We start from the raw sequence: 115,343 nt of genomic DNA, 5'->3' as shown, positions 1-115,343 counted from the left end.
AGATGGCAACCTCGTTCTGGACGATACTTCGTTCGATTCAATCGCATTAGGTCCTGGGTGGATGATTGATGATGAAGATAAATACTTTGAAGCACAAATATCAGCGCTGACTTTGTTCTCCAAACTCAGATTTCAATACCGTGACTGTCATTATTGATGTCAGCGCTACAAGAACAGGAAACAGCAAACCGGGTAATAATGTAGTGAAAGTGATCAACAGTGTGGTCAATGGTAATGCCAGCGCAGTCATAGTTACCAGAGCACGTGGAAGTAATGACATTTTGTATCTGGATACAGTAAAGGCTGGAGATTCGATACGAAAATTGTGTAACGTATCAATGCCTTCTTTTTAATTGTCTCTGATACTTTCCAGACCATGTTGAGACGCTATGGAATCAAAGTTGCGGGCCATACAGTAGTGGGTGGCCACACCAATACAGGCATTGCTGCACCTCTTGAAAGTTTGGTTATCCCTTTAATGAAACTTTCGAACAACACGATGGCAGAAATATTTCTTAAATCGATAGGGGAAAAGTCACTGAATCAGGGGAGTGCATCAGCTGGTATACAGGCTACTTTGGGTGTGCTTGCTATGGATGGCATCAATTCCGAATCCTTAGTTCAGGTCGATGGTTCTGGCTTGTCAAGGTACAATCTTATTACCTCTTGGATATTGACAGATATCCTACTAGCGACGCGTAAAAAGCCATGGTTTGCAGCATTTTATGCTTCGTTACCTGTAGCGGGTCAGCCTGATCGCCTCATCGGAGGTCCGTTGCGAAATCGGATGCGTGGTACAGCTGCCGAGGGTAAGGTTATTGCCAAGACCGGTTCTTTCACGGAGGTTTCATCGCTGAGCGGCTATGTGACAGCAGCAGATGAATATCCATTTGTTTTCAGCATTTTGCTCAATAATCTGATTATATCTCCGCAGATCAAATAGAAGATACTATCGCTGAGACCCTTGCATCGTGCCGGTGTGGATTTTAAGAAAATCAATCATGCCAACCACGGTTCACGCGAGCTATTAGACTTTTCCGTGTCACCGAAGGACCGACGTGTGACTGACCAAAGCTAATATTTTCGATCCCAAGAATAACAAATAATGAGAGTTTGAAATTTTTATGTGAATTGAAAAAATAGCTGATGACAAAAATTTCAGAACGCAATATCAAAGTTGCACGCAAGAATGTCTGTAAAAATATTCAGCGTTTGAACAAGAAACTAAGCAATAAAATTAAAAATGAAAAAGCCGCATTACATGATATTGTTGCTAGAACTCATAGCACGCCGATATAAAAACTCTTAACACTCTATAAGTTATAGCGATCCCATCTTCACGGCAATCCGCCCTTTTGCGGCATGTCGCTACGACTTCGTCCAGACAACATTGAGCACCTCATGACAAGCCCCCATAGTGTGATAATCGGTCTTGCCAGCCGGACTCTTCTCATCGTTGTACTTGCGATTGTCACCATCAAGGAGGCGGTACCAAGCACCGTAGCGATGATCAACCATGTGCTGCCAAGCATACGCCCACAACCTGTCGTACCACTGCCAATAACGCTCGTCACCGCTACGTGTAGCCAGCAACGCAGCAGCAGCTAACGACTCAGCCTGCACCCAAAAATACTTATCGTCATCGCAGATCGTACCGTCTGGAGCAAACCCATAGCATAAGCCTCCACGTACAGCATCCCACGAACGCGCTACGGCAACATCGAATAAGGAACGCGCAACCGGAACCAACCATTCAACCTCAATATAACGATCCAAAATCAACAACAACTTAGCCCATTCGGTCTGGTGTCCTGGCTGGAAGCCCCAGGGTCGGAATAAATGCTTGGGATTGTCACGGTTATAATCCCAATCGACTTCCCAGCGCATATCGTAATGCTCCCACACCAAGCCATCTGCTTTAGCGGCCTGACGACGGGTGATACGATCAGCGAGCACTAGCGCACGCTCCAAATAACGCTGCTCACCGCTGGCCTCATAGGCCGCCAACATCGCCTCGCACATATGCATGTTGGCATTCTGTCCGCGATAGCGCGTGAAATTCCACTGCGCATCGGCCTCATCCTTGTACAGGCCATACTCAGCATCCCAAAAATGCCGTTCCAGCAAGCACCACGTTTCATCCATCCATTCCCGCGCCTGCTTAATCCCCACTTTCAGCCCGCATGAATACGCCAACATCACGAACGCTAGCCCGTAGCAATGATTGGTATCATCTTCAACACGATCATCACAAAGCGTCCAAGCATAACCACCAGTGGCTGGATTGCGATGCACATCGCGCACATAACTCAAACCATGATGAACGGCATCTAGATACTCTGCGGTGCCAAATTGCAGATAAGCCATCGCGTAATTGAAAACGAAACGCGTACTACTGACCAAATGGCGATGAGTAGCATTGTAGATACTGCCATCGTCGCGGAAATAGTGGAAAAAACCACCCGCCGAATCGATACAGCGAGGATGATAAAACGCCATGGTGTCGCTGATATGTGTACGCAGGAAATCCGCTGAACGGAAATCCGGAACAGGAGTTGCAGGTAATGGAGTCATGATTGCTCTTGAATCAAAGAAAGAACCTCAGAAAGCATCGGCATAGCAGTGAAAGCCCCTTGACGCGTCACGGCAAGCGCACCCACTGCAGCAGCAAAACGCAACGTACTCACAATCGACTCGGGATCATGGCAAAAATCAATCAGCGCGGCGGCATCATCAAACTGCTGTGCAAACGTGTACAACATGCCTCCAACGAAAGCATCACCCGCTGCATTACTGTCTTGTACCTGGACACGGAATGTCGGTACTTCCCCCCCGCGGTACGCGTGTACCAATGTACCGGACCAGCGGCATCAGTAACCAACAGCAACTGCGCCCTGCCCTGCCATAATTGCTGAATCACCGCATTCGCATCTGCAGCGAGCGTATTGGCTAAATAATCCAATTCTTCACTAGATAGTTTGACCACATCAGCTAAAGACAAACCTTTCCACAACCGCGATGCCGGATTTTCTCCATTCGGCCATAACATCGGACGAAAATTCAGGTCAAAACTGACGATTGCACCAGCGGCCTGCGCACGTCGCATCCCTTCAAAAGTCACTTCGGCAATGTCTGCATCCGTCATACTATTGGAACACGCATGGAATATCAGTGCATCGGAAAAACTCGCATCTTGAAAATGCTCAACACGAAATAACAAGTCAGCCGCTGGCGGCCTGTAGAAACTGAAACTACGTTCACCATGTGCATCCAGCGCCACAAAAGCCAATGCTGTTTTTGCCGTACTAGTACGCACAATGCCATCAGTCACCACACCCGCCTCGGCAAAACTGTCGAACAGAAAATCACCGAACATGTCACTACCAAGCATGCCAACAAACTGCACCGCACCACCTAACCTGGCGACCGCCACCGCGACGTTGGCCGGTGCACCTCCAGCACATTGCAGAAACGCACGTGGCATTCCCTTCTTTACCAGAGGCTGCGCCAACATATCGATCAATGCTTCACCAAAACAAAGAATCGTTTTCTTTTTAGACAGATCAATAGACAGTGCAACGCTCACGACAGACGCTCAGTCAGTACACCGCGGATACACGAACCCCATATTCCATAGAACACAATGTAGAGATAACAAAACAGCGGCAGCAAGAACGACACCTGCAAACCGACATGATCGGCTAACACACCCTGTAAATACGGCACCACCGCACCACCAACGATCGCCATAATCATTAGACTCGAAGCACGTCCGGTCAGTGGCCCAAGACGCTCAATACCCAAAGTGAAAATGGTTGGAAACATGATCGAATTAAATAGACCAATGGCAACCAACGCATAGACCGCTGTTATGCCACTCGTCGCCACACTAACACCAAGTATCCCCGCATTAATCAGCGCGAAAAACGCCAACAACCTACGCGGCTGGAACAACGTCAGCAACCCAGAACCAGCGAAACGGCCCACCATCGCCAATGTCCAGTAAATGCTGACGTAGTGCGTCGCCTGCTGCTCACTAAAACCACCAATGTGTGGCATTGAGAAGTAACTGACCATCAAACTACCAATGGCTACTTCCGCACCGACATAACAAAAGATCGCCAATACACTAAATATCACATGCGGATGACGTAATGCGTCACTGAGAGTGTAATGATGCCCCCGAACATTTTGTTCTGTAGATTCCTTTAAGTGAGGCAGCCGAAAAAGAAACACTATTGCAGCCAACACTACCAGGACCAAAGTCAGCACAAGATAAGGCCCTTGTACCGATTGCGCTTCTTGAACCCGGTAGGCCAATTGCTCCGCCGCAGACAACGTCTGCAACTCATCGGCACTCTTCACCGTACCAGACAGAATAAACCAGCCGCCGATCAAAGGTGCAATTGCAGTGCCTAACGAATTAAACCCCTGAGCCAATGTCAGCCGTGCAGAAGCATTACGCTCGGCACCTAGCAAAGAAACAAATGGATTCGCAGCAACCTGCAACACAGTGATACTAGTGGCCAATATAAACAACGCGCCAAGGAATGACCCATACACACGCATTTCTGCTGCCGGCCAGAAACAGAATGTACCGATTGCAGCAATCAACAAACCAGCAACAATACCTTTCTTATATCCCAGCCGCGCCACCACGTACTCAGCAGGCAATGACATCAAGAAATAAGCACCAAAGAACGTGAACTGCACTAACATCGCTTGCGAAAAATTAAGCTCAAAAACCGCCTTCAAATGTGGGATCAAAATATCATTGAGACATGTCAAAAATCCCCACATAAAAAAAATCGTGGTAGCTACCGCCATTGCAACATTGTTACTGACAGTTTTATTAGAAGTCATTGAATAAAAGTGAACCAGGAAGAAAAGGATAGGAAGCGCTCATGCGTCACAAACACAGTGGACACACTGCATAGCAAAAATCGACAACGATCGGCAACTGGCATCCACATTGCTTTGCACAACATTCAGCGCAGACACGACAAGACAGCGGAACACCACGACCAGCACAACACCTGCCACATCGCATGATCTCCTGTAATAAACATGACTGACATTGAACACATAACACAGTCTGGAAGATGGACGACACATCATAGCCCCGAGGCCACAACCAGAAAAAATCAAACACCCCACCTAAGACACAACCTCACTACCGTCACTATGACCATTCAATCAAGCCAATAGCTCATCTGATTTATATAAGGCAACTCATCCTTTCCACCATTCACGATAGAAAGAATCGGATCGTCTCCTCTGAAATATCGACGCAACCCCATGTCTAGCGCTCACTCGTAGATCACTTATTCCATGCCGTACATGAGAGAGAAAAGACATCATTAAAAATGATGTACTCCTGCCTACTTCTAAACAACACTACTGACAACATCCGTTTCTGGCAGCAATCACAATATACACATCACGTGTATCAAGAAGACACCGCAAAATACGCTGCCATGCCAACAAACACTACCACGTAATCTCATCATCCCCGCAAGAACAATACACCGCCCAGCACCGTAGACAAATGCATCTCAAAAGTAACTTATCCTTACGAGAAGCAGTACAACATCTCAAAGTGCATTAATCACTTCACTAAAATCTCGCAAAGCTGGCAAATCAGTATGCCGGACATACAACGTGAGAAACTGAGCACTGCCGCACCGCATCAAATCCCCCCCCCCAAACATCATTAAACGTAATACTTACCAGAACAAGTCGTCAGGCACTTGGTATTTCGGATCCACAGAGCAATCTCCCTGTTCCAACGCATTCGGATCGACTTTCAACGCAATCGCAGGTGCGAACACCATCTCAACCTGCGCCAACAGCTCCGCTGTCACCAGCAAATAGCGACCTTTCAGTTGAACCACCCCCAACTCACCCGCATTAAGCGCCTTAAGTTGATCGGCAGTCACGTAAATACGCTTGATCTTGCCTCCATAAGGAAAATAACGGGCAATATCCGCATCAGGTTGATTAAGGACCTTATCCTTGATCAACGCTTCGAACCTCGCCTTGGCCTCCCAGCGTTGACGTGTGGCCTCCTGCTTCAAGCGTTCGCTCTCGATTTGCTCCGCCTTCTCACGCTGCGCTCGAATCGCGTAAGCCTTGGCTAAATCAATATCCTCCTGAGAATGCAGTAGACGCCGCTTCGGTCTCTCACCAGAACCTGACTTATTGCTGGAACTTGGTTGTGGATGCGCACCATACGCGCCCACCGACTTGCCTAACTTCGCAGGCACAGCACGTCCCTTTCCTCCGGGAGTGGATTTACTTTCTGGCTTAGGAGATGGCTTGAAACCCAAACCCACCAACTGGTCTCGGAAACTATTGGTCATAGCGGCAAAAAGAAGGGAATGTAAGGAAAACGGACGATGAAATAATCAATAGTGCGGAGGTGGTTCGTCGATCGGATGCTCATACAGTGTATTGCGTACCTTGCCCAACTCCTCAAGCAAATGACGCATCAACTCAGCATTACGTGCCCCGATCAACCGAGTTTCTGCCAAGGCTTCGCTTATTTCAGTCAACGCTTGTTCTTGGAAAGAAACACGCATCTCCAATTCAATTAGGCGGGCTTCAAACGCACAATCACACAGTGTCAGTAGCTTTTCATGCATGCAACGAACGGCCCCGCCCGATCCCATAGTAGGCCAACCCTGCTTCTTCGATTTCCTGCGGATCATAAAGATTACGACCATCAAAGATCACAGCGTCTTTCAAAGCGTCTCGAATAACAAAAAAATCCGGGCTGCGAAACTGCTTCCACTCAGTCACTACAATCAAAGCATCAGCACATTGCAAAGCCGCATACGCGGTCTCACAAAACACCAGATCATCACGTTCACCGAATATCCTGCGCGCCTCCTGCATGGACTCGGGATCATAAGCACGCACTTGAGCACCTGCCTTCCACAATTGCACTAACAATCGGCAACTGGGAGCCTCGCGCATATCATCGGTATTAGGCTTGAATGCCAATCCCCACACTGCAAATGTTTTCCCAGCCAACATCGTGCTCTCACCACTACATCCATAGTGACGCAGCATGAGTTCAAACAGATGTCCCTTCTGTGCATGATTAACATCTTCCACCGCGTTAAGCAGCTTCGGATCCACACCATATTGCTGTGCAGTACGTGCCAACGCCTTGACGTCCTTGGGAAAACACGAACCACCATAGCCAACACCAGGATAGATAAAGTGCCAACCGATGCGTGGGTCAGAACCGATACCTTTACGCACATATTCAATGTCAGCACCCACATGCTCAGCAATGTTGGCAACTTCGTTCATAAAACTGATCTTAGTGGCCAACATTGCATTAGCCGCATATTTTGTCAGTTCGGCCGAACGCACATCCATCTCAACAATACGGTCATGATTACGGTTAAAAGGCGCATACAGACGACGCATGCGAACCACTGCATCCCGACTTCTGGCACCGATCACAATACGATCCGGACGCATACAGTCAGCAACTGCATCACCCTCCTTCAGAAACTCTGGGTTAGAAACCACCTCAAACTTGAAGTCCACGCCACGCACATCCATCTCATGCTGGATGGCAGCACGCACCTGATCGGCAGTCCCCACTGGCACTGTGGACTTATTGACCACAATCGTCGGCCTATCAATGCACTGACCGATGGTACGTGCCACCGCTAACACATACTGCAAGTCCGCAGCACCATCTTCATCCGGAGGCGTACCGACAGCGATAAAAGTAATTTCACCATGAGCAATGGCCGCAACCGAATCCGTCGTAAAACGCAATCGTCCGGTGGCATGGTTGGCCTTGACCATCGGTTCCAACCCAGGTTCATAAATAGGAATAACCCCACAATTGAGACCATCAACTTTTTCTTGGTTGATATCAACACAAAGCACCTCATGTCCGACTTCAGCCAGGCAAGTTCCTGTAACGAGACCGACATAACCAGTACCGAAAATCGCAACACGCATGATGACTCCTTAAAACGGGGGGGGATTAAGGGAGGATACTGAGCAGCTCCACGTCAAAGGTCAACGTTGCATCAGGACCAATCGGACCACCCGGAGTCCCCTGCTGCCCGTAAGCAAGATCAGCAGGAATCCAAAAACGGTACTTAGAACCGACAGGCATCAACGACAGCCCCTCAGACCACCCTTTAATCACCTGACCAAGACCAAACTCGGCCGGCTGACCACGCTGATAAGAGCTATCAAACACTTGACCGCTGAGCAGCTTGCCCTCGTAGTTGACACGCACATTATTACTTGGGGTCGGACGTGAGCCGCTTCCCTGCCGCAACACCATGTACTGAAGACCTGAAGCGGTGGTGACCACGCCCTTCTCGTTCTTGTTCTTAGAGAGAAAAGCACTGCCCTCATCACGATTTTTTCCTGCAACCACAGCATTTTTAGAGGCCACAAATGCTTGCATCCTTGTGGTCATTTCTTGTTCATCCATCAACGGTGTGCGCTTTGCGAATCTGGTACGCAGTGCCTGTAGAAGCACAGGAAGATCAATATCATCCTTGATCGCCAGCAGCGACGGGCCGACCATATAGCTCCCAAGCATGAGACCAATGTTCTCTTTGGATACAGCAGGCGGCGCAGTCCCCGAAGCTTCCTGTTGCCCGGAACGAGCTGCCAACATGGCACGCAGCGCAGTATCGGTTGTCTGAGCAACTTCCTCAGAGATCAAAGGCGGCCCACCCTTGAAGACATTTTCGATCGCACGCTGTAGTGCAGCAACATCAATGTCTTGAGCAATCAGCTCGAACACATGCGATCGCGCAATGTCCAAACCAATGGCATAACTGACTTTCTCTTTTTCGGTGCTCAACACCGTTTTCTCTTGATTATTCACAACGGAAACCGATTGTTTGGACATAGCGGGTAAGGAGGCAGACATTGCTGCGACCAGTAGCGACACGACAGCATGGCGCATTTGTATCTTCATTCAGTGCGATTCCTGGAAAAATAAAATCATGGGTCAGCTGCCACTGCGGCATTCCTGACATTGTCTCATGAACTTTATTGGACATAACTTTGTTGGACATAACGTTAGACATAACAATGAGCTGAAGGGTTAAGAACAACAGGTGACGGTAACAGGGGTTCGACGTTGAGTGAAGCTATTGAGTCACACAACACGTCTGTGCAGATCATCAAAATCACCGCAGATCATGCGCTCGCCGAACCGCTTCAAACTGTGAATTCGGGTTGCAATGCAACAACACTGATAGTCACCACTGATTGCCCAATGCAATAAGTGCATAACAATCCCAATGGGTCGTCTCTGCATACAAACAATTCTGGAAAAGAAAACATTGTAATGAGCGCATCCCTCTCCATCCGTGACCGGCCCCGTTTGCCACCATCAGCAGAAAACCATGCCTGCCCCTTATCTCATCAGAGACTCCACTCACTTCGAGATTGGAGTGCGATGTTACCCGCTAAGCAATTCGTCATCCGCTACTTCACGGTATTTTTTGTCTGCCAACTTCAAGATATTCAAGCGTATTCCAGCACACACCTTCACTCAGCAACGTGTCTTCCCAATGGGAGCAACAACGACTGCCGCAGGGATACAAGCCGTTGCTGCACGTGTGCCCAATCAGTGCACTACCTGCACCGACTTTGCCAACTCACGCTTGATCGCTTCCAACAGAATTGGATCATCAGGCCGCGTACGGCTATCAAACTGAGCCACAACATGGCCATCACGCGCAATGAGGTACTTGTGAAAGTTCCAGCCCGGTGCCACACCCGTCGTCTGCGTCAAGCGCTGATACAGTGGCGTGACCTCATTGCCTTTGACGTGAACCTTCTGAAACATTGGAAACTTAACCCCATACGTCAGCGTGCAGAATTCCTGAATTTGCTGCTCATCACCTGGTTCTTGCCCCTTAAAGTCGTTGGATGGAAAACCAAGTACAGCAAAACCAAGTGGCGACAATTTCTGGTGCAATGCCTCTAATCCTTCGTATTGCGGGGTAAAACCACATTTACTGGCGGTATTGACCACCAACAGCACCTTGCCACCATAAAGGCGCTGCAAATTGACAGTCTCTTTACCGGCCAACGGACGGTAATCCAAATCCAGCAAACTCCCCACATCGGCCAGTACACCACTAGAAACAAAAGCCAAAGCCAAAGCCAAAACGGGAAACCTCAACACATTGAGCATGTTCATCTATTCTCCCTAGGAGCAGGCACCATCAATCAGGTCACTGTATCGCCATCGCTTGCGCATCACAGGTCATTGCCTGCATATCGTGCGAAATTTTTTACCTACATCACAAATCACCTGTAACCTGGTGTATAAAAGGCGCAATGCAATGCAATGCAACTCATTCACTGTATTGTTCAGGCTGTCTTTTGTCATACATCGCCTGACCTCTACGGTCATCAGCTTAAACAGAACATCCTCTCAAATCATCGGGATAAACCATTGGTTACGATGCTTCAAAATGGAATAAAGGAAGCTAAGCACCCATGCCAAGCGCGAACCAGCGAAGCACATCAACGTGAATCCCTTATTTCACTATTTCATCCATCACACAGCCTCTGCCTTCACAACGTTGACTCATTCCCACTCTCCAATGGAGCGGGAATGCCCACATCCAACAACAAAAGACAACAGGCTTCCATCCCCATGATGTTGCACGCACTAGCCGTACTGAGTGATCCCCTGGCGTCAGTACGCTAAGTCGCTGAAACATACCGACTCAACCCCATCACCTTGTTATGTATGCGCCAAACACTCTCTGATGGCAATCTGGTGAAAATACGGCCTGGACTGAGCAGCTGATGACTCAAAAAACAGCACTCACACGACACAACAGCGATCACGGCCACTTCCTTAAAAAAACATACGCTGCATTGATAGAACCTATGCAATACATGCAACTGCCTCTGGAATATCTACCAGCCGCAAGGAACCGAACGCTATGAACACCACAGAACACGATCCGATGATCCTCGCCAAGGGATTGCTTAAGACCTATAAAAATACCGTTGCTCTGGCTGGTCTGTCGTTTCGCTTTGGACCTGGTCGCATCGTTGGCTTGATTGGCCCTAATGGCGCCGGTAAAACCACAGCACTCAAAGCAATCCTGGGCCTGACCAGCTACCAAGGTCAGTTGCAAGTGCTCGGCATGGACCCGTACCGGCAACGCAACGCACTGATGAACGATGTCTGCTTCATCGCCGATGTGGCGCTCCTGCCACGCTGGCTACGGGTCAATGAGGCGATTGATTTCGTCTCTGGGGTACATCCACGCTTTGACCGTACTAAGTGCGAAGGTTTCTTAGAACGCACTCAACTACCCCGCGGAGCACGGGTGCGCGAGCTATCCAAGGGAATGATTGTGCAATTGCATCTGGCGCTGGTAATGGCCATTGACGCACGCCTGCTGGTCCTGGACGAACCAACCTTGGGCCTGGACATTCTTTACCGCAAACAATTCTACAGGCACCTGCAGGAATACTACTTTGACGAACAAAGAACCATCCTGATCACCACCCACCAGATCGAAGAGATCGAACAGATCCTCACCGATGTGATGTTTATCCGCGACGGCCACATCGTGCTCAATACAGACGTACAAAACTTAGCCAAGCGCTACACCGAGGTGTTAGTGGATACCGACAAACTCGACAGCGCACGCGCACTCGGACCCATCGACGAACATAAGCGGCCATCAAGTCACACCGTCATGTTGTTTGATGGCATCCCCAAAGATCAGCTAACACCCCTCGGCACCACCAGTACACCAAGCTTGGCAGACTTGTTTGTGGCGGTCATGAACGGAACCTACGCATGAACACTCTTATCCTGCCTAAATTAAAAACCTTCCTATGGCTGCTCAAGCGCGAATATTGGGAACATCGCGGCAGCTTTTTCTGGGCCCCAGTCATCACTGGGGCGATCGCCGTGTTTTTCGGGATTCTCGGTACAGTGATCGGGGTGACTCGTTCAATTAATAACGGCACAAATGGAAGCATTTATACGGGGGATGCCGAGTACTTCCTTGGCCCCGCGGGCGATATCTTAATACTGAGCAGCATCTTTTTAATCAGCGTGGTGCTCACCTTCTCCGTGCTGTTCTACGCATTGAGCAGCCTGCACAACGATCGCCATGACCGCACCATCCTGTTTTGGAAATCGCTGCCAATCTCTGATATCCAAACGGTGCTTTCTAAGGTCACATGGGCACTGCTGCCAGGGCCACTGATCGCCGTGACCGTTGGGATGGTTACCGGGCTGACCCTACTTCTGGTGGCAAGCATCGGCTTACTGATCGCAGCGCAACCGTACCCATGGGCAATGATCACGCACTCGCATCCATTTCAGATTGTGTCGTTGATGCTGGACGCCATTCCGAAACAGCTACTGTGGTCACTACCGACAATAGGTTGGCTGATGTTCTGCTCAGCCTGGGTCAAAACAAAACCGTTCTTGTGGGCATTACTGCTACCGATACTCAGCTGCATGATGATCACCATCTTAGGAGCCATGCCGGGTGTCAGCCTGCCTCTGTTTGATATCTGGCACATGGTCGTCTACCGAGGCCTACTAAGCATCATTCCCTTCAGCTGGCTTACACTGAAAGTGAGTGAAGCAAATATGTACAGTAATTATCTCAAGGAATACGAAGATAACTTCATTAACCCTATGCTGCAACAAAGCCAAAGGGTTCAGATTTACCACACCTCCGACCTCTGGATCGGCGTATGCGTCGGTATCGCCTTCATCATCGCCGCTATCTATCTACGCCACCGCAGTAACGAACTCTGACTTTTTCTAAGTTCATAACATCCGCATCGCAATAAGCCATTGCCCCCAAGTGGCTACGTGACCTCGACCACATGCAAGAAATGAAACGGCGCCAGGATGGCATGCCCTGACCACTCCTGCTAAAGAGAGCGTGTCCAGCATCGAATGCTATGGAAAAGGTAAAAAGCCTCAGCGACAGAAACCACCAACACAACTCACCCACCAATCTACAATGACGTTCTTTTATCTAACAACAAACCTACTTCTAACAACACACCTATGAACAAGATCATCGCGCTGCTCCTGATACTGACAATGCTTGCCCTATCGGCATGTAACCAGAGCCAGTCAACCAGCTCACGCGCCGAACGCTCCAAGCCACGCCTGGAAGTCACCAGCCAGGTGGTCATGCTACGCCGTGCTCCCGCCGCCAACGCGCTCATCATGCCAGACGGAACACTGAAAATTGATGACGTTGACTTACCACAATCCCCCGCCACACGCGTCAAACTGCAAAAACTTTTTGGACAGCTACAAATGCTACGTCAGCACGCGTTGGGGATCATGTCATCACACACTCCCCCAGACACCAACACCAAGCCGAACGCACTGACTCTGCAGAGCACACCGAAAATTGACGCACTGAAGACAGAACTACTGCACGATATCCCAGCGCTGCAACCCTATAAGGAAAGTTTCAGCAACCTAAAAGCATCGCCACGCTGAGCATCAGCACAGCAAAAGCAACCACAAAAAACGGACCTTCACCGCCACATATCGTGGGGCAATGCCACTCACCAACGCCTATGATTCAGTGCGTGCATCCAGATCAAAAATACAATTGCCCGCCACCCACCAGCCACGATGCAACATCCTCATAATCAATGTTCTTTAATAAACAATAATCAATCAAAACGACTAAACACGCCATGACGCGCAGTCCAGCGGGCAGGTTGTGGTGTTCTCCAAAGCGATCAATGGACACAGTGTGGCCATGCCTGCCTGCCGATTCGGCTGTTGCCGCGTGAGCATGATCTGCCTCTGCTGTTACAGCAATGTCATGCACATGAAACCCTGCGGCCTGCATGCTGATGTTATGGGCATGCTTGCCGTTTGCATCGGTGGTGAATCTGTGTAGATGCCCGCCAGTGACATTGGTCGTGACTTTGCCTTGATTTTGCTCATAAAAACCCATGTCTCTTCCAGAGGCATAGATCGCTCTGAAAGAACCCAAGATATGCGCGTGGTCACCGTCCCAAGAGGTGCTGCCTGTATGCTGGTGCAATCCTTGTTCGTCGCTCCATGCCTGGTGTAGATGATTGCCCGCCGCTGCTGCGCTGGCAGGGTGTGTATGGCGGCCTGCGGGATGGACTGTGACAGGATGGAGATGCCTACCGCCCTCCTCGGCCGTCGCGGTGTGCGCATGGGAGATCACCTGCCCGCTGGTGAAGGTGCCGACCAAGGCAGGGTCGGCGGTGTGAACGCCGACGGTGCCTTCAAGAAAATTGGGAATGTTGAAGGTGCTGACACCATCACCGGCACCATAACTGGTGTTGATTTCCTCAAACAGGCGTGGGTACATGGCACGCGATACAGCGCGGCCATCACACAACAGGGTGCCGGGTAAGGCGCGTTTGCCTGCGGTGTAGACAATCTGTCCAGGCTCGTACCTGGAGAGTGCCGTCCAGCGGTTGGGTTCATTCTGTAGCGGTGTATCGGTGTTGTTGTCAGCCGTGGACAGATACAGCCCGTAACGGCTTGCGTGATCCGGGCGGTATCGGACGATCACCCCACGCATGTATGAAAATGGCGTGCCGTTATTCTGTTCGGCGGTGATGAATTCAGGGCTGCCGTATTCCTGGTAGCCTTTAAGCACCGTGGTGATGGCGTGCAGCACGGCATTCATGACAGTGCGTTCTACGGGTTTAGCCGTCGGCTCCTTGGTTAAATCTTTTTGATAGTCCGGCCCCCATCCTTGGGTGTAGCTCACAAAGCCGTGACTGTCTTTGGCTTCGGGCACGTGGATCCTGTCCCCTTGCTGGGCAAAGGGGGTACGGAAGTAGTGTTCTGTCATGGGTTATCGCTCGGGTGGGTCGCCAAAGGTGCCGTGTGTGTAGTTACGGTTGCTGCGCTCGTATCCGAAGGGCAGATGCGTCACAAGGTTGTAGCGAACCCGCACGCCTGCTGGACGAGGCAAAATGTCCAGCACGGTGATGGCATGGCCGATGACGTCTGAAATCATTGCAGTACTGACAAACACGGTATAGCTCATGTCGTAGTGGTCCAGCACTGCGGCGCTGCCGGGAAAGATGAAGTCCAGGACTTCCTCCATATTGGGCGCGGTGCCGGTCATGTGATTTTTGGCAATGCGGCACTTGATGAGAAAGCGGTAGGCTGCATCGTCCAAGCTCAGATCGTGCCGTACGGGGGTGCGTTCACTGGATAAAATACGGGATTGACCGACATGCTGGCCGATGAGGTCAAGGTGTGTTCCGGTGGCGCGTTCGATATCCAATGTCTGGCGCAGATCGGCTAAGCCGTTCCAGGTGGTGCCGAAGGTATCGCTGATCAATGCAGCGGTGGCGGTGGCCTTGGGTTGGCCCTTGTACTGCCAGATCAACAGGTCCGCGTAGCTCATCGCACGATGACCTGGAGATCATTCATTGCAAAGCGCGCCATGCTTCTCACGTCGATAGGAATATTCTGCTCAGACAACGCTTGGCCTGCTTGACCGATCATCAGCGATGTCACCCAAAAGCCTGGGACACTATTAATTTGGGTATACAGTCGGCTGCGGTGGACGTGCTCGCCAATCAGAAAGGAGCGCTCGGCCAATGCCTGTTTGATCGCATGGGTATCAATACCGGACGTGCTGCTATCGCGCTCTACTTCGATGCGGGCGGCGCAACGGACCGGTCAAAATAGATCTCTCTAGGTTGGCCGTGTTTGTTTTTAATCTCTACCCGTACCTCACCACGCATGTTTGTCCCGAGTGTTTTATGGTGATAGATCACTTCAGCAATGGCCTCATCCCGGCCCCCCTCCACAATGACGTTAATGCCGTGGGCGGGGACTCCCGCAGCATCCACGGTATCGGTGAAGTTTTCTAAGCAGACGACGTGGCGCACGTCGGGCAGCCCCCAGAGCGTGGCCTGGATGCTGTCAGCATTGTTGGTGGATGTCTTGGCACGGCTTTTAAAGAAGCGGGCGCGCAGCGCCGCATCGGACTCTTCTTCTGTCCCTGCTTCGGCGTCCTCGGTCGTGAGGGCCGAGTCCCAGCCCAGGGCCACGGTTTCAATGGTCAGGGCGGTGTGTGCCGGGACGTCAAAACGGCCTAAGGTATCGCTGCGAAAGTCTGCATATGCGTGGCCAGTGGCATCCAGGCGCACGGGTGACACGAGCTGCCAGCGGCAGCGATTGGGATCTGAAACAACATACCCTGCCGGGATCAAGGCATCGGGTGTGCCGGTCAAAGTGACATTGCGTAAGTAGCTGTAGCTGGCTCGCCTGCGGGTGAGGCCCGCATAGGCCACGCGTTGTTCTAGCCATGCGCCACTGGCGTAATCCGGGTCCAGTTGCCGGTGGATGTCCGTGCCCAGTTCTTCCAGATCGGCTTTGATCTGTGCAATCAGGCCAATCAACTGGCCATCGGGGCTGTCTGGATCAACGTTGATATCGTTGCCGTAAATCCAGCGGAAGCCTTCTTGCAAGCGGGCAATGATCGTATCCAGCCGCTCGGCTTCGTATCCGCTGGTGGTGACTTTTCCCATGGTTTACTCAATCGCCAAGGTGGCGGGTGTGGTCGTTCATTGGATATCTTTTCTTGATCAAAAAGGCATCTCCGAAATGATCAACACGAATTAGATCGCCTTAAAAGAAAGTGCTTTACTCATGCGCTTTACCGCTAGGGCTATTCGGCTTATTTGAGTCGGTCAGCCAGTCGTGTCATGAGATCCATGCGCTCATGAAAAATAGCCACAATCAGCGCAGGCGCTCCCTCGCGGGGTAAACAGAAAACGTAATGATGTTCGCACCGGCCCATCCGTAGTGCCGGAAACAGTACGCTCATGTTCCTGAAAACACCGCGGCCAGCAGCGAGACTGGCCATGTCCTGTTCCAGCGTGGCGATATAGCGGCGCATCTGCGCATCGCCCCATTGTTTGCGCGTGTAGCGGATGATACTGCGCAGATCAGTTTCTGCCGCAGCAGTGAGAATGTAGCCGGTCAAGCCCGACCCTAGGTTAGTTCTTCATTGAGAATTTCATTGATGCTTTTGGTGGACACTTTCCCCGCCAGCCCTTCACTGATGCGCGTTCCAACCAGGGTTTTCAGATCCTGCCATGCCTGATCGGCATCAGTATCGCTTGGGAATAGGCGTTCCAACGCATACTGCTCGACTGTCTTTCCCTGTAAGGCGGCGAGTGCCTTCAAGCTTTGGTGCTGCTGGTCCGTGATGTCAATGGTCAGACAACTCATGGGGTCACCTCCGTAGCGCACCAGTGGGCAAGCTGAAACTGTGCTTGCACCATTATAGCGGAGCAACAATTGAATGAATGACAAAATACCAATTGACATCCTGCCCGCATGAACGGTGGTGCTTGTTGTGCACACGGTCATACGGTGGTGCTAACGGTCATCGCCTGCTGGTCCACATCCAGCAAGGTGACCTGGATGGTTAAGGTGCGGGTGTCAGCCTCCAAGGCCATTGAGAAGGCGGTGAGGCGGCGCACCCCTTCGGTGCTGAGGATGGTTCGCTTGACCTCCTGCTCCAGGTGTACCAGGTCGGCAGGCCGCTCCATCAGCTCCAGCCACGGCAGGCCGTGGTCCAGATCCAGGAACCAGTTGCCACGCAAGGAGCGCAGCCGTGTTTTTACGCGCTGTGCCAGGCAATCGCTGGCGGCAGCATAGTTGCCGCGCCCGTTGCCGAAGGTCCAATCCCCTTGGCTGTCCAAGCGCCGCACTCTCATTGGGCCGGGCCTGTCTGTCCTGGGCCGTTCTCCACGTTGTCGTGGGTGTGTGTCTCCAGGCCGATGCGGTTTGATACGACGTCGCCATGACCACGCAGTCCCTGGGTGAATTCCACGGGAAGATCAAGAACCAGTTTGCTGCCGCGCAGCGTGATCACGCCTTGGGTATCCAGTTTGAATGAGGCGCGGCCATCCAGGGTGCGCAGTACCACGCCGTCCATTTCAAACCTCGGAATGACATTGGGTAAGGAAGCAATTCCCACGCAGGCAACGGCATCAGACAGGTCATGCAGGCGATAGTCCACAGGCTCGGACGCACGGCCAGACTGGAACCAGGCATCCATGCAGCGATCTTGGAAGATGAGTTCGCATTCATCCCCAGCAGCCACGGGGAAGGTGATCACAAAGCCGCCGCCCCGCGGGAAGGATACCGGCACATCCTGGAGTACCGGTAAGGGCTGAAGGGAGCCATCGTTCCTCTTCTGCTGGATCAACGGCTGTACGGTCGCCGTTTGGGTGACTGGGTTAAAGCGGACGATCTGCCCAGGCAAGGCCACACGCAGGCGCTGGGCCAGCGCTTCGGTACTGCGTTGCAGTACGGCACTGAGGGAGGCGTTATTCCAGTCATCCAGACTCATACAGACGGCCTCACGTTCTGAAAATCACCGCCCACACAGGTCACCGTACTGAACCAGGCTTCGGCCATGACATCGCCCATGTCTTGCAGTGAGGTGATTTTGTAGTCGCCGTTGTAGATAGGGATGATCGAGTCCACGCGCACCAGGCCGCCGATGCGCAAGGCCGGATTGAGCAAGGTGGTGATTTTTAATCCATCATCGGTCACTTCGGGGGAGCCAATCATGCCGCTGCTTTGAGACAGCAGCACGGCGTCACCGGCCAGGACGGTATCGGCAGGCAGTAACATCAGTGCGCCATCCTGGATGGACCAGTCCGCACCATGATTGTTGGCCATTGCATCCAGCAGGTCGCGGGTATTGCCCGACAGGACTTTGCCGCGGGTCAAGCCACGTTGTCCCTGCATCTGGATAGGTCCCAGCCGGGTAGACGGCATGGAGGTACTCAGTGCCCGCAGTACCTGGGCATCGGTCGCCCCTGCGGCCAACGATAAGCAAACATGCCCATGGCGGTAGTCGTGATCGCCATCGCCGCATTCCAGTTCAATGATGTAATCGGTTCCATCGCGTCTCACAGAAGGCTTGATGATGTCACCGACAAATAACAGGCGCAGGTCGGCATAACCGGCGAGTAGCCGGACCCTGTTGTACTGTCGGCTGGTGAGCAAGCTCAGGTGATCGCGGTTGAGATTCCAGACGGTGATCTTGGCGGGGTTGGGGGTGGAGTCGCTGGTTTTACGGATGTCAAAGGCGATGCGCAGGGTGTCGATGGCAATCCCATCGTGGCTGGACCCCAGCTCCAGGCGATACTGGCGGCCAAACTGTTTCATGGGCGGACCTGCTCTTTTAATCCAACAAACAGCAAGCAGCGTTCGCCCAGGTCATCGTGGCGCATCGGGTCCATCTCTAAACCGCTTTCATCTGTCAGCCAAAAGAAGTAATCCACAGGACGCCGCCACAGCAGGGGGACGCCCACCACCAGGGGGACGCCTTGCGCCACGGGCTGATCTAGGGTCGCGGTGTACAGGTCCATCGACCAGCAACACGGGACCGGATTCCATCGCAGGATCAAGCGTAGGGACTCGGCACCTACGCGAAACGACTGGGTCTGATACGCGCTGCTATCCACGGGAATCTGCCACATCAGAACAGTCCAGACATCTGACGCAGTAAGGAGCGGTTCTTCTCGGTGTCCACCGGCTTAGGGTGGGTCTGGCCGCTGTGGCGTTGCGCCGCGCCTTGGGAGGCGCTCCTGCCGCGTTTGGGGGCGGGCAATGAGACACCAGAAATCGATGTTGTCTTGACGATGAACAGTTCTCGCACTGTCAGCACGCATTCAATCGAACCATCCTGGGTTTGTCTGGACGCAATGGAGAGAATCAACATGTCTTGATACGTCTGGACGCCGGTGTGTACCTCCAGGGTCTGTCCGCTGCGTTGTAGATTCCGTAGGGCGGTGTACACCTGGGCAATGCGGCCTGTGGTGGCAGAATCATCACGGGGGGTGATGGGCTGGTAATCCGGCAGCCAATCGGCCAGAGGGCGCACGGCGTGCTGGCCGTCGCTCTGGGGTGCAGTGGCTTGGCTGATCACCGAGGGCAGCTCACGTTGGGCCACACGCAGCGCCTGAGCGGTGAAGGGCAGCAGGTCCGTGGGGAATGGGACGCGATCGGTCAGGAAATTCAATGGCTCGGCCCTGTGTTCCTCTGCGGCAGGGGCTGGGCTGCGCTGGGGGTGGTAGTCCACCACAATGCCAGCAATGGTGACGGTCTGCGGCATCAGAACGGCGTGATCGCCAATCATCGCGCCAGACTCTATCGGGTTTTCAGTGATGCGCAGCTCGGCTTGGTGCGTTTCTTCAAGCACTGCATCCAGGGTGATGGTGCCGATGTGGCGGTGGGTCAGGGTGATCATGAGGGGGTGGAAAAATATCAATGGTGATTTATATCCATACGGATATAATGCAGTTCCATGAAGGTACTCCGATTCCTTGGTGACTCACTGATGTGCTTGCGGCAGTTCCCAGAGGACGCATGCAGCGATGCAGGCTACCAACTGGACAAGATACAGCGTGGTGAGCAGCCTAAAGACTTCAAACCGATGCCTTCCATTGGTAAAGGTGTTGAAGAGTTACGAATCTGGGATGACTCTGGTACTTATCGTGTTGTCTACACTGCAAGATTGGCTGATGCCGTTTATGTCTTACATGCTTTTCAAAAGAAGACGCAAGCCACAAGCAAACGCGATGTAGAACTTGCTAAGAGGCGATACACCGAACTTACAAAAGGTGCCAAATGACTAAGATAGAAACTTTTAACAGCGTATGGGATGCCTTAGCAGATACACCAGAACAGGCTGCAAATCTTCGTGCCAGGGCTGAACTCATGCGGCAAATCGCGGCAGTCATTGAAGCAAACGACTGGAATCAATCACAAGCTGCAACACACTGCGGTGTGACCCAACCACGTATCAACGACTTATTACGTGGTCGTATCTCGCGGTTCTCATTAGATGCTTTAGTCAACATCGCCACTGCCATCGGACGGCGCGTTCATGTGAAATTAGAAGCGGCATAAAAATCAAAAACAGAACGTGTTGGTCACCGGGGTGAGATTTACCGATAGGCTGGGCGGATCAAAACGCCACAGCACTACCGGTATTGCGCAGCGCCATCTGGTGGTGTCTGTTGATGTCGGCGGCGGCTTGGCGACCGGCCAGGATCGGGTCGGCGGTATGGATATCGATCTTTACTTCCTGTTGGGAATGCACGTTGGGCTGAGAACGGGCGGGCGTGGCGGCCTGAGCAGCGGCGTGGCGCGCTGTCGTCTGGGCGGCCTGCACCTGTGCATTGACGCGCTGGGCCACGTCTTGGGTGTCACGACCGGCCTGCTTCAGTGTTGGAGCAATCGCTCGGAAAAAGCCTTTGATCCGCTCGGCCCCCTGGGCGATACGCCCGACGGTACGGTCCCACAGCGTCATGAGGGTGTCGAAGGCGCTGGTCAGGGCGGCGCTGATACGGCTGCCCATGGCGCTGAACACGGCCCGCAAGCGGTTTACGGCACTATCGGCGCTGGCGATGCTGTGGCTAAAGGCCAGCGCACAGGCGTCCTTGACGCTGGCCCAGGTGGTCTTGGCGGCGGCGGCAGCCTCTTGCAGCGTGTGTTGGATGGACCCAACCGCGGCATGGGTGGTGCGGGTGCACCAGTCCCAAGCGGTGCCCACCGCCTGCTTGATCTTGTCAAAGTGGGTATAGATCGCATAGGCCAACAGGGCCACGCTTGCAATCACTACTCCAATGGGGTTGGACAAAAACGCGGCCCGCAACGCCAGCGCGGCAACCTGGAGCGCTTTCACCAACGGCCCCGCCAGCCACAGCGCCAGGGTGCGGCCTGCACCCAAAAGGCGGCCAATATGACTCACCACGTGACCGATGGCCAGTCCCGCTAAGAGGACGCCAAGGGCGTTGAGTGCGGGCGTAAGGTGTTCAATCACGGCCTTGGCGCGCTTGGCGTAGGCAATCAGTGGACCCCAGAAGGCACCGAGCAAGGACTCTCCGCCGTCCAGGTAGGTTATGAAGTCATCGACCAAGGCCACGAGGGCCACGATCCCCGCAATCAGCCAGGTGAGTGGGTTCAGTGCAAAGGCCCGGGCCAGCACCGCGCCCACGGCCAGCAGCGCCGCTTTCCAACCAATGGTTTGGTTCACCGCGCTGTTCACGGCACGGATGACGTTCCATACGGCGGTGCCCGCTGCAATGAGGATCTTGACGACTTTGCCGATGCCATCACGCAGTTGCTCTTTATTGGCAATCAACCAGTGTTTGGAGTGCTCAATCAGCCGGGTGAAGGCCGGTGCCACCCCAATGGCGATGTTGGTCCGTAACGCCCCCAGCACCACGCGCAGGCGTTCCATCGCATCGCCATACTCTAGCGCGGTATCGGCACCATCCGCGGTGATGACGCCTAGATCGTGTGCCTCTTGGAAGACGCTGTTTAACGCCTCACGACTCAGGCGCAGGGTTTGCAGCATCGTGGCATCCATGCCCAGGTTGGCCAGGATGGACTGCTGCTGTGGTGCCGACAAGCCACGGATTTTTTCTTGCACATCGCCCAGCATGTCGCCAACGGATTTAACGGAGCCATCGGCCTGTCGGGCCTGCAAGCCCAGCTTTTGGAACAGCATGGCCCCGCGCCCCACTCCATTGGCGGCTTCGCCTATTTTTTGGGACAAGGATTCAATAGAACGGGTCGAGGCCTCCACAGAGGAGCCATTCAAACGCGCCGCATAGCCCAGCTCCTGGAGCAAGGACAGGCTGGCTCCGGTGCGCTGGCTGGCGCTGGCTGGCGCTGTTGAGGGCATTGAGTTCGCTTAAGGCGCTGCCGACAAAGCGATTCATTCCCGCCAGCGCCCCGCCCATGGCGGCGGCGGCCACCGTCACGAGGCCCGTAACGCGGGTCAGGCCGGTGCTAAAGGTGTTGAAGCCTGAGGTGTCAGCGACCGCGCCAAGGCGGATCAGGAATTCGTCGAGAATCATCGCAGGGGGTTAGTGCGTCATGCTGGAGGGCATCCCATTCCACCATCGCGGTGTGGAAGCTACATAAGTCACTGAGGCAGTACACGGTGCGCAGTTGGTCAAGATCGCAATAGCCGCGCATGATCGGTGCCCAGACAAACCAGTCGGTTACGGTTGCTCGGCGTTTGGCATGGGATTCAGCTCCTGAAAGGCCGCCATGCCGCCAGCGAAAAAATCGCTGTATTGATACTTGACTCCTTCCATCAAGACGCGCAGCAGATGGGTGCGGCGGGTGTTGAAGTGCTCATTGAGCCGATCTGGGCTGAGCCGGTAGGTGGTGCCCTCGGGGGTCTTGATCGCGGTCTGTTCAAACACCAGGGCTTCTATCTCGGTCACCGCAGGGTCGCCCAGATGGCTCAGCAGCGTCCCCAGGGCAACGGAGGCGGCGCCTTGGGCGTTGGCCAGGGCGTCGGCATCCATCCCCCGCAGTAGCACCCCGGCGCGTTTGAGTGATTGCCAGGCCGCCATCGCATTGGCCGGGGTCATGACGTAGGTGATGCCATCTATTTCAAAACGATGTTCATTGTTCATGCGTTGCCAAAGCCTTTTTCTAGGGTGATGTCCATCACTTCAAACACCAGTGTCCAGGTTTCTGGATTGTGTCCGGCGCCCCGGGTAAATCCTGGGGGGTGGTGAAATACCCTTGGGTGGCTGTCACCACGTCCTGATTCAACAGGTCACGGATATCCAGGGTGAAGGGGGTGAAGGACTGGATCGCGCCGCGTTGCTGCGCCAGTCGCCTGCTCAAAAAGGCGTTGTCGGCGCTGTGCTGTTTGATTTTCAAGGTTAAGGTGCCGGAACGATCGGCGTTGGCGACAAACACGCCCGTGCCGCTGGCCCCGATGGTGTAGGCACCGGCATCGGCATTGTGTTTGGCGTCGATGACGTCCGTGCCATCGGCCCAGTCTTTGATCTGGGTTCCATTGAGCAGCACCGACACTTGTTTGGGGTCGAAGACGGACATGGGATTCCTTTATCGGTCAAAATTGATGATGACGTCCACCGCATGGATGGCACCGGCCAGCTTCACGGCGATCTGGATGGGCGGTGCCCGGCGTGCTTGGCGATCAGAGGTCGATAAGGTGTCCACTGAATCGGCCCAGACATAAAAACCAGCCTCCAGGTAATCGCCGGTGGCCAGCGCACCGAGGGCCTGCCCGTTCCAGAGGCCAGGGGCAAAGGCGCCGTTACGGACCCGTTCTGTCATACCTACTCAAATCTGTTTAAACAGATTCAAAGCTGACTTCCTGCTTCACCGAGGGCGGTTGCACCGCCGTCTTGCGACGAGGGCCAGCGCCTTCCTCTCCACAGGCTGATACCGTGGAACTCACGGCCATGTTCTTCAAATTAACCGAAGCGTTCACGTCGCGATCATGACGTGTGCCGCACCCCAAACACGCCCACTGGCGCACCGAGAGCGGCAATTCCTTGAGCGTGTGCCCGCACGTCGAGCACATCTTGCTACTGGCAAAGAAACGATCAGCCACCACAACCTGCGCACAACACATCGCCGCCTTATATTCAAGCTGCCGCCTGAATTCAAAAAAGCCCATGTCGGCGATGGAACGTGCCAAATGGCGATTCTTAACCATGCCTTTCATGCCTTTGACAGTCAGGTTCTCAATGCCAATGGTGTGAAAGCGCCGGGTAAGATCGCTGGTGAGTTTGTGCAGTGCATCTAAGCGAATTGCTGCAATACGTGCATGTAGATGCGCCAATGTGGCTTTGGCTTTGTGACGATTGGTAGAACCTTTGACTTTACGCGACACACTGCGTGAAAGCCTGCGCACGCGACCCAGCAGCGCCCTGTGGGGCCTGGGGCCACAGATTGTTTCTCCGGTTGAGAGCGTTGCCAGCGCCAACACACCCAGATCAACACCCACCGCGCCTTGCTTTTCAGCTTGAGGTAGATGTGATGGATCGGGCAGGTCCACGGTGATGCTAACAAACCAACGTGCAGCCACACGCGACACGGTGGCTGACATGATTCTGCCGGCAAAGCGCAACGTCTCACGCATGCGCACCCAGCCTAGGCGAGGAATGCGAATGCGTGAAGCGTCAAGGTCAAACTGGTCATTGGTCAGCGTGAATCGGTCATGCACGCCCTTTTTACGGGACTTCGGATACTTGGCACGACCTGCGAAGAAGTTCTGAAATGCCTACCCCAACTGGATGATTGCCATTTGAGGCGCGTTCTTGGTGACTTCGCCCATCCATGGAAACTGCTCACGCTTGATCGCGTTCAATTGCCGCCGCAAGGAATGTTGCTATGGCTTGGGAAGGGCACTGTCCAACGTACATGCTTCATATTGATGCCTCCATTCGGCTAACGCCCAGTTATAGGAAAAACCGGCCACACCTGCCGCACGCGACAGGTGGGTCGCCTGTACATTGTTAGGGTCCAGTGCAATACGGTGGGCCATCAGCATGGCGATGCCTCTACCGCTGTCTTCACGGCCTCCAGCAATTTCTGGTTCTTGCGGGAACGGCTGCCGTACAACCGTGCACTAAACACAGTGATGATCTCCAGCACATCTTTGGCAAGGTCTTCTTCAAAGCTTGTGTCTTGGCCCTGGTTGAGAATGACCACTTCAACATTTTTGGCCTCGCACAGCGCCAACACCAGTTCAGCACCAAAGCACAACAAACGATCCTTGTGAGTGATGACCAGCCGTCCTATCTGACCTTGATGATGGCATCAAGAAGCCGTTTCAAGCCCTTCTTGTGGTAGTTCATACCTGAACCAAGATCAGCGATGACCTCGAATGTCCAGCTCTGTTGGGCGCAGTACAACTCCAGTACCTGCTTTTGCCGTTCCAGATCATCCTTCTGATCGTGGCTGGAGACACGGCCATAGGACACAGTACGCCGGTTGGCCTCGGCTTGGGCACGAAACATCTCAGGGCGCAGTTTCGCCATATCGTAGCGGCGATGACCGCCGACGGTATGCTCGACGATCAACCGGCCTGACGCTTCCCAGCGCCGTGATCGACACCCCAAATGCCTGTGCCGCTTCGCCAATGCCAATTCAGGAGGCCGTGGAAGCGCTCCAGTGGACCAAGGCCAACCACCGTCCCACCTTCGGCCTCTCAGATCGCGCATGGTTGGCCTGCGATGTGTTTAAGCGCGCATGGCGCAACGCGCATCCGGCCATTGCCGCGTTTTGGCAGGCGTTGCAGTGCGCAGTCACAGACGCCATCGGCCACCCCGAAACGGCGCACACCTGCTGCGGTATCACCGTGCAGTACAGCCGTGCATGGCTGCGTCTGCGTCTGCCGTCGGGGCGGGTGCTTTACTACGCCGCTCCCAGAGTCGATGAGCACGGCGCGCTGTCCTACATGGGCACGCATCCGGTAACGCGCAAATGGACGCGCATCACCACCTACGGCGGCAAGCTGGTCGAGAACATCACCCAAGCTGTCAGCCGCGACGTGTTGGCCGCCTGCATGCCTGCGATTGAAACCGCCGGTTACGCGATTGTGTTAACCGTGCACGACGAAATCATTACCGAAGCCGATGACAACGCCGCTTTCAATGCCGCGCACTTGGCCGCACTCATGGCCACACCGCCCCCCTGGGCACAGGGGTTGCCCTTAGCGGCGGAAGGCTTCCAAACCCACCGGTATAGGAAGCAATGATGACCATTCCCCGTGAGCGGACAATCGAACGTTATTTAGTGGCCCAGGTCAGGGCCAAGGGCGGTGAAATCCGCAAGGTGAAATGGGGGGGCCGCCACGGTGCGCCGGACCGTATCGCCATGCTACCCAACGGGCGCACCCTGTGGGTGGAACTCAAAGCCCCAGGCCAGCAGTGCACACCGCATCAAGTCCGTGAGCATGAGCGCATGCGCGGCATGGGCCAGCGCGTGGTCGTGGTCGATTCCTTAAAAGGCGTGGATGAGGTGCTGGCGTGACTCAGAAAAACGCTTTGATGATCAGTGCAGCAACGCCCGCCACGAGCACGCCTAGCATCCACTTGAGTAGGAGCATTTCGCCTTTTATCTCAGCAAAGCGCGTATTCACCTGCGCAAAGCGCTGGTCCATGTTCTTTTCCACCTGCGCAAAGCGCGTATTCACCTGCGCAAAGCCTTCCTTCATATCCGCTTCAAGACGCGCTAATGCCTTGCCGTTTTTAGATTCAGACTCAGCAAGGCCTTGTAAATTTATTTCTAGCACTTCGGCCAAGGCTTCGGCTTCGGCCTCTGCGTGGGCCGCGGGAACCCCTGCCGTTTTCAGCCGGTTCGCAAATTTAAGCGTATCGAACGCTACAGATGTCACACAGTCCCCCGCTTTAGCTCCATGTGGTGGCGAGTATAGCAGCGTGCCTCCCACCCATCCTGAAGTGCTGCACGGAGCATTGGCATGAACCTGCGCCCCTACCAACACACCATCGTTGATTTCATCCTGACGCACCCACGCTGCAATTTGTTTGTGCCCATGGGTTTGGGGAAGACAGTAGCCACGCTGACGGCGTTAGATGTGCTCCTGGTGGTGGAAGACATTGCGCCTATTTTGGTGATTGCTCCGCTGCGCGTTGCGGCCACGACATGGCCGGATGAGGTGGCCAAGTTCCCCCATTTGCGCCATCTGCGGGTGTCCGTGGTCGTGGGTAGTGCGGCGGCACGTCGCCACGCCTTGGAGCAGGAGGCGGATATCTACTGCATTAATTACGACACTCTGAAATGGTTAGTGGAGTTTTACAAGGACCGTTGGCCGTTCCGTATGGTGGTCGCCGATGAGTGCTCCAAGTTGAAAGGGTTCCGGCTGCGGCAAGGAACACGGCGCGCCCGCGCACTGGCCACGCATGTGCATACCAAGGTGGAGCGCTACGTTGGGTTGACCGGCACGCCCGCGCCCAATGGGCTACAGGACCTGTGGGCGCTGATGTGGATGGTGGATCGTGGGGCACGGCTTGGGACGCATTTTAAAGCGTTTATCGATCGCTGGTTCCGTGCGATGCAGATCGGCAGTGATCCGCATGCGGTGCGCTTTGCGCCCACGCCACATGCATCTCAAGAGATTCAAGACAAGATACGCGACCTGTGTTTATCACTTGATCCACAGGCGTACTTCGATTTACGCCAGCCGATTGTCAATACGATTCGCGTTGCGTTGCCAGCACATGCGCAACGTCTGTACAAGGCGATGGAACAAGATATGTTCATCGCCTTGGAATGCGGTGCTGAAGTAGAAGCCTTTAACGCCGCCAGCAAGACAATTAAATGCCTGCAACTGGCCAATGGTGCGCTGTACACCGATGACACACGTCAGGCCTGGGAAGTCGTGCACGATGCGAAATTAGAGGCGCTGCACGACATTATCGAAGAAGCCGCCGGTATGCCGGTGTTGGTGGCGTATCACTTTAAAAGTGATGTCGCACGGTTGCAGCGTGCCTTCCCCAAGGGGCGTGCTTTGGACAAACACCCCGACACGATCCGCGATTGGAATGCGGGGAACATTCCCGTGCTATTTGCCCATCCGGCCAGTGCCGGTCATGGCTTAAATCTGCAAGACGGCGGAAATATTTTGGCCTTCTTCGGCCACTGGTGGGACCTGGAGCAGTACCAGCAGATCATCGAACGCATTGGGCCGACACGTCAGGCGCAAGCCGGACATACGCGGCCTGTATTTATTCACCACATCGTGGCGGCGGGCACGGTGGATGAATTGGTGATGGCCCGCCGTGAATCTAAACGCGAAGTACAGGACCTGCTGCTGGAAGCGGTGAAACGCAGAGAAACAGGCAAACCACTCACATCACAAGGAGCCATGACGCGATGAGCGCCCCATCAAATGAAAAGCATCAAGACACCCCACCACTCGAGTTATCCGATGAATGTGTGAGTCATTTTTCAGAACTTATTAAAGCGTTAGCTGCTTATAAGGAGATGAATGCAAAGAAGCAGGGGGAGGAAACCGAGCAGGAATCAGACAATGATTGAGACGCAAGCAAAACAACTACGAGACATGCCCCCAGCCGCTGGTTTATGTCTTTCTAGAAGTGAGGTGGCCGAGTTATGCGGTACTCCGCAACGCGCTCGCCAAGCCGCTTTTCTTAGGAAGAACGGCATTCGGCATTATCTGGATGCGCATGACTGGCCTGTCGTGCTGCGTGCTGCAATTGACGCGATGCCGCCTTCTGCGGTGGTTCGGCCTGTGTGGAAGTCTAATAAGGTCGCTTATGGGACGTAAGCCAATCAAAGCAGGCGCGATTCCGAGGTTTCGCGTGCGCCCTCAGAAGTCCGGCGTGGTGTATTACTACTACGATCATGGCGGCAAGCCACGCAAAGAGACGCCACTAGGACGCGACTACGGGTTAGCCATCAAGCGGTGGGCTGAGCTGGAGCATGCGCAGATCACTCCTGCGATTGCGGTGACGTTCCGCCATGTGGCCGAGCGTTACCGCGCTGAGGTGATCCCAACAAAGGCGTATAACACCCAACGCATGCACCACGTATATTTAAACTATCTGTTGCAGTTTTTCGACGATCCCCCCGCGCCGTTTGAGTCAATTAAACCTGTGAATATCCGCCAGTATCTAGATTGGCGGCCTTTTAAGGTAAGCGCTAATCGCGAAGTAGCATTATTTTCGCATCTTTGGAATTGGGCGCGGAGTAAGGGAATTACTGATCTTCCTAACCCTTGTGGGGGTATCCGGCGTAATAAGGAGCGGGGGCGCGACGTGTATATAGATGATACGACGTACCGCGCTGTGTACCAGGCAGCGGACCAAACGCTCAGGGATGCGATGGACCTCGCCTATCTGACGGGGCAGCGTGTGAGTGATGTTGTGTCTATGGATGAGCGCCATATTGTTAATGGCGCTTTGGAGATTTGCCAAGCTAAAACGGGAGTGAAATTGGCGATTGCGATTACGGGTGAATTGTCAGTTTTAATAAAGCGTATTTTTGATCGCAAGCGGGGGATGAAGCTGCGTAGCACGCGTTTGATTGTGGATGCGAAAGGCTTGGAGCTAAGTCGTATAGGATTGCGTTACAGGTTTGATAAGGCACGTGCTGCCGCAGGGGTCGCCAAGGAGGTATTCCAATTCCGCGATCTACGCGCCAAAGCGGCGACCGATAAGGCAGATTTGGCGGGCGATATGCGCCAAGCACAAGCACAATTGGGGCATGCGTCGGTGACGATGACGGAGCACTATGTACGCAAGCGCAAAGGGGCGAAGGTGACGCCTACGCGGTAAATTGCGGAGCGCTCCCAATATTGCGGAGCGGGCATATTTTTGTAACCAATTGATCATAATCATGATTCATCCCCCATCCATCAACAGAAACCAAGCCTGTTCGGCTTCAGCTAACCGTCTGGCAGCATGCTCGCGCTCATCGCCAAGACGCCTCATCACTTCGCCATTGGCATAATTGACCGGATCGGCAAGCTTGCGATCCAATTCGGTCAAGAGCGTCTCCAATTCGCTCACATGCTTTTCCGCAACCAATAGCTTTTGTGAGTTGACCGACTTTTTCACTGGGAGTTGAGAAGTAGGCGATTTGGCAGTCAACGAAGCCTGTGGCTGATTGACCTCCTCTGTCTTGGCGCGCACACCACGTGCCGCGGGACGTGTCCGCAGCCAAGCAGCGTATTGGTCAAGATCACCAGCAAACGGCTCGACCACACCATCAGCAACACGCCAAAACGTGTCGCACACTAAGCCAATCAAGTGACGGTCGTGCGAGACCATCACAATTGCTCCATCAAAATCACTCAGCGCCTCAGCCAAGGCTTCGCGCATCTCTAGATCCAGGTGGTTGGTGGGTTCATCAAGTAACAAAACATTCGGCTGCCGCCAAGCAATCAACGACAATGCCAAGCGCGCACGCTCACCTCCGGAAAAACCATCCACAGGTTCAAAGGCACGATCTCCAGGAAAATTCCATTTACCCAAAAAGTCGCGTATGGATTGGATCGGTGCTTGCGGCGCAAGGGTACGGAAATGATCAATCGGCGATTGTCCCTCGTGCAGTGATTCAACCGTGTGCTGTGCAAAATAGCCAATACGCACATCAGGATGAGCGATGCGCTCCCCCGTCAAAGGGGCCAGGTCACTCACCAATGTTTTGACCAGGGTCGATTTTCCGGCACCATTGGGACCAAGCAACCCAATACGGTCTCCCGCCTCAAGTCCAAAATCAACACGATGAAGAATCACGGCAGGCTGCGAAGGTGCTGCCGCATGGATATCAACAGGTGGAGGATCGGAGGGTGTAGACGGAGACAATACCGAATAACCGCAATTCACCTGGCGCAGCGTAATCAAGGAATGCGGTTGTTTGGTTGGCGGTGCAAACGTGATACGGAATTCACGCTCCATACGGACAGCCTCCGTTCCAGCCAACTTTTCTAAGCGTTTGATCCGGCTTTGTGCCTGCTTGGCTTTTGATGCTTTAGCCTTGAAACGGTCAATGAAGCTCTGCAAGTGAACACGCTCGGCCTGCTCTTTCTCAAAAGCAATCTGTTGCTGGCGTAGTTGCTCGGCACGTTGACGCTCGAAGTCGGTGTAGCCGCCCACGTATAGTTTGGCGTTACCATCATGCAAATGCAGGATATGCGTGGCAACGTTATCCAAAAACTCACGGTCATGACTAATCAGCAGCAACGTACCAGGGTACTTCTGCAACCATTGTTCTAACCAGAACACGGCATCCATATCCAGATGGTTGGTTGGTTCGTCCAGTAACAACAGATCACTGGGCATCATCAGTGCACGTGCCAGGTTCAAGCGGACGCGCCAGCCACCAGAGAACGTCGAGACAGCACGCCGCTGCGTCTGTGTGAGAAAACCCAGGCCATGCAGCAATTTACCTGCACGTGCTTCGGCGTCGTAACCGCCGATCTCGGCTAAGCGCTGATGGGCAGCGGCTACCGCCTCCCAATCCTCGCGTGCATTCGCCTCTGCCTCGACACGCAGGACCTCGGCAACCACATCATCACCACTGAGTACAAAGTCCAGGGCCAGATCCGATAAGGAGGGTGTTTCCTGCGCAACACTGGCAATACGTAATTTTCCAGGTAACTCAACATTGCCTTTGTCCGCTTCTAATTCGCCACGGATCGCTGCAAACAGACTGGACTTTCCAACACCATTGCGACCAACCACGCCAACACGATCCCCCGCATGCAAGGTGATATCAACATTGGACAGCAACAACCGCCCACCGCGGCGCATTGCGAAATGACGTAGAGAGATCATGCAACCTTCCTTTGATAGAGAAACAGCTCAGATAAACAGCGCTTGTGAGATGGCATTTTATTTAACGTTATGATTGTTTGGGTTTGGAAAACAGCATAAGACCCTCATTACATGGTTTTGCCATGTCTCTCACACAGCACAATTTCATGTTGAAGGTTGCAATGAACCCATTTGTATCTCTCACAGTAGCAAGCGTAACCGCACTCTTTGTTGCCTCCCCTGCGTTCGGTCAGGAGGCCACGCAATCTACAACGCTGGATACGATGATCGTTACCGGCACGCACGTGACCGAGCGTACTGTGGTGGAATCCCAATCGCCGATTGACATTATCAGCGCTGCACACTTGGCCGCTACGGGTAGTTCAGAACTGGCTACGGCGCTGTCCCGAATGTTGCCATCATTAAACTTTCCGCGTCCGGCACTGGCAGATGGCACCTCCGGTATTCGTCCGGCACAGATGCGTGGACTAGCGCCGGATCAAACATTGGTGCTGATCAATGGCAAGCGCCGCCACCTATCGGCGCAAATCAATGTCAATGGCACGATTGGGCGCGGCAGTTCAGCCGTTGATCTGAACACGATTCCCATCACCGCGATTGAGCGTATAGAAGTGCTGCGTGATGGGGCCTCGGCACAATATGGCTCAGATGCAATCGCCGGGGTCATCAATATTGTGCTGAAAGGTGCCACTCAGGATGGCAGTTTGGCAGTGGAACACGGTCAGTACAGCGCCGGCGATGGTGCCACATCCAAGCTATCCGGGGATTCCGGAATCTCTTTCGCTAACGGACGCGGCACGCTGCACCTGGCAATGGACATCAGCCAACAAGAGCAGACTAATCGTGCTGGTCCCTATCAAGGGAGCGCGCCCAATACCGGCAACTATCCCGACATTGGACGTACTGCATTTATCTACGGTGACCCAGGGGTCAATGCGGCTGCGTTCTCAGCTAATGGCATGTTCCATGTTGGGGAGCATGTGAAGGGTTACGCCAACGCCATGCTCAGCAACCGCGACATTACGTCGTTTGCGTTCTATCGCTCACGCAATCACAACGGGCAAAGCATGTTGCTGGCGCAGCGATATCCAGAGGGTTACGTGCCTGAAATCGAGCAGAACAGCAAAGACCGTTCACTGGTTGCCGGACTCAAGGGCAGCACCGAGCACGGCTTGAACTGGGATATGAGCTACAACTATGGAAGCAATCATATCGGCTTCCACACCAACAACAGCATTAACTACAGTCTGGGTGTGGAAAGTCCAAGGGATTTCTACGATGGTGCGTTGGAGTACACGCAACACTTGCTCAACACCGATTTTACTAAGGTGCTGGATTGGGGCCTGACTTATCCAGTCACACTCTCCTTCGGCACCGAATACCGCTATGAACAGTGGAACCAGTCCCCTGGCATTCCGGCTTCATATAACGGCATGACCGGCGGCGCGCAGGGATTTGCGGGGTTTTCACCTCTGAATACCGTGCATGCGAACCGTAATAATTACGCTCTGTATGCTGGACTGGATGGCGATCTTAGCGAGCACCTATCTGCAGGAGTGGCCGGGCGGTTCGAGCACTACTCTGATTTTGGCAATCAGACATCAGGCAAGCTCTCGGCACGCTATGCATTGACTGATCAGGCGGCGCTACGCGCCACCATCGGCAATGGCTTTCGTGCGCCGTCACTGGCACAGCAACGCTACCAAGTGGTCACCAGTACCTACAGCAACGGTACTTTCTACGAGTCAGGGACGTTCCCGACAACGAGTCCCGTTGCGCAAGCACTGGGTGCAGCGCCGCTGCGGGCTGAATCATCGTTGTCCTATAGCCTGGGTTTGGTACTACAACCGTTCGAACGGCTTTATTTGACGCTGGATACCTACCAAATCGACATCGCGCACCGGATCTTGCTGTCTTCCAATCTTAACGATGCAGCGGTACTTGCTGCACTACAGCAACAAGGCAATAGCAACGTTACCAGCGTTCGCTATTTCGCAAACGCGGCCAATACCCGCACCCGTGGTGTCGACTTGGTCGGTACGTATACGATTCCGTTCGCTGTAGGTCAGCTTGATCTGACCACAAGCTACAGTGGCATCGGCACCAGGATTCGCAGTGCAGTCACACAGCCAGCAGCACTCTCGGCCATCGGTTCAACGCAGACGATTGTAGGACGGGACGAAATCGGTCGGCTGGAAGAGAGTTTCCCGAAAGACAAGCTGATCCTCAGCGGTACGTGGAAGCTGACACAGTGGGATCTGATGCTCGCAGCAACACGCTACGGCACGGTAACGGTGCGTAATCCAACGTCCGTCTCACGCGATCAGACGTACGGCGCTCGCTGGGTAGTCGATGCGTCGGCCAGCTATAAGTCAGACATGCACTGGATGTTGACGTTGGGTGCAAACAATCTGTTGAATGCTTATCCAGATAAAACAGTCAACGCAATCAACTCGATCTACGGACAGATGCCTTACAGCAACTATGCGCCCTTCGGTTTTAACGGGACGTACGTGTATGCACGTATCGGTTACAGTTGGTAAGCGCCGCGGCCAGACGCTGCTTGACGGGAATCAGGTGCATCTTCAAAACGCGTGATGCTCTGCTTAGGTATCGCATCGCGTTGCAGTCATCAACGCAGGAAGAATGCCGATTGCGATGCCGCATCGGCATTCAACTGTGCCAGTGCATCTGAGAACGCCTCTATTGGCTGGGCACCATTCACTGCAATACGCCCATCCATCAGGAAAAATGGGACACCGTTTGCACCGTAACGCTGCAAGCGGCGCTGATCATCCTCTATCTCAGCGATAAAATCTTGACCAGCAAATAATGCGGCAACCGCTGTGCGCTCCAATCCCACGTCAAGCGCTAAAGGCGCCAAAATATCAGTATCCAATATGGGAGTTCCTTCGCTGAAATAAGCGCTGTAAAAGCGCTCCAAAAGGACTTCTTGCAATCCCTGGCGGTGTACCAAATACAACAAGCGGTGTGCCTGCAGGGTATCTGCGCCCTGAGTACCAAGCAATCGATACATTAAGCCTTCTTCGGCAGCAATTTTCTCAATACGTTGCTGTATTGCCACAATCTGTTCGGCGGAACCACCATAACGCTGCTGGAGTACGTCAATCACTGGAAGGGGAATCAGTTCCGGCATTAATCGGAATGCGCGGTGACGTACTCTGATGTGGGCAAACAATGATGAATTGCGGAGGGCGCGCTCCAAACGCCGCTTGCCAATCCAGCACTAAGGACAGATCAGATCCGACCATATCTGGATCTCCACAACAGGACTCGACATTGCGACACTCCTTAAAAATATCAGTAGAGACGTAGATACAAGCCAATCAGGGACATGCCATCTCCAGATCACGAGGATAGTCTGTAAAGGATACGTACGGTGACGTTTCTTTTTAAATCTGCTGATTTAAGGGTACGTGGAACACAAGTCATACTGACATACACGCCATGTATTGCGACTCACCAGACAATACGGGACACGTGCTCCTGGCAATGCACGTTATCTGTACCGCTGCCTGACATCCGTACCAAGAGTGGGGGTGAGATGGTAGCCACCCGTAAGATCGATCCCTCTGAGAGGAGGCGCAAATGGCTCTTCAGTCGGATTCAGCATGGATCAGTAGAGTTAAATCAAGCATCGCGTATTTTTCTGCTGATGTCTTCAGTATCCGATTGATCGTGTCTGCCCTAAAGAGGCTCTGAAAGAGACTTAGAAATACCGCGATTAACAATGAAGCAGCAGCGAGTTAATGAGAACACTCAGGTTAAATCTAGTGTAAATCTGATAAAAAATAAATGAATAATTTGACATTTAATAATTATTCGCGTTAATCGTTAGTAACGCATCCACTATGGCGCTTTTTTCCTTCTCATTTATCTCACAGCTGGAGTCGCCGCTATTATGAAGAACAGGTCCTGCTCCCTTGCGCTTATCATCACGATCGCTCTGATTTGCACCATCTCTCCACTACAGGCACAGAGCACCTCAAACAAAACTCTGGATACTCTCATCGTCACTGGTACACGCATTAGCGACCGTACTGCCGCGGAATCATCCTCACCAATTGACATTATTTCCCAAGAATCACTGGAAGCCACTGGGACAACAGAATTAGCCACTGCGCTGTCTCGCATGGTGCCATCGCTCAACTTTCCTCGTCCGGCAGTCAGCGACGGCAACGATGCAGTACGCCCAGCACAACTGCGCGGCTTGTCTCCAGACCAAGTCCTGGTGTTGGTCAACGGCAAGCGTTATCACACCACTGCGCTGGTTAATCTCAATGAGATCCAGGGTCGCGGCTCAGCACCTGCTGATCTCAACACGATTCCCATTGCTGCAATCGAACGTATCGAAGTACTGAGGGATGGTGCATCAGCACAGTACGGTTCAGATGCAATTGCCGGTGTCATTAACATCGTTCTCAAGGGGGCTGGTAAAGGGGGCAGCATTACGGGTCACTATGGTGAATACAAAGTCAAGGATGGGAAGCAATATGAGTTATCCGGGGACACGGGATTGAGTTTCGCAGGCACCGGAAAAGTTCACTTTGCTGCTCAAGGCGGTCACGAGGACCAGACCAATCGCGCCGTACCCTATAACGACGGCATCATCAGGCAACGCTACGGTGACCCGAAGATCAATCAAGGGGCGTTTTCGTACAACGGCAGTTACAGCCCGACAGAAGGTGTGACCTTCTATTCATTCGGTATGGTGAGCCGCCGTAAGGTGCTATCCAATGGCTTCTACCGTTGGGCCGACGATGCACGCAACCGACCGGAAATCTATCCAGAAGGTTTTCTGCCGCAAATCTACAACGTTGCCAATGACACGTCCTGGGTGAGCGGTATGAAAGCGTCGACTGCATGGGGACTCAACATCGACCTAAGCTACAATTATGGCAACAATCAGCTGACTTTCGATGTCAGAAACAGTCTCAATAACAGTCTGGGGCTGAGCAGTCCCACTGCATTCTATGCCGGCGGTCTAGAGATCACGCAGCATGTACTCAACGCAGACTTCAATAAGTCGGTGGATTGGGGACATCTGGCATATCCGCTGAACTTGGCATTCGGCGTGGAATGGCGTGGTGAAATATTCAATGAATATCAAGGAGAGGAAGCTTCCTATATAAACGGCGGAGTGCGTTCCAGTGCCGGTACGCTCTTACCAGGAGCACAAGTATTTTCTGGCTTCAAGCCATCCGATTCCGGCGGTTTTGATCGTAACAGCCATTCGATGTACATCGATCTGGAAGGCAATTTGACGGAGAAATTCTCTGCTGGAGTTGCCGGACGCTACGAACACTACAGTGACTTCAGCAACACCAGGACAGGCAAAGTGTCACTGCGTTACGCCTTCACTCCCCAAGTCGCGGTACGCGCCACCACGTCCAACGGCTTCCGTGCACCCTCTCTGCAACAGCAGTTTTTCCAATCAATCGCTACCGACTTTATCGCAGGTATACCTTACGAAATCGGCACTTTCCGCACTGACAACGCGGCCGCAGTCGCGCTGGGTGCGGAACCATTAAAAGCTGAGAAGTCCAAAAACTATAGTCTGGGTTTGGTCGTGCAACCAGTCGATGATCTGCATCTGACAATTGATGCGTACCGTATCAATATTGATGACCGTATCGTCCTTTCTGAAAATCTAACTTCAACCGCAGTACGTCATTACCTGCAAGCAAACGGCTACGCCGGCATCGGCGGCGGGCGCTATTTCACCAACGGGGTTGACACTAAGACAACTGGCCTGGATGCAATCAGTAGCTACCATTGGGCGCTGAGCAACAGCACGATGGATTTCACGCTTGGTTATAACTACAACAAAACAGAGGTCAAGCGCGTCGCCGACAACCCAACACGGTTAACAGCGATAGACCCAAGTGCCGTACGCATTAGCCAAGCTGAGCTGACTCGCATCACCAGAGGGGCTCCTCGCGACAAGGCGTTCCTCAGTGGAGTGTGGAACATCGGCCACTGGTCGTTTACCACCACAGGCACGCGCTGGGGTGAGTTCACGGTCTACAACACACCAACGGCTGTGCCCGTGCAACAGAGGTTCGCTCCAAAATGGACACTGGATCTAGCGGTGTCTTACAAGTTGCAGCACTGGAATTTCACGATAGGTGGGGACAATGTCACCAACACCTATCCAGAACGCGATCTCATCGGGCAAGGAACACCGGCCTATTTACCGTATAGCAGATCTTCACCTTTTGGCTTCAACGGAGCATTTGCCTACGCCAACATCAGCTACAACTGGTGAATCCAGCCCCTGGGCCGATGCCTAACGTCGGCCCAGGAACATTGAGTATGAGTTTGGAATAATGGAAGTCTCCAAACGCTAGTTAACATGCATAGCGTTGCAAGGATTTTCCTACAGAGAGAGTATGTGTATTGAGCGCATCAAAATCACAGCCGCTCAATTTATACAGGTCAAACACTCTTTTTAGCCGCATTACCTAGGAAATGCGGCAACGTCAATGCGATGACTCTATAGGGTAAAGGACGCCATCCTATATTTGGCTGACCACGGCTACACATGGCTTGGCCTACCCAAGCGCTTCGGCCACTGGTATACGATCTACAGATGCATCACATAACATCAGTATAAAAATAGATCCAGAACAGTACAGCAGCGCACCCCAAACAACGGTCCATCGGTGATCAACAAGTCCCATGATAGATGGCACAAAAACACCCTTTGGAACAGGCACTCATCACTTTGTCTGTAACGCTTGGAGAAGCAGACGATAGGCTGAAAAATCACTCATTGTGAAGTTGTTCTAGCGACAGAATCGCCTTTTGCAGATACGCATAGGGTACCGCAGAGAATACTGCAGAATTCTTAAAATAATGTTTGACTTAGATTTCACCCTAGTCGTGCCACTACTACGCACATGCAGCGAGTCTCAAGAATACGAGGACACAATGTACATGCACTGCGATGAGATGAAACCGCTATTACGCATGCTCAATGGCTATCACAACAGTAGATAGAGCAAGCTCTGTGTCATGCGCATGACACAGATCCACTTTGATACCTGGATGAAATGGCTTGCGATTATAAAGAGGCGCATCAAAATGTCTTATCAGAAGACATATTTAAGCCAATCTGTATCAGCAGCGTATACTATTTAAAGACATTAATAGTCCCATAACGGACTCGGCTCAGCATTTCCCCCATATCAACAGCCTCTTTTCATGCCTTTCTCCACTTCTCCAGGAAAGTGCATCAGTGGATACCTACTGATATTTCCAGGACGCTTCACACACAAGGTACACAATGCACCACGACACCAGTCTCATCGACATCATCGCCGTCGGCCTCAGCTTGGCTTTCGTACTCGGCGCACTGGCACAACGCCTGAAACTCTCGACCCTGGTTGGCTATCTTGTTGCCGGCATCTGCGTTGGTCCGTTTACACCTGGCTTTGTTGCTGACCAGCAAATTGCTAATCAGTTGTCTGAATTGGGCGTGATGCTGTTGATGTTCGGCGTGGGGCTGCACTTCTCTTTGGAGGACTTGCTCGAAGTTAAAGCAATCGCAATCCCGGGCGCACTCGTACAGATCGCGGCGGCAACCCTACTTGGTTGGGGCTTAGCCTGGACCATGGGCTGGCCGATGGTGCAAGGCGTGGTGTTCGGCTTGGCATTGTCAGTCGCCAGTACTGTAGTGCTGCTTCGTGCACTTGAAGAGCGGCGCTTGATCGACACGCAGCGTGGACGTATCGCAGTAGGCTGGTTAATCGTTGAAGATTTAGTGATGGTACTGGCGCTGGTCCTGCTACCAGCACTGGCACAGATGCTCAACGGTAACGAATCTGTTGCAGGACACACGCAGAACGCCGGCAGCGATAGTAACGCGATGCTGACCGCTCTGGGCTGGACATTACTGAAGATGACTGGCTTTGTTGCAGTCATGCTTGTGGTCGGGCGCAGGGTGATCCCATGGTCGCTGGAGAAAGTAGCGGCAACTGGGTCACGCGAATTGTTTACTCTGGCTGTTCTTGGTATTGCGCTTGGCGTGGCATTCGGTTCGGCAAAACTGTTCGGCGTCTCATTTGCATTAGGTGCGTTCTTCGCCGGGATGGTGCTCAAAGGCTCAGAGACAAGTCACGCTGCAGCTACCGATTCACTGCCATTGCGGGATGCCTTCGCAGTACTGTTCTTTGTGGCTGTCGGCATGCTGTTCAATCCAGCAATCCTGATTGAACACCCCTTTCAGGTATTGGCCACTTTTCTAACGATTACTATCGGCAAATCGGCGGCAGCTTTCCTCATCGTACGCGCATTTGGCCATCCAACCAGCACTGCGCTCACCATTTCTACCAGCTTGGCGCAAATCGGCGAGTTCTCGTTCATTCTCGCAGGACTTGGAATACAGTTGGCGATCTTACCGGAGACCGGACGTGATCTAATTTTGGCCGGGGCATTGTTATCGATCATCGCCAATCCATTCTTGTTCACCTGGCTAGACCGTTGGCAGGCACAACAAACAGCAGAAGAAACCACTCTGGTTGAACCTGAGCTGCCACCAGGCCCCAGTCCCGACTTGTACAACCATGCCATCGTCATTGGCTATGGCCGGGTTGGTAGCATGTTGGCGCAACTACTGCAAAGCAGACATGTACCGCTACTAGTGATTGACGACAACAGCGAACATGTTCTTAAAGCACACGCAGCGGGAATTCCTGCGATCCGCGGCAGTGCCGCCGCTGACCTGGTATTGGCAGAAGCACATCCAGAACGAGCGAAAATCGCAGTGCTGGCCATCCCACAACCACTGGAGGCTGGCGAGATACTTGCCAAGCTGCGTGCATTGAATCCAGAGCTGACCCTAGTCGCAAGAGCGCAAAACGACGCTGAGGTCAAGCACCTGCTGGGACACGGCGCCGATGCCACTGTAGTAGCAGAACACGAAATGGCACACTCGTTGGCCGAAATGGTACTTTCATCGACCAATCATCCCAACAGTACACGCCTACAACCTGCCATAGCGTGAACCACACCGCCCACATCAGGCTGCTGCGCCACTCAAATAGCCGAATCTCTCAAAACAACACTCATCAATCATGCGTGTACTGGCATCTGCAATCGATAGTGTTCACCATATGTACCCAGGACGTCTGTTTACCTTTGGCGTCTTTGGAATTGAGCCTGATACGAACGTTTAGACGATCAATTTCACGCCTGTAGGTTGGTAGGTTTCCTGGGAATTGTTTTAAGAGAAGCACGCGGTGTTGCCTCCATTGAGATCACGCCGCAACGGCAACCCGCACAATGTCACCGATTTGAAATAAAAATATCATTTCATGTCGCTACCTTTTGGCACTTTAACTAGCAATTTTAATTAAATTAGGAACGATCGGAGTTTTCATGAAAGTACATTTTGCTGGTTTCACTCTCCTTTGTTTATGCACTGCCGTAACAATCACCGGCTGTAAACCTTCCAACGATAACCAGTCAACAGGCGTCAGTCAGGATGCGAACAGTACGACGCCCCCCTCTGCCGAGCAAACCAAGAGTGTGAAGATTTCAGGCGCAGGTGCCTCATTTATATATCCACTGATCTCGCAATGGTCAGCCGACTACAACGCCGCCACTGGCAATAAAATTAACTATCAGTCAATCGGCTCAGGCGGTGGTATTGCCCAAATCAAAGCCGCCACAATCGATTTTGGTTCTTCTGACAAGCCACTTGACAGCAGCGAACTGACCAAAGCGGGTCTAGGGCAGTTTCCATCGGCCATAGGCGGCGTCGTGCCGGTGGTCAATCTAGACAACATCGAACCAGGCAAACTACGCCTTACAGGCCCCCTGCTTGCAGATATTTTCCTGGGGAAGATCAGTAAGTGGAATGACGCAGCAATCATCAGCGCCAATCCGGGGTTACATCTTCCCGACACTAAAATCAACATCGTGCATCGTTCCGATGGCTCTGGCACGACATTCAATTTCAGCAACTATCTATCAAAAGTCAGCGCGGAATGGAAACAGAAAGTGGGTGAAGGCACTTCAGTGCAGTGGCCCGGAGGCGTCGGCGGTAAAGGCAACGAAGGTGTAGCCTCATATGTTCAACAGATTAAAGGCTCGATCGGCTACGTTGAACTGGCGTATGCGCTTCAGAACAAAATGTCATATACAGCACTCCAGAACGCTGCTGGTCAATGGGTACAACCAAGCGCAGAAAGCTTTGCAGCCGCCGCATCCAACGCAGACTGGAGCAATGCAAAGGATTTCAATTTGGTCATCACCAACGCTACTGGGGAAGGCGCTTGGCCAATCACAGCCACAAACTTTATATTGATGCCCAAGCAAACTAAGGATGCAGCGCAAAGAAAAGCCACTCTAGACTTCTTCAAGTGGTGCTTTGAAAATGGGCAGAAACAAGCCAATGAATTACACTACGTGCCATTGCCACCAAATCTGGTGAAGCAAATCGAAGCTTATTGGGCAAGCGAATTCAAGTAATGTGTTACGCATCCACACGCATTAAGAATTTTGCTTGGTACGTTATCCGTACAGCGTAACAGCTATGGCGCATCTCACTCCTCCAAGCCACAGGTAACACACCGATCTGCAATGACTTCGACTCTCATTCCAAAGGAGACTTCTACTCCTGGTGGACGTGATCTGCGCGATGCAAGAGCCGATTATTTTTTTAAGCTATTGCTGACCGCCGCTGTCGCCTTCGTTTTAATCGCTTTAGTCAGTGCAGCGCTATCTATGCTGTGGGGAGGACGCCAAGCACTGCAACTGCAAGGCGTCAGCTTTTTCTATAGCACGGAATGGAACCCCGTAGAAAACAAATACGGGGCATTGACGCCGATCTACGGCACCATCGTCACTGCACTGATTGCGATGCTGATCGCCATGCCCGTGAGCTTGGGGATCGCTTTTTTCCTCACCGAAGTCGCACCGCGTTGGCTTCGCACACCCATTGGCACTGCAATCGAGTTATTGGCTGGTATCCCATCAATTATCTACGGCATGTGGGGCCTGTTTGTACTCGTACCGGTGATGACCGACTACATCACCCCGTTCCTTAATGATCACATCGGCACGCTGCCACTGATCGGCACGCTGTTTCAAGGACCACCGCTCGGAATCGGCACGCTGACCGCTGGCTTTGTGTTGGCAATCATGGTGATTCCCTTCATCTCCTCAATGATGCGCGAGGTGTTCCTGACTGTACCGACGCAACTGAAGGAGTCAGCATACGCACTGGGTTCAACCAAGTGGGAGGTGAGTTGGAACATTGTACTTCCCTACACTAGATCAGCAGTCATCGGTGGCATGTTTCTCGGCCTAGGCCGTGCACTCGGCGAAACCATGGCGGTCGCTTTCGTCATCGGCAACAGCGTACGTTTATCCCCTTCGTTGCTGACACCAGGAACCACAATTGCTGCACTGATTGCTAACGATTTCGGCGAGGCCACAGAAACTTACCGTTCGGCATTGCTCTTGCTCGGCTTCGTACTTTTTATCGTTACCTTCGCCGTATTGGTGATCGCTCGCCTCATGTTACTGCGTCTATCACGAAAGGAGGGCAACTGATGTCCACAGCATCGCAACATCTGTACAAGCGCCGCCGACTGATCAATGCTGCCGCCATCACGATCTCTTGTATCGCCGCACTGTTCGGCCTTTTCTTCCTTATTTGGATTTTGTGGACTCTCATCAGTAAAGGACTCCCCGGGATCGATCTAGATTTATTCACTAAAATAACACCGCCACCCATGCAGAAAGGTGGCCTAGCTAATGCGTTCTTAGGTAGTGCAATCATGTGCCTGCTTGCAATCGTCATCGGTACACCTGTAGGCATCGCTGCCGGCACTTGGTTGGCTGAATATGGCAACACATCCCAAACAAGCACAGTCGTTCGCTTCGTAAACGACATCCTACTGTCAGCGCCATCCATCGTGCTCGGCCTGTTTGTCTACACTCTCTACGTGATGCACACCGGCGGGCACTTCTCCGCATTTTCTGGTGCCCTGGCACTAGTTTTCATCGTACTTCCGATCGTCGTACGCACCACCGATGAGATGCTGCGTTTGGTACCAGGACAAATGCGTGAAGCAGCACTATCACTAGGTATCCCACAATGGAAGATGATCACACAAGTGTTATACCGCAGCGCATCGGCCGGCATTCTCACTGGCATTCTGCTAGCACTGGCACGTATCAGTGGTGAAACCGCACCTCTACTCTTTACAGCCTTTGGCAATCAATATTGGAGCAGCAATATCTTCCAGCCCATTGCCTCGTTGCCCCTGGTGATGAACCAATTCGCCAGCAGCCCATACAAATCCTGGCAATTATTGGCATGGTCTGGTGCATTGGTACTCACGGTATTCGTTCTTCTGGTTAGCCTGGGTGCACGTGCACTATTGCTGCGCAACAAGATACCCAACACATGAATTTTTCTCGAGCACCTTTCATGAATGACCTCCACAACGCATTGCCGATACAACGCATTGCCATCACGGCCTCTGCAAATGCGCCACTTACGACAACCCCAGTCAAAATTGCTACACGTAACCTTGAGTTCTACTACGGTACGTTCCAGGCACTAAAGCAAATTAATTTGGAAATTCCTGAAAAGCGTGTAACTGCCCTGATTGGCCCATCAGGATGTGGGAAGTCGACGCTACTACGCATTTTCAACCGGATCTATGCGCTATATCCAAAACTGGAGGCACGCGGCGAGGTGTTCTTAGACGGCGAAAATATCCTATCGCCGAAATACTCGATAAACCGGCTGCGCAGCAAGGTAGGCATGGTGTTTCAAAAACCTGTGCCATTCCCCATGACAATTTATGAGAATGTTGCCTACGGCATCCGTCACCATGAGGTGATGTGCAAAAGTCAAATGAATGACCGCGTCGAGCAAGCATTACAACAAAGTGCTTTGTGGGAAGAGGTCAAGGACAAGTTGAATCAAAATGCACTGGGCCTGTCCGGGGGCCAACAACAACGGCTATGCATCGCACGCGCAGTCGCACTAACACCATCGGTACTACTGCTTGATGAACCGACTTCAGCATTAGACCCGATCTCAACCAGTCGCATAGAACAGCTGATTGAGGAACTAAAAACCAAATACACCATCGTGATCGTCACCCACAACATGCAACAAGCTGCGCGCGTATCCGATTACACTGGCTTCATGTATCTAGGCGACCTGATCGAGCACGACCGCACCGAAACCATCTTTTCACGGCCATCCAAACAACAGACCGAAGACTACATCACTGGTCGATTCGGCTAACCACCACAGACGCACATATGAACAGCTCGTACAACCACCATATCGTGAAAAGCTACGACGACGAATTGAACAGATTGGTCACCGAAATCATACGCATGGGTGAAATCGCAGTCGCGCAACTTGAGGCTGCACTAGACGTGGTCGAGCGTCGAGACGATAAGGCAGCAGATCGCATCGTCATGAACGACGAAGCAATCGATGCACTCGAACAATCAATCAGTCACGAGGTGATGCGCTTGGCTCTACGCGGCCCGATGGCCCGCGACCTACGAGAAATCCTCGCTGGTCTGCGTATCCCCGCTGATATTGAACGTATTGGCGACTACGCTGCCAACGTCGCTAAACGCTCAATTGCACTCAACACCATGCCTCCTTTACCCCAGACTGCTAGCCTACGCGCTCTTGGCCAGCTTTCTGCACAAGCGGTACGGAACTCCTTGCTGTCCTACAGCAATAAAGATGAGCAAATCGCAACAAAGGTACGCGAGAATGACGCCCGTTTGGACGCTCAATACACGGCATTGTTCCGAGAGCTACTCACCTACATGATGGAAGATACACGTAACATCACTCCATGCATCCATCTACTGTTCATGGCCAAGAATTTGGAGCGAATCGGCGACCACGCGACCAATATCGCGGAAAACGTCTTGTTTCTTCTCAACGGTGAACAAATGCTCCCACCACGGGAAAAGTGCGATAACACCAGCAACGTAAACCTAGATTGCATTTTAGATTAAAGAATGAGCTATCAACTAGAGTTTTAACGCGTTATTTCGCAAACATCCTCGTTTCATAACATCAAAGAGCTTGTGAGAAAAGCACGACATGACATGATGATTACCTTCAATCAATAAGGTAACCAGCTAATCTGATCGCAATCCTCATTTTCATCGGTTATATCTCTCAGCAACCTCAGGTGCTCCAACCTGATCGAATGCTGTCCTGCTAGGCTATCGTGATGAACCAATCCATCACACCACCTACACACCCGCCAATGTCCCAACGCTTCCGCGGCTATCTGCCTGTAGTGGTCGACGTTGAAACGGGAGGCTTTAACTGGAACCACCACGCCCTGCTAGAGATCGCCTGTATCCCCATTGAAATGGACGATACTGGAAGGCTCTACCCCGGAGAAGTCACGAGCACCCATGTCATTCCAGCACCTGGTACCGACATCGATCCCAAATCACTGGAAGTCACTGGGATCATACTCGATCATCCGTTTCGCTTCGCCAAGGAAGAAAAGCTAGCGTTGGAACATATATTCACATCAGTGCGCGCCACAATGAAGAAATACAAATGCCAGCGTGCAATCTTGGTAGGACACAATGCGCATTTTGACCTCAATTTCCTCAACGCAGCAGTAACGCGAACCGCATACAAACGAAATCCATTTCATCAATTCAGCGTATTTGACACTGTCACTCTAGCAGGCATGGCCTACGGTCAAACCGTATTAGCACGTGCAGTACAAGCCGCCGGCTTGGATTGGAACGCAGCTGACGCACACAGCGCTGTCTACGATGCTGAAAAAACAGCTCAGCTATTCTGCACAATCACCAACATATGGCCATTAGTGGTTGCTGGATGATTTCTTTTTCCTCTCCTACCTACCTTCTGTATATCTTCAGACTAATACACCAACACAACAAAACACTCACTTAGACACGCCCTCATTCCTGGCAGTAAAAATCACAATGCCTACGTGGATGATTCCATCCACGATAGCGCAAGAAATATGAAAAGCACCCTTTAAAAAATATTTACTGCTCGTTCTTTATTCTTAGGTATTCCTTCATAAAAAATAGTCGTTTGATTCCAACCTCAAAGCGGCAATCAAAGAAAAGCATTGTGCATCTTGATCACCTTAACACTCACAAATAGTGCAGCACCATTATTGATGGTAATAAATCATACATACTTAATCTGTTTCTATTAACTAATGTATATAAATAAGTGCTGCCATCAATTCTAAAATGATGCAACCTCCCATTAACGTGCATACGCCACACTCCAGCGCACAATTGGCACTGCTGCCGCCCAAACACCTCAATCAATTAGAATCCCATGGCATGGAATCTCGACTGTTCAATACACCACCAAAAAAAGCGTTAGGCCAACACTTTCTTGTTGACCGTTACTACATCGACCGCATCATCCATGTCATCAACCCTCAGCCCAACGACCACATCGTCGAAATCGGCCCCGGTCAGGGGGCAATCACCCTGCCACTGCTGAAATGCTGCGGCTCCCTGACCGCAATTGAGTTAGACCGCGACCTGATCGCTCCGCTGACCGCTGCTGCTACGCCTATAGGCAAGCTAGACATCATCCACCGCGACGTACTCACAGTAGACCTCTCCATCCTAGCCAAACAAGGAAATAAAAAATTACGCCTGGTCGGCAACCTCCCCTACAACATCTCCTCGCCGATCCTTTTCCATGTACTCCAGCAAGCTGCAATCATCGCCGACATGCACTTCATGTTGCAGAAAGAAGTCGTCGACCGCATGGCAGCACCTCCAGGTAGCAAGGTCTACGGTCGGCTCAGTGTCATGCTACAGGCTTGGTGTGAGGTCACAACCATGTTCGTCGTGCCGCCTGAGGCCTTCCAACCACCACCGAAGGTAAACTCAGCAATCACCAGACTCGTGCCACGCGATCCAACAACAATCCGTATTGCTGATACAAAGCGTTTCAGCGACATCGTGCGTGCCGCATTTGGTCAACGTCGCAAGACACTGCGTAATTCCCTAGCCGACATATGCACACCGGCTCACTTCGAACATGCCGGGATACACACTAACGCACGTGCCGAACAACTGGAAGTCACCGAATTCATCGCACTCGCCAATGCCAAGAACACTTAAACGGCATTCATACGCTACTTTGCTTACACTGCACACATGGAAAACAATCCCAATTCAAAGATTGAGGTCGCTGTCTCGTCCCGCTTCCTCGACCAGCAATCTAATCGTAATGAAGGCCGCTACGTCTTCGCCTACACCATCCGGATCTACAATGCTGGAAATGTCCCTGCACGACTGATCGCGCGCCACTGGCAGATTACCGATGCAAACGGCAAAGTCGAATACGTCACTGGTGAAGGAGTCATTGGAGAACAACCACGGCTGCGTCCCGGCGAAGAATTTCGCTACACCTCTGGGGTCGTGTTGGGAACCGAACAGGGCCAGATGCAAGGACATTACGACATGATGGCCGATGACGGTACCGAATTCACCGCCACAATCTCCCCATTCGTACTCAGTGTGCCGCGAACACTACACTGACGGAGGCGCAATAGATGAGCATCTGGGCCATCGGCGACCTGCAAGGCTGCTACGACGCCACCCAACGTTTGCTAGAAAATATCCGCTTCGACCCTTCACAGGATACGTTGTGGTTTTGCGGCGACTTAGTCAATCGCGGCGGTCAATCGTTGGAAACGCTACGCTTAGTGCATTCACTCCGCAGCCACAGCGTCGTCGTACTGGGTAACCACGATCTTTCCCTATTAGCAGTTACCGTACGCAGCGAAGAAGAACAACGCAAGGTCAATCCCGATCTGCTACGCATCATCACCGCTGAAGATCGCGACGAAATACTGACCTGGCTACGCATGCAAAAACTGATCCATGTTGATCGCACCATCGGCTGGATGATGGTGCATGCAGGATTAGCGCCGAAGTGGACAACTCAGATGGCAGAGAAGCTAGCACACGAGGTAGAACAGCAACTACACGGCACCGACTACCGTAAGCTACTGCACAGTATGTATGGCGACAAACCGGAATGGTCGCCAGCGCTAAGCGGCTGCAACCGCAGCCGTGCAATCATCAACGTGCTAACACGCATGCGCTACTGCACTCCACGCGGGCGAATCTCTACCGAAGACAAAGGAACACCAGGGACGCAAACTCAAGGTATGTATCCGTGGTTTGAAGTCCCAGGCAGGGTTGAACGTGATCTGAAGATCGTCTGCGGCCATTGGTCGACGCTAGGATTGACCATCACTCAAGGTATCCACGCAATCGACACTGGTGCAGTCTGGGGCGGAAAACTCACTGCATTACAGATCGACACCGACGAATTACGCCTAGCACAGGTACACGGCCTGTCAATCGAACATCCGCGACACACGCACACACCGCGTCGAAAAGCAAAAAAGCGCCCCAAACGCTCCCCAAAGTAGTGGACGAACATCACTTATTTCTATAACCCAAGTGGTATGTTGCCAAGACAAGACAAAAACTCGTAAAAATGAGCGGCTTGTCGATGAAGCATCCACCAAATAACCTCTTTCCACTAATACGACGATGGCGATTTATCACTGATCGTTCAGTAGAAAAAATCATTGCAAAATACCAATGGTAAATCGCTCCACCGATGACACCTTTGCCTGAATGCCTCAGGTTAGATAGATCACAACGAATAGAGATTTTTTCTTCTAAGATTAATTTTAAAAATTATCTCTATAGCATTCTTGAGTAAAAATTTATTCTAGAATCAACAAAAATTGAATTTTAATTTCAATTTTCCATAAACTCCAGAAACACAATCAATATGACGATATAAAAATAAAAGCCATTAAAAATCTCCGCAATAACAATTCACACCGAATTAAAATTAACCATACAAATTGATCCTATAAATTCTTTCTTCTATAAAAATATTTTTTGAGACAGTTGTCTTACCATTTATTTAGAAATTGCATGAATATTTATAACTCATTCAAATGAGTCTAATCATCATGGGTTACTCAAAAAATAAACTAATGCTTCCTGTCCTTCGCACACTTATTTTGACAAGCGTTCTTTCCCCTACTGTCGTAGCAGCTTGGCCTCAACGTGGTACGTTGATTGAGAGCAAAGTTCTTGCTACCTATAAAAGGGATACGATTGCTGCCTTTCTACCTAATGACCCTCCATCCGAACAACCTAAATGCGATGTCCAGGTCGTCAAGCTGACTTATGCAACAGTTGGTGTACGCAGAGAAAATGCGACGGCGACAGGGGTCCTACTCATTCCAGACGGCCCAGACTGCCCGCGTCCTTATCCTATCCTCACCTGGGGACCATCCACTAGCGCGCAGCGTCATGTTGGGCAGGATAAGACTATTGTTAACGCTAACGGCAATACTCCATTAGTGACGCGTTTGGCGAGCCAGGGCTATGTGCTTGTTAGCCCTGATTATCTTGGATTAGGTGACTCTGACTACCCTTTCCATCCTTATTTACATCTGTTTACAGAAGTCAGTTCTACCATTGACGCGGTTCGTGCGGCCCGTGATGTGCTGTGGCATTCAAATACGCCGTTGTCGAACAAAGTGATGCTGTCTGGCTTTTCCCAAGGTGGGCAGGCTGCATTAGCCGTGCAGCGTGAGATTGAAGCGCATCAATCGCTATCTCAGGAATTTTCGCTTGTTGCCAGTGCGCCGATTTCTGGTCCGTATGCGCTTAGCCAAACAATCCTTGATAGTTGGAGTGGCCGGAACAAGGTTGGCGAAAACACGATCATCATCCCATTCGCAAGCTATCTCATCATTGGCATGCAGCGCACCTATCGCAATATCTACATCTCCCCACAGCAAGTGTTCCAAGAGCCTTGGGCGAGCAAAGTGGAGGCATTGTTTCCTGGAGATACGCAAATAAGTCTTAGTGATTTCCCTAAACCCGACCAAATCAAAACGTATTTCCAGCCTGCTTTCTATAACGATTTTCAAAATAATCCGCTAAATCCATTTCGCCGAGATCTGATACGTAACGATCTACTGACTTGGACACCACGTACTCCGACCTTGCTGTGCGGTTCTAGCAACGATTCCGTCGTACCACTGAAGAATGCCACCTCTGCAGTTGCATCTTTTAGTCAGCGTGGTAGTACACAGGTCTCTGTGTTGGACGTTGACAGTGGTAAGCCTAAAACCAATGATGGCCTGGCAGCACATTCGGCCAGTTTGGAGAGTTGTGCCATTGCGGTTCGTCACCAATTGCTCGATAAGCAACGTTAGTATTCTGAGCAGGGGGCCGAAATGCACAGGCCCCTTATGCTAACGCTTCTATAAACGTTGCAGCAGTACCTATCTCGGCGCAATGACCGAATTCATACCAAAGCACTACGCTTACCAAGGCATGACAACCATACTGAGCCTGACCACACGCATCAAACACGAGTTCATCCGTACCTGCGAGTAACCCAACTCCACAGTGAGAGGCAGTGCACCCAGATATCACAAAACATCAACACCCCCGACCCCAAGCCAAGTCATAAGCACGACACAAACGCTCAAAGTCCCTATACACTGCATCCACACTACGTTCCCCCCGTATTTTCAGCAATGAGCGCAGTAAGCGGGCTAAATTGTGCTCTCGCCACTTGGTCGCAGGAATACGTAGCGCACCACGATCGAAATCAATCAACCAGCACTGGCCAGCTTGGTCTAACAGAATGTTGTGAGCATTAAGATCCGCATGGTCCAGCCCCTCGCGATGAAAGCGCGAAATCATCCGCCCAATCTGCTCCCAATGTATCTCTTTGCTGTTCCCACGTACGCACATAGCAAGCGAAGACACTCCCTCCAGTCGCTCCATCAAGATCGCTGCTCGATATTGCACACCATGCCGCACGTAACAAGCAGCCAAGGGAGTTGGAACCGGCAACCCTCGCGAGATCAACTCACGCATCAAGCGGAACTCAAGGACACTTCGAGTACGGTGACCACCACACCAGAAGTAACGATCACGATTAAGCATAGCGATCATTCCGCCACGTCGGTACTGACGCAATACCGCATTCCCAAACGACGCCTCCACGAACCAAGCACTACCACGTCCTCCCTCAGATATCGGATGGGCTCGCTCCCCCCACCAAGCAGGCACAAATAGACCATACTCGACTTGCCGCATACGCTGGCAATCGAACAAAATAGCTCCTTCCCTGTGACCCTCGCAGAATGGCGTCAGGATTTCGTTGGCGTCAAATGCAACCATGCGTTCAAGTGTAACAATACGATGGAGCAAAGACCCTATTCTCTATGCCTGTTACGCTTATCAGCACTTGGAGACATCACTCACGTGTTACCGCTGGTGCGTACCCTGCAACGCGAACGACCCCAAGCACGGTTGCACTGGATCATTGATACCATGGGCAGCAAATTGATGGATGGACTTGATGGGATACACTTCCATGTCTACGACAAGCATACGGGCTTAAGAGGCATGCGCGCGCTACGTGCTGAACTCACACCATTAGGCCACTTCGATGCACTTTTGCACATGCAAGTGTCATTGCGTGCCAACCTCCTGTCAGCATTTGTGCCAGCGCAGCGTCGCATCGGCTACGACCACAATCGCTCCAAAGATTTGCATGGCTTATTCATCAATGAGCGCATCCCAGACAACCCCGGCATCCATGTGCTAGATGCGATCGGTAGCTTCTGCGAACCACTAGGCTTAGTACAGCGTGAAGTGCGCTGGGATCTGCCAGTGTCTGAGGAAGCACGGGCCTGGGCCTGGGCACAGTGGAACAATGATGGTCGACCAGTATTGATGATCTCCCCCTGCTCCAGTCACACCCATCGAAATTGGCAGGCAAAACGTTACGCAGCAGTCGCAGAACATGCCAGCGCCCAAGGCTGGCGGATCGTCCTATGTGGTGGCCGCAGCACCCTAGAACGACAGACAGCAGACACCATTTTGGCGCAGACTCAGGTACCACTACTGGATATGGTTGGCAAAGATACGCTCAAACAACTACCCGCCCTTCTTGAACGTGCCGACCTAGTCATGACCCCAGACTCTGGGCCGATGCATATCGCCAACGCATTAGGTAAAAAAGTATTGGGATTACATGCAGCAAGTAATCCACACCGCAGTGGCCCATATTCGGACTTACGTTACTGCGTGAATCGTTACGATGCGGCTGCACACAAATACCTAGGCAAACCAAGCAACATGCTGAAATGGGGGACCAAGATCGAGTCCAATGGAGTCATGGACTTGGTGACTGTTGAAGACGCCATCGCCGCATTCGAACGCTACCGCGCTGACTACGCACACCACTGAACAGCGAAGAGAAACATTCAAAGCGTCTCGGCTGATCGATAATCCTGATAGGACTTTTCCTCAACATAGGGGGAATCCAACGCGAGATTGATCTCCTTTTTAATCCGCGCACGCTCGTCATTCTCAAAATACACACTGCGCGCCAGATGAATGAACTGCTTATCGAAAGTCTGTGCCTTCTCCTTGAGCCGAATTTCATCCTCTATCCCCCACAATCGCTCATTGACCGCTTTCAACTCAGTGCGCAAACGTGGGATTTCACTGGAGGAAGTCGGGTATGCCATCCAAATCTTTTCCAGAGCTGAAAGCTCATTACGGACGTTAACCAGTTTCGCTACATCCGTGATCCTTTCAGACTTGATTTGCAGAATCGCAATCTTATCGAGCAACTCTCCGAAAGACATGGGTACGAAGATTCCTGACATAACAAGCACCAACAAAACTTAAGAGATGGAAGTATAATGCCAGCGGATTAAAATCGCATTACCAATACCTTGCTCTTCACCTTAATATACAAGCAAAAAATATAAAATACATCTCATCAACGCAGCATAGTAGGAAAATCAGATCAGAGCATTAAACGCATTATATTTCCATACCTATGTTCACCTCTAAGAATCCAACTGATTAAAGATCCATTCCTCTTTATAAAAGAGAAAAGGCATCAAGCAGTTTTTTCTTCAAATGCATATATATAATCCAAATAAAAAATAAGAAGGAAACTCATTTAAAAACAAGACAAACCCTCAAGAAGTCTTGTCATGAAACAATAGGTAGCATGAGTTATACAGTAACCAGATATTGATCATTCATCGATAATTTCAGAAAAAACCTATTAAAAATACAGCTTCAGCACATCATGAGGATGACCAAGTAGGTTCCTCGAAATGAATCTCAGTAAATCCATTATGTAAAAAATAAAACCACTGATGACTCAGTACACATATTTCACAAACATTAACTCCAGCACTGCCGTGCACAAACTCAAAGGCAGAAATCTAAACACTTTACAGACCACCATAAAGCCCAGGAATCACAGCATCAAATCGCATAACACCTACCGTGTTAGATGTATAAGTTTTACGCAATAACTGGCGGGAAGAGGGGGATTCGAACCCCCGAGGCGCTATAAACGCCTGCCTGATTTCGAGTCAGGTACATTCAACCACTCTGCCATCTTCCCGGCGATACATAGGCTATCGTACTTGGGTGCTAGTGACCCATCAAGCACATAAATAAGGGAGCGACATGTTGCCTGAATTACACATGATCGGCGATCATGCTTGGATCTGTTATCCACTACATTGCCATGCTTGAATCCGGCCACCTTTCACACCCTGGCCTAAGGCGCGATCTCAACGAAGACACCTACTATGGTGATGGCAAACTCAACCTATGGCTGGTCGCCGACGGGATTGGTGGTCATGATTGCGGCGAAATAGCAAGCGCTCTGGCACGCGAAGTGATCGTACGGGAAGTACGTGCAGGTAAGACACTCACCGAAGCAATTCACTTAGCGGATGAAGAAATCATCCATGCCTCAAAGCATCGCAACGACACCTTGCCGATGGGAACCACCGTCGTCGCAGTACGCGTGCATGGCACACACTTTGAAGTTGCTTGGGTTGGCGATAGCCGGGCTTACCTTTGGCACGATGGCCGCTTGATCCAACTAAACCAAGCCCACAACTCCATCCCTCCTCCTCAAGGTAGACTGAGCAATGAGAAAGTACATTCACGTAGCAATGTCATTACTCAAGCCCTAGGCATTACCGATCCTGCCCACTTGAATGTAGGCACGATAACAGGTGAGCTGACACCCGGTATGGAATTACTACTGTGCAGCGATGGATTGACTGAAGAAGTCACTGAGCGAGATATTGCCGCCACGCTCAAAAATAACGACTGTAGCGCCCAGGAATGCGTGGATACGCTGGTTGCTGCAGCACTTGATAATGGCGGCTCAGACAACATCACCGTGGTGCTAATTCGCTATCACTGACGTATGAAAGTCATCGGCTAGAGCCAGTACCCAAACAGATACCTCCAATTTCGACCAGTAACGACAAAAACCCAAACCTATATCGCATCCCACAGCACATGACCAGCGATCTTACGCAACTTGGCCAAACGCGCCTCATGCGCCTCCAGTTCGGATTGCGACGCCACCACACATGGACGTGTTAACAACACATCCGGCATAAATGCCACGCTAGCGGCATCGACACCACCACGGCTGCTCTCAGGCAATGCAAAACCAATTTCCTCTTGTCCAGAGGTCAACGCGATATAAACATCGGCCAATATCTGCGCGTCAAGTAATGCACCATGTAACTGACGGTGGGCGTTATCCACACCAAGACGCTTACATAATGCATCCAGTGAATTACGCTGACCCGGATAACGCTCCCGAGCCATCACCAAAGTGTCAAGCACGCTGGCACGATCTGTGATTTTCCCGTACTGCGAACCCAACCGCGATAACTCGTAATCAAGGAATCCCAGATCGAACGCCGCATTATGAATAATCAGTTCGGCACCATTGATATAAGCCAAAAACTTATCGGCAATCATGCTGAACTCTGGCTTGTCCGCTAGAAACTCCATCGTCAGCCCCGTTACCTCCTGGGCACCGGACTCAAACGACACATCAGGCTTGAGATAACGATGAAATTTGTCCCCACTGAGTCGGCGATCAAGCAGTTCGACCGCACCGATCTCCACAATGCGGTTCCCCTTGCTCCATTCCAGGCCAGTGGTCTCAGTATCAAGAACAATCTGACGCTTCTTATTCCTCATCGACTTGCTACCGTACTACGCTGCGCCATCGCTTGGCCGCGGGCCAATACATCAACCCGTTCATTATCCGAATCACCATTGTGAGCCTTGACCCAACACCATTCGATCATGTGCCGCTGCGTAGCAGCACACAACCGCTCCCATAGATCACGATTCTTGACCGGGTCACCGGCGGCAGTTTTCCAACCACGCCGTACCCAACCGGACATCCACTCAGTGATCCCTTGGCGGACATACTGCGAATCAGTATGAAGCTTGATCTGACAAGGCTCACTCAACCGCTCCAGAGCCATAATCGCAGCCATCAGCTCCATTCGATTATTGGTCGTATCAAGCTCACCACCAACCAACTCCTTCTCATTGTTTTTATAACGCAACAACACAGCCCAACCACCAGGACCAGGATTACCAAGACAAGAACCGTCCGTGTACGCGTTGATCAATTTCATAGATTCCAAAGGTTCAGAAAGCCAACAACGGACGCCGCAAGCCTACTCGGGCTGGAATCAAACCAGTCGGTACAACCATGCGCTTATCAGCTTCAAGCAGACACACAGCACGCCACGGAGCACGAATAACATCAGACGGCACACCACTTAGACGCCACGTTGGCCCAAGGTAGCGAACTGGCCGACGGCAATGCAAACCAGCATTTCGCAGTAATGCGCACCAACGCTCCGAACCCACCACAACCGGCCATTGCCGCAACCAGCGCAAACAATACGGACTCAACGGATTGAGCGCAAACAGATACAAAGATCCACCAGGTATCAATACACGTGCGCACTCCTCAAAAAATTCGACAACACTCTCAGAAACAACATGCTGCACCACAATCACACGCACACTTTCTGTAGGCAACGGCAATGGAAGCAGACAACGCACATCGCCTTTAAACCCACCATCGCACTGTATTAGATGCAATCCGCAGCCACTCAACACATTGGTTGATGGCACCTCTGTAGACACACTAAACCATAACCAAGGCTGGGACGATCGCTCACGCAACACATGAAAAACAAACGGATACTCAAACTGAATTAACAAACGCCCTGCCCCCGTTTCGAACCAGGATGAGAGACCCGTTTGACATGGAGGCAGAGCGGCAGGCATGGTCACATTCTATGCGACTGACTCCACTCCCCGCATTCGACAACAATTACATCTGGACATTGATTGCCCCTGACGGCCGAGCAATCATCGTTGATCCCGGACAAGCCTTGCCAATATTAGAAGCTCATTCCAAAGGACTCATCCCCACTGCAATCCTATTGACACACCACCACGCCGATCACATCGGCGGAGTGCCAGAACTGCTAGAACGCTGGCCAACACTTCCCGTCTATGCCCCACACGACACACGCATCGCACTGAATTACCACCGCATTGGCGAGGGAGATTCATTGAACATCCTTGGTATGCGATTCCAAGTTATCCACACCCCAGGGCATACTCACAGCCACTTAACCTTCATAGGTAACGATCTACTGTTCTGCGGTGACACACTATTCAGCCTAGGTTGTGGGCAGATCTTTGAAGGAACCCCCACACAGATGCTCGCATCATTGCAACGATTGGCTGCACTGCCCATACAAACCCGCGTATGCTGCGGTCACGAATACACATTGTCCAACGCTGCATTCGCACTGCACGTCGACCCCACCAACACCGCCTTACAAAAACGTCGACAACAAGCAAACGCCATGCGTCTCGCAGGCCTCCCCACATTGCCTATTTCACTCGAAAGCGAACTAAACACCAACCCATTCCTGCGTACGGCTGCACCTACCATCCATGCAGCAACAGCTACTCACCTGCAACGAACACCAATAGATGAAGTAGAAGTATTCGCTACGCTACGCCACTGGAAAAACAACTTCCCCATAAAAAACATCCCCTGATGTGCTTGTGCTGCTTGTGCTGCTTGTGCTGCTTGTGCTGCTTGTGCTGCTTGTGCTGCTTGTGCTGCTTGTGCTGCTTGTGCTGCTTGTGCTGTACAGAATTGAAAAACTTCAGGCCATACACCCTGGCTTGGACCTGTAACACCAACTGAATCATCACCCAAAGACCTGCAATCAAACACTAAGAACACATTAAGAAACAACAATAACGACGATGGAGATCCACCGTTGTGAATCTCTCCCATAGCATTCAGGAAAAACCAATTATCTTCATCAACGACGAATGGCACACATAACACACCCTTCGTTGTTCTGCATCCCACTTCTCTGATGACACCTTACTCATATAAAGAAAGAATGAATGAAAAGAAACGTCACGCTACTGCTTATAACAACCTTAACGATGATCTCGGTAGGAGTATTAGCAGGATGCAAAAAAGAAAATCATAGTTGGCAAGATCAACCTATCAAAAGCGTGAAATGGTTCAAGAAACATAACGCTGAACGCAAAGCCCAACTCGCCGCCTGTAGATCGAACCCAAGCAAACTGGCTATCACACCAAACTGTGCAAATGCCAGCGACGCAGACTAACTAATAACATGATTGGAAGAGATTAAGACACCATCTCATCCACACGCTGGCAAGTATGCATTCACCACCCTCTCTATTGACTGCACAGCCTAATATCATCATAAATAGTGCAATTAAATCGCACCTTTATATTATTTTCTTGTTAATTTTTGATGTAAAAAAAATAAAAATCTTTAAATATCATGACTGATCGTTATATCCATCAAGTGATTGATGCATTCAACGGTTATAAAACCGACATGGCAAACCCCATGAATTCATCGGACAACCCAGACCCCAAAAAAACACTTAGTCTCTTATTCACAACATATAAAGAAATGATCCTATGAAATAACAGGACGCAATTATCAAACAGAATTCATAACTAAATTATCAGCTTGCGCTTTAGCCTATTTCAGAAATACTGTCACAGTATTAAAGAAAAGACCTTGCAACCCAAACACCCGTAATTCAAAAATAATATTAATAAAATCAAAAACTTATCATAAAAAATGAACGATGCATTCAATCCAAAGGAAACGACCTTATTGACTCCGAATATCAAACATTTCTAAACACTCCCGATGAGACACCATAAAAAATTTAACGATAATTACATCTTCCTAAATACAACGACCTCTCAGATTCATATAAAAAGCGCATCTCAGTGCACCCACATGCTTTATATTTCGCTCATTTTTCCTATGCGAAATTTCGTTATTTATTCATGCCATATTTGAGAAATCATGCTCATATTAATATTTTCCGAATCGACTAGAATCACTTACTTGTTCAGACCTGCCTTAGGAAAACATCTGTATGGTAACTGTCTCGAACTCAAAATCCGCAACGCTATAAGGTGACACATGTCGATAGTCCTTTATGTCGGTGGAAGTAAGGATGGTGACAAAGGTGTTGTCCCATATGGTTTCAACAAAACCCGAACGATGACTAAAACAGGACCGGAAATATACGTACAGCGCACATTATCGCTCGCCAAAATTGGTACTGTCCGAGTCATGGCACTTGAGTCTCTTCAAGAAGATACAGTGATGGAACGTACCGCTGATCACTACGCAAGACGCGCAAGCTGAACCCAGGAGAGCGTCGTCACCTCCTCCCATCCTAAATATAGTGGCGACGCTTTCCACGGTTTTCACAGCCTGATAAGGCTGCGACAATGCTGAATTCCTGACAAACGGCTACCGCCGGATCCATGCAAAACAGCCTCCTCACCCAGCATATTGCTCAGATCATTGCCACTGAGATCTCCTCACAGCCCACCCAAGCACGCGCAGCCATCGCCTTGCTTGATGAAGGCGCAAGTGTCCCCTTCATCGCACGCTACCGTAAAGAAGCCACCGGCGGCCTGGATGACACCCAATTACGCACCCTCGAAACCCGATTAACCTACCTACGCGAACTGGAAGAACGCCGCTCAGCCATCCTCGCCAGCATCACCGAACAAGGCAAACTGAACGACCTCATACACGCCGAGATCCTCGCTGCCGACACCAAATCGCGTTTGGAGGACCTCTATCTCCCATACAAACCCAAGCGCCGCACCCGCGCACAGATCGCACGCGAAGCAGGCTTAGAACCATTAGCCGATAGCCTACTGACTGACCCCACACTGATTCCAGAGACCGTTGCCGCCAACTTTGTCGACCCTGAGAAAGGGATCACCGACATCAAAACCGCACTTGAAGGCGCACGTGCGATCCTGATAGAGCGCTGGGGAGAAGATGCCGCTCTGATCGGTGAACTACGTCAATGGCTCACCAACAATGGAGTGATTCATGCACGCCTCATCGACAACAAAGAAGACACTGGAGCCAAATACAGAGACTACTTCAACCATACCGAAGTGCTCTCCAAAATTCCCTCACACCGCCTGCTCGCATTGTTCCGCGCGCGCTCTGAAGAAATACTGCATTTAGACCTAGATCCCGGTAATGATGCTGACGCTGGCCATCAATACTGTGAAAGCATGGTCATGCAAGCCGCATGTGTCGCTGACCAAGGGCGCCCAGCGGATACATGGTTAATGACCGCCTGCCGCCTCACCTGGCGTGCCAAACTTCATATGCATTTGATGTTGGACCTCTTCAACCAAGCACGAGAAAAAGCCGAAGCAGAAGCAATCACTGTATTCAGCAATAACCTCAAAGATCTCCTGCTAGCCGCACCGGCTGGACCACGCATCGTTCTGGGGATTGATCCAGGCATCCGCACCGGCTGCAAAATCGCTATCGTCGACACCACCGGCAAACTGATCGCAACAGAAACAATCTACCCGCACGAGCCGCGGCGCGAGTGGGACAAATCACTACACACCCTAAAGACACTCTGCACCCAACATCACGTCACACTGATTGCCATTGGCAATGGCACCGCAAGCCGCGAGACCGACAAACTAGTAAGCGACCTGATCAAAGCGCATCCTGCATTGAAACTGCAAAAAATCGTTGTCAGCGAATCAGGAGCCTCCGTCTATTCTGCCTCCGAATCCGCCGCTAAAGAATTCCCCAACCTGGATGTCTCCTTACGCGGCGCCGTCTCAATTGCACGCCGCCTCCAAGATCCGCTAGCTGAACTAGTTAAAATCGACCCCAAAGCAATCGGAGTTGGGCAATACCAACACGACGTCGACCAATTTCACCTCGCCAAAGCCCTGGATGCACGTGTAGAAGACTGCGTCAATGCCGTTGGAGTCTATGTCAACACAGCATCCGCAGCATTGCTATCGCGCGTATCCGGCCTATCTGCGAGCGTCGCCGAAAACATCACTCGCTATCGCGACGAACACGGATCATTCAAACAACGCCAAGACCTGCTGAAAGTACCCAGACTCGGCGCAAAGACCTTTGAACAATGCGCCGGATTCCTTCGTATTGCTGACGGCAACCAACCTCTGGACGCATCTGCAGTACATCCAGAAGCCTACCCAGTCGTCGAACGCATTGTGCAAACCACAGGCAAACCAATCAAAGCATTGATTGGCGATAGCCACACCTTACGCATGCTCAAACCAGAACAATTCACTGACACGAACTTCGGAATACCAACCATCCGCGACATCATCAAAGAACTAGAAAAACCAGGCCGCGACCCACGTCCAGAATTCAAAGCTGTGCGATTTACAGAAGGCGTAGAAAACATCAAAGACCTCAAACCAGGCATGATCCTTGAAGGAGTCGTTAGCAACGTCGCCGCATTTGGTGCCTTCGTCGATATTGGAGTACACCAAGACGGATTAATTCACATATCAGCCCTAGCGGACCGCTTCGTCAAAGACCCACGTGACATTGTCAAAGCGGGCGACATTGTCAAAGTCAAAGTTTTGGAGATTGATGTACCGCGCAAACGTATCGCACTGACCTGCCGCCTCCATGAAGAAACACCACCAGAAACCCCAGCAGCGAATAGAACTGGGAATGAACGCGGCAGACCCAACCCCGTTGCAAAAAAACTCAAAGCCACACCAACCGAAAACGCACTCGCACAAGCCTTCGCACGTGCACGACTCAAATGAACGCACCCCGGGGCAACCCGACCCGGAAACATTCTCAGTCACATTAATATTACATCCACATACACTAAGCATTGTTTCCAAGAAAAACGCGAACTTGCGAAAATACGCCCCTTTTTGTCCTGCTCATCACTCTTGCACGGATACGCCCCATCTGAGGATAGCCTGAAGTTTTTTCAAACAGCAGCAACCTTACACCGGCAGCACTCACCAACAACATAATGGCGATCCACACAAATTCGCTTCTAGAAAGACAAACAGCATCATGACGTTTGTGATGTCATATATCACGCTGCACACCCCAAATAAAAAAACAACTTGGATATAAATCATTAAAACCAAAATAAACATCTAAGAAAACACAACATTAATAATATTTTTTATAGCGATACAACACCAATATATTAATCAAAAAATAATTGCCTCAAATGTTGATTCAACATAACGATCATTCGAATGTACGCATTAGCGGGCAACTCACACTCAATACATCATGAACACATGATCGATAATGCTAACCGACTCCCTCACGAACGACAGCTAGTGAGCACATCCCCCCTCATCAACCATCTCACAGCGCAATAGCAAACCACTCAAAGGCGCTATTGGACAGCCCACATTGTCACAGCACATTTACTGTCATCATCAGCCACCATAATTAGCCAACCATCACATTAATTAATATTCAATCAAAGACACCTCATTACTGCTAATGAAGCGTTTTATTAGTGTTGGATAACCAAGCGACATCACGCACACGACATCGCGACAATTTGTCAGCAGCATAGTACCGAACTGACTCAATTTATTTCTCTACATTGACAACTTCCCCCGAGTTCCCCATGCAAGACCAGATCATTGATGCCCTTCATCGTCAGGCACATGCCGAAGCATTGAGCCTAGCCCGCGCATGGTGCGCCTCTGCACCTGGTGAGGCACAAGCTCAACGCTGGCTCGCGGCTGCCCTGCAACAATATGGTGAACACAAAGCAGCACTTACTGCCAGCGAAGCCGCACTGGCGCTCGCACCAGAACTACCAGAACTGCATCTACAACACGGACTCCTATTACTTGCACAACACGACCTATCTGGCGCCGACGCAGCACTCTCCCGCAGTACCCGCTTAGATCCAAACCAATTCAATACTTATGTCATGCAAGCACACTTGGCAATCGCACGCGGCGCACTGGACGAAGCCGAGCAACTCAGCCGCACCGCCGCACGCATCATTTCGGATCATCCGCAACTACTGGCCGTGAACGCCACAATCACACTGCATCGCGGACAAGTGGACCAGGCACTGGCCATGCTCTCGCAAGCCGTCGAACTGCTTCCTGAGGAACCAGCCGTCTTATTCTCCCTTGGCTTCGCCTATCTCCAGAAAGGACATATTGCATTCGCCGAACGCGCCTTCCAACGCGTTATCGAACTGAACCCTCACGTCATCCCAGTCCGCGCACTGATCGCCCAACTTGCACAACGCCAAGGCAGACTTGATGACGCCCTCCGTATCCTTGAAGAAGCCTTATCTTTACCTGAGGGCGACACACCAGCCCTACACCGACTCACCGGTGAATTTGAGCTCATGGCCGGAAACCCAGATCGAGCATTGCCCCACCTACGTCAAGTACTGGCAACCTGGCCAGAAGATCCACGCACCCTGGAAGCACTCCTAACTGCCTGGAAACAATTAGATATGGACGATGACGCCCGCGTCACCCTGGACGCAGCCTTAGACATCAAAAAGCGTAACCATGATCTATGGCTGGCCCGACTGTCCGTGGCCCCCGTCGGGAGCGACGAGGCACGCATTGTCATCGAACGTTGGCTATCGGCCATGCCAGAACATCTTCCGGCACTAGAAACACTGATGAGCCTACACGACATACAAAATAATCCTGAAGCCGCCGAAACCGTGGCACGGCAAATCGTGGCAATCGAACCAGGTCGGCTCAGCGGTGAACAGCGCATTGTGGAAGCACTACTACAACGCGACCCACCAGCCGCAGTAGCCTGTTTACAACAACTCATTGAAAGCGTCCCCGAACATGAACGCACCATACTCCGGCCCTGGCTCGGCCTCGTCCAAGATCGTGCTGGCCAGTTCGAAGCAGCCCTAGCAACCTGGCTGCAATTCCAAGCCGAGCAAGCCAAATACCGGCTCCCACTCCGACCACAAACCTGGACTAACTCCAAACAATGGCCCGATTTAGCAGCGATCCCAGCCGAGACATTGGCACGCCCACTGCTGATATGGGGGCCTCCAGGCAGCCACGTCGAACGCGTCACCATGATGATGGCCTGGGCCAGCAGCCTGCTGTGTGCTGACCGCTATAGCGAGACACCACCGGCAGATCCACTACAACGCTACGAAACAGTCTCGGAACTAACATCCGGCACATTAGCGCCACAGGCCTTGATTGATGCATGGCGGCAACAGCTCCCCGCACGCGGCATCGAAGACGGCAACGTGATCGATTGGTTACTCTGGTGGGACAACAGCCTACTCACAGCACTGCGTCCCCACTTACCCGAAGGCCGACTCATCATTGTGCTACGGGACCCACGCGACATGCTGCTAGATTGGATCGCCTACGGCTCACCGATACCACTGGCACTAGACTCCCTACAACACGCTGCAAACTGGCTAGGAGACATCCTGAATCAAATCGCCACCCTGCACGAACTTGACCTGTATCCACACCACCTCATCCGCCTGGATGGCATTGAAGACAATCCACAGGCATTGGCCACCACCCTGGAAAACATCTTCGGCGACCCGTTTCCGATACCCCCATCATTGGAAGCACCACGCCTGCCCGCTGGCCGCTGGCGCGACTACCGTGAAGTACTCAGCAGCGCATTCGATGCTGTTCTCTTAGCCGCCATGCGCCTGGGTTATCCCTTTGACTGAAGAGCACACCGCAAGCGTTAAGATGTCTTCTCATATTGCTTCCCAGAGGGCCCTACACGGACCTGCTGAGACTGACCACGGAAACATCACATGCATTTAATCAGTAACGACTTCAAAAATGGCCAACCCATCCCGGTTGAATGCGCTGCTGGCCAAACTGACGGCTTTGCCCCCAACCGTAACCCGCACCTAGCATGGGACAACGTTCCAGAAAACACCCGTTCCTTCGCACTGCTGTGTATAGATCCAGACGTACCGAGCATTCCAGAAACTATCGGTCGTACCGATATGGAAATCCCAGTGACACAACCACGTATTGACTTCGTGCATTGGGTCATGACTGACATCTCTACCGACCTACGTATGATTGCCCACGGCAGTTGCAGCGATGGCTTTGTGGTAGGCGGCAAGACCATGCCACCTGGGCCAGCAGGCACACACCAGGGCTTGAACGACTACACGAAATTCTTTGCCAACACCCCTGAAATGGCCGGTGATTATTATGGCTATGACGGCCCGTACCCACCGTTCAACGACCTGCGCATACACCGCTACCTCTTCCGTCTGTTCGCACTTGACCTGGAACACTTGCCCCTTCACAAACGCTTTGACGGCCCCACACTCCTGCGCACGATACAGGGCCACGTATTGACCGAAGCCACCCTATACGGGACCTACACCCTCAACCCCAAGGCCCAAGAATAATGCAGCGCTACCTTCCAGCAAGCATGCAATCCAACCCGCCTAATGAAAGTTCACAGCGCAAACATCGTACAAAACGTTCACACGCTGCCGACATTCGCAGTAACCCCATTCTGCTGCAACAATCAAAGGCGTAAAATCGCCCCTCCTACTTACCTACACACTGTCTCGGAGCGAACACGCATGGGCCTGGAACTGGTCAACGCCGGCAACAACCTACCGGAAGAAATCAACGTCATCATCGAGATCCCCAAAGACTCCGAGCCAGTTAAATACGAAGTAGACAAAGCCAGCGGTGCAATTTTCGTTGACCGCATTCTCTCCACCCCCATGCGCTACCCCTGCAACTACGGCTACGTACCCAACACACTATGCGGCGACGGTGACCCAGTCGATGTGATGGTCGTACTGCCACTACCACTGGTCCCCGGGTCTGTCGTCCGCTGCCGTCCTGTCGGTGTGCTGCAAATGAAAGACGAAGCCGGAAATGATGAAAAATTGCTGGCAGTGCCCGTAAGCAAAATTTTCTCCGGCTACTCACATATCGAAGACATCAATCAAGTCTCCGCGCACTGGCTGGAACGTATCGGCCACTTCTTCGAACATTACAAAGATTTAGAGGAAGGAAAATGGGTCGAGATTGATGGTTGGGGCAACGCGACCACCGCCAAACAGATCCTAACCAATGCAGTACAACGCTACAAAGACACTCTGCCCTGATTACACGCAACAAGGATCCGTACATACCGGGCAACCTACAGCCTCAAAGGCTGCTTCAATACATGGATTGCGTTTTAGTCTTGCCCTCTCTTCAGATCATCAAGCGGCACCGTGATAACGGTGTATGGAGCCATCCCGAACCCAGCCTACGGGATCCGGGATGAATCCATCCGCATGTTTTTCCCTTGCACCACTACAAACAGCGCAAGGCAAACGACAAGCATCAGATCACCGCCACTAAAAACATCAATACATCTCATACGAGTTCTGCAATGCCATAACCATCAGCAAAGCACCGCACATCTGTGCTACTGGAAACGCATGCAGCATCTGCATCGCCTCTCCACATCTCAAAACAAGCACATCAGTAACGACCCTGTATTCATCTCACTTCGTCTATCGGCCCATCTAGCGCAACAGTGACTCATGACCCAATCAGTCATACGAACCTCAGCCCAAAACCACTTGCATTCGAGACCACATCGCGTTCCCCAACACTGGCATATACCGCGTTCAGTCACATCAAAGACAACAGTGACGCCAACTTTTTGCCCTCAAAAAACGAGCAACCGCCAACCCAAAAGCCCAACGACTCCCACTCTGAAACCGATACATACCAAACAATGACACCAGATTAATTCTCACCCTCACATAAAAAAGAAAAAGCAACCCTTACAGCGCGGACACCAAGTACCGCCTGCCGCACTGAGAGATGCATCATCAATAACGATCAAAACAACAATGCTGACATCTTGCGGCGATAACGCCCCACCAACTCTTTGTCTTCGATCAAATAAAACGCATCAATCAACGCTTTACGTGGCAACCCATCCTTGAAGTCGCGATTCTGGCGCAGCATCTCCAAAAAATGCTCCAACGCCGCCTCACACTGCCCATCAAGCAATAAATGCACCCCAAGCAAGTGACGTTGATCAAAATCCGATGCGTCCGCCGCACACGCCCCCTGGAGCACATCCAGACTAGGCGCACCATTCAATACCTCAATAAAACGGAGCCACGCCTTAGCCCGTAACATCCGATCATCTGTAGCCAGTTTCGCAGGCAACGCATCAATGAGACCCGCCGCCTCATCAGCGCCATTCGTCTTCAGCAACGCCAACGCAAGATCAAGCTTCAGATCATTATTCTCTGGCTCAGCAACCAGTGCCTGACGCAACCGTTCAACCTCAGCCTCTGGATCCAATGGAATGGCGGGCGTGTCCTCTCTGAACGCAGCGGACCGAGCGGGAAGAATCCCATGTTTCGTCAAAAACTCACGCACCTGAGTTTCAGGCTTGGCACCTGGAAAACCATCGACCAATTGCCCATCCTTGACCAGATACACCATTGGAACCGAGCGGACCTGCAACGCCGCAGCCACTTGCTGCTCCTGATCCACATTGATCTTCGCCAGCTCAAACCCACCACGATATTCGGCGACCAACTTCTCCAAAATCGGAATCAGCGAGCGGCACGGAGCACACCAAGGCGCCCAAAAATCGACCAATACAGGAGTCTCTAAAGACCTCTTCAACACTGCGGTCTCAAAATCCGCATCAGTCACATCAAATACATGGGATTTATCGGACATAACCAAAGACTCTTCTATCAATTGATGATGATGAATTAATGGTGACACATCAGACCGATACAAGGTCAGAGGTTCACCTGATGACGGACACACACGACAATCCAATTTCGGCGCGCTGCTAATACAGCGCAGACACCAGAGGAAAAACCATGCATCTTGAAACAATCTGGCGGAGCACAGGCACGATAGCAGCAGCCCTCTTCACCGCATCGGTCACCGGCTTCGCACTCGCACTGCCAGGGTACCAACACCTGCTACATCCAGTCGCCCTACTCGGCGCACCAGGCATCCCCAACGCGAATGCATTCAACCTATTCGGATTTCTCCTCCCCGGTTTACTCGCAGCAGTCCTGGCAACCTACCTGATGACACGCCCAATGCAACATGCCAGTTGGGCGTTGCGCATCGGCATACAACTGGTGATGCTCTCAGGACTGGCTTTTGCTGCGATGGGAATCCTCCCACTGGACATAGGCGAACTAGAGGGACGTACCACCCAATACCACGCCACTGTATGGCTCCTGTGGGGGATCGCCTTTTGTACAGCCACAGCACTGCTAACCTTCGCACTGTTATCCAGACCAGGCGTGGTGATGCTGACATGGGCCACATGCATTGCTGGCTTGATCGTCGCAGCGAGCTCATTCGGACCTGCCGAACGCTTGCATCCTGGCTTGGCGCAACACATCGGTTTTGCCGCTTGGCTGCTCTGGTTAATGCTGGCAGGCTGGCGCTGGCCCACCTCATCACCCTGAAGGTCCTAACTCAACAACACGATCAGTATCCAAAAACAACACACACTCCCCCACCTGAGCACGTGCCCCCACCCATCGAATATGGAGCCATCCGCCAAGCTGCGGTACGCTGTTATGCCTTGTGCTGTTCCACGCATCCCCTCTCATGCCCACAGAAGCCAACACCTACGATCCGCAACGGATCGAATCCACCGCACAGCACTATTGGGACTCCACACACGCCTTTGAAGTCAACGAACACTCCAACAAGCCCAAATACTACTGTCTGTCGATGCTCCCCTATCCATCCGGCGCATTACACATGGGCCATGTCCGCAACTACACCATCGGGGACGTGATCAGCCGCTACAAACGCATGACCGGCCACAACGTACTACAGCCGATGGGTTGGGATGCGTTCGGTCTACCAGCCGAAAACGCGGCCATCAAAAACAAAGTGGCTCCAGCGCAATGGACCTATAAAAACATTGAACGCATGCGCACCCAACTCAAATCTCTGGGCTATGCGATCAACTGGTCACGCGAATTTGCCACCTGCCAACCCGACTATTACGTACACGAACAACACATGTTTACCCGGTTGATGCGTAAGGGTCTGGCCTACCGCCGCAATGCACTGGTGAATTGGGACCCTGTGGATCAAACCGTATTAGCCAATGAACAGGTCATTGATGGGCGTGGCTGGCGTTCCGGAGCACCAGTGGAAAAACGTGAAATTCCACAATGGTTCCTACGCATTACCGACTACGCTCAAGAATTACTAGATGGCCTGAACACACTGGATGACTGGCCGGAACCCGTCAAAACCATGCAACGCAACTGGATCGGACGATCCGAGGGACTGGAGATCCGATTTGAAGTACGCGATGTCGATAACAATGCATTAGAAGCACTCCGCGTATTCACGACACGTCCGGACACACTGTTTGGGGTGACCTTCGTCTCGATCGCTCCAGAACACCCACTTGCCCTACATGCAGCTAAATCTAACCCTGGGTTAGCCGGGCTGCTGACCCAGATGAAACAAGGTGGCCTCTCCGAAGCCGAACTAAAAACCCAAGAAAAACGCGGCATGGACACCGGCTTAAAAGCGATCCATCCGATTACCAACGAACAATTACCCGTGTGGGTCGCCAACTTCGTACTCATGGCTTACGGTACCGGCGCGGTGATGGCTGTCCCTGGCCACGACCAGCGTGATCAAGAATTTGCGAATAAATACGGCTTACCCATCCGTCAAGTGATCGCACTCAAAGAACCTAAAAACCAAGACGAATCCACATGGGAACCAGATGTCTGGCGTGACTGGTACGCCGATAAAACCCGCGAATTTGAACTCATCAACTCAGCCGAATTTGACGGACTAGACTACCAAGGCGCATTTGAAGTGCTCGCCGAACGCTTCGAACGCCAAGGACGCGGCCAGCGCCGCGTGAACTACCGCCTGCGTGATTGGGGCGTGAGCCGCCAACGCTATTGGGGTTGCCCGATCCCAGTGATTTACTGCCCCACATGCGGTGCAGTCCCTGTACCGGAAAACCAATTGCCTGTCATCCTCCCAGAAAATGTCGCATTCAGCGGCACTGGCTCACCGATCAAAACAGATCCGGAATGGCGCAAAACGACCTGCCCAGAATGCGGAGGCCCTGCCGAGCGCGAAACAGACACCTTCGACACCTTCATGGAATCGAGCTGGTATTACGCACGCTATACCTCGCCAAACGCACGCGAAATGCTCGACAAACGGGCCAACTACTGGCTACCGGTGGACCAATACATTGGCGGCATCGAACACGCCATCCTCCACCTGATGTATTTCCGCTTCTACCACAAGCTCATGCGTGACGCACGGCTCGTCGACAGCGACGAACCAGCAATCAACCTACTGACACAGGGCATGGTCATCGCCGAGACCTTCTACCGAAAAAATCCGGATGGTTCCAAAGATTGGATCAATCCAGCCGATGTCAATGTGGAATGTGACGAACGCGGCCGCATCACCGGCGCAACGCTCATCAGCGATGGCCAACCAGTACTGATCGGCGCCACCGAGAAAATGTCGAAATCTAAAAACAACGGCGTAGATCCGCAAATCATGGTGACCAAATACGGCGCAGACACCGTGCGCCTATTCTCAATGTTCGCTGCACCGCCAGAGCAATCGTTGGAATGGAACGAAACCGGAGTAGAAGGCATGGCACGCTTCCTACGGCGACTGTGGACCCAGGTACACCACCACGCCTCCCATGGTCCAGCCACCGCACTAGATATCACCGCACTGGACACTGCTCAAAAGGCAATACGATGCAAAACCCATAACACCATCGCACGCGTTGAAGACGACTACGGCCGCCGCCGCAGCTTCAATACCGCCATTGCTGCAGTCATGGAACTCTCCAACACATTAGCCCGATTTGATGACACCACCACGCAGAGCCATGCTGTACGTCAAGAAGCACTTGAAACAATGGTGCTACTACTCAATCCGATCACCCCACACACCAGCCACGCACTGTGGCAAACACTGGGCCACCCCGAAACACTGCTAGAAGATCTACCATTCCCTAAAGTTGACACCACTGCACTGGTACGCGAAACAGCGATCCTAGCAGTCCAAATCAACGGCAAACTGCGCGGCACGATTGAAGTTGCCACCGACGCACCACGCGAGCATATCGAAAACAACGCACTGACCGAACCGAACACCGCCAGATTTCTGGAAGGACTCACAGTACTCAAGATCATCATTGTCCCAGGAAAAATAGTGAACATCGTTGCCCGCTGAACCGATCGCATCTTAAGTACTGTTCACACCCACCGCATGACACTAACACTCTGTCCCATATCGGCATCTCCTCCAAGAGAGTCTCTGAAAATGATCAAATTACTTACTCCTTTCGCTGCCCTCGCTCTGATCGCTGGGCTCACTGGCTGCGACTTTCATCTGCGTAACAAACTAAACCTGCCTGGCAACCTTCCCCAATCCCCCAACACGAACCTAAACCTTCCACCTAATGTGCCCGCGTTATTGATCCAGTCCAGTATCAAATACAGCGAACTAGAGAAATTCGTGCGGCGTGGCCTCCATGCCTCAGGCGTCGTCATCGTTGACGACCCAACGGCCACCGGCATCGCACAGCTGAAGATCCTCTCCGAAAGCTGGGGAGATTTACCCACTGCAATCGACATCCAGGGACGCGCACAAGAATACAGCCTACGCTACGCGGCAATTTTCACTATGATTGATGGCAATGGAGAAGTGGTCGTGCCACAACAAGTCATCGAACTATCGCGCGACTACCTCTCCCCCCCAGTTGATGCAACAGGAACCACCACCGAACGCGAGATTTTGGCTAACGAACTGCGCCGCGATATGTCCGCCTCAATCCTGCGTCGTATCGATAGCGTCATCCGTTCACGTCTTGAAAAGAGAGAACTATTAGAACAAGCAAAACCACCCTCACCTGCAACCTCCGGCGCCTGATCAAGGCATCATGGAACTTCGCCCAGAGCAACTCGCCAACCTGCCTGCCAATCAACCCTTAGAGCCTGCCTACCTCATCGCCGGCCCCGAAACCCTACGCTTAGTAGAAGCTGCCGATGCGATACGTACGCGTGCTCGTGCCGACGGCATCACCGAACGCGAAATATTCGACGTCGAAAGCCGTGACTTCGACTGGCAACAACTTGCCTCCAGCTTCAACGCCCCCAGCCTCTTCAGCTCACGTCGCTTAATCGAAATACGCCTCCCGGGAGGTAAACCTGGTAAAGAAGGCAGTGAAGTCATCACAAGGTTCTGCGCCACCCCCTCATCAGATGTTATCTTGCTGATCACATGCAACGAATGGAGCAAAGCACACCATGGCAAGTGGACCGATGCCATCGCTCGCATCGGTAAAATCGCAATCGCCTGGAGCATCAAGCCTCACGAACTACCCGACTGGATTACACGGCGCCTACATAGCAAAGGCTTACGTGCCAACACGGATGTAATACACCGATTAAGCACACGCCTAGAAGGCAACCTACTGGCCGCCGCCCAAGAAATTGACAAATTGGCGTTATTGAATCAAGGCCCTCTCCTCGACCTGGAGACCATGGAATCATTCGTTGCCGACACAGCGCGTTACGACGTATTCCGACTTACCGAAGCGATGCTCTCCGGCCAACCCACCGCAACGATACGCATGCTCGGCAAACTGCGGGCCGAAGGTGAAGCAGTGGCAGCACTGCTGCCCATTCTGATCAAAGAACTCATCCGTACCACGACCCTGTCATGGGTCAAACATGACAACGGCAATCTAGCTGCCGAAATGAAAGCCCAGGGAATCTGGGAAACACGTCAAGCACCCTTCAAGCGCGCATTACAACGTCATACCTCACCGTACAAATGGGAACACTTCGTTGCCGAAGTCGGGCGCATAGACCGCATCACCAAAGGACGCAACGACGGCAATGCCTGGCTGTCACTCGAACGTCTCATGGTGGCAGTAGCAGAAGCAGATGCAACACGTCTGCTAGCATAACGCCCCCTTCCTGGACACCGAGCGATGCTATGCCCAGCCTGCACGTATTTTATGGCGGCACCTTTGATCCTGTGCATGTCGGCCACTTAGCCATCGCACGCGCAGCGCATGCAGCACTGCAAGCCCCTATCGCCCTGATCCCCTCCGCCGATCCCCCACATCGCCCCACACCCGGCTCCTCAAGCATGGATCGCTTACGCATGCTGCAACTGGCAGTCTCCAAGGAACCTGGATTGTCCGCAGACCCACGCGAACTACAACGCGCCGCGCGACAAAACCGATCATCGTACACCGTCGACACCCTGACCGAAGTGCGCAGCGAACTCGGCCCCAAAACATCAATTATCTGGTTACTGGGTGCTGACGCCTTCGTCAACCTGAGCAACTGGAAAGATTGGCAAATGCTACCGGAACTCACACACCTGGTCATCGCCAACCGCCCAGGCATCACACTGCAAACACAACTGCCACCCAAGATGGCTACCGTCTTCAATCATCGCTGGGTCCAAGATCCAGCCACACTACGCAAGACACCACACGGCCATCTCTGGCTATTGAACCAACACCCAAACCCAAGCTCAGCAAGCAAAGTACGCGCTGCTATCAGCGCCGCCGCCCACTGGGAAGCCGACCTCACACCTGAAGTCGCACAGTACATACGCACACACGGCCTATACGGCATCCATGACATCAATTAACCACAAGCTTATCTATAATGCCTCCCCCAACGTTCACTCGAGTTACCACGTTGACCAATCAAGCGCATCTCATCAAAACCACAATCCCCAACCCACCACCCTCGCTACCGATACTGCTATCAACCGTCCACGAAGCCGTTGAAACACTCAAAGCCAAAGACATCGTGAAGATTGATGTACGTGGAAAATCCAGCGTCGCAGACTACTTAGTGATCGCCTCAGGAACTTCCACACGCCACGTAAAATCGATCGCCGACGAAGTCGTCAAATTTGCCAAGCGCCTGAACATCGTACCGTTGGGCGTTGAAGGCAAGCGCGAAGCTGAGTGGGTATTGATCGATCTTAGCAACGTGATCGTACATGTCATGCTCCCACGCGTGCGTGAGTTCTATGCGCTGGAACGCCTATGGAGCGTCGGCAACCAACTGACATCAACCGAAAACGCCGACTGGGAAGCCCCATAGAAAAATAGGCGGCCAGACGGATCCTTCAATCCCCCCTGCCCCCACACCAACGATACAACACCGTTCGATCACCTACCCTTGTTGAATAACATGCCGATCCCTATCGCTACCAACGCAGCCGGCCACCACGTGGCAATCAACCGCCCAAGACTAAGCTGAGTCCAACCCAAGTTATTCGCTAAAAACAGCAAACCAACCAAAATCAGAATCAGTCCAGCAACAACGTTAGATTTAGATTGCATAAACACAACAAGACAAAACGGGCGCCTATCTTAGCCCCTACATCCATGATATGGCACCCTGCCCCAGCACAGCCAAACCAAAACAACCAAGTCACTCAGCCCGCTGAGGGTGGGGACAACGAAAAAATGCGGATTTCACTCCAAATCAGCCAGGCGACGCTACCCAGCCACGTCGCAATACCAGGGCGGCAACTCCTTAAAGCGAATGCCCCGCGCGCAACGCCCGTCCTCCAACCTCATGAACAACCTCAATAGCGTTTCCAGCGGCTTGCTCCACCAGGAAACAGCAGACCTTCAAAAACGTTATCGGAAAAACTTCAAGCCGCACCGCAACCAGTGCCCCAAACAAGACATCAACGCGCGCACGTTCTACTATCCACCTTGCCGTCGCCAAAACTCATCACACTGACACTGATGCCTTTCACCGTTGCTGTATAGCCTTTTCGTGGCCAACACCGGGCAGCGGCACGAAAGCAGTGGCGAAGACGTCTTGATGAAACATAAGATTCTGCGTGGCGGACGCTAACAACGTACCAACCATAGTGATGGCAGGGAGATCTTTAGGAAACACCGTTACAGTCCCGATCACCGTGGCTGAAGTGAGCGCAAGTCAAAACAAAAGCCTCTGGGCGAGTCGTACTGCTGATTCCCTACCCAGCCCAACTCGGCACCGCAAAAGAAGTAACCGCAGACGTTGCCACATCCCTAAAAGATGTGCGTATCGCCAAGCATCTAACAGCAGAAAAAGCGCAAAATCTAACGCCTACAAGCCTACAAAGACTTGATTTAAAGCACACTAAAAAACTGCATAGCCCAGAGATTCACCAAATAAAACCCACATCACCATCAAACCTCTTCAATTTACCCGACAGATAAAACACATCCCCTACAAAAACGTGAACTACGAACACTAAAAAATTCCTCTGTATTACACCTAAAAGCAACATGAGACCTTTAGACGGAAACGAGACAAAAAACACGAAATATCCGCTTTCACGCCTTCGACCCAATTGACAAAACTATCGGAAACCAACAATAGAACTCATCCAACTTGACAAAAAACGAAACACACACCTTTATTAACTTATTTTTTATTTATCTTCCCTTATTGTTAATAAGTATGATTAAGCGCATAGCAACCTCGATACTGACTCTCGGCCTCGTTGCCTGTGCATCGCAACCCTCATCCAAGCGGCTAGTCAGTACAACGACAAAAGAACCAACGAAAAAGATAGATCCCTCAAAAGTGGAAGAAACACCACTAAATCTGTCGCCTGTCCCATTAGAAATCGCGCGTAACAATTTCATACGTGATACTGCAACCAAGTACAACTTGGACCCGATATGGATCGAAAAAACCCTAGCACAAGCTCAATTTAAAGACGCAATAGTAGCGGCCATGTCGCGCCCAGCCGAGCAAGTCAAACCGTGGAACGAATACCGATCAATGTTCATCGCTCAGGCAAGAATTGACGGTGGACGTCAGTTCTTAGCCTCTCACAAGATACAACTCAAAAAAGTCGAAGCTGCTACAGGCGTACCAGCAGAACTCATCGTCGCAATTATTGGTGTCGAAAGCAGCTATGGTACTAGCCCCGGGAAATACCGCGTACTGGACGCGCTATACACACTCGCCTTTAAATACCCGCGCAGCGGCGACCCAAACAAACTCAAACGCGAAGTACAACGTGAATTATTTTTTCGCGATGAACTCGCCCAACTATTCGCACTCAGTAAAGAAGAAAACCTGGATATCACCACATTGACTGGCAGCTACGCCGGAGCAATGGGCATGGGACAGTTCATGCCCTCCAGCTATCGTCAATATGCAGTAGACGGCGATGGGGACGGCAAACGCAACCTATTCACCAACGAAGATGACGTATTCGCTTCGATCGCCAACTACTTCCTCCGAAAAGGAGGCTGGGTACGTGGCGCTCTGGTCGCAGTACCAGCCACCCTCGCTTCGGGTTACCAAGAATTCGACCCACCCGACTGGATCCCGCGTTACACCCTGACCGAATTAGCCGCACGTGGCTACCATACCTATGTGCCCGTCACAGCCGGTATCACCGCCACCCCGATCAGTCTGGACAACACCACCAGTAAAGAATACTGGCTTTGCTTCCAGAACTACTACGCGATTACCCGCTACAACCCCTCCAAAATGTACGCCATGGCCGTGTTCCAACTGTCCGAATCCATTGCCGGCCGCACACTCCCCAAAACATGAACACGCGCTGGTACTTCATAGCACTTGTATTTGACCTGATGGCGTGTAGCACCACACCACACAAAAGTGGCACATACCCATCCCCAGCCACCTCCAAAATCACCGGCGGCAAACCAACACAGACCGCCAACATTTGCCCACCGACCTCCCCATACGCACCAGCTCAAGAGCTACCGGGTACCCGCGACGGCTACACCAAAAATGGCCTGTATAAACCTGGCATCAAAGATAGCATCCCAGACAAACTCCCCGATGTCTCCTGTATCCCTGAGCCCCTTGTGGCCATCGAACCACGCTCGGCTATCGGCAACCAATCCCCCTACGTGGTATTAGGCAAATCCTACCGGGTCCTTGACGAAGCCAAAGGCTATATCAAGCGCGGCGTTGCCTCTTATTACGGAACAAAATTCCATGGCCGACTGACCTCCAACCGCGAAGTCTATGACATGTACGCATTCACCGCCGCACACAAGACACTACCACTCCCAAGCTTCGCCTTGATTACTAATTTGGACAATGGCAAATCCGTCGTGGTCAGAGTCAATGATCGCGGCCCATTTCACGACGACCGATTGATTGATCTCAGCTACGCTGCGGCAGTGAAATTAGGCTTTACTGAAAACGGACTCGCCAACGTCGAAGTGCGCGTACTCAGCGAAGACGACAACCCAATGCTCCTGGCCCGGCATGACAAACGCATCGCACCGACAACAGCAAATCCGGTGGCCACGACCATGGCCCCAATGGCAACAACACAACCACCAACCACCAACATCGCCGCCGCCGCTAAACCTGATAACCCAATCAATCACCTGCAACCACTACCAACCAATGCCCCCCTGATTGCTGCTCTTACTCCGATAGGATCTCCAACAACCATCGCAACGCGGCAACCTAAATCTCCTACCATTACAACCACAAATGCCTCCGAAACCACACCACCTAGTGAAACAACCAAAGACACTCTTACACTTACAGACTCCGCACATACCTCCAAAGTCACAGCAACCACCACCCTTGATAGCATCCTAGTGCAAGTTGCCAGCTTCACAAGCCACGAAAACGCCAGCCGTGCACTGACCCAACTGACCTCAGCAGGCATTGTCGGCGCCAACCTCAGCGCGATCGTCAACAGCGGGCGGACCTTCTGGCGGCTGCGAATTAACGCACCAAACCATGACACCGCATTGGAACTGATACGACGCATTACCCATCTCGGGTTAGGCCGTCCAGAAATCGTTGGCCTATGATCCATCAATACTGGATTGGCATATACATATGCCGATCCAGCCATCCAAAGCACACCGTCCTTGCCCGCAAACATGCGGCTACCTCATTACACATCCCCGGATCAAAACACCCAGCACGTCAACTCAACCAAAACGTGGCATGGTTAATTGCATCAAAAATACCTGCAACAACTGCGGCTCCATACACAACATAAACACCACACCAAAAGCAGCACCGGAAAGATGTGCACTATGATTAATTCCATCATCACCGCGACGCCCCATCCAAATACTATACCCAACATAAAAAACAGCATAAAAAATCGCAGGCGCAGGAATAAACAGCACAACAATTAAGGCCCAAGGCTGCAACAATACCGCGGCGAACAACACAGCCGACACAGCGCCTGAAGCACCAAGACTCAGATACTTTGGATTTTTCTGGTTCTTAATATAACTAGGCAAAATCGATACCAACAACGCCCCTAAATAAAACAAAGGATAAGTCAATAGACTCCCAGTAAGTTCGCCCATGACGGCTTCAATCATGCTGCCAAAAAAATATAACGTCACCATATTGAACAATAAATGCGAAATATCGGCATGTACAAAACCATACGTAATCAACCGATCATATTGGTGATCACGATCAATCGCCGGAGGCCAAAAAACCAACCGATCAAGCAAACGACTATTATTGAAAGCCAACCAGGACACCACCGCATTCATAGCAATCAAAATTAAAGTAATCATCAAACAGTCCAAAATGGTGAAATAACCTTACAGGCACTCGAAACGACACGCCACCAATACTCAAAAAAAAAAAATAATAATCGACGATGCAACAGCGCACCGAACAATACCAAAGCACGAAACAACACCAACCCCATAAAAAACGCAAATACTATCTCATCTCACCAAAACCACTCACACCAACACATAAAGCAACCGCACCATGACACATCATCAGATAAAAAACATCTTAACAACCAACCATAACTCACTCATTCCAAACACTCATACACACATCCACACTCACTTGAATTGACCTCGAGACCATAACCAAAACAAATATCACCCTGCACCGAGTTCAATAACACCTACCACAAGATTCACCAAGCAACAACCAACACATCACCACCACCGCATATTACCTACCACACACAAAACACAATCGAAAAAACTAAAAACAACATTCACCATCATCTGACACAACACACCAAGACCCTGATCCTACGCATACAACATCAGTTACTTTCCTTAACCTATGACGTTACCCAGCGATTGAAAGCCTCCTACACCCTCCCCGAGAAAACCCGCCATTCCCAAAAAATGTCACTCCCTGCATTGATCACCCTATATTCAAAACACAGATTTTTGAAATTTGATTATTTAGAACAGCAAAATACACACCGTGACCTATTGGAAGTTAACGCCTTTCTAATGGGAAACATTCCAACAAACGTATTCAGAACAGCACCCTTGCATCAAAACAAATCACCTAAATAGACAGTGATCTAATTGCCTGTGCTGCCATCATCGGACAGCCACACATTGATTCTGGATCACACCGATACTAGTGGGATAACTCAGATCAATTTTGACACTGATAGACTTTCCCTCCTGCAACGCTCTAAAAAACTATTTTTCCATTTTTCTCCACCCGATTCGGTTCAACGCTGATGCTTGCGGTACGAGATTGATCCTATCACCGGCCCCACCCAAAATGGAGGCAATCAAATACCCTCCTTCATCACCCACTTCGCCGCACTTCCCTACACAGAGTTTTGGTAGGTATTACGATCCATTTCTTTAAGTAATAAATTCGCTTCTATACTTTTTACTCGACCTGCTGCATCTGTCACATACGCATGGCTGTTTTAGGCTGAAAAAAACCAATTGATTATTTTGCTGACACTGATCAAACGGTGTTTATTTAATACAACTGCGTTTGAATAAAAGAGGATGTTTTTTTGTAATAAATAGATTTACAGAAATACCAACACAGATACCGCCCCATGAGGGGCACAGCATCTGTGGATTTAAATAAATCATCGCAACAAGGAATGAAATGAATGACGCATCATGCAACGCATCAACACACCTCATGTCCATTCGTAATAATCTTCACCATTTTCTCCTTCTCCTTTAAATACCCATACTGCTCCAGCGGGACACTCGTCTGCAAAGAACCAAACTCCAAACTCCATCTCTTCATCTGAAGTAGGAAATGATTTTCTAAACATCTCTACCTGTTCCTCGGTGGTGCCTGTCATAAATTTCCCCTTTTTGGCAAGTTTGAGCTCTCCCTCATCCAGTAATTTTCCTACTAAAAACAGGAAATCATTTTTTCTTTCTTCAAATGAGTCCGGATCCTTTTTTGTACCTATAATTCCATGCGCATCTTCTATATAACCCCAAAGAAAACACAAAGGCCCGCCTAACATCTCATAAATATGATCTATCTGCTGTTGCGTTAACATGTAATCACCTATCACCTAAATTTAAGTTCAACTCTTTGATCTGTAACTCCCCTCAAAGTCGGGTTCTTTTCTATATCAATCGTCCACCTGGCTTTAGTTAGTTGATCTGAAGAAGAAACAGACCTTAAACGTACAGTGGTTCCATCACTCAGTTCAGCCATATAAACCCCCGGTGTCCTCGTCTGCTTTAAAGGCACACCTCCAGTTAATTGCTGTGCATAGTCTTTAATCTGCGCATCGGTTAACGCACGCGAGTCAAATACCTTGGTTGTACCACTTTTATTACTTCCCCCTACGGAACCACGCGGTGTGGCTTTGACCTCTATCCCTGCAATCACCAACTCATTTTTTGGGTTCTTTTTATCAAGCAAAGCGGATACTTCATCCAGGCGCTTTTGCCGCTGCAGCGCGATGAAGTGACTAGCAAGTACAGTTTATTTAATGCAACTGCGCTTGAATAAAATACGATGATTTGCGGTAATGAATAGCGACACAGATACCGCCCCATGAGGGGCACGGCATCTGTGGATTTAAATAAATCACTGCAACAGGGAATAAAATGAATAACGCATCATGCAACGCATCAACACACCTCATGTCCACTCGTAATAATCCTCACCATTTTCTCCTTCTCCTTTAAATACCCAGACTGCTCCGGCGGGACATTCATCCATAAAAAACCAAAGCCCTGCACCTTCAAGATCCATCTCTTCATCTGAAGCAGGAAAAGAGCTTCTAAACATCTCCACCAATTCTTCAGTGGTACCGGTGAAAAATTTACCCTTTTCGGCAAGCTTGAGACGTCCCTCATCCAGTAATTTCCCTATTAAAAATAAGAAATCATTTTTTCTTTCTTCAAATGAGGCCGGATCCTCTTGATGAGGAGCAACTCCATAGATCCTCCTTATACAACTCCAAAGTCCATCCAAAGCCCCCCCTAAATTCTCACAAATATCATCTATCTGTTCTTGCGTTAACATGTCATCACCTATCACCTAAATTTAAGTTCAACTTTGTCGGTTTTTGTAAGCTCCATCAAAGAGGGATTATTTTGTATATCAATCGTCCATCTTGCTTTAGTCAAGTCTTGTGATTTAGAAAAAGATCTCAAATTCACCGTGGTCCCATCACTCAATTTAGCTGCAAAAAGACCTTCCTTTATCTTCTTTAAAGGCACATCTCCCGCCAATTGCTGTGCATAATTCATAATCTGCTTATCAGTTAAAGCTTCTGATTTAAATACCCTCACATTACCCGCTTTATTACTGCCCCCTTTGACTAAGGGGTCATACGGTACGTATTCAAATTTTATACCATCAACAACTAATTCATTCTTCTGACTACGCCTGCCAATCACACTTTTCACATCATCCAGGCGCTTTTGCCGCTGCAGCGCCATGATTTGACCAGGCGGTTTTTGGGTTAAATCAGGGCCTTTGGGGTTATTTTTTATTTGCCTAAGCGCTTCTTTTTCTGCATTGGCAATCTCTTTTGCGGTGCCAGAAATCCAGCGACCGCCGATCATTGCCGCTTTAAGGCCGTATTTGGCAAGGTTGCCAATCACTATGGAGGTGACGTAGTCCTGCCCTCTTTCTAGGGCCACTTGTTCTAGGGTTTTTTCTCCGGAACGAATCGCTTTGATGTCTTGCCAAGCTTGATAGGCGGTGATGCCTTTATCGGCTAGCCAGACGGCGCCAAGAATCACTGGGATAAAGGCGGCGTTGTTTTCGGTTTCCAGGCGGGCGGCGGCGCTGCTGACGGCGGCATCGCCTCCGGCGGCGGTGGTGATGCCGGCCACCAGGCTGGTGACTAGGTCGGTACGGTGTTGTTTTTCTTCAGCGCTGAGGCTGGCCGCTTCAGCACCGTTGGCGCGGTCTAGAAGGCTGTTGATGACAACGGCGGCGGCACCACCTACCGCGCCAGCACCACAAGCCTGGCCTTGGGCGGCGGCACCGGCACAACCCAGGAGGCCTTGCAGGGCGCTGCGGGCGGTGTCGCTGCCCAGGGTGTCGGCAAGGTCTTTGATTTCGCGGGCGCCCAGGCTTTGGATGTAGTTGACTGCGGCGTTTTGCAGCATTTGGGTGGCCGGGCCGGTCACTTGTTGGCCGGCGGCCAGGGTCAGGGCGGTCACGATGGTGTGGCCGGTGCCACCCAGTTCCCAGGTGGTGTTGTTTTGGATGCGTTGTTGTAGGGCGGCGACGATGTCAAAGCCGACTTTAAGCGGCAGGTTCCACTTTTATTTGAATATCGCTAATCAAACGGCGTTTATTTAATGCAACTACGTTTGAATAAAATATGATGATTGGTGGTAATAGATTTAAATAGATTTGCAGTAATACCGATGCAGATGCCGCCTCATGAGGGGCACGGCATCTGTAGATTTAAATAAATCACTGCAACAGGGAATGAAATGAATGAGGCATCATGCAACGCATCAACACACCTCATGTCCATTCGTAATAATCCTCACCATTTTCTCTTTCTCCTTTAAATACCCATACCGCTCCGGCGGGACATTCATCAAAGAAAAACCAAGTTCCTGTCTCTAACTCTTCATCCGAAGCAGGAAATGATTTTCTGAACATTTCCACCAGTTCCTCGGTGGTGCCCGGGATAAATTCGCCATTCTTGGCAAGCTTGAGCCGTCCCTCATCCAGTAATTTCCCTATTAAAAATAAGAAATCTTTCTTTCTTTCTTCAAATGAGACCGGATCCGGTCGCTGAGGATGTATTCCATGCGCATCTCCTATATAACCCCAAAGAAAACTCAAAGGCCCACCTAACATCTCATAAATATGATCTACCTGCTGTTGCGTTAACATAAAATCACCTATCACCTAAATTTAAATTCAACTCTTTGATCTGTAACTTCTCTCAACTTAGGATTATTTTCTATATCAATCGTCCATCTCGCTTTAGTTACTTGATCTGAAGAAGAAACAGACCTCAATGTCACCTTGGTTCCATCACTCGCATAAGCCACATAAACCCCTTTTTTACTCGTCTCTTTAAAAGGCGCACCTTGTGCCCATGTCTCCGCATATTGTCTGATTTCTTTATCGGTTAACACTTCTGATGGAAATACCTTGGTCGTCCCACTTTTATTACTTCCTCCTGGAACTTTAGGGTCATACGGTAAGGGGTCGAACTCCCTCTTTGAAATAATAAATTTATTATTTGGGTGACGCTTATCAAACGCATTTTATTTTAATGCAACTGCGTTTGAATAAAATGCTATGTGGTAGTCACACAAACGCGGGTGCAGCTGCCTTCGGAACATCGCACCCGTGTATCTAAATAAATCATCGCAACAGGGAGTGAGGTTAGTCACGCATCATTAAAAACACCACCCGTAATAATCCTCACCATTTTCTCCTTGTCCTTTATGCACCCATACCGCTATAAATGGACAATCTGCAAAAAACCAAAGTCCTGTGTCAAGATCTTCATGCGAAATATAACTAGGAAAAGATCTTCTAAACATATCTACCAATTCTTCAGTAGTCCCCTCCATAATAAGCTCGGTCTTTCTATTACCAAGCTTGAGTTTTCCCTGATCCAATAATTTCCCCATTACAAAGAAGAACTCGTTCTTTATTTCCTCAAATGAATCCGGATCCACTTGCGAAGAAGAAATTTCATGCACCTCCTTTACATAATCCCAGAAATGATGAAACCCCCCACCTAAATCCTCATAAATAAAATCTATCTGCTCTTGCGTTAACATGTCATCACCTGAATTTAATTTCAACTTTTCGATTTACAATTTCCTTCAAAGAGGGATTATTTTCTATAACAAGCGTCCATCTTGCTTTAGTATCTTCATATGAAGACGAAACCGACCTCAAATGCACAATAGTCCCATCACTCAGATCAGCCCTATAAACTCATTTTCTGCTCGTCTCCTTTAAAGGCACATCCCCCGCCAATTGCTGTGCAAACTCTCTGATTTTCTGATCACTGAATGCTTCTGATTCAAGCACCTTCACATTACCCGCTTTATTACTCCCTCCGACAGAGCCGCGCGGTGTGACTTTGGCTTTTAAACCCGAAAAAACAAATTCGCTACTTGAGTTACTTTTATCAACTAAGGCTATTGCTTTATTAAATGCCCCCTGCTGCAACGCGATGTATTGACCAGGCGGTTTTTGGGTTAAATCCGGGCCGTTGGGGTGATTACCTATCCGCGTCAGTGCTTCTTGTTCTGCGCTGACAATGTCATCAACGTTGGACAGCTTATTGGCTTTGGAAGTAGCCATCCCCTCCAAGACATCTTTACTGAGATTGATGCCTGCTTCGGCGAGGATCTCTCCCGCTTTGACGGTGCCGGCCGCAGCCAATGCAAAGCCTACATCCGCGATCACTGAGCCGAGATCTTCGCCAAACTGCTTGGCATGTTGATCGCCTCCAACAATGAGAGCTTCCGACATGCGAGAAACCTTGTTAAGCAGTTCTTGAACGGCGCGCTCACCTAATTGCACCAGTAATTTTGGGTGGGTAAGGATTTTCTCCAACTCATGAAAGACATCCACCGGATGCAGGATCAAGTGCTCCAGCCCGTTGATATTGCTGATGCCTGACTCCTTTAAGCCTTTTAAGAGTCCATCAGCAGTGAGTTTATCTTGGCGGGCACTGATCTCACGCCACTTCGCTCTTACTTTCTCCTCTTCCAAGCGACCTTTGTCTTTCTCCGTAGCGGCCTCAAGCTCCTCGCTTACCATTTGAACGTATTGTTTGGCCGCCAACCAGTTGTTATCCACGGCAGCGATGGCGGCATGGGTGGCGGTGGCCGCATCCGTGTGCGTGGTGCTGGCGATGCCGGTGACGATGGAGGTAATGAGGTTGCGTTTGGCTTCGCGGTCTTGGGCGGTGTCTTCGGGGCGGGGGTCGCTAAATAATCCCGTGAGGACGCTGGAGGCGGCGGCGCCTTGGGCGCCACTGCTGCAGCGTTGTTGGCTGGCGGCAGCACCGGCGCAGGCCAGCAGGGCATGGAGGGCGGCGTGTAGGGGGCTGCCTTCGGTCAGTTGGCCGGTGGCCACCCAGTGGCCAATGGCGGTGGCGCCTTGTTGTTGGACGTAGTTGACGATCATGTGTTTGGCAAGGTCGCTGCTGGCAGCGCTGACGTTGCCGCTGGCACCGGCGGCTAAGGCGGTGGTGATTTGGCGGTAGGTGCCGCCCGGTCCCCAGGCGTCTTTGATGGCCTGGGCTTCGTTGGTGAGGGTGATGGCTTGGTCACGTAATGTTTGCCGCTGTTGGTCATTGAATCCGTTGGTGGGGTCGCGTGCGGCTTGGTCTGCGGCGGAGTTTATTTAATGCAACTGCGTTTGAATAAAAGAGGATGTTTTTTTAATAAAAAGATTTACGGAAATACCAACGCGAATGCCGGCCCATTACGGGCACAGCATCTGTTGTGTATTTAAATAGATCATCGCAACAGGGAGTGAGGTTAGTGAGGCATTATCAATAAGTCCACCCGTAATAATCCTCACCACTTTCCAATTCTCCATCAAATAACCATGCCGCTACAAATGGACAGTCTTCCGTCACTAACCAAAGCCCTTCCAGCATCTCTTCATCCGAAACAGGAAAACAGCTTCTGAACTTCTCCACTAATTCCGCAGTGGTACCCTCCATAATCAGCTCGGTCTTTCTGTCGCCAAGCTTGAGCTTGCCCTCATCTAGTAATTTCCCTATTAAAAAAAGAAAATCATTTTTTCTTTCTTCAAATGAGTCTGGATCGACTTGATCATGAAAAAGTCCATGCGCCCGATTTATTTTAGACCACATAATATGAAAAGGACGCCCTAAATCCTCATAAATCTCATCTATCTGCTCTTTCGTTAACATGGCATTACCTAAATTTAAGTTCAACAGTTTCTTTTGTCATCTCCCTCAAAGAGGGATTATTTTGTATATCAATCGTCCATCTCGCTTTAGTCACTTCATTTGAAGAAGAAGCAGACCTCAAACGCACGCTGGTTCCATCACTCAATTTAGCCATATAAACCCCTGGCTTTACCTCCTTTAAAGGCACACCTCCAGTTAATTGCTGTGCATAGTCCTTGATCTGCGCATCGGTTAACGCCTGCGAGTCAAATACCTTGGTTGTACCACTTTTATTACTTCCCCCTGGAACGTTGCGGTCATAGGGTACAGCTTTGACCTCAATCCCTCCCACGACCAATGTATCCTTTTGACTACGCCTGCCAATCACGCTTTTCACATCATCCAGGCGCTTTTGCCGCTGCAGCGCGATGATTTGACCAGGCGGTTTTTGGGTTAAATCAGGGCCTTTGGGGTTATTTCTTATTTGCCTAAGCGCTTCTTTTTCTGCATTGGCAATCTCTTTTGCGGTGCCAGAAATCCAGCGGCCGCCGATCATTGCCGCTTTAAGGCCGTATTTAGCGAGGTTGCCAATCACTATGGAGGTGACGTAGTCCTGCCCTCTTTCTAGGGCCACTTGTTCTAGGGGTTTTTCTCCGGAACGAATCGCTTTGATGTCTTGCCAAGCTTGATAGGCGGTGATGCCTTTATCGGCCAGCCAGACGGCGCCAAGAATCACTGGGATAAAGGCGGCGTTGTTTTCGGTTTCCAGGCGGGCGGCGGCGCTGCTGACGGCGGCATCGCCTCCGGCGGCGGTGGTGATGCCGGCCACCAGGCTGGTGACTAGGTCGGTACGGTGTTGTTTTTCTTCAGCGCTGAGGCTGGCCGCTTCAGCACCGTTGGCGCGGTCCAGGAGGCTGTTGATGACAACGGCGGCGGCACCACCTACCGCGCCAGCACCACAAGCCTGGCCTTGGGCGGCGGCACCGGCACAACCCAGGAGACCTTGCAGGGCGCTGCGGGCGGTGTCGCTGCCCAGGGTGTCGGCAAGGTCTTTGATTTCGCGGGCGCCCAGGCTTTGGATGTAGTTGACTGCGGCGTTTTGCAGCATTTGGGTGGCCGGGCCGGTCACTTGTTGGCCGGCGGCCAGGGTCAGGGCGGCGACGATGTCAAAGCCGACTTTAAGCGGCAGGTTCCACTTTTATTTGAATATCGCTAATCAAACGGCGTTTATTTAATGCAACTACGTTTGAATAAAATATGATGATTGGTGGTAATAGATTTAAATAGATTTGCAGTAATACCGATGCAGATGCCACCTCATGAGGGGCACGGCATCTGTAGATTTAAATAAATCATTGCAACAGGGAATAAAATGAATGAGGCATCATGCAAGGCATCAACACACCTCATGTCCACTCGTAATAATCTTCACCATTTTCTCCTTCTCCTTTAAATACCCATACCGCTCCGGCAGGACATTCATCTGCAAAAAACCAAGCTCCCCGCAGCATTGCTTCATCCGAAGCAGGAAAAGATTTTCTGAACATCTCCACTTGTTCCTCAGTCGTGCCTGTCATAAATTCGTCATGTTTTGCAAGTTTGAGTCGTCCTTCATCCAGTAATTTACCTATTAAAAATAGGAAATCTTTCTTTCTTTCTTCAAATGAGGCCGGATCCACATGTATACCAGTAATTCCATGCGCATCTCCTATATAACCCCAAAGAAAACTCAAAGGCCCACCTAACATCTCACAAATCTCATCTATCTGCTCTTGCGTTAACATAAAATCACCTATCACCTAAATTTAAGTTCAATAGTTTCTTTTGTCACTTCTCTCAACTTAGGATTATTTTCTATATCAATCGTCCATCTTGCTTTAGTCGCATTACTTGAAGACGAAACCGACCTCAATGTCACCTTGGTTCCATCGCTCGCATCAGCTACATAAACACCTGGAATCATTTCTTTAAAAGGCGCACCTTGTGCCCAAGTCTCCGCATACTGTCTGATTTCTTTATCGGTTAACACTTCTGATGGAAATACTTTCACATTGCCCGCTTTATTACTGCCCCCTTTAACTTTAGGGTCATACGGTAAGGGTTCCAGCTGCTTCCCTGAAATAATAAATTTATTATTTGGGTGACGCTTATCTATTAAACTGACGGCGTTATCCACGTACTTTTCATACTGCACCACCAGTTTTTCAAGGTTCCTGGCCGCCATCCCCTCCAAGACATCTTTACTGAGATTGATGCCTGCTTCGGCGAGGATCTCTCCCGCTTTGACGGTGCCGGCCGCAGCCAATGCAAAGCCTACATCCGCGATCACTGAGCCGAGATCTTCACCAAACTGCTTAGCATGTTGATCGCCTCCAACAATGAGAGCTTCCGACATGCGAGAAACCTTGTTAAGCAGTTCTTGAAAGGCGCTCTCACCTAATTGCACCAGTAATTTGGGGTGGGTAAGGATTTTCTCCAACTCATGAAAGACATCCACCGGATGCAGGATCAAGTGCTCCAGCCCGTTGATATTGCTGATGCCTGACTCCTTTAAGCCTTTTAAGAGTCCATCAGCAGTGAGTTTATCTTGGCGGGCACTGATCTCACGCCACTTCGCTCTTACTTTCTCCTCTTCCAAGCGGCCTTTGTCTTTCTCCGTAGCGGCCTCAAGCTCCTCGCTTACCATTTGAACGTATTGTTTGGCCGCCAACCAGTTGTTATCCACGGCAGCGATGGCGGCATGGGTGGCGGTGGCCGCATCCGTGTGGGTGGTGCTGGCGATGCCGGTGACGATGGAGGTAATGAGGTTGCGTTTGGCTTCGCGGTCTTGGGCGGTGTCTTCGGGGCGGGGGTCGCTAAATAATCCCGTGAGGACGCTGGAGGCGGCGGCGCCTTGGGCGCCACTGCTGCAGCGTTGTTGGCTGGCCGCAGCACCGGCGCAGGCCAGCAGGGCATGGAGGGCGGCGTGTAGGGGGCTGCCTTCGGTCAGTTGGCCGGTGGCCACCCAGTGGCCAATGGCGGTGGCGCCTTGTTGTTGGACGTAGTTGACGATCATGTGTTTGGCAAGGTCGCTGCTGGCAGCGCTGACGTTGCCGCTGGCACCGGCGGCTAAGGCGGTGGTGATTTGGCGGTAGGTGCCGCCCGGTCCCCAGGCGTCTTTGATGGCCTGGGCTTCGTTGGTGAGGGTGATGGCTTGGTCACGTAATGTTTGCCGCTGTTGGTCATTGAATCCGTTGGTGGGGTCGCGTGCGGCTTGGTCTGCGGCGGTGGCTTGGCGGGTTTTGAGATCGGCTTCTGCGGCACGGTTGTTGATGAAGGTGCCGGTTTCCCGTTGTAGGGCGGTGACGATGTCAAAGCCGGCGTTGATGCGTTGTTCGTCAAAGATGGGGGTGAGGGCGTTGCTGGTGGCGGTGTCGGTGAGGATGTCGCGGTTGAGGCCGGCGATGGTCTGGGCGGCGGTGTGGCCGGTGAGGGCGTGTTGGGCGGCGGGGTCGCGGATGGTGAGGGCGCCTTGGCTGATGCCGCTGTAGGTGGTGCTGTGGCTGCTGTCGCTGGCGGTCATGGCGCCAGGAGGGGCAGCGCTGAGGCCGTTGTGGGTGGGTAAGGTGGTGCCAGGAACCTGGGTGGCGGTGGCGGCGTGGCCTTGTTGGTCGGTGCCGACGGTGCCGCCGTTGCGGCTGTAGCCGCCGCCCAGGTTGACTTGGGTGGCGGTGTAGGTGGCGCGGTTTTCAATGTCTTGCAGGATCAGGGTGCCGGTGTCCAGGGTGTTCAGGCCGTTGTGGATGGCGGTGCTGTTGGAGGTGATGGCGCCGCCGATAAGGTGGGTCTGGCCGCCAACGGTGATGTCATAGCCGCCATCGCCAGTAAACAGGCCGCTTTGTTCGGTGACGCTGGCGTAGTCGCTGCGGATGGTTTGGTTGTTGAGGTTGGCGCTGCCGCTGACGCCTGCGCCGACGGTGAGGCTGCCGCCAAGGCTGCGGTCTTTGCTGCGGTAGTGGTGGGTGTCTTGGAGGCTTTGGATGGTGAGGTTGCCAGCAATGTCGGCAATGACGTGTTTGGCGGTGCCAATGGCGCCTTTCATGAGGAGGTCGCCGCCGGCTTCAATGGTCAGTAGGTTGCCGCCTCCGACGTGGCTGTTGGTCCAGGTGAGGTCGGTAGACTGGCCGCTGCCTGTGGAGGTGCTGGCGTGGGCGGTGAGGCCGGCACTGGTGCCGCTGGAGCCTAGGTTCACGGCCACGCCGACACCTGCGCTGCGGCCGCGGCTTTGACGGTCGCTGGTGGTGGTGTTGGCGGCGGCCAGTAGGGCGATGTCGCCATCGGCTTTGAGGTAAGTCATGTTGTCGCCGCGGACGTGGCTGCCTTGGATGGTGAGGGTGGAGGCTTCGCCGTCACCGGTGGCGCTGATGCGGACGTTACCGCCGGCGTTGACGTTGGAGCCTGCGGCGGTGGTGGTGGTGGTGGTGGTGGTGCTGTCGTGTGTGCTGCGGCCAAGGGTGAGGGAGGCGTTGAGGCCGCCCAGGGCGCGGGGGTCTTGGCGCACGGCATCAATGGTGTTTTTGGCGCCCAGGGCGGTGGTGAGGCCGGCCCATTGAGGCCTCACCACAATCCTTTGATGTATTAAAAATTCATTCTTTACATTCCGGCAAACGATTTGCACTCTGATTTCATAATATTTTCATTAAAAAGCATCATTGAAGCACCATCAATTTGACCAAGTACATAGGGATCTTTACTCGCCTCAAGCTTTTTCATTTCCTCTCTGATCTTTTGCTCGAATCCACCTTTTCCAGAAACAATATTAGCCTCAAATTTTTCCTTTAGCTGAGGATAAATTTTAGAGCAACTTCTTTTTACAGCAACTGCAGAAAGTGCATCTTTTTGAATTTTTAAATATATATCCATAAGATTATCGAGGGCCTGCGAAATGGCATTTTGTTTATCTTTTTCCAAATCTGAGGTTGCATCTTGTGCGTATAAATGGCCGCTGCAGAATACAGCAAGAATAAATAGCTTAATGAACACTTTATTTCTTGGATATATGAAATTCATTCGATCTCTTTATTTTCTCAGTCAATTAATGATTATTAATACAGGTCAATTGGAATCTATAAATTTGTAGTAATACCGACACAGATGCCGCCCCTTAAAGGCACGGCACCCACGTAATTTAAATAAACAACCGCAGCAGGGAGTGAGGTCAACGCATTATCAATCAGCCCACTCGTAATAATCCTCACCATTTTCTCCTTCTCCTTTATGCACCCAGACTGCTATAAATGGACACTCTTCTGTCACTAACCAAGTTCCTTTCATTAGCTCTTCATCCGAAGCAGGAAAAGAGCTTCTGAACATTTCCACTAACTCCTCAGTGGTGCCATTGATAAATTCGCCCTTTCTATTACCAAGCTTAAGCCGCCCCTCATCCAGTAATTTACCTATTAAAAATAGAAAATCTTTCTTTCTTTCTTCAAATGACTCAGGATCCACTTGAGCGGCAGTAACTCCACGCACCTCAACCATATAACCCCAAAGAAAATGGAAAGGACACTCTAAAGTTTCATAAATAACATCTATTTGCTCTTGCGTTAACATTTAATCACCTATCACCTAAATTTAAATTCAACCTTTTCTTTTGTCACTTCTCTCAACTTAGGATTATTTTCTATATCAATCGTCCACCTTGCTTTAGTCACATTACTTGAAGACGAAACAGACCTTAAATGCACAATCGTGCCATCACTCGCATCAGCTCTATAAACCCCTTCACTCATTCTCTTAAAAGGCGCACCTTGTACCCATGTCTCCGCATACTGTCTGATTTCTTTATCGGTTAACACTTCTGATGGAAATACCTTGGTCGTCCCACTTTTATTACTTCCTCCTGGAACGTTAGGGTCATACGGTAAGGGTTCCAGCTGCTTCCCTGAAATAATAAATTGATTATTTGGGTGACGCTTATCTAGGGTAGTTTATTTAATGCGAATGCGTTGCTATGTGGTAGTAATACCGATGCAGATGCCGCCCCTTAAGGGCACGGCACCCGTGTAATCTAAATAAACAACTGCAGCAGGGAGTGAGGTCAACACATTATCAATCAGCCCACTCGTAATAATCCTCACCATTTTCTCCTTCTCCTTTATGCACCCAGACTGCTATAAATGGACACTCTTCTGTCACTAACCAAGTTCCTTTCATTAGCTCTTCATCCGAAGCAGGAAAACATTTTCTAAACATCTCCACCAGTTCCGCAGTGGTGCCCTCTATAATAATTTCGTTCTTCCTATCGCCAAGCTTGAACTTGCCTTCATCCAGTAATTTCCCTATTAAAAATAAGAAATCTTTCTTTCTTTCTTCAAATGAGGCCGGATCCTCTTGCGCGGCAGAAACTCCATGCGCATCTCCTATATCAAACCAAAGAAAATGCAAAGGATGCTCTAAATCCTCATAAATATTATCTATTTGCTCTTGCGTTAACATAAAATCACCTATCACCTGAATTTAATTTCAACTTTTTTTTCTTTTGTAAACTCTCTTAAAGACGGATTATCTCTTATCTCAATTGTCCATCTCGCCTTAGTTTCATTACTTGAAGAAGAAACCGACCTCAAATGCACAATAGTTCCATCACTTACATCAGCCCTATAAACTCCTGAACTCACCTCCTTTAAAGGGGCACCAGGCGCTAATTTCTGTGCATAGTTTCTGATTTGCTGATCGGTTAGCATTTCTGATGCAAATAATTTCACATTACCCGCTTTATTACGGGTCGGTATAGCTTCTAGCTGTATACCTTCAACGACCAAGGGATTTAAATTACGCTTACCAAGCACCCCTTTGAGGTCAACATATCTTTGTTTAGCTTCCACCACCAGTTTTTCAAGGTTCCTGGCCGCCATCCGCTCCAAGACATCTTCACTAACTTTGATGCCTGCCTTGCCGAGGAGCTCTCCTCCTTTGGCGACGCCGCCCACTCCAACTAACAGGGCACCCACATCCCAGACCACGGTGCCCAGACCTCGGCCGTATTCCAGGGCATCAAGATCGCCTCCAAAGATCGTGTTGGCTTCGATGCGATCCACCCGCTCATTGAGTTCCTGAACGAAGCGCTCGCCTAATTGCTGACGGACTGCGGGGTCGGTAATCAGTGCCTTCAGGCCGTTAACGGTATCAATGGGATGCAGGACCAATTCCACCAGTCCGTTGAGGTCGCTCTTGGCTGACTCGGCTAAGCCCAGCAGGAGTGTAGAGGTCGTTAATATGTCTTGTTTTGCAGAAATGGCATCCCATTTGGCTTTCACTGCCTCCTCTGCCCAGAAGCCCTTCTGCTTAGCGGCCTTGAGTTCGTTTTCCATTTGCAGTTTTTGCTGGGTGGCCAACCAATTGTTATCCACGGCAGCGATGGCGGCATGGGTGGCGGTGGCCGCATCGGTGTGCGTGGTGCTGGCGATGCCGGTGACGATGGAGGTAATGAGGTTGCGTTTGGCTTCGCGGTCTTGGGCGGTGTCTTCGGGGCGGGGGTCGCTAAATAATCCCGTGAGGACGCTGGAGGCGGCGGCGCCTTGGGCGCCACTGCTGCAGCGTTGTTGGCTGGCCGCAGCACCGGCGCAGGCCAGCAGGGCATGGAGGGCGGCGTGTAGGGGGCTGCCTTCGGTCAGTTGGCCGGTGGCCACCCAGTGGCCAATGGCGGTGGCGCCTTGTTGTTGGACGTAGTTGACGATCATGTGTTTGGCAAGGTCGCTGCTGGCAGCGCTGACGTTGCCGCTGGCACCGGCGGCTAAGGCGGTGGTGATTTGGCGGTAGGTGCCGCCCGGTCCCCAGGCGTCTTTGATGGCCTGGGCTTCGTTGGTGAGGGTGATGGCTTGGTCACGTAATGTTTGCCGCTGTTGGTCATTGAATCCGTTGGTGGGGTCGCGTGCGGCTTGGTCTGCGGCGGTGGCTTGGCGGGTTTTGAGATCGGCTTCTGCGGCACGGTTGTTGATGAAGGTGCCGGTTTCCCGTTGTAGGGCGGTGACGATGTCAAAGCCGGCGTTGATGCGTTGTTCGTCAAAGATGGGGGTGAGGGCGTTGCTGGTGGCGGTGTCGGTGAGGATGTCGCGGTTGAGGCCGGCGATGGTCTGGGCGGCGGTGTGGCCGGTGAGGGCGTGTTGGGCGGCGGGGTCGCGGATGGTGAGGGCGCCTTGGCTGATGCCGCTGTAGGTGGTGCTGTGGCTGCTGTCGCTGGCGGTCATGGCGCCAGGAGGGGCAGCGCTGAGGCCGTTGTGGGTGGGTAAGGTGGTGCCAGGAACCTGGGTGGCGGTGGCGGCGTGGCCTTGTTGGTCGGTGCCGACGGTGCCGCCGTTGCGGCTGTAGCCGCCGCCCAGGTTGACTTGGGTGGCGGTGTAGGTGGCGCGGTTTTCAATGTCTTGCAGGATCAGGGTGCCGGTGTCCAGGGTGTTCAGGCCGTTGTGGATGGCGGTGCTGTTGGAGGTGATGGCGCCGCCGATAAGGTGGGTCTGGCCGCCAACGGTGATGTCATAGCCGCCATCGCCAGTAAACAGGCCGCTTTGTTCGGTGACGCTGGCGTAGTCGCTGCGGATGGTTTGGTTGTTGAGGTTGGCGCTGCCGCTGACGCCTGCGCCGACGGTGAGGCTGCCGCCAAGGCTGCGGTCTTTGCTGCGGTAGTGGTGGGTGTCTTGGAGGCTTTGGATGGTGAGGTTGCCAGCAATGTCGGCAATGACGTGTTTGGCGGTGCCAATGGCGCCTTTCATGAGGAGGTCGCCGCCGGCTTCAATGGTCAGTAGGTTGCCGCCTCCGACGTGGCTGTTGGTCCAGGTGAGGTCGGTAGACTGGCCGCTGCCTGTGGAGGTGCTGGCGTGGGCGGTGAGGCCGGCACTGGTGCCGCTGGAGCCTAGGTTCACGGCCACGCCGACACCTGCGCTGCGGCCGCGGCTTTGACGGTCGCTGGTGGTGGTGTTGGCGGCGGCCAGTAGGGCGATGTCGCCATCGGCTTTGAGGTAAGTCATGTTGTCGCCGCGGACGTGGCTGCCTTGGATGGTGAGGGTGGAGGCTTCGCCGTCACCGGTGGCGCTGATGCGGACGTTACCGCCGGCGTTGACGTTGGAGCCTGCGGCGGTGGTGGTGGTGGTGGTGGTGGTGCTGTCGTGTGTGCTGCGGCCAAGGGTGAGGGAGGCGTTGAGGCCGCCCAGGGCGCGGGGTCTTGGCGCACGGCATCAATGGTGTTTTTGGCGCCCAGGGCGGTGGTGAGGCCGGCCAGGGCGTGGAGACGGGGGTCGCCGCTGCGAGCGGCGGCGTGTTGCATTTGCTGGGCGGTCTGGGCACCGGCAATCAGGGGGTTGCTGAGGCCGACGGTGAGGCCGCTTTGGCGGGTGGCGGTGTGTTGGGTGGTGTGGCTGGTGTGGTGGGCTTGGATGATGTCGACTTTTTTGGCGTGGATGTCGATGTCGCCGTTAGGGGACAGGACGTCGCTGCCGATCTGTTGGTAGTGGCCGCCCGCCAGCAGGGTCACATTGCCGTTGGTGGCGCCGATGAGGGAGCCGGTGGTGGTGGTGGCTGTGGTGGTGCTGTCGGTGCGCTGGCTTTGGTTGCCCAGGGTGAGGGAGGCGCCGCCGTTGCGGATGAGGCCGCGTTGTTTGGTGTGTTCTGAGTAGGTGGATTGGGTGGTGTTGGTGGCGGCTTGGAGGGTGAGGTCGCCTTTGGCCTGCATGTAGGTGCCGGCATCGGAAAGGAGGTGGCTGCCGGTGACGGTGATGTTGTTGCCTTTGACGAGGACTTTAGTGCCGCTGAGGGTGCTGCTCATGGCCTGGGTCTGTTGTTGGTCGGCGTGGGTGGTGGTGGTGCGGCTGTTGAGGAGGCCGCTGCGTTTGCTGTGGTTATCTTGGCTGGTGTATTGGAGGGTGTCCCCGTGCGTAATGGTGACGTTGCCGGTGGCCAGGGCGCTGACAGTGCCTTGGGTGCTGTGGAGGGTGACGGCACGCAGGTTGATGTCTTGGCCGCTGTTGAGTTGGATGTCGCCGGCGCTGCGGATGCTGGTGCCGTGTTCGGTATCGATGCGGGTGTGGCGGCTGTTGCGGGGGTCCCACTGGGTGGTGTCGCTGCGGTGGGTGTTGAGGGTGCCTAGGTGTAGGCGGCCGGTGGCTTTGAGGGAGGTGTAGCCGTCAAGGCCGGTGTTGCTGATGGCAACGGCTTGTTGGGTCATGGCTTGGTCGGTGCTCAAGCCAAGGTAGGCGCCGGGGCCGGTGACGGTGAAGCCGGCCTGTTGGTCCAGTTCTGTCACGCTGTGGTGGCGGGTGCCTTGGGTGGTGGCGTCGCGGAGGGTGCTGCTAGCAAGGAAGTTGCCTTGGGCATGGACTTTGAGGAAGTCGCCGGCGGTGAATTGTCCGCCCAGGTTGGTGAAGTCGCCGGTGGTGTGGATGTTGATGGCGTCGGCGGTAAGGCGGCCGCCTTGTTGGTCCATGATGTGGGTGTTGATGTTGATGAGGTCGCGGGCGTCAATGGTGCCGGTGTTGGTGAGGGTGTGGGCGTTGATGGTGGTGCTGGCGGCCGCCAGGAGGGCGCCGTCTGGGGTGAGGTCGCCGGTGCGGGGGCGCAGGTAGAGGCGGGGGACGAGGGCGACGGTGGTGGTGCCGTCGGGCAGGTGGACGTCTTGTTGGACGAGCCAGACGATGTCGCTGGTGAGTTGGGCCATTTGGTCGGCACTGAGGGCAATGCCGGGGCGCAGTTGGTGCTGTTTGGCGACGGTGAGGCCGGCGTCCAGGAGGGCGCGGTATTGGTGGTCGTCGTCGGTGTAGCCGTCCAGGCGGCGGCGGCCGGTGAGTTGGGCGATTTGTTCGCGGATGAGGCGTTGTTCGTAGTAGCCGTCGCCGAGGCGTTTGTGGAGGGTGTCGTGGTCGCCCAGGGCGTGGAGTTGGCTGTCGGCGCTGGTGTAGGGGCGGCCGAGGGTAAAGCGGGGGTCGGTGGTGATGAGGGTGGCGGTGTCGGGGTGAATGGTGAAGAGGCTGTTGTTGGGCAGGGTGAGGGGGCCGGTGGGGGTGACGGTGACGGCGGGGGGGGCGGCGGGGTCGCGGATGGGGGCGTTGGGGGTGGTGATGCTCTTTTCAGGGATGTAGGTGAGTTCTTGGCCGTGGCTGAAGCCGTTGTCGGCAAGGGAGACGGTGTGGAGGCTGGGGGGGGTCGGTGACGGTGATGTGGCCGTCAGCAATGGTCAGGGTTTGGGTGCTGGGGTTGTAGGTGACATGTTGGATGGGCTCAGGGGCGTGGGTGGAGTCGGTGACGTTGTTGAATGTTTGGGCGGCAATGTGTTGGTGGCCGCCGCTGGTGATGCGGCCGCCAATCTGTGTGGTGGGGGTGGTCCGGGATTCATTGCTCCATGGTGCGGAGTCTTTGCCACGGTAGGTGGTGCTGATGTTTTGGAATCTGTCGGTACGGGAGAGTTGGAGGGCGCGGTTGTCGATCAGCAGGGCTCTGTTGTACTTGTGTTCGTCATCTGCTGTTTCTTTGGTCGGATGGGGGGCAGGCCAACGATGGTTTGGTCGCCGCCGGCCAGCAGGTCGGCGTAGTGGTTGTAGAGGTAGCCGACGTCAATACGCATGGTGCCGCCAGACTGGATGAGGGCTGGGGCGCCGGCATCGGGGTTGAGGATTTCTTGTTGGGTGGTTCTGGTGGCATGACGTTCGCGCTCGTTGTCGTCGACATCGTTGGGGCCGCGGCGCATGTCAATGAGGGTGTGGTCTGGGTCGGTGTAGTCGTGCCAGGTGACGAGGCGGACGCAGTCGTCAGTGCAGGTGCCGTAGGTGGGGTCGTAGGTGAGGCGGTCATCGCCGGGGGCGTAGGTGATGGGGACGATTTTTAAGCGTTCGTTTTGCTGGGCGGCGTCCAGGCCGATGAAGGCGCTGTCATTGGTTGCGGCGGCGGCGACGTGGTCGGGGTTGGGCTGTTTGTCCTGACGGTCGGTGTAGTACAGGACGACGCTGTCGCCGGTGCGGGCGGTGAGGTCCAGGCGGCGGCGTTCAGCCTGGCTGGCATGCAGGCCACCACGGGCATAGAAGTAGGCGCTGGTCTGGGGGGTGAGGCGGACGATGGCGCGGTGGATCTTTTGGCCATCGGGGGTGATGTAGGGGGTGTCTTCGAGGATGTCGGCGGGGTTGAGGTAGTAGATTTCGTGGGCGTCGTAGTTGCTGCTCAGTCGGAAGTCGCCTGAGCCGCCGTTGGGTTTGTTTTTGCGCCAGTGGGGTTGGTACATGCGGGCTTCGGTCACGACGTCGGGGGCGTGGGCGATGTGGACGTTTTCGCGGATGTTGTTGAGGGTGGTGGTGGTGATGTTCAGGGTGCCGGTGATGTCGATGGTGGCGCTGCGGTTGTCGATGAGGGTGGCGATGCCGGTGGCGTGGAGGGTGTTGTCCAGGGTGGCGCCGATGGCGGCATCTCCATCACTGAGAATCATGGCGTTAGCGGTGTTACGCAGGGTGTCCGCGCCAATGTCTAGGCGTTGGCGGGCGGCGATGGTGGCGGTGTGGGTGTGGCCGTCGCTGGTTTCATCGCGGTTGGTGAGGGTGTGGGCTTGGAGGGCAATGTGGTCGCCGTAGAGGCGGCCGGTGCCGAGGTTGTCAATGGTGGGGGCGCTGAGGTGGGTGGTGAAGGCGTCGATGAGGCCGCGGTTGGTGAGGGTGGCGGTGGCGGTGAGTTGGGCGAGGTTGCTGGCGATAAGTTGGCCGGTGGCGGTGTTGGTGATGTCACGGGCGTGGACGGTCAGGTCACCGGCGTGGACAAGGCCGCTGTTGGTGAGGGTGTCGGTGGCGGTGAGCTGGGTGTGGGCGGTGGTCAGGAGCCGTCCGGTGGCGGTGTTGGTAATGGTGTTGGCTTGGGCGGTGAGGTCGGCGGCTTGGAGCAAGCCGCTGTTGGTCAGGGTGTCGGTGGCGGTGAGGGTGGCGTGGCTCGTAGCCAGGAAGGTGCCGGTGTTGGTGATGGTGTTGGCTTGGGCGGTGAGGTCGGCGGCTTGGAGGTGGCCGCTGTTGTTCAGGGTGCCGGTGGCGGTGAGGTGGGTGTGGCCGGTGGTCAGGAGTTGGCCGGTGGCGGTGGTGGTGATGTCATGGGCCTGGGCGGTGAGGTCGGCAGCTTGGAGGTGGCCGCTGTTGTTCAGGGTGCCGGTGGCGGTGAGGTGGGTGTGGCCGGTGGTCAGGAGTTGGCCGGTGGCGGTGGTGGTGATGTCACGGGCCTGGGCGGTGAGGTCGGCGGCTTGGATGAGGCCGCGGTTGGTGAGGTCGCCAGCGGTGGTGAGGGTGAGCAGGCCGGTGGCGCTGAGGGTGCCGGCGGTGTCGAGGCTGTCTTGGAGGGTCAGGGTGAGGGCGTTGCCGGCATGGAGGCGGCCGTCGCCGGTGAGGCGGTGGAGGTGCAGGGTTTGGCTGGCGCCGCTGAGGAGGGTGCCGGTGTGGTTGCTCAGGTGGTCTGCAGTGAGGTCCAGGGTGGCGCCGGCGCTGAGGTGGCCGGCGGTGTTGGTGAGGGTGTCGCTCAGGGTGAGGGTGAGGTTTTGAGCGGCGCTGAGGGTGCCGGCGGTGTTGTCCAGGGTGGTGCTGGCGATTTGGATGTGGGTGGCGTAGAGGCCGTTGTCTGGGGCGCCGGTGGGGGCGCGGGTCTGGGTGGCCGGGGGCGCGGTAAGGGGGGTGCTGTGGTTGTCCAGGGTGGTGGTGGTGATGTCCAGGGTGCCGGCGGCGGTGATGCGGCCGTCGTGGTTGTTCAGGGTGTCTTGGAGGTGGAGGCGGGTGTCGCCGCCGCTGTGGAGGCGGCCGCCGGTGTTGGTGAGGGTGGTGCCGTCAATCTGGAGGGTGCCGTTGCTGCTGATGTGTCCGGCGGTGGTGTTGTCAATGGTGGTGGTGTGCAGGTGGGTGGCGGTCTGGGAGTCGATGGTGCCGCCGCGGTTGTCCAGGGTGGTGGTGTGTAGGTCCAGGGTGTCAGCAGCCAGGAGGGTGCCGCCGTCGCGGTTGGTCAGGGGGGCGGCGCCGGTGTCGATGGTGAGGGTGGCGGCGGTTTGGAGGAGGCCGGCGGTGTTGTCCAGTAGGCCGGTGTGAAGGGTGAGGTTGCCGGTGGTGGTGCCGAGGCGGCCGCTGGTGTTGTCCAGGGTGTGGGCTTGGGTGTCTAGGGTGAGGGCGGCGGCGGTGAGGGTGCCGCTGCGGTTGGTGAGGCCGGCGCTGGTGAGCCAGAGGGTGTGGGCGGTTTGGAGGAGGCCGGCGGTGTTATCCAGTAGGCCGGTAAGGGTGAGGTGGGCGGGGCCGGCGGCATCCAGGGTGCCGTGTTGGTTGTGGAGGCTGGCGGCGGTGAGGGTGAGGGCGGCGGTGCTGGAGAGGATGCCGTTGTCTTGGTTGTTAATGGTGCCGGTGACGCGCAGGTCCAGGGGGCCGGTGGCGGTGTGGAGGATGCCGCCGCGGTTGTCTAGGGTGGTGGCGTGGAGGGTGGCCGGGCCGGTGATCTGGAGTTGGCCGCCCGTGTTGGTCCAGGTGCCGGTGGTGAGGGTGGTGGGGCCGTTAAGGAGGAGGTGGCCGGCGGTGTTGGTGAGGGTGTGGGTGATGTCTAGGCGGTTGGGGCCGGTGGCGGTGCTGTGGAGGGTGCCGCCGGTGTTATCCAGGGCGGCGGTGTGCAGGTCTAGGCTGCCGTTGGTGGCAATGGTGCCGGCGGTGTTGTCGATGCGGGTACGGGCATTCAGTTGGAGGGTGTGTTCTCCGTAGGCGGTGAGGTGGCCGCCGGCGGTAGTGAGGTCGTCGGTGTGGATGGTGATGTGTTGGGCGGTGGTGGTGGCGTGGCTGAGGTCGGTGTGGGTGCCGGTGAGGGTGAGGGCGCCTTGGCTGGTCAGGGTGCCGCCGTGGCCGGTCAGGGTGGCGGCGTCAATGTGCAGGGTGCCCTGCCCGCTCTGTTGGAGGGTGCCGCTGTCGTTGTTGAATTGGCCAGTCTCTAGTGTCAGTTCGGCGGCGTTGCTGGCGAGTACGCCTTGTTGGTTGTCCAGCTGGCCATCAATCCGCAGGTGGGCGCTTTGCGGGCTGTTGTGCAGGAATTGGCCGTGTTGGTTGCTGAAACGTTGGGCGGTCAGGTCAAGAGCGCCGTTAGTCTGGAATTGACCGGCGTCGTTGTTGAGGTGGCCGGTGTGCAGGGTCAGGGCGTTAGCCGCGCTGGCTACTAGGCCGTGTTGGTTGTCCAGGAGGTTGGCAATGGTGAGGGTGGCGTTCTGGGAGCCGGTGTGGAGGAGTTGGCCGTTTTGGTTGCTGAAACGTTGGGCGGTGAGGTCCAGGGCGCCGTTGGCGTGGAGTTGGCCAGCAGCGTTGTTGAGGTGGTCGGTCTTTAGGGTCAGGAGGTTCGCGGCGCTAGCAATGATGCCGTGTTGGTTGTCCAGGAGGTCGGCAATGGTGAGGGTGGCGTTCTGGGGGCCGGTGGTGAGGAGTTGGCCGTTTTGGTTGCTGAAGGTGTCGGCGGTGAGGTCCAGGGTGCCGTTGGCGTGAAGTTGGCCGGCGGTGTTGTTGAGGGTGTGGGTGTGAATGGTGGCATCGGTGGCGAGGGTGAGGATGCCGTGTTGGTTATCCAGGCGTTGGCCTTGGAGGGTGAGGCGGTTGAGGGCGGCGGTGCCGTCGCGGTTGTCTAGGTCGGTGAGGATGGCGTCGATGGGGCCGCCGGCGGTGATGTGGCCGCCGCGGTTGTCAATGGTCTGTGTGAGGGTAAGGGTGCCATGGGCCAGGTGGGGGACGGTGGGGGCAACGGGGGAGGTGGTGGGGTCGGTGGCCGGGGGGGCGGTGACGGTGGGAGGGGCGTTGCTAATCGGGGCCGTGACTGTCGGGGTGGCCGGGGTGGCGGGCGCTGGGGTGTCTAGGACGCCAAGGCGGCCCTGGTCCTGGTTGTCCAGGTGTTGGGTCTGGAGGGTGAGGGGTTGGAGGCCGGTTTGTTGGATGTGGCCGCCGCGGTTATCCAGGCGGGTGCCGGTGATGTCCAGGCGGGCGGCGTTGAGGGTGCCGCTGCGGTTGTCAATGGTGGTGGGGGTGTGCAGGGTCAGGGTCTGGGCGGCGCTGATGAGGCCGCTGTTGGTGACTTGTGCGGTGGCGTTGAGTTGGGTGTCGGTGGCGGATTGAAGGCGGCCGGTGTTCTCCAGAAGACCATCCACGGTGACGGTGAGGGGGGCGCTGGTGGCGCTGAGTTGGCCGGCGTTGCGGACGCCCAGGCCGTGTTCGGTGCCAATCAGGGTGATTTTGCCGGCATACATGCCGCCCAGGGCGGAGACGTCCAGGGCCACGGTGGGGCGGTCGCCTGGGGGGGCAGGCAGGGAGGCGGTGGGGTGTCCGTCCAGGGCGACGGTGGCGGGGCCGGTGGTGGTCTGCAGGGTGTGGGCCCAGAGGCCAGCGTTGAGTTGGACGGTGCGGGCAATGAGGGCGGTGTAGTCGGTGCTGTGGCTGTCTAGGCCTAGGCCGTCAATCTGGATGGCGCCGCCTTGGACGCGGTAGTGGTCTAGGGCGCCACGGGCGTTGAAGATGGGGGTGCCGGTGGTGAGGGTAAGTTGGTGGGCGTTGATGACGCCGCAGCCGTTGCAGGTGATGCCGGAGGGGTTGGCAATGATGAGTTGGGCGCGGGCGCCAGCCACTTCCATCGTGCCGTGCAGTTGGGTGGAGGTGGGGCTGTTGACTTCGTTGAGGATGATTTTGGCGGTGCCGGCGGCCAGCCAGGGGTTGCCTTGGACGGTGCCCGCCAGGTGGGTCTGGGTCGGGGTGCGGGCGTTGTTGAGGATGGCGCCTTGTGGGGTGATGTCAAATTGTTGGTAGGTGTTGCGGGAGACGCCCGCTGGGCTGGGGGTCTGGATGTTGATCAGGGGGGCGCCGTTGGGGGCGGTGAGAATGGTGGGGCGTTGTTGGCCGGGGGCGTGGGGGTCAGCCACCACTTGGGCGGTGGCCATGCCGGTGATACTCACCCAGCCAAGGCTGAGCCAGAGGGCAAAGGGGATGGGATGGAGGCAGGCACGGGCTGGCCGTTGCGCTGTCGGGGAAGGACCTGGGGTACCGCCGGGTGCGGTGGTTCGTTCTGAGGCCACTTGCCACAGACGCAGGGCACGGTTGTAGATGAGGCGGTAGAGGTCCTTGTTCATGAGGTTTCCTTTGGGTAAGGGGCATCCCGAATCGTTTGGTGTGGGGGGATGCTGTGTTAATTGGTGATTTTTGTCACATTTTATCAGGGGCGACAGGGGAAGAAGGTGAAGACGAAAGGGAGGAATTTGCCGGATGTGGATGTCAGAAAAATCTGAAAGACGGGCAGAATCGGGGGGGATGGGGTTAGGCAGGGCAAGCAATCTGTGGCAGAGATAGGAATGCGTTGCCCTGCCCCCTGCCCTGTCAAAGCGCTGCTGGCACGGTTGCAAGGCTGTCATCAGGGGGGCGCTGGGTGCCGGTGTGAGGTGTGTTCTGTGGCCAAGGTCTGTAGTGCCTGGGTGGTGTCTGTGGCACTGGTGTGGATGGGGTTATTGATAAAGCTCTTTGGCCAATATCAAAGCCAGCGTTGATGTTTTGTGGGTTGCAGATGGGTTTTGTATGTAAATAAATCACCTGAACAAGGTATGAGGTTAATAAGGCATCATCTCAGGCATCTCAGGCATGAAAATACGTCACGTCCATAGGTAATGATCTTCATTATTTTCTTCCTGCTCATTTTCCCCCTCCTGTTTAAAGACCCACACCGCTCCAGCGGGGCACTCGTCTGTAAAGAACCAAATGCCTGCTCCTCCCAGATCAACTGCTTCATCCGAATCAGGGAATGATTTTCTAAACATTTCCACTAATTCGGTGGTGGTGCCGCTGAGAAATTTGCCCTTTTTAGCAAGTTTGAGTTTGCCTTCATCCAGTAATTTACCTAGTAGAAAAAGGAAATCATTTTTTCTTTCTGCAAATGACTCTTTATCTGTTTGGGCAGCATATATTCCATGCGCATCTCCTACATTAAACCAAAGGAAATCGAAGGCATGGATTAAATCCTCATAAATAAAATCTATTTGTTCTTGGGTCAGCATATTATCACCTAAATATTAGTTCGATCGCTTTTCTATTGGAAACTTCAGCCATAAGATCCGGGAAATTTAGGAAGGTAATCACCCATCTCCATTCACTCAACTCTTGTGAAGAAAACACTGACCTCAATTGTAAGATGGCTTTACCTTCTTGTTTAGACACATAAATACCTGGTCTAATTTCTTTTAAAGGGGTATTCCCTGCTAATTGCCGTGCATAGTCTTTGATTTGCTGATCAGTTAATTCTTGTGATTCAATAACTTTGGCAGTATCACTCATCACTTTCTCCTGAAAATTCACATACTGTGTCACTTTTATCTTTATACATACAATAATCTATTTTTCATCCTTAAAAAGCCACCACTTGTAAACATCTTGACCTTTTTCGCCTTGTCCTTTTAACACCCATACTATTCCACCAGGACACTCTGTAATAAACCAAATCGCTTGCGCTTTTTCATCTGAATCAGGAAAAGAACTTCTGAACATCTCCACCAGTGCCGGGGTAGGCCCAGAGATAAAGTTCCCTTTATGGTTACCAATTTTGATCTGTCCTTCATCAAGTAATTTTCCAAGTAAAAAGAATAAATCATTTTTCCTTTCTTCAAATGAATCATGATCTATTTGCCCAGGTGAAAGGCCATACAGCTGTCCTATACGAAACCAAATACTTTCCAAGAAATAGTCTGGACCCTCACGAATAATATCTATTTGTTCTTGCGTTAACATAAAATCTCCTTGTTTTAATTTAAAAAATAAAAATAATTTGAATAAAATACGATTATTTTCTCTAATTAATATTGCCACAGGTATCGCTCTTTGGGGACGCGACATCGGTGTATCTAAATAAATCACCGCGACAGGGTGTGAGGTGAGTGATTCATCAAGGCATCTCATGTGCACTCCTCATCATCTTCGTATGGGGGATTTGAGTGATGCTGTTGTCAGAGAAGAAATGTGTGAGATGTCCGGGATCGGCAGGGGGAAGGGGCAGGAATGAGGGGGCTGCGGTATCACGTTGGGGGCGGCTGTGGTCGTGGTTGAGATGGTGCGGGGGTGCTGTCGGTATGCGATGTGGCCATGGGTGATGGTTGTTGCGGTGATGTCTCAAGAGGCTGTGATGGGGGCTTGCATGGTGCGGGGGAATGGGGATGTTCGGGGGCAGTGTTACATGGGGAGGTGGGCTGATGGGAGGTTGAGGGGAGTTTTGGCTGTGGTGGGGTGTTGGGGGTGGGTGGTGACAGGTGGAACAATGGACGGTTTAAAGGGGATGTGGTTATGGCGTTTTTAGAGGTCAGTGTGCAGTGTCAGGAGAGGAGTCAGGCGCGCTATGAGGAGGTCTTGGAGAGTTTCGGTGCGTTGGCAGTGACGTTGTTGGATGCCGATGCGGATACGGTTCGGGAGCGGGGGGTGTTTGAGCCGGGGGTGGGGGAAACGGTGTTGTGGGATGTTGTGGTGTTGAGTGCGTTGTTTCCGGTGGAAACGGATGCGTTGGGGTTGTTGGCTGGGCTGGAGGGTGCGGAGCCAGGGTTGGATTGGGGGGGAGTCCGTTTCCGTGTGGTGGTGGATGAGGATTGGGAGCGGGTGTGGATGGATCAGTTTCAAGCGATGCGTTTTGGGGAGCGTACGTTCATTGTGCCGTGGAATCAGGCGGTGCCTGTGGAGGCGTCGGGGATGGATGCGGCGGTGGTGCGGTTGGATCCGGGGTTGGCGTTTGGTTCGGGGACGCATCCAACAACGGGGTTGTGTCTGCGTTGGCTGGATCGGCTGGGAGGGGATGGGGTGTTAGGGGGGGGGGATGTGCTCGATTTTGGGTGTGGTTCGGGCATTTTGGCGCTGGCCGCTCTGAAGTTGGGGGCGGTTTATGCGGTGGGTGTGGACAATGATCCGCAGGCGTTGTTGGCAAGTCGGGAGAATGCGCTGCGTAATAGGGTGGCGGAGCGGTTGGAGGTGTATTTGCCTGCGGAGGCGCCGGTACGCAGGTATCCGGTGGTGGTGGCCAATATTTTGGCGTCAACGTTGGTGGCGTTGGCAGAGCGGTTGGCGGGGTATGTTGCGCCGGGGGGACGGTTGGCGCTGTCAGGGATTTTGCGGGGGGAGGAGGAGGAGGTGTTGCGCTGTTATGCGGTGTGGTTGGATGTGTTGGGTTGTGAGGAGGAGGATGGTTGGATACGGATTGATGGGGTACGCCGTTGTTGAGAGGGGATGGGTGTTGCTGGCGGTGATGTGGAATGCGGTAGCGTTGGCTGCCCCATCAAGCAGACAATAGATTGGTAATCGACTGAGTAAGGGGTCTTTGATGAGTGCAATCGTTTTAGCCGTTGCGTTGGCCGCTGGGCAAGTCAAGGAGCCGCCTGCGGCTGTAGGTATGAGTGAAAGTCAGGCGGAGCAGTCTGCGATGCTGCTTGCGCACTGTGCTGGTGTGTGGGACTGGATGGGGAATATAGAAAAGGTGGCTGGGAAGTCTTCCAATGTGGAGCAGTTCCATAGGAAGGCAGATGAGGCGGAAACGGCGGCAATGTGGGTGTTGGCTTCACAGCATTATGTGGCTACGGGGAACACAGCCAGTAATAGGCATTGGAAATCGCTTACAGGCCCGAAGCGGGAAGCCGGGTTAGCGCATCTGAATGCGTTAGCGGAACAGGGCAAGGAGGAGGCATCGGTGGCTGCCATCAAGGGATGTCAGGGGATGTTGCAGGAGCAGGAAAAGATTCTGCACATGATGCAAAAGACTAAGGTGAAGCAATGAGGGGGTGTGGGTGATGTTGTCAGGGGGTTGTAGGGGGCGATCTATGGGTATGCGAGGCATCCACGACAGGGGTTTGATGTGATGAAAGCCAGTGAGATGAAAAAGGGCAGCATTGTTGAGTACAGCAATGGGACGTATCAAATCAGGGACATTCAGCGTAGTTCTCCGCAGGGACGGGGCGGCAATGTGCGGTTCCGCTTTGTGATGTATAGCGTGCCGGGCGGTAGTAAGTTGGAGGCGAGTTTTGATGCCGATGAGATGTTGACTGCGGTGGAGTTGCTGCGTCGTGAGGCCAGTTTTTCGTACAAGGACGGTGAGGCGTTTGTCTTTCTGGATGAGGAGGATTACACGTTGTATACGTTGGATGCGGAGGCCATCGGGGATAACGCTGGGTATATCAGTGAGGGGCTATCTGGGTGTTATGTGCAGCTGATTGATGCGTCGCCGGTGGCGTTGCAGTTGCCGCAACATGTGGTTTTGGAGGTGGTCGATACGCCTCCGGAGTTGAAGGGGGGGACGGCGACGAAACGACCCAAACCGGCCAAGCTCATCACTGGGATTGAGGTGATGGTGCCGGAGTACATAACGACTGGGGAACGTATTTTGGTCAATACGACGACTGGGGCGTTTGGTGGGCGGGCGAGCTGAATTAGCAGTCAGAAGATAGACGCTGAGGCAATAGCAATGTGATCTGCTCTGTATGCAGCGGGGACGCGGGGCAGCTTCAATTCGCCACAAGATTCAACACGACAGTTGGCAGTACATCTGCATCGTGATGGCAGTAGTCGGGATGGTGCAACGCGTTTCTATCAGGGGTTTTGAGGTGCAATCGGGAAGGTTCGCCATAGGGTCTGAGTCACATAGCAGCCGTGAGGATGTCAGGTGCGCCCCATTGGGAGATCTGGGTTGTTTGGCACAATGGACAAGGCGTGTTGGATGGGCTGTTTAGGGGTCAAATACTTTCCCTGGGTTCAATATCCATTTTGGGTCGAATGCGCGTTTTAGTTGACGCATTAATGCAATTTCAGCAGGGCTGCGGGTGCTGTGAAGGTAGGGCTTTTTTATCAGGCCAATGCCATGTTCTGCGGAGATGCTGCCGCGGAAACGTTGTAGGAGGTCAGCAAGCAGTGCGGTGACGTGTTCGCAGGTGTGGATGAAGTCAGTCTGGGGCACTGTGTGCGGTTTGAGGACGTTAATGTGTAGGTTGCCGTCACCGATATGGCCGAACCAGAGGACTTCAAATTCTGGGTAGGCTTGGCTCAGTAATGTTTGTGCTTGTTCTAGAAATGCGGGCATGGCAGCAATGCGCACGGCAATATCGTTTTTATACGGGGTATATGGGGCAATGCTTTCGGTGATGCTCTCACGCAGTCGCCATAGTTGGGCCGCCTGTGCGTCGCTCTGGCTGATGACACCATCCAAGACCCAGCCCTGCTCCATGCAGGTTTCAAAGACAGTGAGTGCGGTGGTTTCTTGGGCTGCGTCGGCGCAGGGGAATTCGGTGACGACGTAGTACGGATAGGGATGTTCAAACGGTGCTTGGGCGCCGTGGGCTAGAACATGGGGCAGTGCGCGCTGCGTAAAAAATTCGAAGGCTTCAATCTGTAGTTGTGCGCGAAAGGCGGCAAATACTTGCATCAAGACGTCAAAGGTGGGCAATGCCAGCAGCATGACTTTGGTCGGTGGCGGTGGGTCGGTCAGACGCAAGGTGGCTTCGACGACAATGCCCAATGTGCCTTCGGAACCAATCATCAGATGTCGAAAGTCATAGCCGCTGGAGTTTTTGATCAGGGCATGATTCAACTCGAGGAGTTCGCCAGTTCCAGTCACTACGTTGAGGCCAGCGATCCATTCGCGGGTGTTGCCGTAACGGACAACGCGGATTCCTCCTGCATTGGTCGCAATGGTGCCGCCAATGGAGCATGAGCCTCGGGCAGCAAAGTCGACGGGATACAGGAGGCCGTGTTGGCGGGCGACGGCTTGGACGGCTTCTAATGGCATGCCTGCTTGCACGGTCATGGTTCGATCCATGGGGTCGAACTGGAGCATTTTGTTCATCCGCTCCAGACTGAGCACCAGTTCGCCATTGGTGGCCATGGCACCGCCGGATAGGCCGGTGCGCCCGCCGGAAGGGACGATCGCAATGTGGGCATCATTGGCCCAACGCACAATGGCCTGGACTTCTTGGACAGTGGCAGGAAGTGCGATTGCTAAGGGTGCCGGTGTGAAGCGCCGGGTCCAGTCGCGGCCATAGTGCTGTAAGTCGGCAGGTTCGGTCTTGAGACGCAACGTTGGAAGGGTTTGATGCAAGGATGTGAGGCGGGAGTCATTCATCAGATCACAGGGGCAACACAATAAGCGCAGAACAATAGATGAGGAGGGCGCAGGCTGCTAGAGGTACTGGTAGGGGCACCCGTGCAGCATGGTAGCGGAATGGGTTTGTCACGCTGACAGGAGTGGTTCCGCGCAATCTGCACAAACAGAAAGATTCATCTGGCATAGTCGCGGTTTCATTTCACTCTCATTGATCCGGTTATGCCACCGACGAAAACTTCTTTTCCCAAACAAGACATCCGAATTTTGCTGCTAGAAGGGGTCAGTCACAGCGGGATCGAAACGTTCCGTGCGGCGGGTTACTCGCAGATCAAGATCCATACGACATCGCTGCCGGAAGAGGCTCTGCAAGCAGAGATTGCGGAAGCGCACATCATCGGTATTCGCTCGCGCACTCAATTGAATGCAGCGGTGCTAGGGCATGCCAAACGTCTGATGGCCATAGGTTGTTTCTGCATCGGGACGAATCAGGTGGACTTGGATACGGCGGAATTGAGCGGGATCCCCGTGTTCAACGCGCCATATTCCAATACGCGTAGTGTGGCTGAGCTGATCATTGCGGAAGCAATTTTGTTGCTACGCAGGATCCCGCAGAAAAATGCCGAATGCCATCGTGGGGGCTGGTCCAAATCTGCCATCAATAGTCATGAAGCACGCGGTAAGGTGTTGGGCATCGTGGGATACGGTCACATCGGTACGCAAGTCAGTGTGCTGGCGGAGGCGATGGGGATGCAGGTGATTTTCTACGATATTGAATCCAAGCTCTCTTTGGGCAATGCGCGTCCAGCGGCAAGCTTGGATGAGTTGCTCGGCATTGCCGACGTAGTGACGCTGCATGTACCGGAAACGGCAGCGACCAAGAATATGCTTGGTCATGCAGAATTGGCACGAATGAAACCGGGGGCGCATTTGATTAATGCATCGCGCGGTACGGTTGTGGAGATTGACGCGCTGGATGCGGCTCTGGTGTCGGGGCATCTGGGCGGGGCGGCAGTGGATGTATTCCCAAGCGAACCCAAGGGCAATAGTGATCCGTTCATCTCGCCATTGAGCAGGCACGACAATGTGATTTTGACGCCACATATTGGGGGCAGCACGCTAGAAGCGCAGGACAATATTGGGATTGAGGTGGCAGCCAAATTGATCCGTTATAGCGATAACGGCAGCACGCTATCGGCGGTGAATTTCCCTGAAGTCAGTTTGCCGGAGCACGTGGGGAGTATGCGTTTGCTGCATATCCACCGTAATGTGCCCGGGGTGCTGTCGCATATCAACGAGCTGTTCTCGCGTCACAACGTCAATATTGATGGTCAGTTCCTGCGTACCGATGCCACGTTGGGCTATGTGGTCATTGATATCGGTGCCAGTCAGACGCAGGCTCTGGCATTAAAAGAGGCATTGACGCAGGTTCCCGGAACGCTGCGTACCCGTCTGCTGTACTGAGACTAAGTTGTAATACTGCTTGTGTTGTTCCACACCTATTGGCAAGGTAAGCATCGCCTGACGTTGGTTATCTACTGCCAATTTTAAGATTTATGACTCACGCGACCATCTATCAGGGGGAGGAACGTCGCATGCTCAAAAAACATTTATTCATCGTCAAACCGATCGAGCCGACAAATCACACAGGGACAGGTAAAGGCGGAACGCAACTCAAAAGATCGCTAACGGCAGGACAGTTAGTGATGCTCGGCATCGGGGCCGTGATTGGCGCTGGTATTTTCGTGCTCAGCGGACACGCTGCCGCCGAGTATGCCGGCCCAGCCGTGGTGCTGAGCTACATTCTGGCGGGAATTGCCTGTGCTTTGGCTGGGTTGTGTTATGCAGAGTTCGCGGCAATGCTGCCGGTCTCCGGTTCCGCTTACTCTTATGCCTACGCGACGCTCGGGGAATTCACGGCTTGGTTCATCGGTTGGAATCTGATCCTGGAATATATGTTCTCTGCCTCAACCGTGGCGGTCGGCTGGTCCGGTTATCTCAATAGTTTCCTGAGCAGTTTCGGTTATGGGCTGCCAGCCTCGCTATCTAGTGCACCTCTGGACGTAGTCGATGGGCGGCTGATTTATAGCGGTGGCCTGATCAATCTGCCGGCAGTCGCGATTGTGGCCGCGATCAGTGGGCTGTGCTACGTCGGGATCACTCAATCGGCGTTCGTCAACTCCATCACCGTGGCGATCAAGGTCAGTGTCATCGTGCTGTTCATCGCTTTCGCCGCACGCTATGTCAACCCGGACAACTGGGTCCCCTTCGTCCCGGACAACGTGGCACCAGGCAAGTACGGCATTGAAGGGGTGATCCGCGGTGCAGCCGTGGTGTTTTTCTCCTATATCGGCTTTGATGCAGTCTCCACCACTGCGGGGGAAGCCAAGAATCCGCAACGTGACATGCCCATCGGCATCCTCGGCTCGCTCGCCATCTGTACGGTGATCTACATTGCCTTCTCCGGTGTTCTCACCGGCCTGATGCACTACTCGCAGTTGGATACGCCCAAACCCGTGGCCACCGCGCTGGAAACCTACCCAACGCTGTCATGGCTCAAGCATGTCGTAGAAATCGGCGCGATTGCAGGGCTAAGTTCAACGATGCTGATGATGCTGATGGCACAACCGCGGATTTTCTACGCGATGTCGCAGGATGGCCTGCTGCCCAAGTTGCTTTCTAAAGTACATCCAAAATTCCAGACTCCCCACGTAGGTACGCTCATCGTCGGTGCCTGTGCCTGTGCTTTAGCCGGACTGTTTCCAATCAGTCTGCTTGGCGATCTGGTCTCCATGGGCACGCTGCTAGCATTCGCGACGGTCTGCATTGGCATCGTGGTACTACGCCGTACCCGCCCGGATCTGCCTCGCCCCTTCCGGGTCCCCGTGTACTGGGTGATCGCCCCTACAGGTGCGGCAGCCTGTCTGTACCTGTTCTGGCAGCCGTTCACCGAGCACTGGCCGCTGATGGTCGGTTGGACGGTACTCGGCTTGGTGATGTATGGCTTATACGGCTATCAGCACAGTAAATTACGACATGGTGGCTAAGCAATAAGCACTCAGGAGGCCGGCGCAACGCCGGCCTCTTTTACTAATTACACTTTTTATCAATTTCCTGACGCACTATGTTCAAACAACTCTGGGCCACCAAACTCTCTCAACCCAGCCAGGACAGTGCCGAAGGACTCAGCATGCAACGCGTCCTTGGAGTGTGGGGGTTAACTGCACTGGGTATCGGTGCGGTGATTGGCGGCGGCATCTTTGTCATTACCGGGCAAGCCGCGGCCAATCACGCCGGACCAGCCATTATGCTGTCGTTCGCACTCGCGGCGATCTGCTGTACGTTCTGTGCGCTGGCGTATGCCGAATTCGCGGCGATGGTGCCGGTCTCTGGGAGCGCCTACACCTATACCTATGCCACTTTCGGTGAGCTGGCAGCCTGGTTCATCGGTTGGATGCTGGTATTGGAATATGGGGTTTCTGCCGCGGCGGTGGCGGTGAGCTGGAGCGGCTATTTCCTCAGCTTGTTACAGCATCTGGGCATCCATCTGCCCGCCGCACTAGTGAATGCGCCATTGGACGGCACGCTGCACGCCACTGGAGCCATTGCCAATCTGCCGGCAGCCACCATCGTGCTGCTGCTGACTTGGTTGTGCTACTTCGGCATCCGTAAGTCCTCGAAGATCAATATCGCAATGGTTGCACTCAAAAGCGGGCTGATCTTGCTGATTATTGGCGTCGGCTGGAAATACGTGAACCCTGATTACTGGCAACCGTTCATCCCGACCAATCAAGGGCCGGGCAAATACGGATGGAATGGTGTGTTACATGGCGCGTCAATGGTGTTTTTCGCCTACATCGGTTTTGAAGCGGTGTCGGTGGCCGCGCAGGAATCGCACCGTCCACAGCGCGACCTTCCTATCAGCATGATGAGTGCGTTAGCGATCTGCACCGTGCTGTACATCATGATGGCCGCCGTCATGACTGGATTAGTCCCTTACACGCAACTGGGCACAGATGAGCCAGTCGTCACCGCAGTCGCCGCACACCCCCAACTGGGCTGGCTGCGCGTCGTGGTCGAAATCGGTGCATTGGTCGGACTGTCTTCGGTCGTGTTGGTGATGCTCATCGGACAACCGCGCATCTTTATGATCATGGCCGGTGATGGCCTGCTGCCACCGATATTCAGCACAATCCACTCCAAACACCGCACTCCGCACATCAACACGGTGATCACCGGACTAGGTATTGCGTTGCTCGCAGCGGTGTTCCCACTGGATGTACTCGGCGAACTCACCTCAATGGGGACGTTGATTGCCTTTACCGCCGTCTGTGCCGGCGTGCTGATTCTGCGCTGTACTCGGCCAGATCTGCCACGCCCATTCCGAATGCCGGCAGCATGGTTGTTTTGCTCCGCTGGTGTACTCAGTTGCATTACCTTATTGTCAGCAATGACCAGGCACAATTGGATGCTGATGAGCGTGTGGACTGTTCTTGGTTTTTCCCTGTACTTCAGTTACGGATATCGCCACAGCAAACTGCATCAAGAAAGCACCTGAGACAATGAATGCCACTTGCACACCATCCCTGCCCTACGACGCGAGCCGTCTGCGCGAATTGGCGCATCTGTTGATCGGCACGATCAGCGAATTCGCTCAAGCAGGCTGGACACCAGCCACCAGTAGCAATTTCTCGCACCGTCTGGATGAACATCATGTGGCTATCACCGTCTCCGGCCGCGATAAACGATGCTTGAGGGAAGAGGACATTATGGCCGTCGACTTGGACGGCAACGCCGTTGGACATCCGCATACTCCCTCGGCAGAGACGTTGTTACATACCCAACTGTACCGGCGCTTTCCTGAGATTGGCTGCGTATTGCATACCCACTCGCTAACACAAACGGTAGCCTCACGGGTGTACGCCGGGGCCGGTCACATTTCTCTGAAAGATTACGAGCTACTCAAGGCCTTTGCGGGGCACAGCACCCACGAAACAACCTTGGATGTGCCCGTCTTTTGCAACACTCAAAATATGAATATTCTTGCTGCCCAGGTTGACACACTCCTGGACAAACAACGGATGTGGGGATATCTGATCAACGGGCACGGAATGTATACCTGGGGCAACACACTCGCCGATGCGCGCCGCCACCTTGAGGCATTGGAATTTCTGCTGCACTGCGAACTGGACCTACTGAAATTACGTGGCTATCTTTGATACGCCGTTCCCTTTGCCATCGCATCACCCTTGATCATGAGCCGACTACGCATCTTCGACGATCACACCCCCGATACGCCGTTCTTCGTCAGCAAAGAGCAGGCACAGATCACCGCCGAGTTGCACAAGATTGGCATCACGTTCGAGCGCTGGGAAGCGACTCAAGCGATTGAACCTGGTGCAACTGCAGAGCAGGTCATGGCGGCCTACCGTACTGACATTGATCGGCTGATCGCCACACATGGTTTCAAAACCGTAGACGTGATCAGCATCGCTCCAGACAATGCCAAGCGCGAAGAGATGCGCGCCAAATTTCTTGAGGA

General features: G+C 52.8%; 112 protein-coding genes, 1 tRNA gene and 5 pseudogenes (2 of these 118 only partly in view). 52 read left to right on the top strand and 66 right to left on the bottom strand.

Going from position 1 to position 115,343, the window contains the following annotated elements; translation table 11 throughout:
- Together F7G16_RS12180 and dacB are read left to right on the top strand one after the other, a co-directional pair.
- Positions 1 to 157, top strand: the final stretch of a protein-coding gene (locus F7G16_RS12180; protein ID WP_228446141.1) for a D-alanyl-D-alanine carboxypeptidase. Its footprint begins 173 nt before the window's first position; the window shows 157 of its 330 coding nt (coding positions 174-330); its start codon lies beyond the left edge, outside the window; it ends in the stop codon at positions 155 to 157.
- A 219-nt stretch (positions 158 to 376) separates the two neighbouring features.
- On the top strand, positions 377 to 943 hold the full coding sequence (dacB, locus tag F7G16_RS06385) for a D-alanyl-D-alanine carboxypeptidase/D-alanyl-D-alanine endopeptidase (protein WP_004087326.1): 567 nt from the start codon (positions 377 to 379) through the stop codon (positions 941 to 943).
- Between the two features lie 425 nt (positions 944 to 1,368).
- Here dacB and F7G16_RS06380 read toward each other — a convergent pair whose 3' ends face one another.
- From F7G16_RS06380 to F7G16_RS06345, 8 genes and pseudogenes are all read right to left on the bottom strand, one after another.
- Positions 1,369 to 2,574 carry an AGE family epimerase/isomerase gene (locus F7G16_RS06380; RefSeq protein ID WP_004087327.1) on the bottom strand — a complete coding sequence of 402 codons (1,206 nt, stop codon included), beginning with the start codon at positions 2,572 to 2,574 and terminating at the stop codon, positions 1,369 to 1,371.
- Positions 2,571 to 3,514 (bottom strand): annotated as a pseudogene (locus tag F7G16_RS06375) (carbohydrate kinase family protein). The gene F7G16_RS06380 and the pseudogene F7G16_RS06375 overlap by 4 nt, the downstream one beginning before the upstream one ends.
- 68 nt (positions 3,515 to 3,582) lie before the next feature.
- On the bottom strand, positions 3,583 to 4,863 hold the full coding sequence (gene fucP / locus F7G16_RS06370) for an L-fucose:H+ symporter permease (protein ID WP_038233085.1): 1,281 nt from the start codon (positions 4,861 to 4,863) through the stop codon (positions 3,583 to 3,585).
- An 863-nt stretch (positions 4,864 to 5,726) separates the two neighbouring features.
- A complete protein-coding gene (locus F7G16_RS06365; protein WP_004087331.1) occupies positions 5,727 to 6,362 on the bottom strand; it encodes a DUF2058 domain-containing protein in 636 nt (211 codons plus the stop codon).
- Between the two features lie 45 nt (positions 6,363 to 6,407).
- The gene (locus tag F7G16_RS06360; protein WP_004087333.1) at positions 6,408 to 6,644 is read right to left on the bottom strand and encodes a SlyX family protein; all 237 of its coding nucleotides are present in this window, start codon (positions 6,642 to 6,644) and stop codon (positions 6,408 to 6,410) included.
- Positions 6,637 to 7,989 (bottom strand): UDP-glucose dehydrogenase family protein, encoded by a 1,353-nt coding sequence (locus tag F7G16_RS06355; RefSeq protein ID WP_004087335.1) that lies wholly within the window; start codon positions 7,987 to 7,989, stop codon positions 6,637 to 6,639. The genes F7G16_RS06360 and F7G16_RS06355 overlap by 8 nt, the downstream gene beginning before the upstream one ends.
- 25 nt (positions 7,990 to 8,014) lie before the next feature.
- Positions 8,015 to 8,971: an FKBP-type peptidyl-prolyl cis-trans isomerase gene (locus tag F7G16_RS06350; RefSeq protein WP_004084986.1), complete on the bottom strand. Its 957-nt coding sequence runs from the start codon at positions 8,969 to 8,971 to the stop codon at positions 8,015 to 8,017.
- Positions 8,972 to 9,628: 657 nt separating this feature from the next.
- Positions 9,629 to 10,207, bottom strand: a complete 579-nt coding sequence (locus F7G16_RS06345) for a glutathione peroxidase (RefSeq protein WP_011097981.1) — start codon at positions 10,205 to 10,207, stop codon at positions 9,629 to 9,631.
- A gap of 757 nt (positions 10,208 to 10,964) precedes the next feature.
- On the opposite strand from F7G16_RS06345, the gene F7G16_RS06340 reads away from it, so the two are divergent.
- The 3 genes from F7G16_RS06340 to F7G16_RS06330 all read left to right on the top strand — a co-directional run bounded on the left by F7G16_RS06340 (position 10,965) and on the right by F7G16_RS06330 (position 13,519).
- The gene (locus F7G16_RS06340) at positions 10,965 to 11,840 is read left to right on the top strand and encodes an ABC transporter ATP-binding protein (RefSeq protein ID WP_004087352.1); all 876 of its coding nucleotides are present in this window, start codon (positions 10,965 to 10,967) and stop codon (positions 11,838 to 11,840) included.
- Positions 11,837 to 12,814 carry a hypothetical protein gene (locus tag F7G16_RS06335; RefSeq protein ID WP_004087353.1) on the top strand — a complete coding sequence of 326 codons (978 nt, stop codon included), beginning with the start codon at positions 11,837 to 11,839 and terminating at the stop codon, positions 12,812 to 12,814. Before F7G16_RS06340 ends, F7G16_RS06335 begins: the two co-directional genes overlap by 4 nt.
- A gap of 258 nt (positions 12,815 to 13,072) precedes the next feature.
- Positions 13,073 to 13,519: a hypothetical protein gene (locus tag F7G16_RS06330; RefSeq protein WP_004087355.1), complete on the top strand. Its 447-nt coding sequence runs from the start codon at positions 13,073 to 13,075 to the stop codon at positions 13,517 to 13,519.
- Positions 13,520 to 13,622: 103 nt separating this feature from the next.
- Here F7G16_RS06330 and F7G16_RS06325 read toward each other — a convergent pair whose 3' ends face one another.
- From F7G16_RS06325 to F7G16_RS06280, 11 genes are all read right to left on the bottom strand, one after another.
- Positions 13,623 to 14,867 (bottom strand): phage tail protein, encoded by a 1,245-nt coding sequence (locus F7G16_RS06325; protein ID WP_038233088.1) that lies wholly within the window; start codon positions 14,865 to 14,867, stop codon positions 13,623 to 13,625.
- Positions 14,868 to 14,870: 3 nt separating this feature from the next.
- The gene (locus F7G16_RS06320) at positions 14,871 to 15,431 is read right to left on the bottom strand and encodes a baseplate wedge 1 family protein (RefSeq protein WP_014607744.1); all 561 of its coding nucleotides are present in this window, start codon (positions 15,429 to 15,431) and stop codon (positions 14,871 to 14,873) included.
- Positions 15,428 to 15,628 (bottom strand): hypothetical protein, encoded by a 201-nt coding sequence (locus F7G16_RS12175; protein WP_236641891.1) that lies wholly within the window; start codon positions 15,626 to 15,628, stop codon positions 15,428 to 15,430. The genes F7G16_RS06320 and F7G16_RS12175 overlap by 4 nt, the downstream gene beginning before the upstream one ends.
- Before the next feature lie 50 nt (positions 15,629 to 15,678).
- The gene (locus tag F7G16_RS06315) at positions 15,679 to 16,563 is read right to left on the bottom strand and encodes a baseplate J/gp47 family protein (protein ID WP_236641892.1); all 885 of its coding nucleotides are present in this window, start codon (positions 16,561 to 16,563) and stop codon (positions 15,679 to 15,681) included.
- Positions 16,564 to 16,712: 149 nt separating this feature from the next.
- A complete protein-coding gene (locus F7G16_RS06310; protein WP_004089386.1) occupies positions 16,713 to 17,021 on the bottom strand; it encodes a type II toxin-antitoxin system RelE/ParE family toxin in 309 nt (102 codons plus the stop codon).
- An 8-nt stretch (positions 17,022 to 17,029) separates the two neighbouring features.
- On the bottom strand, positions 17,030 to 17,269 hold the full coding sequence (locus tag F7G16_RS06305; RefSeq protein WP_011097871.1) for an antitoxin: 240 nt from the start codon (positions 17,267 to 17,269) through the stop codon (positions 17,030 to 17,032).
- A 137-nt stretch (positions 17,270 to 17,406) separates the two neighbouring features.
- Positions 17,407 to 17,760 carry a contractile injection system sheath initiator gene (locus F7G16_RS06300; protein ID WP_011097872.1) on the bottom strand — a complete coding sequence of 118 codons (354 nt, stop codon included), beginning with the start codon at positions 17,758 to 17,760 and terminating at the stop codon, positions 17,407 to 17,409.
- Positions 17,757 to 18,398: a Gp138 family membrane-puncturing spike protein gene (locus F7G16_RS06295; RefSeq protein ID WP_004090764.1), complete on the bottom strand. Its 642-nt coding sequence runs from the start codon at positions 18,396 to 18,398 to the stop codon at positions 17,757 to 17,759. The genes F7G16_RS06300 and F7G16_RS06295 overlap by 4 nt, the downstream gene beginning before the upstream one ends.
- A complete protein-coding gene (locus F7G16_RS06290) occupies positions 18,395 to 19,225 on the bottom strand; it encodes a phage protein (RefSeq protein ID WP_004090766.1) in 831 nt (276 codons plus the stop codon). The genes F7G16_RS06295 and F7G16_RS06290 overlap by 4 nt, the downstream gene beginning before the upstream one ends.
- The gene (locus F7G16_RS06285; RefSeq protein ID WP_011097873.1) at positions 19,222 to 19,539 is read right to left on the bottom strand and encodes a phage baseplate plug family protein; all 318 of its coding nucleotides are present in this window, start codon (positions 19,537 to 19,539) and stop codon (positions 19,222 to 19,224) included. Before F7G16_RS06285 ends, F7G16_RS06290 begins: the two co-directional genes overlap by 4 nt.
- Entirely contained in the window at positions 19,539 to 20,309 is a 771-nt protein-coding gene (locus F7G16_RS06280; protein WP_004090769.1) for a phage baseplate protein, read from the bottom strand. Before F7G16_RS06280 ends, F7G16_RS06285 begins: the two co-directional genes overlap by 1 nt.
- 57 nt (positions 20,310 to 20,366) lie before the next feature.
- On the opposite strand from F7G16_RS06280, the gene F7G16_RS06275 reads away from it, so the two are divergent.
- Entirely contained in the window at positions 20,367 to 20,693 is a 327-nt protein-coding gene (locus F7G16_RS06275) for a type II toxin-antitoxin system RelE/ParE family toxin (RefSeq protein ID WP_004091353.1), read from the top strand.
- Positions 20,690 to 20,971 carry a helix-turn-helix domain-containing protein gene (locus F7G16_RS06270; RefSeq protein WP_004091355.1) on the top strand — a complete coding sequence of 94 codons (282 nt, stop codon included), beginning with the start codon at positions 20,690 to 20,692 and terminating at the stop codon, positions 20,969 to 20,971. Before F7G16_RS06275 ends, F7G16_RS06270 begins: the two co-directional genes overlap by 4 nt.
- A gap of 58 nt (positions 20,972 to 21,029) precedes the next feature.
- On the opposite strand, the gene F7G16_RS06265 is transcribed toward F7G16_RS06270, so the two are convergent.
- The 8 genes and pseudogenes from F7G16_RS06265 to F7G16_RS06235 all read right to left on the bottom strand — a co-directional run bounded on the left by F7G16_RS06265 (position 21,030) and on the right by F7G16_RS06235 (position 25,996).
- Positions 21,030 to 22,424, bottom strand: a complete 1,395-nt coding sequence (locus F7G16_RS06265) for a hypothetical protein (protein WP_160176379.1) — start codon at positions 22,422 to 22,424, stop codon at positions 21,030 to 21,032.
- Positions 22,425 to 22,629: 205 nt separating this feature from the next.
- Positions 22,630 to 22,929, bottom strand: coding sequence for a hypothetical protein (locus tag F7G16_RS06260; RefSeq protein ID WP_159241646.1), 300 nt, complete (start codon positions 22,927 to 22,929; stop codon positions 22,630 to 22,632).
- A 147-nt stretch (positions 22,930 to 23,076) separates the two neighbouring features.
- The gene (locus F7G16_RS06255) at positions 23,077 to 23,499 is read right to left on the bottom strand and encodes a phage tail assembly chaperone (protein ID WP_140161861.1); all 423 of its coding nucleotides are present in this window, start codon (positions 23,497 to 23,499) and stop codon (positions 23,077 to 23,079) included.
- Between the two features lie 34 nt (positions 23,500 to 23,533).
- Complete coding sequence (locus F7G16_RS06250) at positions 23,534 to 23,932, bottom strand: phage structural protein (RefSeq protein WP_234048920.1); 399 nt, start codon at positions 23,930 to 23,932, stop codon at positions 23,534 to 23,536.
- Between the two features lie 9 nt (positions 23,933 to 23,941).
- Positions 23,942 to 24,175 carry a DUF3383 family protein gene (locus F7G16_RS06245; RefSeq protein ID WP_038233091.1) on the bottom strand — a complete coding sequence of 78 codons (234 nt, stop codon included), beginning with the start codon at positions 24,173 to 24,175 and terminating at the stop codon, positions 23,942 to 23,944.
- A 16-nt stretch (positions 24,176 to 24,191) separates the two neighbouring features.
- Positions 24,192 to 25,115 (bottom strand): annotated as a pseudogene (locus F7G16_RS06240) (RNA-guided endonuclease InsQ/TnpB family protein); the annotation flags it as partial.
- A gap of 120 nt (positions 25,116 to 25,235) precedes the next feature.
- A complete protein-coding gene (locus F7G16_RS12170; protein WP_014607806.1) occupies positions 25,236 to 25,397 on the bottom strand; it encodes a helix-turn-helix domain-containing protein in 162 nt (53 codons plus the stop codon).
- Positions 25,391 to 25,996 (bottom strand): annotated as a pseudogene (locus F7G16_RS06235) (IS607 family transposase). The gene F7G16_RS12170 and the pseudogene F7G16_RS06235 overlap by 7 nt, the downstream one beginning before the upstream one ends.
- Between F7G16_RS06235 and F7G16_RS06230 the strand changes: the two are divergent.
- Both F7G16_RS06230 and F7G16_RS06225 read left to right on the top strand, forming a co-directional pair.
- Positions 25,989 to 26,606 (top strand): DNA polymerase family A protein, encoded by a 618-nt coding sequence (locus tag F7G16_RS06230; protein ID WP_014607809.1) that lies wholly within the window; start codon positions 25,989 to 25,991, stop codon positions 26,604 to 26,606. The pseudogene F7G16_RS06235 and the gene F7G16_RS06230 overlap by 8 nt on opposite strands.
- On the top strand, positions 26,603 to 26,881 hold the full coding sequence (locus F7G16_RS06225) for a PDDEXK family nuclease (RefSeq protein ID WP_011097962.1): 279 nt from the start codon (positions 26,603 to 26,605) through the stop codon (positions 26,879 to 26,881). Before F7G16_RS06230 ends, F7G16_RS06225 begins: the two co-directional genes overlap by 4 nt.
- Position 26,882: 1 nt before the next feature.
- Here the strand turns inward: F7G16_RS06225 and F7G16_RS06220 are convergent, their stop codons facing one another.
- Positions 26,883 to 27,245, bottom strand: a complete 363-nt coding sequence (locus F7G16_RS06220) for a hypothetical protein (protein WP_012382646.1) — start codon at positions 27,243 to 27,245, stop codon at positions 26,883 to 26,885.
- An 84-nt stretch (positions 27,246 to 27,329) separates the two neighbouring features.
- Between F7G16_RS06220 and F7G16_RS06215 the strand changes: the two genes are divergently transcribed.
- From F7G16_RS06215 to F7G16_RS06200, 4 genes are read left to right on the top strand one after another with little or no spacing between them, the layout of a single operon-like run.
- Positions 27,330 to 28,748: a DEAD/DEAH box helicase gene (locus F7G16_RS06215; protein WP_011097622.1), complete on the top strand. Its 1,419-nt coding sequence runs from the start codon at positions 27,330 to 27,332 to the stop codon at positions 28,746 to 28,748.
- Positions 28,745 to 28,909: a hypothetical protein gene (locus F7G16_RS06210; protein ID WP_012382647.1), complete on the top strand. Its 165-nt coding sequence runs from the start codon at positions 28,745 to 28,747 to the stop codon at positions 28,907 to 28,909. Before F7G16_RS06215 ends, F7G16_RS06210 begins: the two co-directional genes overlap by 4 nt.
- Positions 28,902 to 29,159 (top strand): DUF4224 domain-containing protein, encoded by a 258-nt coding sequence (locus tag F7G16_RS06205; RefSeq protein ID WP_011097965.1) that lies wholly within the window; start codon positions 28,902 to 28,904, stop codon positions 29,157 to 29,159. Before F7G16_RS06210 ends, F7G16_RS06205 begins: the two co-directional genes overlap by 8 nt.
- Positions 29,149 to 30,168: a tyrosine-type recombinase/integrase gene (locus tag F7G16_RS06200; protein WP_011097994.1), complete on the top strand. Its 1,020-nt coding sequence runs from the start codon at positions 29,149 to 29,151 to the stop codon at positions 30,166 to 30,168. The genes F7G16_RS06205 and F7G16_RS06200 overlap by 11 nt, the downstream gene beginning before the upstream one ends.
- Before the next feature lie 66 nt (positions 30,169 to 30,234).
- Here F7G16_RS06200 and F7G16_RS06195 read toward each other — a convergent pair whose 3' ends face one another.
- Positions 30,235 to 32,172, bottom strand: a complete 1,938-nt coding sequence (locus F7G16_RS06195) for an ABC-F family ATP-binding cassette domain-containing protein (RefSeq protein WP_004088646.1) — start codon at positions 32,170 to 32,172, stop codon at positions 30,235 to 30,237.
- 161 nt (positions 32,173 to 32,333) lie between these two features.
- On the opposite strand from F7G16_RS06195, the gene F7G16_RS06190 reads away from it, so the two are divergent.
- Positions 32,334 to 34,715 (top strand): TonB-dependent receptor plug domain-containing protein, encoded by a 2,382-nt coding sequence (locus F7G16_RS06190; protein WP_038233183.1) that lies wholly within the window; start codon positions 32,334 to 32,336, stop codon positions 34,713 to 34,715.
- An 89-nt stretch (positions 34,716 to 34,804) separates the two neighbouring features.
- On the opposite strand, the gene F7G16_RS06185 is transcribed toward F7G16_RS06190, so the two are convergent.
- Positions 34,805 to 35,371 carry a DsbA family oxidoreductase gene (locus tag F7G16_RS06185; RefSeq protein ID WP_228762189.1) on the bottom strand — a complete coding sequence of 189 codons (567 nt, stop codon included), beginning with the start codon at positions 35,369 to 35,371 and terminating at the stop codon, positions 34,805 to 34,807.
- A gap of 723 nt (positions 35,372 to 36,094) precedes the next feature.
- On the opposite strand from F7G16_RS06185, the gene F7G16_RS06180 reads away from it, so the two are divergent.
- The 12 genes from F7G16_RS06180 to F7G16_RS06125 all read left to right on the top strand — a co-directional run bounded on the left by F7G16_RS06180 (position 36,095) and on the right by F7G16_RS06125 (position 51,482).
- Positions 36,095 to 38,461 carry a TonB-dependent receptor gene (locus F7G16_RS06180; protein WP_038233097.1) on the top strand — a complete coding sequence of 789 codons (2,367 nt, stop codon included), beginning with the start codon at positions 36,095 to 36,097 and terminating at the stop codon, positions 38,459 to 38,461.
- 1,020 nt (positions 38,462 to 39,481) lie between these two features.
- Positions 39,482 to 41,200 (top strand): YbaL family putative K(+) efflux transporter, encoded by a 1,719-nt coding sequence (gene ybaL, locus F7G16_RS06175; RefSeq protein WP_011097997.1) that lies wholly within the window; start codon positions 39,482 to 39,484, stop codon positions 41,198 to 41,200.
- A 374-nt stretch (positions 41,201 to 41,574) separates the two neighbouring features.
- Positions 41,575 to 42,669 (top strand): phosphate ABC transporter substrate-binding protein PstS, encoded by a 1,095-nt coding sequence (pstS, locus tag F7G16_RS06170; protein WP_004086092.1) that lies wholly within the window; start codon positions 41,575 to 41,577, stop codon positions 42,667 to 42,669.
- Between the two features lie 111 nt (positions 42,670 to 42,780).
- On the top strand, positions 42,781 to 43,755 hold the full coding sequence (gene pstC / locus F7G16_RS06165; RefSeq protein ID WP_004086093.1) for a phosphate ABC transporter permease subunit PstC: 975 nt from the start codon (positions 42,781 to 42,783) through the stop codon (positions 43,753 to 43,755).
- Positions 43,755 to 44,618 (top strand): phosphate ABC transporter permease PstA, encoded by an 864-nt coding sequence (pstA, locus tag F7G16_RS06160; protein WP_004086094.1) that lies wholly within the window; start codon positions 43,755 to 43,757, stop codon positions 44,616 to 44,618. The genes pstC and pstA overlap by 1 nt, the downstream gene beginning before the upstream one ends.
- A gap of 20 nt (positions 44,619 to 44,638) precedes the next feature.
- Positions 44,639 to 45,469: a phosphate ABC transporter ATP-binding protein PstB gene (gene pstB / locus F7G16_RS06155; protein ID WP_011097998.1), complete on the top strand. Its 831-nt coding sequence runs from the start codon at positions 44,639 to 44,641 to the stop codon at positions 45,467 to 45,469.
- 17 nt (positions 45,470 to 45,486) lie between these two features.
- A complete protein-coding gene (gene phoU, locus F7G16_RS06150) occupies positions 45,487 to 46,209 on the top strand; it encodes a phosphate signaling complex protein PhoU (RefSeq protein ID WP_038233099.1) in 723 nt (240 codons plus the stop codon).
- Positions 46,210 to 46,430: 221 nt separating this feature from the next.
- Positions 46,431 to 47,063: a ribonuclease T gene (gene rnt, locus F7G16_RS06145; RefSeq protein ID WP_038233101.1), complete on the top strand. Its 633-nt coding sequence runs from the start codon at positions 46,431 to 46,433 to the stop codon at positions 47,061 to 47,063.
- A 481-nt stretch (positions 47,064 to 47,544) separates the two neighbouring features.
- Positions 47,545 to 48,342: a 16S rRNA (adenine(1518)-N(6)/adenine(1519)-N(6))-dimethyltransferase RsmA gene (rsmA, locus tag F7G16_RS06140; RefSeq protein WP_038231807.1), complete on the top strand. Its 798-nt coding sequence runs from the start codon at positions 47,545 to 47,547 to the stop codon at positions 48,340 to 48,342.
- A gap of 36 nt (positions 48,343 to 48,378) precedes the next feature.
- Complete coding sequence (gene apaG / locus F7G16_RS06135; protein WP_004088632.1) at positions 48,379 to 48,762, top strand: Co2+/Mg2+ efflux protein ApaG; 384 nt, start codon at positions 48,379 to 48,381, stop codon at positions 48,760 to 48,762.
- A gap of 14 nt (positions 48,763 to 48,776) precedes the next feature.
- Entirely contained in the window at positions 48,777 to 49,664 is an 888-nt protein-coding gene (locus tag F7G16_RS06130) for a symmetrical bis(5'-nucleosyl)-tetraphosphatase (protein ID WP_004088630.1), read from the top strand.
- A gap of 543 nt (positions 49,665 to 50,207) precedes the next feature.
- Complete coding sequence (locus F7G16_RS06125; RefSeq protein ID WP_004088628.1) at positions 50,208 to 51,482, top strand: lipase family protein; 1,275 nt, start codon at positions 50,208 to 50,210, stop codon at positions 51,480 to 51,482.
- Between the two features lie 229 nt (positions 51,483 to 51,711).
- Here the strand turns inward: F7G16_RS06125 and F7G16_RS06115 are convergent, their stop codons facing one another.
- Positions 51,712 to 52,461 (bottom strand): 3-deoxy-D-manno-octulosonic acid kinase, encoded by a 750-nt coding sequence (locus F7G16_RS06115; protein ID WP_004088627.1) that lies wholly within the window; start codon positions 52,459 to 52,461, stop codon positions 51,712 to 51,714.
- 21 nt (positions 52,462 to 52,482) lie between these two features.
- Here F7G16_RS06115 and F7G16_RS06110 point away from each other — a divergent pair, with 21 nt between their 5' ends.
- Positions 52,483 to 53,535, top strand: coding sequence for a glycosyltransferase family 9 protein (locus F7G16_RS06110; protein WP_004088625.1), 1,053 nt, complete (start codon positions 52,483 to 52,485; stop codon positions 53,533 to 53,535).
- Between the two features lie 17 nt (positions 53,536 to 53,552).
- On the opposite strand, the gene F7G16_RS06105 is transcribed toward F7G16_RS06110, so the two are convergent.
- Both F7G16_RS06105 and F7G16_RS06100 read right to left on the bottom strand, forming a co-directional pair.
- Entirely contained in the window at positions 53,553 to 53,960 is a 408-nt protein-coding gene (locus tag F7G16_RS06105) for a DUF6165 family protein (protein WP_011098003.1), read from the bottom strand.
- 667 nt (positions 53,961 to 54,627) lie between these two features.
- Positions 54,628 to 54,718 (bottom strand) — tRNA-Ser (locus tag F7G16_RS06100).
- A 126-nt stretch (positions 54,719 to 54,844) separates the two neighbouring features.
- Here F7G16_RS06100 and F7G16_RS06095 point away from each other — a divergent pair.
- Positions 54,845 to 55,537: a PP2C family protein-serine/threonine phosphatase gene (locus tag F7G16_RS06095; protein ID WP_011098004.1), complete on the top strand. Its 693-nt coding sequence runs from the start codon at positions 54,845 to 54,847 to the stop codon at positions 55,535 to 55,537.
- Between the two features lie 77 nt (positions 55,538 to 55,614).
- Here the strand turns inward: F7G16_RS06095 and dnaQ are convergent, their stop codons facing one another.
- The 3 genes from dnaQ to F7G16_RS06080 are packed head-to-tail and all read right to left on the bottom strand — an operon-like array spanning position 55,615 to position 57,447.
- Positions 55,615 to 56,334, bottom strand: coding sequence for a DNA polymerase III subunit epsilon (dnaQ, locus tag F7G16_RS06090; RefSeq protein ID WP_004088619.1), 720 nt, complete (start codon positions 56,332 to 56,334; stop codon positions 55,615 to 55,617).
- Positions 56,331 to 56,783 (bottom strand): ribonuclease HI, encoded by a 453-nt coding sequence (gene rnhA / locus F7G16_RS06085; protein WP_004088617.1) that lies wholly within the window; start codon positions 56,781 to 56,783, stop codon positions 56,331 to 56,333. The genes dnaQ and rnhA overlap by 4 nt, the downstream gene beginning before the upstream one ends.
- 13 nt (positions 56,784 to 56,796) lie before the next feature.
- A complete protein-coding gene (locus F7G16_RS06080; protein ID WP_004088616.1) occupies positions 56,797 to 57,447 on the bottom strand; it encodes a methyltransferase domain-containing protein in 651 nt (216 codons plus the stop codon).
- Positions 57,448 to 57,458: 11 nt separating this feature from the next.
- Here F7G16_RS06080 and gloB point away from each other — a divergent pair, with 11 nt between their 5' ends.
- Entirely contained in the window at positions 57,459 to 58,235 is a 777-nt protein-coding gene (gene gloB, locus F7G16_RS06075) for a hydroxyacylglutathione hydrolase (RefSeq protein WP_011098005.1), read from the top strand.
- On the opposite strand, the gene F7G16_RS06070 is transcribed toward gloB, so the two are convergent.
- Complete coding sequence (locus F7G16_RS06070; protein ID WP_128712472.1) at positions 58,145 to 58,525, bottom strand: hypothetical protein; 381 nt, start codon at positions 58,523 to 58,525, stop codon at positions 58,145 to 58,147. The two genes, gloB and F7G16_RS06070, sit on opposite strands and share 91 nt — an antisense overlap.
- A 71-nt stretch (positions 58,526 to 58,596) precedes the next feature.
- On the opposite strand from F7G16_RS06070, the gene F7G16_RS06065 reads away from it, so the two are divergent.
- The 6 genes from F7G16_RS06065 to ppa all read left to right on the top strand — a co-directional run bounded on the left by F7G16_RS06065 (position 58,597) and on the right by ppa (position 66,675).
- Complete coding sequence (locus tag F7G16_RS06065) at positions 58,597 to 58,827, top strand: EexN family lipoprotein (RefSeq protein ID WP_004088612.1); 231 nt, start codon at positions 58,597 to 58,599, stop codon at positions 58,825 to 58,827.
- An 845-nt stretch (positions 58,828 to 59,672) separates the two neighbouring features.
- The gene (locus tag F7G16_RS06060) at positions 59,673 to 59,900 is read left to right on the top strand and encodes a hypothetical protein (RefSeq protein ID WP_004088610.1); all 228 of its coding nucleotides are present in this window, start codon (positions 59,673 to 59,675) and stop codon (positions 59,898 to 59,900) included.
- A 122-nt stretch (positions 59,901 to 60,022) separates the two neighbouring features.
- Positions 60,023 to 62,341, top strand: a complete 2,319-nt coding sequence (locus tag F7G16_RS06055) for a Tex family protein (protein ID WP_004088608.1) — start codon at positions 60,023 to 60,025, stop codon at positions 62,339 to 62,341.
- A gap of 839 nt (positions 62,342 to 63,180) precedes the next feature.
- Positions 63,181 to 65,253 (top strand): tetratricopeptide repeat protein, encoded by a 2,073-nt coding sequence (locus tag F7G16_RS06050; RefSeq protein ID WP_038233103.1) that lies wholly within the window; start codon positions 63,181 to 63,183, stop codon positions 65,251 to 65,253.
- Between the two features lie 90 nt (positions 65,254 to 65,343).
- A complete protein-coding gene (locus tag F7G16_RS06045) occupies positions 65,344 to 65,958 on the top strand; it encodes a YbhB/YbcL family Raf kinase inhibitor-like protein (protein WP_038233105.1) in 615 nt (204 codons plus the stop codon).
- A 180-nt stretch (positions 65,959 to 66,138) separates the two neighbouring features.
- Positions 66,139 to 66,675, top strand: coding sequence for an inorganic diphosphatase (gene ppa / locus F7G16_RS06040; RefSeq protein ID WP_038233107.1), 537 nt, complete (start codon positions 66,139 to 66,141; stop codon positions 66,673 to 66,675).
- A gap of 730 nt (positions 66,676 to 67,405) precedes the next feature.
- Here ppa and F7G16_RS06035 read toward each other — a convergent pair.
- Positions 67,406 to 68,266 carry a thioredoxin family protein gene (locus F7G16_RS06035; protein WP_004088595.1) on the bottom strand — a complete coding sequence of 287 codons (861 nt, stop codon included), beginning with the start codon at positions 68,264 to 68,266 and terminating at the stop codon, positions 67,406 to 67,408.
- Positions 68,267 to 68,415: 149 nt separating this feature from the next.
- Here F7G16_RS06035 and F7G16_RS06030 point away from each other — a divergent pair, with 149 nt between their 5' ends.
- The 6 genes from F7G16_RS06030 to rsfS all read left to right on the top strand — a co-directional run bounded on the left by F7G16_RS06030 (position 68,416) and on the right by rsfS (position 74,709).
- Positions 68,416 to 69,021, top strand: a complete 606-nt coding sequence (locus F7G16_RS06030) for a DUF998 domain-containing protein (RefSeq protein ID WP_004088593.1) — start codon at positions 68,416 to 68,418, stop codon at positions 69,019 to 69,021.
- Positions 69,022 to 69,166: 145 nt separating this feature from the next.
- Positions 69,167 to 71,806, top strand: a complete 2,640-nt coding sequence (leuS, locus tag F7G16_RS06025) for a leucine--tRNA ligase (protein ID WP_004088586.1) — start codon at positions 69,167 to 69,169, stop codon at positions 71,804 to 71,806.
- A gap of 90 nt (positions 71,807 to 71,896) precedes the next feature.
- Positions 71,897 to 72,505: an LPS-assembly lipoprotein LptE gene (locus F7G16_RS06020; RefSeq protein WP_004088585.1), complete on the top strand. Its 609-nt coding sequence runs from the start codon at positions 71,897 to 71,899 to the stop codon at positions 72,503 to 72,505.
- 10 nt (positions 72,506 to 72,515) lie between these two features.
- Positions 72,516 to 73,547 carry a DNA polymerase III subunit delta gene (gene holA / locus F7G16_RS06015; protein WP_004088583.1) on the top strand — a complete coding sequence of 344 codons (1,032 nt, stop codon included), beginning with the start codon at positions 72,516 to 72,518 and terminating at the stop codon, positions 73,545 to 73,547.
- Between the two features lie 29 nt (positions 73,548 to 73,576).
- Complete coding sequence (gene nadD / locus F7G16_RS06010) at positions 73,577 to 74,245, top strand: nicotinate-nucleotide adenylyltransferase (protein ID WP_004088581.1); 669 nt, start codon at positions 73,577 to 73,579, stop codon at positions 74,243 to 74,245.
- A 50-nt stretch (positions 74,246 to 74,295) separates the two neighbouring features.
- Positions 74,296 to 74,709 carry a ribosome silencing factor gene (gene rsfS, locus F7G16_RS06005; RefSeq protein WP_014607331.1) on the top strand — a complete coding sequence of 138 codons (414 nt, stop codon included), beginning with the start codon at positions 74,296 to 74,298 and terminating at the stop codon, positions 74,707 to 74,709.
- 68 nt (positions 74,710 to 74,777) lie between these two features.
- Here the strand turns inward: rsfS and F7G16_RS06000 are convergent, their stop codons facing one another.
- Both F7G16_RS06000 and F7G16_RS05995 read right to left on the bottom strand, forming a co-directional pair.
- A complete protein-coding gene (locus F7G16_RS06000) occupies positions 74,778 to 74,951 on the bottom strand; it encodes a LiaI-LiaF-like domain-containing protein (RefSeq protein WP_004086144.1) in 174 nt (57 codons plus the stop codon).
- 421 nt (positions 74,952 to 75,372) lie between these two features.
- The gene (locus tag F7G16_RS05995) at positions 75,373 to 75,522 is read right to left on the bottom strand and encodes a hypothetical protein (RefSeq protein ID WP_014607332.1); all 150 of its coding nucleotides are present in this window, start codon (positions 75,520 to 75,522) and stop codon (positions 75,373 to 75,375) included.
- 549 nt (positions 75,523 to 76,071) lie between these two features.
- Between F7G16_RS05995 and mltB the strand changes: the two genes are divergently transcribed.
- Positions 76,072 to 77,184, top strand: coding sequence for a lytic murein transglycosylase B (gene mltB / locus F7G16_RS05990; protein WP_004088575.1), 1,113 nt, complete (start codon positions 76,072 to 76,074; stop codon positions 77,182 to 77,184).
- A complete protein-coding gene (locus F7G16_RS05985; RefSeq protein WP_011098011.1) occupies positions 77,181 to 78,434 on the top strand; it encodes a septal ring lytic transglycosylase RlpA family protein in 1,254 nt (417 codons plus the stop codon). The genes mltB and F7G16_RS05985 overlap by 4 nt, the downstream gene beginning before the upstream one ends.
- Before the next feature lie 123 nt (positions 78,435 to 78,557).
- Here F7G16_RS05985 and F7G16_RS05980 read toward each other — a convergent pair whose 3' ends face one another.
- The 10 genes from F7G16_RS05980 to F7G16_RS05930 all read right to left on the bottom strand — a co-directional run bounded on the left by F7G16_RS05980 (position 78,558) and on the right by F7G16_RS05930 (position 85,986).
- Positions 78,558 to 79,166: a rhomboid family intramembrane serine protease gene (locus F7G16_RS05980; protein ID WP_004088572.1), complete on the bottom strand. Its 609-nt coding sequence runs from the start codon at positions 79,164 to 79,166 to the stop codon at positions 78,558 to 78,560.
- Positions 79,167 to 80,054: 888 nt separating this feature from the next.
- On the bottom strand, positions 80,055 to 80,174 hold the full coding sequence (locus F7G16_RS12745; protein WP_072866367.1) for a DNA/RNA non-specific endonuclease: 120 nt from the start codon (positions 80,172 to 80,174) through the stop codon (positions 80,055 to 80,057).
- 344 nt (positions 80,175 to 80,518) lie between these two features.
- Positions 80,519 to 80,896: a DUF596 domain-containing protein gene (locus tag F7G16_RS05965; RefSeq protein WP_004090790.1), complete on the bottom strand. Its 378-nt coding sequence runs from the start codon at positions 80,894 to 80,896 to the stop codon at positions 80,519 to 80,521.
- A gap of 11 nt (positions 80,897 to 80,907) precedes the next feature.
- Positions 80,908 to 81,267, bottom strand: coding sequence for a DUF769 domain-containing protein (locus F7G16_RS05960; protein WP_004090789.1), 360 nt, complete (start codon positions 81,265 to 81,267; stop codon positions 80,908 to 80,910).
- A 222-nt stretch (positions 81,268 to 81,489) separates the two neighbouring features.
- Positions 81,490 to 81,876, bottom strand: a complete 387-nt coding sequence (locus tag F7G16_RS05955) for a DUF596 domain-containing protein (RefSeq protein ID WP_004090788.1) — start codon at positions 81,874 to 81,876, stop codon at positions 81,490 to 81,492.
- 11 nt (positions 81,877 to 81,887) lie between these two features.
- Complete coding sequence (locus F7G16_RS05950) at positions 81,888 to 83,027, bottom strand: DUF769 domain-containing protein (RefSeq protein WP_011098016.1); 1,140 nt, start codon at positions 83,025 to 83,027, stop codon at positions 81,888 to 81,890.
- Between the two features lie 313 nt (positions 83,028 to 83,340).
- The gene (locus tag F7G16_RS05945) at positions 83,341 to 83,718 is read right to left on the bottom strand and encodes a DUF596 domain-containing protein (RefSeq protein WP_004088339.1); all 378 of its coding nucleotides are present in this window, start codon (positions 83,716 to 83,718) and stop codon (positions 83,341 to 83,343) included.
- A gap of 11 nt (positions 83,719 to 83,729) precedes the next feature.
- Positions 83,730 to 83,966, bottom strand: a complete 237-nt coding sequence (locus F7G16_RS05940) for a hypothetical protein (protein WP_011098018.1) — start codon at positions 83,964 to 83,966, stop codon at positions 83,730 to 83,732.
- A gap of 267 nt (positions 83,967 to 84,233) precedes the next feature.
- The gene (locus F7G16_RS05935) at positions 84,234 to 84,623 is read right to left on the bottom strand and encodes a DUF596 domain-containing protein (RefSeq protein WP_004088338.1); all 390 of its coding nucleotides are present in this window, start codon (positions 84,621 to 84,623) and stop codon (positions 84,234 to 84,236) included.
- Positions 84,624 to 84,783: 160 nt separating this feature from the next.
- Positions 84,784 to 85,986 carry a hemagglutinin gene (locus F7G16_RS05930; RefSeq protein WP_243857813.1) on the bottom strand — a complete coding sequence of 401 codons (1,203 nt, stop codon included), beginning with the start codon at positions 85,984 to 85,986 and terminating at the stop codon, positions 84,784 to 84,786.
- A 79-nt stretch (positions 85,987 to 86,065) separates the two neighbouring features.
- Here F7G16_RS05930 and F7G16_RS05925 point away from each other — a divergent pair, with 79 nt between their 5' ends.
- Positions 86,066 to 86,209 carry a hypothetical protein gene (locus tag F7G16_RS05925; RefSeq protein WP_155115088.1) on the top strand — a complete coding sequence of 48 codons (144 nt, stop codon included), beginning with the start codon at positions 86,066 to 86,068 and terminating at the stop codon, positions 86,207 to 86,209.
- Between the two features lie 147 nt (positions 86,210 to 86,356).
- Here F7G16_RS05925 and F7G16_RS05920 read toward each other — a convergent pair whose 3' ends face one another.
- From F7G16_RS05920 to F7G16_RS05860, 15 genes and pseudogenes are all read right to left on the bottom strand, one after another.
- Positions 86,357 to 86,743, bottom strand: a complete 387-nt coding sequence (locus tag F7G16_RS05920; RefSeq protein WP_004090753.1) for a DUF596 domain-containing protein — start codon at positions 86,741 to 86,743, stop codon at positions 86,357 to 86,359.
- 4 nt (positions 86,744 to 86,747) lie between these two features.
- Positions 86,748 to 87,830 carry a DUF769 domain-containing protein gene (locus tag F7G16_RS05915; RefSeq protein ID WP_140161860.1) on the bottom strand — a complete coding sequence of 361 codons (1,083 nt, stop codon included), beginning with the start codon at positions 87,828 to 87,830 and terminating at the stop codon, positions 86,748 to 86,750.
- A gap of 298 nt (positions 87,831 to 88,128) precedes the next feature.
- The gene (locus F7G16_RS05910; RefSeq protein ID WP_004087856.1) at positions 88,129 to 88,506 is read right to left on the bottom strand and encodes a DUF596 domain-containing protein; all 378 of its coding nucleotides are present in this window, start codon (positions 88,504 to 88,506) and stop codon (positions 88,129 to 88,131) included.
- Positions 88,507 to 88,517: 11 nt separating this feature from the next.
- The gene (locus F7G16_RS12740) at positions 88,518 to 89,777 is read right to left on the bottom strand and encodes a hemagglutinin (protein ID WP_425510558.1); all 1,260 of its coding nucleotides are present in this window, start codon (positions 89,775 to 89,777) and stop codon (positions 88,518 to 88,520) included.
- A gap of 984 nt (positions 89,778 to 90,761) precedes the next feature.
- Positions 90,762 to 91,262 (bottom strand): annotated as a pseudogene (locus F7G16_RS12735) (hemagglutinin repeat-containing protein); the annotation flags it as partial.
- 92 nt (positions 91,263 to 91,354) lie between these two features.
- Complete coding sequence (locus F7G16_RS05900; RefSeq protein WP_228446143.1) at positions 91,355 to 91,744, bottom strand: hypothetical protein; 390 nt, start codon at positions 91,742 to 91,744, stop codon at positions 91,355 to 91,357.
- A gap of 186 nt (positions 91,745 to 91,930) precedes the next feature.
- Positions 91,931 to 92,314: a DUF596 domain-containing protein gene (locus tag F7G16_RS05895; RefSeq protein ID WP_004087821.1), complete on the bottom strand. Its 384-nt coding sequence runs from the start codon at positions 92,312 to 92,314 to the stop codon at positions 91,931 to 91,933.
- A gap of 11 nt (positions 92,315 to 92,325) precedes the next feature.
- The gene (locus F7G16_RS05890) at positions 92,326 to 92,559 is read right to left on the bottom strand and encodes a hypothetical protein (protein ID WP_012382652.1); all 234 of its coding nucleotides are present in this window, start codon (positions 92,557 to 92,559) and stop codon (positions 92,326 to 92,328) included.
- Positions 92,560 to 92,812: 253 nt separating this feature from the next.
- The gene (locus F7G16_RS05885; protein WP_004087822.1) at positions 92,813 to 93,199 is read right to left on the bottom strand and encodes a DUF596 domain-containing protein; all 387 of its coding nucleotides are present in this window, start codon (positions 93,197 to 93,199) and stop codon (positions 92,813 to 92,815) included.
- Between the two features lie 11 nt (positions 93,200 to 93,210).
- The gene (locus F7G16_RS12730; protein WP_425527306.1) at positions 93,211 to 95,907 is read right to left on the bottom strand and encodes a hemagglutinin repeat-containing protein; all 2,697 of its coding nucleotides are present in this window, start codon (positions 95,905 to 95,907) and stop codon (positions 93,211 to 93,213) included.
- A 161-nt stretch (positions 95,908 to 96,068) separates the two neighbouring features.
- Positions 96,069 to 96,518, bottom strand: a pseudogene (locus F7G16_RS12725) (hemagglutinin repeat-containing protein); the annotation flags it as partial.
- A gap of 1,653 nt (positions 96,519 to 98,171) precedes the next feature.
- Positions 98,172 to 103,826, bottom strand: a complete 5,655-nt coding sequence (locus F7G16_RS12550; RefSeq protein ID WP_425527298.1) for a two-partner secretion domain-containing protein — start codon at positions 103,824 to 103,826, stop codon at positions 98,172 to 98,174.
- A 513-nt stretch (positions 103,827 to 104,339) separates the two neighbouring features.
- The gene (locus F7G16_RS05870; RefSeq protein WP_004088333.1) at positions 104,340 to 104,741 is read right to left on the bottom strand and encodes a DUF596 domain-containing protein; all 402 of its coding nucleotides are present in this window, start codon (positions 104,739 to 104,741) and stop codon (positions 104,340 to 104,342) included.
- Between the two features lie 4 nt (positions 104,742 to 104,745).
- Positions 104,746 to 105,018, bottom strand: a complete 273-nt coding sequence (locus F7G16_RS05865) for a hemagglutinin (protein WP_014607345.1) — start codon at positions 105,016 to 105,018, stop codon at positions 104,746 to 104,748.
- A gap of 57 nt (positions 105,019 to 105,075) precedes the next feature.
- Complete coding sequence (locus F7G16_RS05860; RefSeq protein ID WP_012382654.1) at positions 105,076 to 105,636, bottom strand: DUF596 domain-containing protein; 561 nt, start codon at positions 105,634 to 105,636, stop codon at positions 105,076 to 105,078.
- Positions 105,637 to 106,017: 381 nt separating this feature from the next.
- On the opposite strand from F7G16_RS05860, the gene prmA reads away from it, so the two are divergent.
- From prmA to yeiP, 3 genes are all read left to right on the top strand, one after another.
- Complete coding sequence (gene prmA, locus F7G16_RS05855) at positions 106,018 to 106,938, top strand: 50S ribosomal protein L11 methyltransferase (protein WP_004088330.1); 921 nt, start codon at positions 106,018 to 106,020, stop codon at positions 106,936 to 106,938.
- Positions 106,939 to 107,038: 100 nt separating this feature from the next.
- Complete coding sequence (locus F7G16_RS05850; RefSeq protein ID WP_004088329.1) at positions 107,039 to 107,488, top strand: hypothetical protein; 450 nt, start codon at positions 107,039 to 107,041, stop codon at positions 107,486 to 107,488.
- An 81-nt stretch (positions 107,489 to 107,569) separates the two neighbouring features.
- Positions 107,570 to 108,136: an elongation factor P-like protein YeiP gene (yeiP, locus tag F7G16_RS05845; RefSeq protein WP_004088328.1), complete on the top strand. Its 567-nt coding sequence runs from the start codon at positions 107,570 to 107,572 to the stop codon at positions 108,134 to 108,136.
- A 297-nt stretch (positions 108,137 to 108,433) separates the two neighbouring features.
- Here the strand turns inward: yeiP and F7G16_RS05840 are convergent, their stop codons facing one another.
- Positions 108,434 to 109,822 (bottom strand): FAD-binding oxidoreductase, encoded by a 1,389-nt coding sequence (locus F7G16_RS05840; protein WP_004088327.1) that lies wholly within the window; start codon positions 109,820 to 109,822, stop codon positions 108,434 to 108,436.
- A 201-nt stretch (positions 109,823 to 110,023) separates the two neighbouring features.
- Here F7G16_RS05840 and serA point away from each other — a divergent pair, with 201 nt between their 5' ends.
- The 5 genes from serA to F7G16_RS05815 all read left to right on the top strand — a co-directional run.
- Positions 110,024 to 111,265, top strand: coding sequence for a phosphoglycerate dehydrogenase (gene serA / locus F7G16_RS05835; RefSeq protein ID WP_004088326.1), 1,242 nt, complete (start codon positions 110,024 to 110,026; stop codon positions 111,263 to 111,265).
- 131 nt (positions 111,266 to 111,396) lie between these two features.
- A complete protein-coding gene (locus F7G16_RS05830) occupies positions 111,397 to 112,848 on the top strand; it encodes an amino acid permease (RefSeq protein WP_004088325.1) in 1,452 nt (483 codons plus the stop codon).
- Between the two features lie 77 nt (positions 112,849 to 112,925).
- Positions 112,926 to 114,359 carry an amino acid permease gene (locus F7G16_RS05825; protein ID WP_004088324.1) on the top strand — a complete coding sequence of 478 codons (1,434 nt, stop codon included), beginning with the start codon at positions 112,926 to 112,928 and terminating at the stop codon, positions 114,357 to 114,359.
- A gap of 4 nt (positions 114,360 to 114,363) precedes the next feature.
- Positions 114,364 to 115,020: a methylthioribulose 1-phosphate dehydratase gene (locus F7G16_RS05820; protein WP_004088323.1), complete on the top strand. Its 657-nt coding sequence runs from the start codon at positions 114,364 to 114,366 to the stop codon at positions 115,018 to 115,020.
- A 36-nt stretch (positions 115,021 to 115,056) separates the two neighbouring features.
- Positions 115,057 to 115,343: the 5' portion of a 1,2-dihydroxy-3-keto-5-methylthiopentene dioxygenase gene (locus F7G16_RS05815; RefSeq protein WP_004088322.1), read on the top strand. It continues 280 nt past the right edge of the window; the window shows 287 of its 567 coding nt (coding positions 1-287); the start codon lies at positions 115,057 to 115,059; the stop codon falls past the right edge of the window.

The organism is Xylella fastidiosa (assembly GCF_011801475.1).
Taxonomy (GTDB): Bacteria; Pseudomonadota; Gammaproteobacteria; order Xanthomonadales; family Xanthomonadaceae; genus Xylella; species Xylella fastidiosa.
The sequence above is the reverse complement of the archived record's forward strand: the minus strand, read 5'-3'. Positions and strand labels throughout refer to the sequence as shown.

Coding starts and splice junctions, on each gene's coding strand:
- F7G16_RS06125 (WP_004088628.1), top strand. CDS start 50,208: ATGAGTCTAATCATCATGGGTTACTCAAAAAATAAACTAATGCTTCCT.
- pstS (WP_004086092.1), top strand. CDS start 41,575: ATGAAAGTACATTTTGCTGGTTTCACTCTCCTTTGTTTATGCACTGCC.
- F7G16_RS05885 (WP_004087822.1), bottom strand. CDS start 93,199: ATGTTAACGCAAGAGCAAATAGATAATATTTATGAGGATTTAGAGCAT.
- F7G16_RS06130 (WP_004088630.1), top strand. CDS start 48,777: ATGAGCATCTGGGCCATCGGCGACCTGCAAGGCTGCTACGACGCCACC.
- F7G16_RS06280 (WP_004090769.1), bottom strand. CDS start 20,309: ATGATCACCCTGACCCACCGCCACATCGGCACCATCACCCTGGATGCA.
- F7G16_RS06260 (WP_159241646.1), bottom strand. CDS start 22,929: ATGATTCTCGACGAATTCCTGATCCGCCTTGGCGCGGTCGCTGACACC.
- gloB (WP_011098005.1), top strand. CDS start 57,459: ATGCGACTGACTCCACTCCCCGCATTCGACAACAATTACATCTGGACA.
- F7G16_RS05910 (WP_004087856.1), bottom strand. CDS start 88,506: ATGTTAACGCAAGAGCAGATAGATGAGATTTGTGAGATGTTAGGTGGG.
- F7G16_RS06000 (WP_004086144.1), bottom strand. CDS start 74,951: ATGCAATCTAAATCTAACGTTGTTGCTGGACTGATTCTGATTTTGGTT.
- F7G16_RS06330 (WP_004087355.1), top strand. CDS start 13,073: ATGAACAAGATCATCGCGCTGCTCCTGATACTGACAATGCTTGCCCTA.
- F7G16_RS06285 (WP_011097873.1), bottom strand. CDS start 19,539: ATGTGGCAGATTCCCGTGGATAGCAGCGCGTATCAGACCCAGTCGTTT.
- F7G16_RS05820 (WP_004088323.1), top strand. CDS start 114,364: ATGAATGCCACTTGCACACCATCCCTGCCCTACGACGCGAGCCGTCTG.
- F7G16_RS06315 (WP_236641892.1), bottom strand. CDS start 16,563: ATGGGAAAAGTCACCACCAGCGGATACGAAGCCGAGCGGCTGGATACG.
- F7G16_RS06365 (WP_004087331.1), bottom strand. CDS start 6,362: ATGACCAATAGTTTCCGAGACCAGTTGGTGGGTTTGGGTTTCAAGCCA.
- F7G16_RS06210 (WP_012382647.1), top strand. CDS start 28,745: ATGAGCGCCCCATCAAATGAAAAGCATCAAGACACCCCACCACTCGAG.
- F7G16_RS05860 (WP_012382654.1), bottom strand. CDS start 105,636: ATGAGATGCCTTGATGAATCACTCACCTCACACCCTGTCGCGGTGATT.
- F7G16_RS06215 (WP_011097622.1), top strand. CDS start 27,330: ATGAACCTGCGCCCCTACCAACACACCATCGTTGATTTCATCCTGACG.
- rnt (WP_038233101.1), top strand. CDS start 46,431: ATGAACCAATCCATCACACCACCTACACACCCGCCAATGTCCCAACGC.
- F7G16_RS06115 (WP_004088627.1), bottom strand. CDS start 52,461: ATGGTTGCATTTGACGCCAACGAAATCCTGACGCCATTCTGCGAGGGT.
- F7G16_RS06205 (WP_011097965.1), top strand. CDS start 28,902: ATGATTGAGACGCAAGCAAAACAACTACGAGACATGCCCCCAGCCGCT.
- F7G16_RS05985 (WP_011098011.1), top strand. CDS start 77,181: ATGAACACGCGCTGGTACTTCATAGCACTTGTATTTGACCTGATGGCG.
- holA (WP_004088583.1), top strand. CDS start 72,516: ATGGAACTTCGCCCAGAGCAACTCGCCAACCTGCCTGCCAATCAACCC.
- F7G16_RS06325 (WP_038233088.1), bottom strand. CDS start 14,867: ATGACAGAACACTACTTCCGTACCCCCTTTGCCCAGCAAGGGGACAGG.
- F7G16_RS06265 (WP_160176379.1), bottom strand. CDS start 22,424: ATGCTGCAAACCCTGCGCCTGAGTCGTGAGGCGTTAAACAGCGTCTTC.
- serA (WP_004088326.1), top strand. CDS start 110,024: ATGCCACCGACGAAAACTTCTTTTCCCAAACAAGACATCCGAATTTTG.
- F7G16_RS12550 (WP_425527298.1), bottom strand. CDS start 103,826: ATGAACAAGGACCTCTACCGCCTCATCTACAACCGTGCCCTGCGTCTG.
- F7G16_RS06055 (WP_004088608.1), top strand. CDS start 60,023: ATGCAAAACAGCCTCCTCACCCAGCATATTGCTCAGATCATTGCCACT.
- F7G16_RS06190 (WP_038233183.1), top strand. CDS start 32,334: ATGAACCCATTTGTATCTCTCACAGTAGCAAGCGTAACCGCACTCTTT.
- F7G16_RS05955 (WP_004090788.1), bottom strand. CDS start 81,876: ATGTTAACGCAAGAACAGATAGATGATATTTGTGAGAATTTAGGGGGG.
- F7G16_RS06020 (WP_004088585.1), top strand. CDS start 71,897: ATGATCAAATTACTTACTCCTTTCGCTGCCCTCGCTCTGATCGCTGGG.
- F7G16_RS06270 (WP_004091355.1), top strand. CDS start 20,690: ATGACTAAGATAGAAACTTTTAACAGCGTATGGGATGCCTTAGCAGAT.
- fucP (WP_038233085.1), bottom strand. CDS start 4,863: ATGACTTCTAATAAAACTGTCAGTAACAATGTTGCAATGGCGGTAGCT.
- ybaL (WP_011097997.1), top strand. CDS start 39,482: ATGCACCACGACACCAGTCTCATCGACATCATCGCCGTCGGCCTCAGC.
- F7G16_RS05935 (WP_004088338.1), bottom strand. CDS start 84,623: ATGTTAACGCAAGAGCAGATAGATTTTATTTATGAGGATTTAGGTGGG.
- phoU (WP_038233099.1), top strand. CDS start 45,487: ATGAACAGCTCGTACAACCACCATATCGTGAAAAGCTACGACGACGAA.
- F7G16_RS05945 (WP_004088339.1), bottom strand. CDS start 83,718: ATGTTAACGCAACAGCAGGTAGATCATATTTATGAGATGTTAGGTGGG.
- F7G16_RS06290 (WP_004090766.1), bottom strand. CDS start 19,225: ATGAAACAGTTTGGCCGCCAGTATCGCCTGGAGCTGGGGTCCAGCCAC.
- F7G16_RS05915 (WP_140161860.1), bottom strand. CDS start 87,830: ATGCTGCAAAACGCCGCAGTCAACTACATCCAAAGCCTGGGCGCCCGC.
- F7G16_RS06355 (WP_004087335.1), bottom strand. CDS start 7,989: ATGCGTGTTGCGATTTTCGGTACTGGTTATGTCGGTCTCGTTACAGGA.
- F7G16_RS05965 (WP_004090790.1), bottom strand. CDS start 80,896: ATGTTAACGCAACAGCAGATAGATCATATTTATGAGATGTTAGGCGGG.
- F7G16_RS06275 (WP_004091353.1), top strand. CDS start 20,367: ATGAAGGTACTCCGATTCCTTGGTGACTCACTGATGTGCTTGCGGCAG.
- F7G16_RS05830 (WP_004088325.1), top strand. CDS start 111,397: ATGCTCAAAAAACATTTATTCATCGTCAAACCGATCGAGCCGACAAAT.
- F7G16_RS06345 (WP_011097981.1), bottom strand. CDS start 10,207: ATGAACATGCTCAATGTGTTGAGGTTTCCCGTTTTGGCTTTGGCTTTG.
- yeiP (WP_004088328.1), top strand. CDS start 107,570: ATGAAAGCCAGTGAGATGAAAAAGGGCAGCATTGTTGAGTACAGCAAT.
- F7G16_RS05930 (WP_243857813.1), bottom strand. CDS start 85,986: ATGATCGTCAACTACGTCCAACAACAAGGCGCCACCGCCATTGGCCAC.
- mltB (WP_004088575.1), top strand. CDS start 76,072: ATGATTAAGCGCATAGCAACCTCGATACTGACTCTCGGCCTCGTTGCC.
- F7G16_RS05850 (WP_004088329.1), top strand. CDS start 107,039: ATGAGTGCAATCGTTTTAGCCGTTGCGTTGGCCGCTGGGCAAGTCAAG.
- F7G16_RS06360 (WP_004087333.1), bottom strand. CDS start 6,644: ATGCATGAAAAGCTACTGACACTGTGTGATTGTGCGTTTGAAGCCCGC.
- F7G16_RS06320 (WP_014607744.1), bottom strand. CDS start 15,431: ATGAGCTACGCGGACCTGTTGATCTGGCAGTACAAGGGCCAACCCAAG.
- F7G16_RS06200 (WP_011097994.1), top strand. CDS start 29,149: ATGGGACGTAAGCCAATCAAAGCAGGCGCGATTCCGAGGTTTCGCGTG.
- dnaQ (WP_004088619.1), bottom strand. CDS start 56,334: ATGAGGAATAAGAAGCGTCAGATTGTTCTTGATACTGAGACCACTGGC.
- F7G16_RS05920 (WP_004090753.1), bottom strand. CDS start 86,743: ATGTTAACGAAAGAGCAGATAGATGAGATTTATGAGGATTTAGGGCGT.
- F7G16_RS06050 (WP_038233103.1), top strand. CDS start 63,181: ATGCAAGACCAGATCATTGATGCCCTTCATCGTCAGGCACATGCCGAA.
- F7G16_RS06060 (WP_004088610.1), top strand. CDS start 59,673: ATGTCGATAGTCCTTTATGTCGGTGGAAGTAAGGATGGTGACAAAGGT.
- F7G16_RS05840 (WP_004088327.1), bottom strand. CDS start 109,822: ATGAATGACTCCCGCCTCACATCCTTGCATCAAACCCTTCCAACGTTG.
- F7G16_RS06335 (WP_004087353.1), top strand. CDS start 11,837: ATGAACACTCTTATCCTGCCTAAATTAAAAACCTTCCTATGGCTGCTC.
- F7G16_RS06295 (WP_004090764.1), bottom strand. CDS start 18,398: ATGAGTCTGGATGACTGGAATAACGCCTCCCTCAGTGCCGTACTGCAA.
- F7G16_RS06230 (WP_014607809.1), top strand. CDS start 25,989: ATGCCAATTCAGGAGGCCGTGGAAGCGCTCCAGTGGACCAAGGCCAAC.
- rnhA (WP_004088617.1), bottom strand. CDS start 56,783: ATGAAATTGATCAACGCGTACACGGACGGTTCTTGTCTTGGTAATCCT.
- apaG (WP_004088632.1), top strand. CDS start 48,379: ATGGAAAACAATCCCAATTCAAAGATTGAGGTCGCTGTCTCGTCCCGC.
- F7G16_RS06035 (WP_004088595.1), bottom strand. CDS start 68,266: ATGTCCGATAAATCCCATGTATTTGATGTGACTGATGCGGATTTTGAG.
- F7G16_RS06105 (WP_011098003.1), bottom strand. CDS start 53,960: ATGTCAGGAATCTTCGTACCCATGTCTTTCGGAGAGTTGCTCGATAAG.
- F7G16_RS06080 (WP_004088616.1), bottom strand. CDS start 57,447: ATGCCTGCCGCTCTGCCTCCATGTCAAACGGGTCTCTCATCCTGGTTC.
- F7G16_RS05895 (WP_004087821.1), bottom strand. CDS start 92,314: ATGTTAACGCAAGAGCAAATAGATGTTATTTATGAAACTTTAGAGTGT.
- nadD (WP_004088581.1), top strand. CDS start 73,577: ATGCCCAGCCTGCACGTATTTTATGGCGGCACCTTTGATCCTGTGCAT.
- F7G16_RS06110 (WP_004088625.1), top strand. CDS start 52,483: ATGGAGCAAAGACCCTATTCTCTATGCCTGTTACGCTTATCAGCACTT.
- F7G16_RS12170 (WP_014607806.1), bottom strand. CDS start 25,397: ATGCTGATGGCCCACCGTATTGCACTGGACCCTAACAATGTACAGGCG.
- dacB (WP_004087326.1), top strand. CDS start 377: ATGTTGAGACGCTATGGAATCAAAGTTGCGGGCCATACAGTAGTGGGT.
- F7G16_RS06340 (WP_004087352.1), top strand. CDS start 10,965: ATGAACACCACAGAACACGATCCGATGATCCTCGCCAAGGGATTGCTT.
- F7G16_RS06045 (WP_038233105.1), top strand. CDS start 65,344: ATGCATTTAATCAGTAACGACTTCAAAAATGGCCAACCCATCCCGGTT.
- F7G16_RS06065 (WP_004088612.1), top strand. CDS start 58,597: ATGAAAAGAAACGTCACGCTACTGCTTATAACAACCTTAACGATGATC.
- F7G16_RS05870 (WP_004088333.1), bottom strand. CDS start 104,741: ATGCTGACCCAAGAACAAATAGATTTTATTTATGAGGATTTAATCCAT.
- F7G16_RS06255 (WP_140161861.1), bottom strand. CDS start 23,499: ATGAACAATGAACATCGTTTTGAAATAGATGGCATCACCTACGTCATG.
- pstA (WP_004086094.1), top strand. CDS start 43,755: ATGTCCACAGCATCGCAACATCTGTACAAGCGCCGCCGACTGATCAAT.
- F7G16_RS06250 (WP_234048920.1), bottom strand. CDS start 23,932: ATGTCCGTCTTCGACCCCAAACAAGTGTCGGTGCTGCTCAATGGAACC.
- pstB (WP_011097998.1), top strand. CDS start 44,639: ATGAATGACCTCCACAACGCATTGCCGATACAACGCATTGCCATCACG.
- ppa (WP_038233107.1), top strand. CDS start 66,139: ATGGGCCTGGAACTGGTCAACGCCGGCAACAACCTACCGGAAGAAATC.
- F7G16_RS05980 (WP_004088572.1), bottom strand. CDS start 79,166: ATGATTACTTTAATTTTGATTGCTATGAATGCGGTGGTGTCCTGGTTG.
- F7G16_RS06300 (WP_011097872.1), bottom strand. CDS start 17,760: ATGAGAGTGCGGCGCTTGGACAGCCAAGGGGATTGGACCTTCGGCAAC.
- prmA (WP_004088330.1), top strand. CDS start 106,018: ATGGCGTTTTTAGAGGTCAGTGTGCAGTGTCAGGAGAGGAGTCAGGCG.
- F7G16_RS12740 (WP_425510558.1), bottom strand. CDS start 89,777: ATGATCGTCAACTACGTCCAACAACAAGGCGCCACCGCCATTGGCCAC.
- leuS (WP_004088586.1), top strand. CDS start 69,167: ATGCCCACAGAAGCCAACACCTACGATCCGCAACGGATCGAATCCACC.
- F7G16_RS06095 (WP_011098004.1), top strand. CDS start 54,845: ATGCTTGAATCCGGCCACCTTTCACACCCTGGCCTAAGGCGCGATCTC.
- F7G16_RS06195 (WP_004088646.1), bottom strand. CDS start 32,172: ATGATCTCTCTACGTCATTTCGCAATGCGCCGCGGTGGGCGGTTGTTG.
- F7G16_RS06030 (WP_004088593.1), top strand. CDS start 68,416: ATGCATCTTGAAACAATCTGGCGGAGCACAGGCACGATAGCAGCAGCC.
- F7G16_RS06180 (WP_038233097.1), top strand. CDS start 36,095: ATGAAGAACAGGTCCTGCTCCCTTGCGCTTATCATCACGATCGCTCTG.
- F7G16_RS06380 (WP_004087327.1), bottom strand. CDS start 2,574: ATGACTCCATTACCTGCAACTCCTGTTCCGGATTTCCGTTCAGCGGAT.
- F7G16_RS06350 (WP_004084986.1), bottom strand. CDS start 8,971: ATGAAGATACAAATGCGCCATGCTGTCGTGTCGCTACTGGTCGCAGCA.
- F7G16_RS05825 (WP_004088324.1), top strand. CDS start 112,926: ATGTTCAAACAACTCTGGGCCACCAAACTCTCTCAACCCAGCCAGGAC.
- F7G16_RS05865 (WP_014607345.1), bottom strand. CDS start 105,018: ATGAGTGATACTGCCAAAGTTATTGAATCACAAGAATTAACTGATCAG.
- rsmA (WP_038231807.1), top strand. CDS start 47,545: ATGGAATCTCGACTGTTCAATACACCACCAAAAAAAGCGTTAGGCCAA.
- F7G16_RS06225 (WP_011097962.1), top strand. CDS start 26,603: ATGATGACCATTCCCCGTGAGCGGACAATCGAACGTTATTTAGTGGCC.
- F7G16_RS06245 (WP_038233091.1), bottom strand. CDS start 24,175: ATGACAGAACGGGTCCGTAACGGCGCCTTTGCCCCTGGCCTCTGGAAC.
- F7G16_RS06305 (WP_011097871.1), bottom strand. CDS start 17,269: ATGAGTTGTCTGACCATTGACATCACGGACCAGCAGCACCAAAGCTTG.
- pstC (WP_004086093.1), top strand. CDS start 42,781: ATGACTTCGACTCTCATTCCAAAGGAGACTTCTACTCCTGGTGGACGT.